The following is a 115,343-nucleotide window of genomic DNA, read 5'->3' on the forward strand; positions in this document are numbered from 1 at the left end:
CCGACCCGCGGGTGCGCGCACTGTCCGAAGTCGTCACGGCTGGGACGGTAACACCGTGCCGCGCGGAAAAACGGCAGCGTCGCTCCGCGATTGCTGTGCCTACCCGGTGGCGGTGATCGCGGCGCATCGTCCACCCGTAGAATGGCTATTGCCCCCAGCCCGCCCGAACAGGGAGCAAACGGTGACCAACGCCGAAATGCCGGTCGAAACTACCCCCGATCAGGTCGAGAACGAACCACGCGAAGAGTGTGGTGTGTTCGGAGTCTGGGCGCCGAGCGAGGACGTGGCCAAGCTCACGTACTACGGCTTGTATGCGCTGCAACACCGCGGCCAGGAAGCCGCGGGCATCGCCGTCTCCGACGGCTCACAAATTCTGGTCTTCAAGGATCTGGGCCTGGTCAGCCAGGTATTCGATGAGCAGACCCTGGCCGCGATGCCGGGTCATATCGCCATCGGCCACTGTCGCTACTCCACCACCGGCTCCACCACCTGGGAGAATGCGCAGCCGATCTTCCGCACCACGTCGGTAGGTTCCGGACTTGCGTTGGGCCACAACGGAAATCTGGTCAACACCGCCGAATTGAGCGCACGCGCACGCGAACTCGGGCTGATCGGTATGCCGCCGGTCTCCGGTGGTCGTCCCACGCCGATCACCGCCACCTCTGACTCGGATGTGATGACCGCGCTGCTCGCGCACGCCGCTGCGGATTCGAGCATCGAGCAGGCCGCGATGAAGCTGCTGCCGACGCTGAAGGGCGCGTTCTGTCTGACCTTCATGGACGAGCACACCCTCTACGCCGCGCGGGATCCGCATGGTGTTCGTCCGCTGTGCCTCGGTCGGCTCGAGCGTGGCTGGGTCGTAGCCAGTGAGACCGCCGCGCTGGATATCGTCGGCGCCGCCTTCGTCCGGGAGATCGAGCCGGGCGAACTGCTGGCGATCGACGCCGACGGTGTGCGGTCCATGCGCTTCGCCAATCCCGAACCCAAGGGCTGCGTCTTCGAATACGTCTACCTGGCCCGGCCCGACAGCACCATCTCCGGTCGCTCGGTGCACGCCACCCGGGTGGAGATCGGCCGTCGCCTGGCCAAGGAACATCCGGTCGAGGCCGATCTGGTGATTCCGGTGCCGGAGTCCGGTACCCCCGCCGCGGTCGGTTACGCGCAGGGCTCGGGTGTGCCATACGGGCAGGGCCTGATGAAGAACGCCTACGTCGGGCGCACCTTCATCCAGCCGAGTCAGACCATCCGCCAGCTCGGCATCCGACTCAAGCTGAATCCGCTGCGCGAGGTGATTCGCGGTAAGCGGCTCATCGTGGTGGACGACTCCATCGTGCGCGGCAATACTCAGCGCGCGTTGATCCGGATGCTGCGCGAGGCGGGGGCGCTGGAGATCCATGTGCGGATCGCCTCGCCGCCCGTGAAGTGGCCGTGCTTCTACGGCATCGATTTCGCCTCGCGCGCGGAGTTGATCGCCAATGGCGCGGGCGCCGATGACAGCTACGACGACATGGTGGAGGCGGTGCGACGTTCGATCGGCGCGGACACCCTCGGCTACATCTCCACCGAGGGCATGATCGCCGCCACCGAGCAGCCGCGCTCGCGGCTGTGCTGCGCCTGCTTCGACGGCGATTACCCGATCCCGCTGCCCACCGAGGCGGCCATCGGCAAGAACGTGCTCGAGGGCATGCTCACCGGCCAATCCGAGGCAATGTTGTTGAGCGAGAACGCGAATGCGAGTGCGCTGAGCCGCCCCTGACGAAAGACGATCGACGAACCCCTCGGCAGCAGCCGAGGGGTTCGATCTTGTTCGGACCGAGTCTCGAGGCCCATCTGTCCGCGGGTGTGCCATGGCCTCCTCGAGACGGCTGCGGGCCGATTTCGGAGTGAACCTGGTCATTCGTCCGGTGATCCGGTGTTGCCCGCGCACTATGCGCAACGTCGGCTAACACCGTCGTGATTTTTTCTTTGAAAACGCAACATCCCAGAAATGGATCGTGGGTACGGTGCCCGACATATCGGAAGTTCACCGTGCCCACCGCGGTCCTGTGATCCAGCACACGCGGTGTGGCGCGCTCGAGAAGTGGGGCCTGATGATGAGGGTTTCGATGAAGCCTGGGCGAGGGAACCGGACGCGACGAATCGCGGCGGTCGGGATGGCGGCGCTGGCCGTCTCCGCGATCGCGGGATGCGGTTCGGGGCGTACCGGAGGTGGTGGTGACGGGGCCGGTTTGGTGGCCGGCACCACGGATAAGATCTTCTCGCTCGATCCCGCGGCCGCGTACGACAACGGATCGCTGCTGGTCGAAAACCAGATCTATTCGTATCTGCTGAATTTTGCGCCAGGCGATGCCACACCGAAGCCCGACGCCGCGGAGAAGTGCGAGTTCAGCTCGCCGACGGTGTACACATGCAAGCTGAAGTCGGGGCTGACATTCGCCAACGGAAACCCGTTGACCTCCAAGAGCGTCAAGTTCTCGTTCGATCGCATGCTCGGCATCAATGACCCGAACGGTCCCGCCTCGCTGCTGGGCAATCTCGAGAAAACCGAGATCGTCGATGACCTGACGGTGAACTTCACGTTGAAGGTCGCCAACGATCAGACCTTCCCCGCGATTCTGCCGACCCAGGCCGGTCCGATCGTGGACGAGAAGGTTTTCCCGGCCGACAAAGTGCTGCCGGACGAGGAAGTGGTGAAAACCAAGGGCTACTCGGGCCCGTACACGATCGCCAGCTACGACAAGAACAAGCTGGTCGAGTACAAGGCGTTCCCGGACTACAAGGGCATCCTGGGCACCCCGAAGACCTCGCAGGTCTCCACCAAGTACTACGCGACCTCGGACAATATGAAGCTCGATCTGCAGAGCGGGGCACTCGACGTCGCGTACCGATCCTTCACGCCGACCGATATCGAATCGCTGCGCAAGGACAGCAAGGTCAAGGTGGAGGACGGTCCGGGCGGCGAATTGCGCTATATCGTCTTCAATTTGAACACCATGCCGGGCGGCACCCCGGAGCAGAAGCTGGCGGTGCGCAAGGCCATCGCGTCGTCGATCGACCGGCCCGCGCTGGCCGAGGGTGTCTACAAGAACACCTATCAGCCCGCGTACGGCTATGTGCCGCAAGGCATGCCGGGTGCGGCCGAGCCGCTGAAGGATCTCTATGGAGCCAAGCCCAATAAGGATGCGGCGGCGAAATTCCTCTCCGGGGGCGGCGTCGCCACACCGGTGGAACTGAATCTGCAGTACAACCCTGATCACTACGGTTCGAGCAGCTCCGAAGAGTACGCGGCAATCAAATCGCAGCTGGAGTCGACCGGACTGTTCAAGGTGAATCTGCAATCCACCGAATGGGTTACCTACCAGAAGGAACGGGCCCGCGACGGTTACCCGCTCTACCACTTCGGCTGGTTCCCGGACTACCCGGACGCGGACGACTACCTGACCCCGTTCTTCGCGCCCAACAACTTCCTGCAGTCGCATTTCGAGGAGCCGAAGATCACCTCGCAGCTCACCGCGGAGACGACCGAGCAGGATAAAACCAAGCGCATCAAGCTGATCGAGGACGTGCAGAAGGATCTCGCGCAGAACTACCTGCCGACCCTGCCGTTGCTGTCGGGTAAGCAGATCGCGGTATCGAATCCGAGCGTCAAGGGTGTTTCGGACACACTCGACGCGTCGTTCAAGTTCCGATACACGGTGCTGAGCAAGTGACATCCGGCGAAGCCGGGCCCGAATCCGTCGCCACCGCTGATAAGCGGGGACCGGTTCGGGCCCGGCGCTTCGGGCTGTCATGGGTCGGGAAGTCGAGTGGGGATTCCCGGCAGCTGGCGTTGTTGCGGTATTTGGTGATTCGACTGTTCTTGATCCTGCCGACGGCGTGGATCCTGGTCACCGTCGTGTTCTTTCTGATGCGGGTGATCGGCGATCCGATCAGCGCCGCGATGGGCGGACGGATGACACAGGAACAGATCGAAGTGCGCAAGGAGGCAGCCGGTTTGAACCGGCCGATCCTGACCCAGTATTGGGAGTACATCTCCGGGCTGATGCACGGGGATTTCGGTCACTCCCAGGACAATCGGCAGATCAGCGAGGTCGTGACAACCTACGGCGCGGCCACCCTGGAACTGGTGTTCTGGGCGCTGCTGGTCGCCTTCGCGGTCGGCGTGCCACTCGGCAGATACGCTGCGACACACCGTGATTCGACCGCCGACGCCGGGCTTCGGTTATTCGCCGTCCTGGCCTACGCGGCGCCGGTGTTCTTCGTCGGTCTGCTGCTGAAGCTGATCTTCGCGGTGAAGCTGGAGTGGCTGCCGGTCGCCGGCCGGGCGAGCACTTCCGTCGAGCTGCAACTGCAGCATGTTTCGCCCAAGACCAACATCATGGTGGTCGACGCAATCCTCTACGGGGACAACAGCTATCTGATCGATGTGCTGAAGCATGCGATATTGCCCGCGGTCGCACTCGGTCTGTTGACAGCGGGGATCTTCCTGCGCCTGGTGCGCGTCAATCTGATCCAGACACTGCACAGCGAATTCGTGGACGCCGCACGCGCCCGCGGACTTTCGGCGCGGGTGGTGACGGGGCGACATGCCGTGCGCAACGCGATGATCCCGATCATCACGGTGATGGGCATGTATATCGCGACGCTGCTCGGCGGTGCGGTGCTCACCGAGACCACCTTCGAATGGAAGGGGCTGGGTTATCAGCTCGCGGAATACCTGCATCAGCGCGATTTCATCGCGGTGCAGGGCATTGTCGCGTTCCTGGCGCTGGCCGTCGCGGTCATCAGCTTCCTGGTGGATGTCATCGTCGCGCTGATCGACCCGAGAGTGAGGTTCTGATGACCGCTCCGGAATTGGCGAACGAGCCACTGGTGATGCCGCCGGTGCCGCCGACGAAGCGCAGGCGGATCCCCGGATTGCGGCTGTTCACCATGACCGCCGGATTGCAGCGGGTGACGCTGATCGTCGGACTCGGCCTCGTCGCGGTATTCATATTCGTGGCGATCTTCGCGCCGCTGATCGCACCGTATGGGCTCGCCCAGAACTCTTCGGACGGTGTCGCTTTCGTCGCACAGCAACCGCCGTCGGGGCAGCATTGGTTCGGCACCTCGGTGCGCAGCGAGGATGTGCTGTCCCGGGTGATCTTCGGCGCCCGTACCGCGCTGTTGGTGATCGCGATCTCGCTGGTGATGTCACTGGTCGTCGGGGTACCGCTGGGGTTGGTGTCCGGGTACATCGGACGTGCCCTCGACCGGGTACTCGTACTGTTCATGGACGCCATCTACGCGTTCCCGACCCTGCTGCTCGCGATCGTCGTGTCCATCGTGGTCGCGGGTGGGCAGTCGAGCAGCTTCGGCGGCGTGCTGTCGGCGTCCGTCGCGATCACGGCGATCTATGTGCCGCAATACTTTCGGGTGGTTCGCAATGCGACCGTCGCGGTGAAGAACGAACCGTATGTGGACGCGGCCAGGGTCACCGGTGCGTCCACCACGCGAATCATGTTCCGGCACATCCTCGCCAACGTCACCCAATCGCTGCCGGTTATCGTCACCCTCAACGCGGGCGATGCCATCCTGACGCTGGCCGCGCTCGGCTTCCTCGGTTTCGGTATCGAACCGACCCAGGCCGCCGAATGGGGTTACGACCTCAATAAGGCGCTTTCCGATGTGTCCAATGGCATTTGGTGGACCGGCATCTTTCCCGGTACGGCCATTGTGCTGGTCGTACTGGGCCTGACCCTGGTCGGTGAGAGCCTCAACGAGGTCCTCAATCCTTTGCTGCGCACCCGCCGGGCCCTCGCTCCGGCTACGGTCGCCACCGACAGCCTCGGCGTCGGGGCGAGCGGTTCGGTCACCGTCCTCGAAAAGGACGTTCCCGCATCCCAACTCACCGTCGCCGAACTTGATCTGGTCGAAAAGGACAGTGCCACAGATAAAGACGGCTCGTCCGGGGAAGGAGCATCGCAATGACGGAAGCGGTAGCCGAGACCAAGCGTCCGGCGCTGTCCATCGACTCACTATCGGTCACATTCGCCACCGACGCCGGTCCCGTATACGCGGTCAACAATGTCTCCTACGAGGTGTTCCCCGGCGAAGTGCTGGCCATCGTCGGGGAATCCGGCTCGGGCAAATCGGTGAGCTCGCGCACCGCGATCGGACTGCTGCCGAATACCGCGCGGGTCGAGGGCCTGGTCACCCTCGGCGCGGACAAGGTCACCTCGATGAGCGAGCGGCAGCTCACCGCGCTGCGCGGCGGCGCGATTTCGATGATCTTCCAGGAGCCGGGCCGCGCACTCGATCCGCTGTTCACAGTGGGCTATCAGATCGCCGAGGCACTGCGGGCGCACAGCGATATGAGCCGCAAGGCCGCCAAGGCCAGAGCGATCGAACTGCTGCGCATGGTCGGCCTGCCCGATCCGGAGCATCGGGTGGACTACTACCCGCATCAGCTCTCCGGTGGCCAGAAGCAGCGTGTGATGATCGCGATCGCGATTTCCTGCGAGCCGAAGGTGATCATCGCCGACGAACCGACCACCGCACTCGATGTCACCGTGCAGGCCGAAATCCTGGAACTGTTGCGCGATCTGCGCGATCGCATCGGCAGCGCCATCGTGCTGATCACGCACAATATGGGCGTGGTCGCCGATATCGCCGACCGGGTGGTGGTCATGCGCGACGGCAAGGTGGTCGAGCAGGCGTCGGTGGACGAGCTGTTCGCGGCGCCCAAGCAGGAGTACACCCGCAAACTCCTCGCGGCCGTACCGCATTTGGGTACCGAGCAGTTGGAGCACGGTGCGGTCGAGGAGGTCGCCGCCGGCGAGCCGGTGCTCGAGGTGACCGATCTGGTGGTGCAGTTTCCCGGACCGTTCGGCCGACCACCGTTCCGTGCCGTGGACAATGTGAGTCTGTCGATTCGGCCGGGTGAAACCCTCGGCCTGGTCGGCGAATCCGGTTCCGGGAAGTCGACCATCGGCCGCTGCGTCGCGGCCTTGCAACGCCCGACCTCCGGGGTCGTGAAGGTGCGCGGACAGAACATCGCGAAGCTGTCGCAGCGGCAGCTGCGGCCGATTCGCCGCCGCTTCGGATTCGTCTTCCAGGATCCGGCCAGCTCGCTGAATCCGCGGCTCACCGTCGGCGACTGCGTGGCGGAACCGCTGATCGTGCACAAGGCGGGCAGTTCGGCGGAGATCCGGGCGCGAGTCCGCAAGCTTCTCGATGACGTGCAGCTGCCCGCCGGCACCGAACGCCGCTATCCGCACGAACTGTCCGGCGGCCAACGGCAGCGCGCCAGCCTGGCCAGGGCGCTGGTCCTCGATCCGGACCTGCTGGTGGCCGACGAGCCGACCAGTGCGCTGGACGTCTCGGTGCAGGCGGCGGTGCTGGAGCTGTTCGGTCAGCTGCAGCAGGAATGCGGCTGGGCCTGCCTGTTCATCAGCCACGATCTGGCGGTCGTCGACCAGCTGGCCGACCGGATCGTGGTACTGCGCAACGGCGCGGTAGTCGAGCAGGGGGATCGTGATCGCATTCTGCGTCGTCCGGAGCAGGAGTACACCCGGCGACTGGTCGCCGCGGTGCCGGTGCCCGACCCGGTGGAGCAAAGGCGGCGGCGCGCTGAGACGGCTGCATTGTTCGCCACCGAGCAGGCTGACTGAATGCACGGGGGAACCGTCGCATTTGTCCTGGTGGTGGCCATCCAGCGCTATGTCCGCTGCAAGCTTGTTATCCGGCTCCGGTAGCGTGAGCTGGCATCTATCCGCCGATTCGGTTTGGAGCTCTCCCCGAAAATGACTGAGCAGACCCCCAGTGGTGCCAGTGCCTCGTACGCCGCAGCCGGCGTGGATATCGAGGCAGGTGACCGCGCAGTCGAGTTGTTCGGGCCATTGGCGAAGAAGGCCAGCCGACCCGAGGTGCAGGGTGGGCTCGGCGGATTCGCCGGGCTGTTCGCACTGAAGGGGGGCTACCGCGAGCCGTTGCTCGCGGCCTCCACCGACGGGGTCGGCACCAAGATCGCGGTCGCCCAGGCGATGGACAAGCACGACACGGTCGGCCTCGACCTGGTCGCCATGGTCGTGGACGATCTGGTGGTCTGCGGCGCCGAGCCGCTGTTCCTGCAGGACTACATCGCCATCGGCAAGGTCGTCCCGGAGAAGGTGGCCGAACTGGTCTCCGGTATCGCGGAGGGCTGCGTGCGGGCGGGCTGCGCACTACTCGGTGGCGAGACCGCCGAACACCCCGGCCTGATGGATCCCGACGACTACGACCTGTCCGCGACCGGTGTCGGCGTGGTCGAAGCCGATTCGGTGCTCGGTCCGGACCGGGTGCGTCCCGGCGATGTGGTGATCGCCATGGGCTCCTCGGGGCTGCACTCCAACGGCTACAGCCTGGCCCGCAAGGTGCTGCTCGATATCGACCGGATGTCGTTGACCGGCCACGTCGAGGAGTTCGGCCGCACCCTCGGTGAGGAGCTGCTCGAGCCGACGGTCATCTACGCCAAGGACTGCCTCGCGCTGATCGCCGAAACCGATGTGCGCACCTTCGCACACGTCACCGGCGGTGGCTTGGCCGCGAATCTGGGCCGGGTGATCCCCGCGGGCATGGTCGCCGAACTGGATCGCGGCACCTGGAATCCGGCGCCGGTATTCAAGATGATCGCGCAGCGCGGCCGGGTCGACCGGGTCGAGATGGAGAAGACCTTCAATATGGGCGTCGGCATGGTTGCCGTGGTGGCGCCCGAGGACGTCGACCGGGCCCTGGCCGTGCTGACGGCACGGCACATCGCCTGCTGGACCCTCGGCACCGTCAAGAAGGCCAAGGACGCCGACGCGGTCCGCACCGTACTGGTCGGCGAGCACCCGCGCTTCTGAATCATTGGCCGCGCCTTCGGCGCGGCGTGTTCGCGGCCCCTGGTGTCTCGCGTCCGAGCCGTCGAGACTCGCGCCTGCGGCGCATGCGCTTCGACGACTCGGACGCGAGACGGGCCGCGAACGGCGCTCGTAAGACTCGCGCGTTGTGGTTCCGTTTGTCGCGCACGGAAATTCACAACAGCGTCCCGCATCGTCGGATGCGGGACGCTGTTGTTGTGCAAGCCTCGAATGGTTAGTCCGGTCACGCGGCGTCAACGGGTGAAGGGGGAGGCCCGTCGGCCTCCCCCTTCGTCGTCTACCGAGTCAGCGGCGCCAGTCTTTGTAGTCGTCGTCCTCATCCCAGCGGGATGAGGATTCGTCCGCGTCGTGCTCATCGGACAGCACACCACCACTCCGCTGGGAGGTGGGGCTACCCGAAAGCTCGCGCTGAAGGCTCGCGAAGTCAGTCGGCGCGGAGCTGTACTTCAGCTCGCGTGCGACTTTGGTCTGCTTTGCCTTAGCCCGGCCACGGCCCATGGCTGACCCCCTCGCGTCACTGCGGGGCGGCCTGGGGTTTGTTGGCGGCCCCGTTCGAATTAATACTCTTCCTGACAGACACTTTAGCGTGTGTCAGGCGGTCGCGCTTCCAGGAGTGGCGGAAGAGCTCCGGAAGTGGCGTCGTTTGCCCGGTTGTCGCCGTCGGGCCGCCCCCTCAGACGACCCCGGGAATCGCTCGGATGACCCCGACCCTGGCACCGCCGCCGAGCACCGGCGGCGCCGCGAGTTCGGCATGCGCGGCGGTCCATTCGACGCCCATGCGATGCAGAATGGCCAGCGTCAGGGGGATTCGCGCACGGTCGTGACCATCGGCGATCTTGTATGCGAAGGCCGTTCCGTCCGGTAGCGCCCCCGCGTGCACACCGTCCGCGCCGATCTTGCAGACCAGGCCGGGAGTGGCCTGCATGGTCAGTAAATCGGGTGCGTTCGTGCCGGAAATCACTCGCGGATTGGCACGAATCGCATCGGCGACGCGCCGCTCCGGCGAGCCGGGCGCGGCGGTCGCCATGGCCGCGAACGCGCGGGCCAGATTCACCAGTGAGACCGGGATGATCGGTAGTCCGCAGCCATCGATGCCGAGGTCGGTTTCGGGTTCGCCGGTGAGGTCGGTGATGGTCGCGATCACCGCTTGTTGCAGCGGGTGCGCCTGGTCCAGATAGCCCTCGGTGGGCCAGCCGTTGACGGCGCAGGTGGCGAGCATGGCCGCGTGCTTACCGGAGCAGTTCATGTACACCCGACGGGGTTCGGGTAGCGCCTCGGCCCGTGCGCGCTCCTCCTGCGGCAGGTCGGGCGGGCATTCAAGGGACTTCTCGTCGAAGCCGAAACGGTCGAGCAGACGCTCGACCAGCGCGACGTGATCCGGTTCGCCGTAGTGCGATGCGGTCGCGATGGCCAGCTCGGCATCGTCGAGCGGTTCGAAGCCGTTGCGCAGCAAGGTGATCGCCTGCATGGGCTTGTTGGTGGAACGCGGGAAGATCGGGACGTGCACCTCGCCGAGCGCGAGGGTCGGTTCGCCGTCGGCGCCGAGGATCACCACCGAACCGCTGTGCACGCATTCGCGGAAGCCGGAGCGGACGACCTCGACCAGCTCGACGGTCATAGCTCGGCTCCTGCCGGTTCGCCCTGCTGCTGGTGGGTGCTTGCCGCATCGACCTGCTGTTGGTGGGTGCTTGCGGGTTCGGCCCGGTGTTGGTGGGTGCTTGCCGGTTCGGTCCGGTGTTGGTGGGTGCTTGCCGGTTCGGCCCGGTGTTGGTGGGTGCTTGCCGCATCGACCCGGTTGTCGTGGGCGCTTGCCGGATCGACCCGCCGCTCGCGGGCACGGCCGGCATTGGCGTGGCGGCGGCCGTGACGCTCGATCTGCATCCGCACATCATCGGAGATGGTCGGTTCGGTCGTGAGCAGAATCGCGAGAAGGTCGGGATCGTGGCCGGTGAACAGGTCGCGGACGGTGATGCCGTGGTCCGGTGTGTGCACGATGCGGACCTCGTCGCCCGCACCGATCGTGCCCTCGGTGAGTACGCGCAGGTAGGTGCCGGTATCGCTCTGCGATGTGAACCGTTTGACCCAGTGGGACTCGCCGGACCAGTGCTGGAAGGTCGAGCACGGCACGCGGGGTGCGCTCACCTCGAGCAGGGTGTCTCCGATGGTCCAGTGCGCACCGATCACCGCATCACTGACCGGGAGTCCGGTTATGCGCAGATTCTCGCCGAACCAACCCGCGGGCAGTTCGCGGCCGAGTTCCTCGCCCCAGCGCCGCGCGTCCTCCTCGGCGTAGGCGTAGACGGCCTGATGCACGCCGCCGTGATGCTTGGTGTCGCACACATAATCGCCGTCGAGACCGTGGGCACGCGCGGCGACGCGATGGGGAACAGGTCGCTTGTCGATGGCCGTCCGGCCGACGCGGGTCGGCACCTCCAGTTCGGCATGGACGACGCACACGGCAAGCACCCGAGCGCTATCGGGCTGCATCAACGGCCACGCAACCGGTCGACGGCGATCCGACCCGCCTGGGGTGCATCCTCGGAGGGGACCGAATCCGGATCGATGGCGGCCGCAGTCGGGCCCGCGACCAGTTCGGTACCGGCCGGGATGGTGCGTTTGATCAAAGCCAGTGCGATGGGACCGAATTCGTAGTGGTCGATGACGGTGCCGAGTCGGCCGACAGCACGCCCGCCGACAGTGACGTCCTCGCCGGTTGTCGGACGTTCGTCGGCCGAGCCGTCGAGATGCAGCAGCACCAGGTGGCGCGGCGGCTTGCCGAGGTTGTGCACCCGGGCCACCGTTTCCTGGCCGCGATAGCAGCCCTTGTCCAGGTGCACCGCACCGTGTTCGGCGACACCGCCGATCCAGCGGGCCTCGTGCGGGATGGTCCGTTCGTCGGTGTCGAGTCCGATCCGGGGGCGCAGTGCCGCGACGCGCAGTGCCTCGAAGGCCCACATGCCCGCCGGTTCGGCGCCGGCGGCGGTGAGGCGAGCCCAGCGGTCGGCGAGTTGGTCGCGTGGGATGACCAGGTCGAAGGAGTCCGCGGTCGGCCACGGCATGCGGCGCAGGAACCCGCCGTCCGGCAGTGGCACCGCGTCGTAGGTCTCCGGGAGGGTGGAAATGCCGAGCGCTTCGGTCAATTCGGTAATGCGTGGACCGAGCAGGCTCAGTACCGCATGATCGGCGGCCTCGACCGGTTTGGCATCGGCCCAGAAGACCATCTTCGCCAGGAACTCCAGCAGCGCCGGTCCGTGCTCGCCTTCGGTGTCGATCCACACCGTGGCGTCCAGCTCGGTGAGTACGAAATGGTGCAGCACGCGGCCGTTGAGATCGAGGTCCAAGTTCTCGGCGGACCGACCGTCACCGAGGTTCGCGATGTGCTGGCTGGTGATGGTATGCAACCAGGTCAGCCGCTCGGCCCCGGTGATTTTCAGGACGAAGCGATGCGACCGGTCGACGATCGCCACCCGCTCCGCGGCGGCGCGCTGTTCTCGGAAGGGATCCCCGTAATGCCAGGCGACGGCGGCATCCGGCGAACCGGCCGCTCCCGCGACGGCGCCCGGGACAGCGAGGATAGGACTGGGTGCTACGACCACGGACACGTAAACCACTCTAAGCGCGAACCCGATTGCTTGCTTTCAGCGGCCTGTCGACTGCTGCGGAACGTCCGCTCCCCAGCAACCCCAACGGAGCGAGTCTTACGAGCGACGTTCGCGGCCCGTCTCGCTTCCGAGTGGCCGAAGCGCACGCGACGAAGTCGCGAGTCTCGGCCACGCCGCTAGCGACTGCTTGCAGGTCGCTCGAAAGGGTCAGCCGCGAGACAAGAAGGGGCCGCGAACACGCAGTGCCGCAGCCGCTGCCAATCCAACACAGTTCTAGGCGCGGTCAACGAACAGCGCCTACTCTCGACCCATGGTGGATCGAGTTCTTGTAACACTCGACGGCGCCGTCCAGGATCCGGACGCGCCGTTGTTGTTTGCCGACGACATCGGCGTACTGCGCGGCGACGGTGTCTTCGAGTCGGTTTTGGTTCGTGCCGGTGACGCGTGCGCGATCGAATTTCATCTAGGCCGACTGCGTCGTTCGGCGCAGGCGCTCGATCTACCCGAGCCCGAACTGGGTAAATGGCGAGACGCGGTCGAGGCGGCGACGAAGGAATGGGGGACCGACCGCGAGGGCCTGATGCGGCTGGTCCTCACCCGTGGGCGCGATACCGAGCTGTCGGCTCCGTCCAGCGTCACCTCCGGCGATCTCGCGGCCGCGGTGCCGGTGCCGACCTCCTATGTGCTGGTGCTGCCGGTGCCCTTGCGGGTGCAGAAGGCGCGCACCGATGGCGTCGCGGTGGTGTCGCTATCACGCGGGATCTCGGTCGATCTGGCGCAGGCCGCGCCGTGGCAGCTGTTGGGTGCGAAGACGCTCTCCTATGCCACCAATATGGCGGCGCTGCGGTTCGCGCAGCGGATGGGCGCCGATGACGTGATCTTCACCAGTACCGAGAACCGGGTGCTGGAGGGGCCGCGCTCGTCGGTGGTGATCGTGCGCGATAAGCAGTTGATCACCCCGCCCGCGAAGAACGGCGTACTGCCGGGGGTTACCCAGCGCGCGCTGTTCGCCGAGGCCGAGAAGGCGGGGTGGAAGTGCAGCTACGAATCGTTGTTCACCGCCGACCTGTTGACCTGCGACAGCGTTTGGCTGATGTCGAGCATCACGCTCGCCGCGCGGGTGAATTCACTGGACGGATTGCGCATGATGGCGCCGGACAATGCGGCCGAAATCATCGAATTGGTGGACCGAGGAGTGGAGCGTGCCGGGGCCATCGGCGATTGGTGAGGCCGCCGGGCCGTGATCTTCGTCCTACTACAACGTGTAGGGGTGCGCGGCGAGCTCGGAAAACGGGTCGTTGAGGGTGGCTTGCGCCGGTGTGTCGTGGCGTAGGACTCCTTGATGGATCCTTTCCCGGGCGTACTCTTACTACGTAATGTCGTAGATCGGCGGGAGGTCGGTTTTGAGCGTCCTGGACTTATCGCGTTGGCAGTTCGGCATCACCACCGTCTATCACTTCATCTTCGTTCCGTTGACGATCGGTCTGGCCCCGCTGGTGGCGGGCATGCAGACCGCTTGGGTGATTACCGGCAAAGAGCACTGGTACCGGCTGACCAAATTCTTCGGGAAGCTGTTCCTGATCAATTTCGCACTCGGTGTCGCGACCGGCATCGTGCAGGAATTCCAGTTCGGCATGAACTGGAGCGAATACTCCCGCTTCGTCGGTGACGTCTTCGGTGCACCGCTCGCGCTGGAGGCGCTCGTCGCATTCTTCCTGGAATCGACCTTCCTCGGCCTGTGGATCTTCGGTTGGACCCGGCTGCCGAAAATGGTGCACCTGGCGACGATTTGGTTCGTCGCGATCGGGGTGAATGCCTCCGCGTACTTCATCGTCGCGGCCAATTCGTTCATGCAGCATCCGGTCGGCGCCAAATACAACCCGGAGCGCGGGCGCGCCGAACTCACCAGCATCTGGACGGTACTCACCAATAACACGACGCTGGCGGCCTTTCCGCACGTGGTGGCCGGAGCATTCCTGACCTCGGGAACTTTTGTGGTCGGCATCTGCGGCTGGTGGATGGTGCGCAATGCGCGCAGCGGTGACGAGACCAAAGTCGCTGAGGCGCAAACGATGTGGCGCTCCGGCGGACGCGGCGGCCTGTGGGTGATCGTCATTGCCGGCGTCGCGCTGTTCTTCACCGGTGATGTGCAGGGCAAGCTGATGTTCGAACAGCAGCCGATGAAAATGGCTTCGGCGGAGTCGCTGTGCAATACCGCAACCGATCCGGACTTCTCGGTGCTGACCATCGGCACGCACAACAACTGCGACAGCGTGACGCACGTGCTCGAGGTGCCCTATGTGCTGCCGTACTTGGCCAAGGGCAAGTTCAGCGATGTCACCCTGGACGGTGTCACCGATCTGCAGCACGCGTACAACGCGAAGTTCGGGCCCGGCGACTACCGGCCCAATCTGTTCGTCACCTACTGGTCCTTCCGCGCCATGATCGGCCTGTCGGCCGGTGCGATCCTGCTCTGGTTGGTGGGCCTCTGGCTGACCCGCGGTGGCCGGATCACCGATAAGCGCTGGTACTCGTGGCTGTGCCTGATCGCCATCCCGACCCCGTTCCTGGCCAATAGCGCGGGCTGGGTCTTCACCGAAATGGGTAGGCAGCCATGGGTTGTCGCGCCGAATCCGACCGGTGACCAGAGCCTGCGGCTGATGGTGCAGCAGGGCGTCTCCGACCACGTCGCGGGCACCGTGATCACCTCGCTCGTGGTGTTCACCCTGCTGTACGGCGCGCTCGCGGTGGTGTGGTTCTACCTGATGCGGCGGTACACGGTCGCGGGACCCGAAGCGCCCGCGGCCACCCGGCCCGATGGCGGACCGGATGACACGCGGGAAGGAGGCCGCGACCGTGCCGAAGACGTTGAGCAGCTTTCGTTCGCCTACTAAGGCGTGCCGAACAATTCGTTCGACACCACCGTACGGCGGGGCACCGACAAGTTTGTTCGAAATCTAGGAGCCGACGATGAATCTGCAACAGTTCTGGTTTCTGCTGATCGGCGTCTTGTTCACCGGCTACTTCGTGCTGGAGGGCTTCGACTTCGGGGTCGGCATGCTGATGCCGATCCTCGGCAAGGGCAGCGATACCCGAAGGCGGGTGGTGCTCAATACGATCGGGCCGGTGTGGGACGGCAACGAGGTCTGGTTGCTGACCGCGGGCGGTGCGATGTTCGCGGCCTTTCCGGAGTGGTACGCGAGCCTGTTCTCCGGGTTCTATCTCGCGCTGCTGCTGGTGCTGGTCGCGCTGATCGTGCGGGTCTGTGCCATCGAATATCGCAGCAAAATCGACGATGCGCGGTGGCGGGCCTGGTGTGATGCCGCGATCGGAATCGGTTCCTGGGTACCGGCATTGGCGTGGGGCTGGGTATTCGCCAATGTGGTGCGCGGGGTGCCGCTGAACGAGAAGAAGCACATGGCCGGCTCGGTGTGGGATCTGCTCGGGCCGTACGCATTGCTCGGCGGGCTCGCGACCGGATTGCTGTTCGCGCTGCACGGTGCGGTCTTCCTGGTGCTGAAGACCGGCGGCGAGGTGCGCGACGATGCGGCGAAGACGGTGCGATTGTTGCTGGCGCCGACCGCGGTCGTGGTAGGTGTGTTCGGGGTGTGGACGCAGTTGGCCTACGGAACCGGATGGACCTGGATTCCGTTGGCGCTGGCCGTAATCGGGCTGCTGCTCGCGGGTGCGGCGAGTTTCGCCGAGCGCGACGGCTGGGCGTTCGTCGGCACGGCGGTCACCACCGCCGCGGCGACGGTGCTGCTGTTCGGGTCGCTGTATCCGAATGTGCTGCCGTCCACCATCAGCGACATGTTCAACCTGACCATCGACAATGCCTCCTCGACGCCGTACACGCTGAAGGTGATGAGCTGGGCGGCCGTGGTCGTCACGCCCGTGGTGCTGGGCTATCAGGGGTGGACGTATTGGGTGTTCCGCAAACGGATTACGGTCGAGCAGATTCCGGCGCCGGTCGGCCTGCCGTTGGAAGCCGTCAAGGACTGATCATGGCCCGCCCGCCCGTCGACCCCCGATTGTGGAAGTACGCGCGCTCGGCCCGCCGCTATCTGGTGCTGAGTGTGGCGCTGTCCGTGGTGATCACGGGTTCGATCGTGGTCACCGCGGTCGCACTGGCGAAGGTGCTGGCCGGGGTTGTCACCGATCCCGGTCGGCGCAGCTTCGGGGCGTGGACATTCGAGTTGGTGGTGCTCATGGTCGCCATCGGCTGTCGGGTGCTGGCCACCTGGGTGCAGTCGCGGATCGCGCATCGGGCGGGGGCCGCGGTGGTCGCCGAACTGGAAACCGCGGTGCTTACCGCCGGGGCTCAGCTGCCACCGCGCGAACTCGAAACTCGGCGCACCGAATTGGCGGTTGTCGTGAGTACCGGGCTGACCGGGCTGCGAGCATATCTCACCGGGTATCTGCCGGCGCTGCTCCTTGCATGCCTGGTGCCGCCGATTGTCTTGGTGGTCATCGGGTTTCATGATCCGGTCTCCGGTCTCATCGCTGTGGTCACGCTGCCGTTGATTCCGGTGTTCATGGTGCTCATCGGTCTGCTCACGCAGGGCCGGGCCGAGGCCACGCTCGTCGCGACCACACGGCTGTCGGACCAACTGCTCGATCTCTTTGCCGGGATGCCGACGTTGCGGGCGTTGGGGCGGGAGGGGAGCGCGGGGCGGACGGGTTCGATGGAACACCGGGTGCGTGAGCTCGGGGATGCGTTGCGGCAGCGCACTATGCGTGCGCTGCGGATCGCGTTCCTGTCGTCGATGGTGCTCGAGATGCTTGCCACGCTGAGCGTCGCGTTGATCGCGGTATCCATCGGTCTGCGGCTCGTATACGGGGAGATGAGTCTCTATGCCGGGCTGGTGGCATTGATTCTCGCGCCGGAGGTGTATCTGCCACTGCGGATGGTGGGGGAGCGTTTTCATGCGGCGCAGGATGGAATGGCGGCTGCGGACAAGGCCTTTGCTGTTCTGGAGCCTGCTGCGGTGCGGGGACAGGCCGAATCGGGTGCCGATTGTCAGGCGGCTGGCGGGGACGTGGGTGCTGACCGCTCGGTCTCCGGCACTAGTGGGGCAGGCGCCGTCCGACCGGCTTCGAGTACGAATGCCGTGGCCGCCGTCGGCTCCCATCATGGGGATATCGACGGCGCGGGTGCTGCGCCGGGCGGGGACGACGGTTGGGAAATCAGCGAACTCGGTTCAGCGGCATCGAGCGGCAAGCCCGCCGAGGCGAGGCCCGAAGTCGGTAGAGATGGCCGGGGCCGCATCGAGATATGTGATCTCTCGGTAAGCGCCCGGGACGGATTTGCGCCCGCCGAGCTGACGGGGGTGTTCCGGCCGGGGGTGGTGACCGTACTGACCGGGCCCAACGGGAGCGGAAAATCGACTGCGCTGCAAGCAATCCTGGGTTTGATCACACCGGAGTGTGGCTCGGTGAAGATCGACGGCACTGACGTACGTGCGCTCGATCAGGAGGCTTGGTGGTCCCGTGTCGCCTGGCTGTCGCAACGTCCGGTCCTGGTCCCGGGAACACTACGCGAGAATCTCGAACTGCTCGGCGCGCGCACACCCGACACCACTGTGAAGGGCGCGGTACGCGTGCTCGACGAACTCGAAGCCGCCTGCATCGCAACCGGATTCGACGCAGTACTCGACGAACTCCCCGACGGCTGGAACACGATGGTCGGCACTGGCGGCGTCGGACTCTCCCTCGGCCAGCGCCAACGCCTGGCCCTCACCAGAGTGCTCGCCGCCGACCGCCCCATCCTCCTTCTCGACGAACCAACCGCCCACCTGGACCCCGCCGCCGAAGCCACCGTCCTCACCGCCCTACAGCAGCGAGCTCGCACCGGCGCAACCGTAATCGTCATAGCTCACCGCCCGACAGTCCTTGCCGCTGCCGACCACGTAATCCCCATCCACTCCACCGCACCTCAGGCAGTCGTCTCATGAACCGCGCGGGAGATACTTCGGTGCCAAGGACAACGGCTCGTCATGGCGGCCGCGGAGTAGTAGCGGACCTGCGGCGCATGTGGGGGCTGCTCGAGTTGTCGCCGTGGCGAGTTGCGGTGGCGATCGGGTGGGGGGTGCTGGCGCTGGGCAGCGGGCTCGGGCTAGCGGCCTTGGCGGCGTGGTTGATCGCACGTGCCTGGGAGATGCCGCCGGTGCTCGATCTGAGCGTTGCTGTTGTCGCGGTACGTGCACTGGGTATCTCCCGTGGGCTGTGCCGATACCTGGAACGCCTTGCTACCCATGATGTTGCGCTGCGTGCGATGACGACCGCTCGGACAACCGTCTACCGGACCCTCGCCCAATCCGATGCCTGGATGCGGCGGGATATGCGAGGTAGCACTTCGGACGGAGCAGCCAACGGCGGTGACGGTTCTGGCGGCTTACGTGCCGAAGAGTTGGACGGGTCGGTTCGTCGGCTCGGCCACGATGGTGCGGCTCGCTCGGCCCGTGGTGTTGCTGGCTCGGCCCGTGGTGTGGCTGGCTCGGCCCGGGGTGCGGCTGGCTCGGCCCGCGGTGTGGATCGGCCGATCGCAGCGACGGATTCGACGAGCGCGGATGGTGCTGCGTCGTTGCGGCGCGGGGACCTGCTGGTTCGAATCGGCAGCGATATCGACGATCTCGGTGCCGTTGTGGTCCGCGTGTTCGTGCCGATCGCGGTCGCGATTGTGCTGTCGCTGGCCGCGATCGGACTCATGGCCACCATTTCGGTTGGGGCCGCGGCCATTCTGGCCGTATCGCTCGGCATTGCCGGAATCGTCGCACCATGGCTCTCGGGGTGGGCCGCCCGCGAGGCCGAGCGTGCGGTGCGCGCCGACCGGGCCGAATTCACCGCCCAGGCGCTCACGGTCCTCGACCACGCGGCCGAACTCCGCGTCGCGGGCAAGCTGGATGCCGCGCTGGCGGCCGCCGACCGCGCCGGACAACGTGCGGTCGCCGCCGAGGATTCCGCGGCCGCACGCAGCGCCTGGGCCGCGGCGGCAACGCCCCTCTCGATCGGCGCCGGCGTCTTCGGCGCCCTCCTGATCGGCATCGCCGTCTACGGCACCAACCCGCCCGCCATGACCCCCATGGCCCTCACCATCCTTGTCCTGCTCCCCCTCTCAGCCTTCGAAGCAGTCGCCCCGCTCCCCGCCGCCGCCCAAGCCCTCACCACCGCCCGCGCCGCCCTCCACCGCCTCCCTCTGCTCGAATCCACCACCCGAAACCCGATGACGCAGCAACGCTCCGACCACGCGATCGCTGGCTCCGCCACGAACCGCCACAGCGACTCGGCACGCGATCATCTGCTGCGCAATGCCCCCGGACGAGCCAGCGGGCACAGCGTGGCTGGCTCGTCGCATGAGGGCGCACCAGTGGCACCTGACCGCAGGGGGACCGATGCGGACATCCGCGACGCACGAAATCGATTGCCGGGCAACCTCCCCGAGCGTCCGGCAGGGAAGCGGATTGCCGTCGTCGGACCGAGCGGCGCGGGCAAGACCACGTTGCTCATGGCGTGGGCGGGGCTGTTCGGTACGCCCGTGCCCGGCGTGACGTTCTTTGCCGAGGATGCGCACATCTTCGGCACCTCCGTGCTCGAGAACCTGCGTGTCGCCCGGGGGGATCTCAATGCGCAGGAGGCCGAGAAGGCCTTGTGCACGGTCGGTCTCGGGGATTGGCTGGAGTCACTGCCGGATGGTGTGCACACGGATCTGGTCGCAGGTGCGGCTGCGGTTTCGGGCGGGCAGCGGCGGCGGATTCTGCTCGCCCGGGCGCTCATTTCGCCCGCGCGGGTGCTGCTCCTCGATGAGCCGACCGAACATCTCGAGGCCGAAGCGGGCGCGCGACTGCTGCGTGAGTTACTCGATATCGACAGCGGACTGGTCGAACCGGACCGAATTGTGGTCGTCGTCACACATCAGCTGCCATCCGATCACCGCGCCGAAGTGGTGCTGCACATCGATGCATCAGGCCAGGTCACGGCCACTGGAGTAGCCGAGGAGCGCACCGGTTCAGCGCCCCGCGAAATTCCGTTGCCGACTCACTGACCACTGACTAGATTCGTTTGTACACAAGGAAGGAGGTGGTTCGAAGAATGTATGTTCATAGGACTCGTGAGGTGGCTGTCCGCTAGCGCCACCGCTGCAACGGATTTCCGTTCGCGCGAGCGCTGAGCGAATTCCAGGCAGCCACCCGGCCCCCGAGCTACCGGTCTAGTCCGACCGGGACCCATGCAGGCTTCATCGCCTGCGGGGTATGGCTCGGGGGCCGTTCCTTTTTCGGCACAATTCTCTCGGACGGTAGAGTCCGGCGACCGGGTTCGACACGAGGGGTAGCCGATGCCATCGGAGGGTCTCGCGGCAGTGGTTGGGCGCCGCATCAGGGCGGTTCGCCGCATGTTCTACGTACAGGGCAGTGATGTCGACCGCACCGAGGGCCCCATCGAATTGACCTTCGACGACGGTTCGGTGCTGCTGCTGGACGCCGGAACCGACGGCGAGGAACTCCTCGTCGCATCGACACCATGGCGCGACCCGTTCGCCGGTCTCACCGAACCCGAATACATCGACTACGTCGCCGAATCCGGCAAATACACCGCCTTCGACGTCGGCTCCGAACCCCCGTACTCACACCTGATCGGCGCCCACATCGCCGCCGTCTCCGAATCCCGCCTGCACGACGACCGCCTCCGCGCCGCCGTCCTCCAGGTCAACGGCTCGAAACTCGCCGTCGAAACCCTCGCCGACGAACTCCTCGTCACCTGGCACCCCACCTGATTCGCCCCGCTATCCTAGGCGTCTCTTTTCCGGTGAAGTTCCACCCCGGCAGGCGCTACGCTGGGGCAATGACCGTTGAGCCGTTTCCCGACTGGTTGATTCCACCTGCTGGTGGGTTCACAGTCGAGGACTTCCTGGAGCTGCGCGGCCTTCCGAAGCATACCGAGTTGATCGATGGGGGTCTGGTCTTCGTGAGTCCGCAGGAAATGTGGCACAGCCGGGCCGTGTCGGTTCTCTGGCGGGACCTCGATCAACAAACTCCGCCGGATCTCTACGCCGACCGTGAAATGGCCGTCAAACTCGGACCGCGTCAGATGCCGGAACCAGATGTCCTGGTGGTCAGTAAAGCGGCGACTCGTCGAGCAGCTCCATCGACCTACTACTTCGCTGAGGACGTTGTTCTTGCGGTCGAGGCAGTGTCTCCGGATTCCGAAGAACGCGACCGAGAGACGAAGCCAGCCAAGTATGCAAAGGCAGGAATCCCGAACTACTGGCGGGTCGAGCGTCGTGACGATGAAGCCGTTGTCTACGTCTACGAACTCGACCCCGCCACAGCAACTTACGGCCTGGTCGGCATCTTCCACGACCGCCTGAAGATCAACGTGCCGTTTCCGATCGACATCGACCTGACATCGATCTGGCCGCGCGACTAACCGATGTAGCGCTGCAACCGTGCCGACAGGCGGGGCTCCAAGGGACCGTCGGCCACTACCCGCTCCTCGACGTAGGCGAGATCACCGCCTTCGACAATGCCGTACAACCGTTTGGCTCCGCCGACGACGATGCCGGATTGGCTGCGGATGACGACATCGGTGGCCAATTCCCAAGAGGATTGGGTCAGCGCGGTGCCGTAGAAGAGTTCGACGATGCCGGTGCTGTGGGTCAGCAGCAGTTCGATGACCTCGTCGTCGCCGTCGATGCCGACCCGCCAGAAGCCGCTCTCGCGCAGATCGGGTCCGCCGTAGGAGCCGTCGGATTCGATGACCCAGGAACGCGAGTCCCAGGCCAGGTAGTCGCCACCGTCGTGGGAGACGATGATCTGCTGGCCGAAGCGGTAGTCGCCGCGAGCGGGATCGTTGCCCTCGCCCTCACCGCGCCACACGCCGACCATCGGAAGCAGCGCCAGCATCGACGAACTCAGATCCGGACCGAGCCGTAGATTCGCGGTGTCCTCCGGCAGCGGCAGATCCGGTAGCACCGGAATATTGCGCGCACCAGTCCATTTCGCCCGTTCGGCAGCCTCGGCCACGGCCTCGTCGCCACTGCGGCGCGGCGCCGGCTCGGCCGGGCCGTTGCCGTTCAGTTGTTCACTCGCTCGCTCGGCCGGGTTGGAACCTTCGCTCGCGAGTTCACTCATGATTCGGTGAACAACCGGTAGAAGACGTACAGGCCGAACCAGCCGATCAGCACGGCCACGGCCACCAGCAGAATCTCGAAGAAGAGGACCACAACTGGATTCTAACGAGTTGCGTCCCGCCCAGCACAACGGCCCCGTTGCTTCCCAGCTACCGGGAAACGACGGGGCCGTCGGTGGCATTACTTACTTGGCGACTGCCACATCCACGGCGTGGATGCCCGCGCCCTCCGGACGAACCTCGGCCGAGCCGTTGCCCGAGGAGGACAACGCCCGCACGGTCCAGGCGCCCGGCGCCGCGAAGAAGCGGAAATCACCGGTGCCCGAGGCCACGACCTCGGCGGTGAAGTCACCGTTGCCGTCGAGCAGGCGCACGAACGCGCCGCCGACCGGCTGACCGTCGGTGCTCAGAACACGGCCGGTGATGACCGTTTCCTTCTCGACATCGACTCCGGCCGGAATGGCCTGTCCCTGGGTAGGTGCTGCGCACATGTGGTTACTCTCCCAACTCGATCGGTGCACCGACGAGCGAGCCGTATTCGGTCCAGCTGCCGTCGTAGTTCTTGACATTCTGGTGGCCCAGCAGCTCCTGCAGCACGAACCAGGTGTGCGAGGAGCGCTCACCGATGCGGCAGTAGGCGATGGTGTCCTTGGATCCGTCCAGCCCGGCCTCGCCGTAGATCTCGGTCAGCTCGGCATCGGACTTGAAGGTGCCGTCCTCGTTCGCGGCCTTGCTCCACGGCACGTTGATGGCGCCCGGGATGTGGCCAGGACGCTGGCTCTGCTCCTGCGGCAGGTGCGCCGGAGCCAGGATCTTGCCGGAGAACTCGTCAGGGGAGCGCACGTCGACCAGGTTCTTGGCGCCGATGGCGGCGATGACCTCGTCGCGGAATGCGCGGATGGTCAGGTCGGGGGCGGCGGCCTTGTACTGGGTGGCCGGACGGTTCACGGCGTCGCGGGACAGCGGACGACCGTCGAGCTCCCACTTCTTGCGGCCGCCGTCGAGCAGCTTGACGTTGTTGTGGCCGTACAGCTTGAAGTACCAGTAGGCGTATGCGGCGAACCAGTTGTTGTTGCCGCCGTAGAGCACGACCTCGTCGTCGTTACCGATGCCGCGCGCCGAGAGCAGATCGGAGAACTGCTCCTGGTTCACGAAGTCGCGACGAACCTGATCCTGCAGGTCCTTCTTCCAGTCGAGCCGAACGGCACCCTCGATGTGGCCGCCGTCGTAGGCGGAGGTGTCCTCATCGACCTCGACGAAGACGACGCCGGGGGCGTTGAGGTTCTCTTCGGCCCAGTCAACGGAGACCAGGACATCGGAGCGAGCCATGTTGTTCCTTTCGGGGTGGTGACTTGCAGTGTCAGTTCGCCGGGGACGGGTTCCGGCGGAGTCGGGCGACCAGCGGATAGATCTGGCAACCCAGGCAGATCCCGAACGCCGCATTCAAGAACGCGGCGAACAGGGCGAAGCCGGCGAACACCGCGCCGACGACGGTGGAGCCGACCAGGAAACCCAGCAGGCTGACGGCACTGAAGACCAGGCCGAGTAATTGGGCGAACCGCAGCGGGGCCACGGGTTCGGTTTCGAGGGTCGGACCCACGCGCGGCGCGATGAACGCGGCGAAGATCCGGCCGTAGGGATGCCGTCGCGGACCGTAGGCCGCGCCGATCGCGAAGACCACCGCCTGCGCGGCGATGAGCACCGCGGCGACCGGCGTCGAAACGGCTGCTGCGAGCAGGACCAGAACGAGGACACCGGTGGTGACCCACGCGGCGAAGCGTGGCCCGCGCACATCGACGACGGCGGGAATTCGGTTCTCAACGGCTGTGTTTCGGAAATTTGTGGACATTGTGCGTACTCCTGCGCTGAATTTCGCTGTTGGCGGGAAAAATGCCAGTTCGCCGGGGGATCAAAAGATCACTCGCACGACGGACGCAGGTCGGCATCAGGAATTCTGACGGAGCCGACCGCTCAGCCACACAGGCAGCAACAACCACCGAGGCGACACAGATCAACTGTGCGGCGTCGGGTGAGCATCAGCTCGTGGTTGGCTTGCACGCAGAGGAGTTTACCTGGTTCTGTCGGAGAATTGGACCCGGGGTTCGTCACAGTTGCTATCAACCCTTGTCACGCCCTGTTTTTCCACCGTCAGGGGCGATCCACCGGAAGAGTTATCCCACGGTCAGCGGTTCGAGTGCGGTACGCAGGTCCGTGGACTTGGGAACCCCGGAGATCCGGAATCGTTCCCGCCCTTCGATATCGAAGACGAAGGTGGTCGGCAGCGAGAGCACGTTCAGTTCCTTGGCCAGCGCGGGCTCGGCATCGATATCGACCTCGATATCCAGCGGCGGGCGCGGCGAACCGGACAATTCCTCGGTCACCCCGGCGACCACCCGGCGCACCGCGGCGCATGGTCCGCACCAGTCGGCGGAGAAGTGCAGCACCGCCGGACCCGAGTTGTCGGCGCCGACCGATGCCAGCAGATCGGTGCGCGCCGATTCGTCCTGTGCCTCGGTGTCGCTCGCGCGCAGCTTGCCGTTGCGGCGCTGCAGCACCACTCCGACCGCAACCGCGGCAAGCACCACCACCAGCAGGATTGTGATTTCAATCATGGTCGCCGCAATCTGTCCAGGTCGATGGTCACGTTCTCGGCCTTGGCCTCGATGACGATCTGGCCGCCCTGTGCGGAGACCTTCGTCGGCCGCAGCCCGAACGGCAGTTCGTTCGTATCGATTGTCCGGGTGAACTGCTCGAGCACCTTGGGGCGCTCGGTATCGGTGACGACCGCGGTCGTCGTGGCATCACCCGTACCACGGTAGATGCTGGTCGCGATGATCTTCACCTGATCGCCGTCGACCACGAGATCTGCCGTCACACTCACATTGTCACCGCCGAGCTGTGCACCCGGCTTGCTCGGCGTCTTGCCCGGCATGGTGCCGGTGAGCAGGAGTTGCCCGCCGGTGGTCATACCGGACCCGCCCGATCCGCCCGTTCCGTCGGATTTATTCCCCGGGGCCGAATGTACTTGCAGGTCAGGGATTTTGAACAGCTTGCCGAGTTCGGTCGGCTCGAGCCGCATCTGCCCCTCGACCCGATCCACCGGAACCGCGCGCACGTTCCCGTCGGTGAGGTCGCCGAGGGAAAGGTGGGCTCCGGTCAGCGTCGCGCCGATCGAGATTTCGCCGGGGATATCGGGCCGCATGACCCGCGCGCGGATATCGACGGTCTGGTATCGGCCGTCGAGCGCCTGGGTGAGAAAGGGGAACCCATAGATGACCACGTCGGGATCCGCGGTGAGGTCGGCGCCGACACGGAGGGCGCGCGACACGCGGTACTCGGAGTAGGCGGCGGCGCCGAAATCGATGACAACCGCCAGTACCGCGAGGCACAGCAGCCCGATGATCAGCTTGCGCATGCGGGCAACACTACTTGGAGGTGTGTTTCGGGTATCGCACGTCTCTGTCGAGGTGCCACACTAACCCCGGATGGCGAGGTCATCGGTGTTCACGCGCTAATCTTGCATCCGAATTACTTGTGATTAGCGACGTGGCCCCGGCGGTGTGGCTGTTGTCCGGTGCAACTAGATGGGAGGAGGGCTTGTGGAGCTGCTCCTGCTGACCTCCGACCCCAACCCGGAGTCGGTACTGCCCGCCCTGTCGCTGCTGGCGCACAATGTGCGCCCGGCGCCGACCGAGGTGGCGTCCCTGCTCGAGGCGGGGACCGCGGACGTCGCACTTGTCGACGCGCGTACTGACCTGGCCGCAGCGCGTGGTCTGTGCCGACTGCTCGGCAGCACCGGTTCGTCGGTGCCGGTGGTCGCCGTGCTGACCGAGGGCGGACTGGTCGCCGTCAATGCCGACTGGGGCCTGGACGACATTCTGCTGCCCGGTACCGGACCGGCCGAGCTGGACGCCCGGCTGCGCCTGCTGGTCGGCCGCAACGGCGGTGTCGCGAGCCCGGAGAACACCGGCAAGATCACCCTCGGTGAACTGGTGATCGATGAGGGCACCTATACCGCCCGGCTGCGCGGTCGCCCGCTGGATCTCACCTATAAGGAATTCGAACTCCTCAAATACCTCGCGCAGCACGCGGGCCGAGTCTTCACCCGGGCCCAGCTGCTGCAGGAGGTCTGGGGTTACGACTTCTTCGGTGGCACCCGCACGGTCGACGTGCACGTGCGACGCCTGCGCGCCAAGCTCGGCAGCGAATACGAATCGTTGATCGGCACCGTCCGCAATGTCGGATACAAGGCCGTCCGCCCCGCGCGCAACAGCACCAAGACCGACCACGTCACCTTCCCCGACGACGAATCCGCCGAAGGCACCGACGGCTCCCCGCCCGTCACCGTCAACGGTTCCGTCCCGTAGCCGAAGGAATGGCGCGCGGTATTCGCGCGTTCGTCGCGATGACGGGATCGACGAGGGAGACGCTCATGGGTGAGACGACGCTGCGGTGGAGCACGGAGCTCGATGCCGAGGTGGCGCGGGCGGTGCGTGAACTGCTGGAGCGGACGAGTGCCGAAGACGGTGTCGCGCCGGTCTCCGAACAGGCCGTCCTCTCGCTCGTCGCGACCGATTCCGAGGCCGAACATCTGGTGGCGCTGCGTGACGGTGTCGTCGCCGGTTACGCGAATCTCGTTCCCGCACATGGCGAACACCCCGCAATGGCGGAGGTCGCAGTCGATCCCGCCGCTCGCGGCCACGGCATCGGTGCGGAATTGGTCTCGGCCGCGCTGGCGAAGGGCGGATCGGGTGCTCGGGTCTGGGCACACGGAAATCGGCCCGCCGCCGAGGCGCTCGCGACCCGGCTCGGACTGCGCGTCGCACGCGAGTTATGGCAGATGCGGCGGTCGCTGGCAACTCCAGAGCTACCGGAGTTGGTGGTGCCGGTGGGTACCGCGCTGCGGACCTACGAAGGGCCCGCCGACGATGCCGAACTGTTGCGTGTCAATAACGTGGCCTTCGCCTGGCATCCGGAACAGGGCGGCTGGACCGAGCGGGATATCGCCGTCCGCCGCGAAGAGTCCTGGTTCGACCCGAAGGGGCTGTTCATCGCGGTGGATCCGGCCGATCCGGACCGCATCCTCGGATTCCACTGGACCAAGGTGCATTACGAGGAGAACCCGCCGGTCGGCGAGGTCTATGTGGTCGGCATCGACCCGGCCGCGCAGGGCCGGGGACTGGGCCGCCTGCTCACCCTCGCGGGCCTGCGCTACCTGCGCGAACGCGGTCTGCCCGAGGTTCTGCTCTATACCGAGGCCGACAACACCGCGGCCGTGCACACCTACGCGCGACTCGGCTTCGTCACGGCGCATATCGATGTCGCGTATTCGGCCGCTGAATAACAAGCGGCCCGCCGGGGTTACTCGAGTAACACTGGGGCAAATGTCACACATAAGGGACGCAATCGCGCCGGGGTGTTCACCCGCCGTTCACTCAGCTCCGTCCAACTGTCAACCGAGCGACCTTACGTTACATACGGGCGGCACCGTTGCCGCCTGGTGCGCAAGTTCCCCGCGAACGGCACCACGAAACCCGCCCGGGCCGGTGAGGGACCGGGCGTGTCGAACGCGATTCCCCGGAGGAATAAGTGAACTTCAAGCGCAGCAGCGCCCTGATCGGTGTGCTGGCCGCCGTCGCCATGCCCCTGGCGGCCTGTGGCAGTGACGACAACACCTCTGCCACCGGCGATTCCGCCGCCAAGGTCGATGTTGCCTGCGGTGGTAAGAAGGCCCTCAAGGCCAGCGGTTCCTCGGCTCAGAAGAACGCCATGGACCGCTTCGTCGCCGCCTACGAGGCCAACTGCAGCGGCTCCACGCTGAACTACACCTCCAGCGGTTCCGGCGCCGGCGTGAACGAATTCCTCGGCAGCCAGACCGATTTCGCCGGTTCCGACTCGCCGCTGAGCGACAAGAAGGGTGAACCCGCCAAGGCACAGGAGCGCTGCGGCGCCCCGGCGTGGAACCTGCCGACCGTCTTCGGCCCGATCGCCGTCACCTACAACCTCGACGGTGTGAGCGATCTGGTGCTCGACGGCCCGACCGCCGCCAAGGTGTTCAACGGCACCGTCGCCACCTGGGACGCCCCGGAGATCAAGGCGCTGAACCCGACCGCCAAGCTGCCCTCGGACAAGATCTCGGTGATCTTCCGCAGCGATGAGTCGGGCACCACCGACAACTTCCAGCTCTACCTGGACGCCGCCTCCGACGGTGCCTGGGGCAAGGGCGCGGGCAAGACCTTCAACGGCGGTATCGGTGAGGGCGCCAAGGGCAACGAGGGCACCTCGGCCGCCATCAAGAGCACCAAGAACTCGATCACCTACAACGAGTGGTCCTTCGCCAAGGCGCAGAACCTGTCCATCGCGCAGGTCGTCACCTCGGCCTCCAAGGATCCCGTCAAGCTGACCCCGGAGTCCGCGGCCAAGGCCGTCGACAGCGTGAAGATCAAGGGCGAGGGCAACGACCTGGTGCTCGACACCTCGTCGTTCTACAAGCCGACCGCGGCCGGCGCGTACCCGATCATCCTGCCGACCTACGAGATCGTCTGCTCGAAGTACGCCGACGCCGATACTTCCAAGGCGGTCAAGGCATTCCTGACCTCGGCCGTCAACAACGGCCAGAAGGGTCTGGACACCGCGGGCTACGTCGCGATCCCGGACAAGTTCAAGACCAAGCTGACCACCGCGATCAACGCCATTTCCTGATAGCTGCCACGCCATGACCGTGCACCCTGAGGTGACCGCCGCGGACCAGTCGGACTCGACTGGTCCGCGGGCGGCTGGAGATACTGCCCCTATGTCGAGTGAACCGAGCACCGAACCGGCCTCACCGAAGGCCCGCCCCGGCCACAGCCAGAGGGCCGAGGTCATCTTCCGGTCGCTTGCCACCGCGGCCGGTGCGACGGTCGTGGCGGCCATCGCACTGATCGCGCTATTCCTATTGATCCGTGCGTGGCCTTCGATCATGGCGAACGAGGCGAACTTCTTCACCAGTAGCGAGTTCAGCACCTCCAATGCCGATCACCTGCGGTTCGGCATCCGGGACCTGCTCATGGTCACGGTGTTGAGCTCGATACTCGCGCTGGTGATCGCGGTGCCCATCGGTGTGGGCATCGCGCTGTTCCTGACCCACTATTCGCCGAAGCCGATGGCGCGTCCGTTCGCGATGCTCGTCGATCTGCTCGCGGCGGTGCCGTCCATCGTGTTCGGTCTCTGGGGCTTCCTGGTGCTCGCGCCGCGGCTCGAACCCGTCGAGACATTCCTGAACGACAAGCTCGGCTGGTTCTTCCTGTTCTCCGACGGCAATGTGTCGATCTCCGGTGGCGGCACCATCTTCACCGCGGGCGTGGTGCTGGCGGTGATGATCCTGCCGATCATCACCTCGGTTTCCCGCGAGGTCTTCAACCTGACACCGCTCTCGCATATCGAGGCCGCGCAGGCACTCGGTGCGACCAAATGGGAGATGGTCCGGATGACGGTGCTGCCCTACGGTCGCAGCGGTGTGATCGCCGGTTCCATGCTCGGCCTCGGTCGCGCGCTCGGTGAGACGATCGCGGTATTGGTGATCCTGCGCACCTCGGCACAGGCCGGACACTGGTCGCTGTTCGACGGCGGCTACACCTTCGCCTCCAAAATCGCCGCCGCCGCATCGGAATTCAGTCAGCCACTGCCGACCGGCGCCTATATCGCGGCCGGCTTCGTGCTGTTCGCGCTGACCTTCATCGTCAACGCGCTGGCGCGGCTCGTGTCCGGTGGAAGGGTGAACGGGTAATGACCACCACGACGACTCTCGACAAGCCGGTCAAGGCGCCCACCTTCCGGCATGTGAGCCCGGCCCGCCGGCTCAAGAACAACATCGCGACCGCAGTGGTCTGGCTCTGCTTCGCCATCGCGCTCGTGCCGCTGATCTGGGTGCTGTTCATGGTGGTGTCGAAGGGCCTCGAGTCCGTCGTCTCGCCGGACTGGTGGCAGAAATCGCAGAAGGGCATCCTGCCGGACCAGTCCGGTGGCGGTGTGTACCACGCGATCTACGGCACCATCGTGCAGACTCTCGTCGCCGCGATCCTGGCGGTGCCGCTCGGCATCATGGCCGCGGTTTACCTGGTCGAATACGGGCGTGGCGTGCTGGCCAAGGTCACCACCTTCATGGTCGACATCCTCGCGGGTGTCCCGTCGATCGTCGCGGCGCTGTTCATCTTCGCGCTGTGGATCGCGACCATGGGCTTCCCACAGAGTTCCCTGGCGGTATCGCTGGCGCTCGTACTGCTCATGCTGCCGGTGGTGATTCGCAGCACCGAGGAAATGCTGAAGCTGGTTCCCGACGAGCTGCGCGAGGCGTCCTACGCGCTCGGAATTCCCAAGTGGAAGACCATCGTTCGGATAGTGGTGCCGACCGCGGCGCCCGGCATGATCAGCGGCATCCTGCTCTCGCTCGCCCGCGTCATGGGTGAGACGGCGCCGGTGCTGGTGCTGGTCGGCTACAGCAAGTCGATCAATACCAACCTGTTCGACGGCAATATGGCGTCGTTGCCGCTGCTGATCTACCAAGAGTTGGCGAACCCGGAACCGGCCGGCCGAGCCCGGGTGTGGGGCGCGGCGTTGACGCTGATCCTGTTGATCGCCCTGTTGTACGCGGCGGCCGCGGTCGTCAACAAGCTGCTCACGCGGAACCGATAGAAGCGAACGGAAAAATGGCCAAGCGGATCGACGTCAAAGACCTGAACATCTACTACGGCAAATTCCATGCGGTTGCCGATGTCAAGCTGTCGGTACTGCCGCGCAGCGTGACCGCCTTCATCGGCCCGTCGGGTTGTGGTAAGTCCACCGTGCTGCGTTCGCTCAACCGGATGCACGAGGTGACCCCGAATGCCCGCGTCGAGGGCGCGGTGCTGCTGGACGGCGAGGACATCTACGGCTCCACCGTCGACCCGGTCGGCGTGCGCCGCACCATCGGCATGGTGTTCCAGCGCCCGAATCCGTTCCCCACCATGTCGATTCGCGACAATGTGGTGGCCGGACTGAAGCTGCAGGGTGTGCGCAACAAGAAGGAGCTCGACGAGGTCGCCGAGCGTTCGTTGCGCGGCGCCAACCTGTGGAACGAGGTCAAGGACCGGTTGGACAAGCCGGGTGGCGGTCTCTCCGGTGGTCAGCAGCAGCGTCTGTGCATCGCGCGCGCCATCGCGGTATCGCCGGATGTGCTGCTGATGGACGAGCCGTGTTCGGCGTTGGACCCGATCTCCACCCTGGCGATCGAGGACCTGATCACCGAGCTGAAGAAGGAATTCACCATCGTCATCGTCACGCACAATATGCAGCAGGCTGCGCGCGTGAGTGACCAGACCGGCTTCTTCAACCTGGAGGCGCAGGGCAAGCCGGGCAAGCTGATCGAGATCGACGATACCGAGAAGATTTTCTCCAACCCGGGGCAGAAGGCGACGGAGGATTACATTTCCGGTCGCTTCGGATAGTAGAACAACAAAAGGCCCGCACCTCGGTGCGGGCCTTTTGCTATGTCCAACATCGCTATTCGCGACCGCCGGGACTCGGAACCGAGCCCCGGCGCGAGAGTGCGTGCCGTGTCTTGTTGTCCGGCAGGGTATCTCGTCTACCCCTCGGCGTCGGGATCCGGCGGCAGCTCACCGGTGACCAGGAAGATCACCCGGCGGCCGATCTCCACGGCGTGGTCGGCGAAGCGCTCGTAGTAGCGGCCGAGCAGCGTCACATCGACGGCCGCGGCGACGCCGTACTTCCAGTCGCGATCCATCAGCAGCGTGAATAGGTGACGGTGCAGGTCGTCCATCGCCTCGTCGTCCTCGTTGAGCTGCGCGGCTCGCTGCGGATCGCGGGACTCGAGCACCTCCCTGGCGCCGGCACCCATATTCACGGCGATGCGACCCATTTCCGCGAAGTAGCCGTTCACCGCTTCAGGAAGCGCGTGGTTGGGGTGGCGGCGCCGGGTCACCTTGGCGACGTGCAGTGCCAGCGCGCCCATCCGGTTGACGTCCTGGACGATCTGGATCGCGCTCACTACCTGCCGCAGATCACCCGCCACCGGCGCCTGCAGCGCAAGCAGGGCAAACGCCTTCTCCTCGGCATTGGTGATCATTTCGGCGATCCGGTCGCCCTCGGTGATCACCGATTCGGCCAGAGTGAGATCGGCCTGGAGCAGCGACTGGGTGGCTCGTTCCATCGCCGAACCCGCCAGACCGGCCATCTCGCCCAGCAGGTGGGCAAGGTCGGCCATTTGCTCGTTGTAGATGACACGCATGAAAAGAGACACTAGCGCCAGGTGCTGACCGAGTCACCAACACAGGGTTAATGGGTGGTGCCGAACGTTAGCGACGGTGTTGCCCCAGCTAGCGGCTGTCCTACTTGCAGGTTTCGTCGGCGGCGTTGACGTGCTCCAGGTCCGAGGGCAGTGTGACCGGTTCCGCACTCGCCATGGTGACCGAAACGTTCGAGATCGGATCGCCGACCGGCGTAGGTGTGCGAATGGTCGGGTTATCGGCACCGATCACGACCTCGACGATGCCACCGAGACTATTCGACTGCTCCATCGTCGCCCCGGGAATGGAACTGGCCACCGTGGCCGCCTCGGCCTCGTGACCGGAGCCGAACCGAACCTTGGTGGCGACCTCGGAATTCCCGCCGGAGTAATTGCCGGTGTTGTAGATCTGGAAGCCCTGATTGCCGAGCTTGGTCGCCGCCTTATTGGCCGCGCCGGGCGTCTCCGAACCATTGGAGACCAACAGCGATACCGAGCTCGGATCGACCGCGGTCAGCTTCGGCGGCGTCGGCTGGGATGACGGGATCGAACCGGGGGCCGGCGTCGACTTCTTCTCACCGGGCAGCGGCTGGTCATCGATGACGGCGCGGAAGATCGCCTTGATATCCGAATCGCGCGGGATCTCGTTGCCATAGGAGGTGGTGCCCGCGGTCGGGATGGTCAGGAAGGTGACCGCACCCGCGTCGACCTTCTGCAGCGAACGGCCCAGCGTCAGCAGGTCGGTCGGTTGCACCTTGTCGACGAAGGTGTGGCTGGTGAATGCGGAGATGAAGCCGTTCAACTTGCCTGGATCGAAGAGCACCCGGCTCGACAGTGCGCCGCGCAGCAGCGAGGCCAGGAAGCGCTGCTGCCGGTTGATCCGGTCGTAGTCGCTGCGCTCCTCGCCGTAGACGTGCCTGGCGCGCACATAGTTGAGTGCGGTCTCGCCGCTGATGTGCTGGTGGCCCGAATTTTCCAGCACGGTGCCGAGAATGCCGTCGATGATCGGCTTGGGCGTGCAGACATCGACGCCGCCGACCTGATCGACCATCGCCTCGAATCCGGCGAAGTCGATACCGATGAAGTGTCCGATGCTCAGACCCGTCATCTTGCGGATCACATTGACCAGACACTTCGGTCCGGCGAGCGCGTACACGGCATTGAGCTTGTCGCCCATGGCCGCGGGGAAGACCTCGTTGGTGTATTCGGCCTTGTCGTTGTCCCATCCGTTGCACTGCGGCCGGGAGACATCGAGGTCACGTGGGAACGAGACCACCACGACGCGCGAGCGGTTCTTGGGGATGTTCACCAGCATGACGGTGTCGGCGCGGGAGCCCTCGGCATCGTCCAGCGTGCCGGCACCCACCTGGCCGTTGACGCCCGCGCGGGTGTCGGTGCCGACGAGCAGGTAGTTCTCGTCGCCGAGCTGTGCACCGGAGTCGACCACGTCTTCCGGATTGTCGTCGAGTGCGGAGACCTGGGTGAAGCCATTGGCGGTCGAACGTAGATAGCTCCAGCCGCCGCCGGTGACCAGCAGCGCGACCACCGCACAAATTGTCAGGGTGGCCCGTCCCGCGACCTGCAGGCGCTTATTGCGGCGCTGTCGGCTCGCGGCGAGCCGCGACAGGCCGACACGGGTGGATGCGGCCGCGGTCTTCGGGGCGTCCGGATCAGTGGTCGGCCAGCCGATGGTGCGCTTCTTCGGTCGCGGGGTCTCCTCGACCGGGGGGATCACGTCGGTGACGACCTCGGGCGGCTCTTTTCCGGAAACCGTCGATGCGCGGCGTTTCCCGGTGCGCGCGGTTGTCGGGGTGCCCGCGATGTCGTCGACGACCGGGGAGGCCGCGGACCGGCGGGCGGCGTCGGCCTTGGCGGCTGGAGTGGCCGTTGTACGGGGTGCGTCGGTCTTGCGTCCGGCTGGGGTGCTCGAGGTGCGGGGTGCGTCGGCATTGCGTCCGGCCGGCATGGCCGATGTGCGAGGCGGTGCGTCAGCTTTGCGTCCGGCCGGGGTGGCCGATGTGCGGGGTGCGTCGGCTTTGCGTCCGGTCGGCATGGCCGATGTGCGGGGCGGCGCGTCCGCTTGACGCGCGGCGGGAGCGCTCGATTTGCGCGGCGGGGTATCGGCTTGGCGTGCGGCGGACTCCGGCGGCTTCGGGGCAGCCCGGTTCGCGTGCGTGGGCGGTGCATCCGGTGTCGTGGACCGACGTCTGCGCCCGCTGCGTTCGTTGTCGACCTTCTGGACCAGATCCTGAACCGTCAGCGGTGTCGAGCCGGAATCGGGATCGGTATGTCGGGCTCGCCGCGACGACCGTGCACCGTCCTGTTCGGTGTAATCCGCCGTGGGATAGCGCTCCCACGGGGCGCGACCTCCGGGCCGTGGCGACTGCCCGTGCCGATCGTCACCCACCAACGAACCTCGCTTTTCGTCTCCGCTGCCGTTTCGGCCGCTTTCGACCCGCATGACCGATTCCGCCAATGATAACGATTCCGCCACGGCGAGCCAGCCCAGTACGAAATCGACGGGCCGAGGTTGTCTTGCGCATCGGGATGTGTGCTGGTCGGAGGGTTTTTGACGATCGGGTGACAGTGCGAATGCACGGGCAAGTTGCTTGCCGGTCGCTCGAGACGATCAGCCGCCGCTGTGCATCAGATCCGCGCCCGCGGGGACGGCCGGATCGTCGGGGTCGTCGAGCCAGCCGTGCGGCAGCGCGACCTTGCCCGGCGAACCCTGACGGCCGCGCGGACCCTCGGCATCGCGGGGGAATGGCGCGGTCGGGTCGAGCTCGCCGATGAGGTCCTGCAATTGGGTGAGACTCGACACAGTGGCGAAGGAGCGGCGCAGGTCCGCGCCGACCGGGAAGCCCATCAGATACCAGGCCATATGCTTGCGCAGATCGCGCATGGCCTTGTCCTCGCCGAGGTGTTCGGCGAGCAGGGCCCCGTGCCGGTACAGCACCTCGCCGACGCGTCCGAGATTCGGCGCCTCGGGCAATGCTTGGCCGCGCAGTGCCGCCTGCAATTCGGCGAACAGCCACGGGCGGCCGAGGCAGCCGCGGCCGACAACGACTCCGTCGCAACCAGTTTCGTCCATCATGCGCACCGCGTCGGCGGCGGCGAAGATATCGCCGTTGCCGAGCACGGGAATCGTCGTGACGGCCTCCTTGAGCCGCGCGATCTTCGTCCAGTCGGCCTGGCCCGAATACCGCTGTGCGGCGGTACGGGCGTGCAGTGCGACGGCCTTGGCGCCCTCGGCCTCGGCAATGCGGCCCGCGTCCAAGTAGGTGAGGTGGTCGTCGTCGATGCCGATGCGGAATTTCACCGTTACCGGAACACCGGCCGGTTCGGCGCCGGAAACCATCGCCTCGACGATCTTGCTGAACAGCGCGCGCTTGTACGGCAGCGCCGCGCCGCCGCCCAGTCGAGTGACCTTGGGCACCGGGCAGCCGAGGTTGAGATCGATGTGATCGGCCCAGCCCTCGCCGACAATGATCCGCACGGCCTCGCCGAGGGTCTTCGGGTCGACGCCGTAAAGCTGCATCGAGCGCGGGCTCTCGTCCGGGCCGAAGGCCATCATGTGCAGCGTTTTCTCGTTGCGTTCGACGATGGCGCGGGCGGTGATCATCTCGCAGACGTAGATCGAGGTGGGGCTGCCGAACTCGCGGCACAACTGCCGGAAGGCGACGTTGGTGATCCCGGCCATCGGGGCAAGCACGACCGGCGGATCGACCGGGTAGGCGCCGATCCGCAGTTGGGGCTTGGCCTCGATTACCGCAGTCATGTTTTCCAGTGTCTCAAATGCTGTTCAGCGACCTCGTCGAGCACAGCTCGAGGAGTGTGTGGAGGGGACGGTGGTTGTTCGGCCCAGGCCGCGATTCCGGTCATGGAAGTATTTCTCGCACGGGAATTCCGCAGTGATACTGCGGGATTCGTGAGGCGCGCGAATTCGGCGGCACGGTAAGAGCTTTCGGGCTACTCGCCGCGCAGCCTGCGGTGGTAGATCTCACGTACGGCCGGGTCAGGTTGTGTGAAAGCCTTTGTCGCACCGGTGAATTCGGCAATTACCAGCTGTGCGCGGTAGGGCAGCAGCTGTGCGGATTTGATGATGGCCGCGAGACGGCGTGGCACGGTCACCAGTGGTTTGTCCTGCTGTACCGATTTCACGATCGCCTGCGCGACATCCTCCGGATTTACCGTGGTCAGCGGCGTAATCCAGTTCGGCATATTGGCGCCGGCGGACAGTTCGGTGCGCACGATGCCCGGCAGCACCGCGCCGACGTGCACGCCGTGCTCCTTCATCTCCAGATGCAGCGCCGAGGTGAAACCGATCACCGCGTGCTTGGTCGCACAGTAGGTGGCCAGACCCGGAAAGCCCTGTGTGCCGGCCAAAGAGGCGATATTGATCAGGTGTCCGCTGCCGCGGTCCTTGAACCGTTTGACGGCGAGCCGCGAACCGTGGATCACCCCGTTGAGGTTGATGCCGATGATTCGATCGGTCATCGCCTCGTCCTCGTCGACAAACAGACCGGTCGGCATGATGCCTGCATTGTTGACCAGCACATCCAGCGGGCCGAGTTCGCTGTCCACACTGTCGAGGAAGGCGACGAAGGAGGCCTTATCCGTGACGTTCAGCGGCAGGCCGACGATTTTGGCATCCGGGTCCGCACCCAACTCCGCCGCCGTCTTGGCCGTCAGTTCCACATCGATATCGCCGATCGCGACCGCGGCGCCCGCCGCGAGAAATGCCTCGGCGCTCGCACGGCCGATGCCGCGCGCCCCTCCCGTGATCGCGACAACCTTGCCGGTGAGCGCCCCGTCGCCCTTCGATGTGCTGGACATATCCTCGGCCTCCTGCGGTCCTATGAGCTATGGCCGGTCGGCGCGGCGCGCCGTCGGCCGGCATTACCACCAGTGTCGAGGTTCGCGGCCGGATCGTCGGCGGATTCGGGATCGGGCCCGGGATGTTCCGTCTCGGGTTGGTGCCCCAGCGCCGAGGGCGCTCCGGCCTTCTCGAACGCTCTCAGTAGCCTGTTACTCGCGGGTAACGCCCGTGACCACCAGACTCACCGGGAGAGGGCGAATGACGGAACGGATCGACGGCACCGCATCGGGCGGGGACGACTCCGGCGCGGAGCTGGGTAGCACTGCCGAGGCGAAGGCGTCCGATACGCAGATCGACAAGTCCGGACGGCAGTCGGGAACCGTGTCGATTCGCATCTCCACCGTGGTCCTCGGCGCGGTAATCGGCGCATTGGTAATCGCGGTCGCCGTGCTGGGCGGGTTTCTCGTCTCGGCCCGCGGTGATCTTGCTGATCGAAACGACCGGGCGGCCGCGGATAAGAAGGCCGAGCAGGTGGCCACCGAATACGCGGTCGGCGCGGCCACCGTCAATTACCAGGACATCCCGTCATGGGTGGCCAAGCTGAAGGCGAATACCGTTCCGCAGCTGGCGAATAAGTTCGATGCGACCGCGCCCAAGCTCGAACAGATTCTGGTTCCGTTGAAGTGGACCTCCACCGCCGCGCCGATTACCGCAAAGGTGATGTCGGAGCAAGGCGGTATCTACAAAGTCGATGTGTTCGTAAATGTGAGTTCGACGAATGCGCAGAGTCCGGAAGGCGCGCAGACAACGGTGACCTACAACGTCACGCTGGATAAGAACTCGGATTGGAAGATCACCGATGTGGGCGGTGTCGACGGCGCACTGCCGGTGAAGTAGCGCCGCAAGGAGTTTCGGCGGTTGAAGCTATAAGTTCGCCACTGAGATCGGCGTTGCCGAAAATAAGCGCGCCGCCGCCGGAGAAATCCGGCGGCGGCGCGCTTACGTTTGTGAGTCGAGATCAGCCGGCGGCGACCCCGGCGAGCTCGCGCTTCTTGGCCTCACGGGCGAGCATGCGGTCGCGCTGCTCTTCGAACTTGACGACGTCCTGACTCAGCTTCTCCAGGAACAGGCCGAGCCGTTCGCGCACGGCCTCGCCGCGTGCGGTGAAATCGGTGCGTTCGAAGATGTCCCACTTCTTCAGCACGGGCTGCACCACATCTTCGAGGTGCTGGCGCAGATCGTAGATGCCGTGCTTGGCCATCAGTACCCCGTTGCGGCGGAAGTTGGGCATACCGGCGCCGGGCATCTGGAAGTTCTCCAGGATCAGTGTGATCGCCTCGAGCGCCTGGTCCGGGGACAGATCCAGGGCCGCGCCGCACATGTTGCGGTAGAAGATCATGTGCAAGTTCTCGTCGGCGGCGACGCGCTGCAGCATCCGATCGGCGATCGGGTCGTCGCAGACCCGGCCGGTATTGCGGTGGCTGACCCGGGTGGCCAGCTCCTGGAAGGTCACGTACGCGACCGAGTGCAAGAAGCCGGCATCGGCCTCGGTCGGCGAAGCGAATCCGTTGGTCATGTGGATCATGCGCGCCTCTTCGAGCGCCACGGGATCGACGCCACGAGTCACCACGAGGTAGTCGCGCATGACGATGCCGTGGCGGTTCTCCTCGGCGGTCCAGCGACCCACCCAGGTGCCCCAGGCGCCGTCCTGTGAGAAGTTCTCGGCGATCTCGCGGTGGTAGGAGGGCAGATTGTCTTCGGTGAGCAGGTTCGTGATCATGGCCGCCTTCGCGACCTCGTTCAGTCGGGACTGCTCCGGGTCCCAGTCCACCCCGCCGAGTGCCGCGAAGTTGCGGCCCTCATCCCACGGGACATAGTCGTGCGGATGCCATTCCTTTGCCAGGGAGAGGTGCCGGTTGACGTTTTCTTCGGCAACCGGCTCCAACTCCGTGAGCAGCTCGAGTTGAGTCAGATCCCTTGCCATATACAAGCCCTTCATGTGTGTGCTCTTGCTGGTCAGTCCCCCGGGTAGACCGTGTGCCGATGCGGCCATACCTTACGGCACCGTAGGTGTGATGCGAAACGCATCTGGCCGACAAATGAGGCCTCGTGATAGAGGTCATACGCCGACGTCGGCGCTCGACAACCACACCGAGTGTAGGGGCTCGGCCCGCAGCATGGGGTTTATCGCTACGGGCCGAGAGTCGTTAGCCCGGCGTGCTGTAACGCACAAAGCCGCTGGTGTCGCCGCCGCGATCGTTGCGCGTTCGCCGACGAAAAGTCCGCGAGTGCACCACCTGCGTTCCCTGCCAACGCTTCTCTGATCGCACCGTCGATGCCGATGTTCTTGCCGCTGCTGCCGAGCAGACCGTCGAGTATGTGTCCGATGCCGGCGCCGGACCGCGTCTGTGGTGCGCGCCACTGCCCAGCCGCTCGGCCGGATAGCCATCGCGATCGGAGGCGGCATCGGTGACCAGATCATTGCCCTTCGTCGCGCCGAGCGGCAATCCAGCGCGCCCACCAATGAAGCCGCGCCCTCGGGCTCCGTCGCCCCGGGCGGTAATCAACCGAGCAATGTCGGCAATGCCGCCTTCGTATCGGTGGCCTGGTCGACTTATCGGCGATCTGTCCGATGGGAACCTGAGAAAGCCGATCGTCGAGCGAAGTCATCGGCTTCACCTGTTGCCGAGGGGTGCCTGGGTGTGCGGCCTACGGTATGGAAAAGCCCGCCGCGGATTGTGGTGTTTCATGGCCGCAGCCGATGCGCGTCCACGACTGCGTGCGGTCCGGAAATATGACTCGGGCGTCCGGTATAGAAACCGGACGCCTGAGTAAGGTGCCCCCAGTAGGGCTCGAACCTACGACCTGCGGATTAAAAGTCCGTAGCTCTACCAACTGAGCTATAGGGGCGCGGATGGACAGTGTAGTGGGCCAGGCGCGGATCGGGTAACCGGGGGCGGGGGCGCGTCGGCTGGGAGCGTGGATCGGTTCGCTCGGGGTTGTCGGGTGCCGGTGCCGAGTCGTGCTGGCGCGCCAGGTAACACGATGCGTGCGGGTAGCGATGCTGCCGGTAAACATTTGGTACCCAGCTTTGTTCATTCCTACCGAGCCGGGCTACCATCCAATCATGTTGCGTACCAATATCTTTGGATTTGCAGGGGGTGTAGGGCCAGTGTGCGGGGGGACGCAGCGAGGCGGCTGGCCGGTGTCGCGCGGTCGGCGCCGCGGCGACCGGGCCGCTGGTCGACTCGGGTGAACAGTGCTGCAACGCTGTCGAATTCGGAAATCCGAGGCATCACTTTGTTCGATTGCGTGAAGTTTGCTGTAACAGATATCCGGATGTTTGGGCCGCTGGAGTCTTCGGTTTGCCGCGTGTCGGATGGTGTTTCCAGGTACGGTGACGACTTGGTGAATTACGGAAGAATCGCCGACTTACCCGGCGATCCGGAATTCGGCTTATCGTTGGTGTGCCCGAACGTGTCGCGGCTGGTTCGGCCGATCGCGACTTCCTACGAGTCGACGCCGGGGGAGGCAGATCCGAGACGAAGTTATGCCCAGGTGCGCACCCCCTGCGGCGCACCTGGGCAAAGAAACTATACCAGCTGGTGTGTTTCAGGATTTTCGCAAGTTTTCGTACCGAAAGTTTGAAACGGGGCGAAATCCCGATTTGAAGTATTGATAAAACTCATAATTTCGCGCCAAGGGTCCGTTCTTTTGGGGGCACCTATTGGCGACGAGTAGGCTTCGGAGGCGTTTCGAGCATGGCACGGCAGCAAGAGCGGGCCCGCCGGACACGCGCGGCGATAATCAGGTCCGCCGCCGTTGAGTTCGGGAAGAGCGGCTATGCCGCTGCATCGCTCAACCGCATATTGGAAGGTTCACGCGCCACCAAGGGCGCCATGTACTTTCATTTCGATTCCAAGGAAGATCTCGCACGCGCGGTACTCGAGACCGCGGTCGACCGATACCGCACATCGGCCGAGCGTTGGCTTGCCAGAACGGATCTCGGTCCACTCGACGTCCTGCACGGGATGGTCGACGAGGTGGCATTGCGACTCGAGCACGACATCATCGTGCAGGCTGAATTCCGGTTGATCATCGAACCGGACTTCTATCGCGATGTGCAGACCGGCGGCGGTCGAATAGTCGGCCGCGCCACCAGAGTGCTCGCGGTTCGCGCCATCGATCAGGGCCAGCTGCGCGCCGACGCCGACCCGGACCGCTTCACCCGCACCATCTCTGCCGCCCTGGCCGGCCAGCGCTATCTGATCGACATCCTCGGCAACGGGGTCGATCTGCGTACCCGGTTCCAGGAGGCGCTCGAAGTCGTGGTCGAGGCGATGGCCACGCCCGAATGGGCCGAGAAGTTCCGCAACGACGGCTGGCGCGCACAGGCTCGACTCGAAGAGCTCGGTTTGGGAGCCTGAACAGCCGATTTGGGAAACACGGCCGGTCTGTCATAAGCTATCCCAGCTCCCAACGGACAGCCGTTGAAGCCGGTCCGGAGAAATCCGGGGCGAGCCCCCTTCGTCTAGCGGCCTAGGACGCCGCCCTTTCAAGGCGGTAGCGCGGGTTCGAATCCCGTAGGGGGTACGGTCTTCGGATCGTTGGAAGCACGCAAGGCCCTGTGGCGCAGTTGGTTAGCGCGCCGCCCTGTCACGGCGGAGGTCGCGGGTTCGAGTCCCGTCAGGGTCGCAAAGTAAGCGCCGGAGCAATCCGGCGTTTCGCGTATGGCATTCACCACGGGTGCCTGCGGCCAGGTAGCTCAGTTGGTACGAGCGTCCGCCTGAAAAGCGGAAGGTCGCCGGTTCGATCCCGGCCCTGGCCACCAAATCCCCTCGACATAAAGCCTGGTCGGGGGGATTTTCGCGTTCATACCTCGCTAGGGCTGGCTATCGTCGACCGGGGTTGACTGTAGAGAACCGGGGCTCGCCCGCTGCCGGACGTCGCGCAGTAGTTCGTGCCCAGGTCGAGGCTAGGATTGAACAGATGAAAGCCTGGCCTGTGTGGACGGGAGGCGGCATCGGCGCATTCGTGGGTGCAATCTTGACGTTCCCGTTTGCCGTGTACGTGTTCAGCGCCGGCAGGGTGGTGCTATCGAGCATCATCGTCGGGGGGAGCGTATCTCTGGCCGGTGTCGCCATCGGTGGGAGCTTCGGGGCTGCGGTCGTGTACGCGGTCTCTGCTGATCGCCGGAACGGCGGCTATCGCTGTCGTGACGGAGAAACGTAGAACCCAGTCGGCTGGCTGGGGATGGAAGTGCAGTTCGGGCTTTGGGCCGTGGGAGGTAAGGCGGGCTCTCGCCCCGAACCCCCAGTCCTTCCGTCGGGCCGTCCAGGTGGAAATTGGGGGTCTGTTGATCATGGTGGTGGGATGCTGGGGGGATGGCGGAGAAGTGGTATTACTGCTTGAAGCATCAGCGGGCCGAGAGTGGGAAGCAGTGTTGGTTCCGGGATCGGATGGGGCCGTATCCGGATCGGGCTACTGCTGAGCGGGCATTGGAGATCGTGCATGCGCGCAATGCTCGTGAGGATGCTCGGGAGCGGGATTGGCGCGATGGGGAGAAGTGAGGGCGCGCCAGGGGTGGTGTGCGGCAACTGATTTCGATGTGAATCCGGGGGTGGTCGGCGGGGTGGGTGACGCGATTTGCGAGCTAGTCGGCATGTCGCGGGTATTCGGGTGGCGTCGGGAGCGTGCGGGCGCTCAGGTGGTCTTCAGTTCGATCAAGTACGGTTCTTGGCAATCAGACGAGTGCTCCGGGTCCTGTCGTGGGTCTGCGGGCTGGAACAGGTGAGCAGGGAGGGCGACCCTTGAGGGTTACCGTTGTTGTGCCGACCTACAACGAGCGGGAGAATCTGCCGGTTGCGGTGGAGCGGCTGACGGCGCTGTCGGTGCCCGATCTGCATGTGCTCGTGGTGGATGACAATTCGCCGGACGGGACCGGTGAGATCGCCGACAAGCTGGCGGCCGAGCTGCCGAATGTCGTCGGCGTGCTGCACCGCACCGAAAAGGACGGATTGGGCCGCGCGTACGTGGCAGGGATCACCCGGGCACTGGAAGAGGGCGCCGATGTGGTGATCCAGATGGACGCCGACCTGTCGCATCCTGCTGAGGTCATTCCGGCCATGCTGGAGAAGCTGGACACCACCGATGCCGGGGTCGTGCTCGGGTCCCGCTACGTGCCCGGCGGGTCCACCGCCGAGGAGTGGAAGTGGTACCGCAAGGCGCTGTCCGCCTGGGCCAACTTCTACGTGAACCTGATCCTGCGACTGGCCGTCAAGGACGCGACCGCCGGATTCAAAGCATGGGAGGCCGATACGCTGCGCGCCATCGACGTGGCGTCGATCCGCAGCAACGGGTACTCGTTCCAGGTCGAGATGAACTACCGCACCGTCAAGAAGGGCATCACGATCGCCGAGGTGCCGATCCGGTTCGAGGAGCGCACCCTCGGCGCCTCCAAGATGAGCCTCAAGGTGCAACTGGAATCCGCGTTGATGCCGTGGAAGCTGCTGTTCGGCCGCTCGGTCTGACACACCCGACGACGACCGGGCACCCCGTCCGCCAAGTAACGGGGCACTCATTCGTCAGCCGGACATCCCGTCCGGCAACCAACCGGGCACCGTCCGTCAGCCGGAAATCCCGTTCACCCCAGCAGGGCACCCTGCCCACCAACTAACCGGGTATCCGTTCGCCGGGCGGGCATCCTGTCTGCCATGTAGCTGGGTATCCGTTCGCCGGGCGGGCATCCTGTCTGCCATGTAGCTGGGTATCCGTTCGCCGGGCGGGCATCCTGTCTGCCATGTAGCTGGGTATCCGTTCGCCGGGCGGGCATCCTGTCTGCCATGTAGCTGGGTATCCGTTCGCCAGCCGGGCATCCGGTAGTACGGAGCACCCTGCGTACTGGGTGCGTGTGAATGTGCCCGGCGGCGTCAGCGGTCCGGCGACGGCCAGTTCAGCAGGGTGTCGGTGTACAGCTGACGAACGGCTTCGACGTTGTCGTCCATATCGTTCGCGTCCCAACTGCCGACGTCGATCGGGTCGAGGATGGCCACGTCGACGGTGCCCTTGCGCGCGACCATCGAGTTGCGCCAGTTGATTTCACCCGCATTGCGGATTACCACCGGGATCACCGGCACCCCGGCCTGGATCGCGATGTGGAAGGCGCCCTTCTTGAATGGGCCGACGCGCGGCGTATACGACCGGGTGCCTTCGGGTGAGACCGCGATCGACAGCCCGCCGCGCAGCGTCTGCACCACCGGCGCCAGCGCCGCCTTGGCCTGCGTGGTGTTGGCACGATCGATGAAGGTGACCCCGACGAACCGCATCAGCGGACCGAAGATCGGATTCTTTGTCAGCTCCTTCTTGCCGATTCCGGTGACCCCGCCTTCGAGCACCTTGGGCACGATGATCACGTCGAACTGGCTCTGATGGTTGAACAGGAACACGGCGGGTCGTGGGGCGCGGGCATTTTCCGCACCGCTGACCCGCAGCCGGATGCCGGTCGCGCCGAGCGTGGCACCGGTTCCGTAGGCCATCAGCGCATCGGCCATCTTCCGGCGCTGACGCGTGTAGGACTTGCTGAGCACGCCGAGCAGCGCCCCGGCCAGTAGCCCGGCGAATCCGGCGACGGTGCGTAGATAGTCGGTCGGGCGCGGCGGTTGGCGCGGATGGAACGTCAGTACCGGCCAATTCTGTTCGGCGGCCGCGGTACCGAGCTTTCGCTCGGGATTCACCGCTACCGGATGCCCGACCACCGAAAGCAGCGGCAGATCGGCGATGCTGTCCGCGTAGACGTAGCTGCGGCTGATATCCAGCCCGTGTGCTGCCGCGAATTCGCGAACCGCATCGGCCTTGCCATTGCGCCACAGGGTTTTTCCGTCGGCGTAACCGGTGAGCACGCCATCGGTGGTCGCCATCCGGGTGTACAGCACATGCTCGATACCGAGTTCGGCCGCAGCGGGTTCGACCTGGAATCGGGTCAGCGCGGTCGCGAGCACCACGGTGTGCCCGGCGGCTTCGTGCGTCCGGATCAGCTGCCACGCTTCGGGATACAGGTGCCCGTAGATTTTCTTTCGGAACAGCAGCGTGCCCAACTCGTCCAGCTCGGCTTCGGGCTGCTCGGCGAGTGTCCGCATGGCCTGCTGGAGGAATCGGCTGTATTCGCCATCGGTGAGGCCGTTGCGGATGCTGCCGAGCAGGGTGTCCGCAGTAATTCGGCTCTTATCGCGCCGGAATGTCCACCGCGACAGCGGCCCGAAACCATCCACAACGGTGGCGAAGTCGAAGACCGCGGCGACTTCCGGCCCCTGCGGCCCGGACCGGATCGCGGCGATGGCCGCCGCGAGATCCGTTGGGACCGCGGCGCTCTGTTCGACCATCAGGCCCCCCGTGCGGGCATATTGGACGGATCCAGCGCGGCGGCCTGCGAGATCCGGGTGGCGATAATGCGTAGCTGGTCGGCGAATTCGATTCTGCGCCGGGTCAATTCGGCCCTCGGCTTGGCCGAGTCATGACTGACGCGGGTCAACAACCCGTGGTTATCCGCGAGTTTGAGTGCGCTGGAGAACAATTCGGTGGAGACAGACTCCGGACTGTGCAGTCGCTGCTGCAGCAGCATCTGCTTGCCGACCGCGACGCACTCGTCGATGAACTCCTTGCGATCGATCTCTTCGGCGCTGTCGTGAGCCGTCAGCCGCTCGGCCACGACCAGCTGCGCGTCGACGAACGCGCGCAGCGTACGGTGCGCCATCATGAATCCGGATGCGGTGAGTTTGTGCAGAATATCCTCGCCCAGGGTGTCCGCCGCTGTGTGCTGGTGCCAATCCGGGTCCACCAGCAGCATTTCCGCGGTCATCTGCGCCGAGAACTCGGCCCGCTCCGGGAAGAAGAATTCGAACTTCAGCAGATCGCGCAGTCGGAAGGCCTCGTCCCAGCCGGCCCGCAGCTGATCCGGCGCCTGCATCTCCAAGGCACACAGGATCGACAATTCGAGAATGGCGCGGTTGATGAACCAATGCACCGCGCTATTGCGATAAAATGCGGCCTCCAGATGCGCACCCGATTCGATCGAGTACACCGGCTCCAGCCCACCGCGATACACCGTTACGACCTTGGCCAGCGACAACTGCTCGAGTACCACCGCGAGACTCTGCTCATCGCGCAACGCCGCCAGTTCGCCGCGCGGCAACCCACGCTTCTCGATGTACCGCAGCACCGGGGCCAGCACGGTGCGCACCTCGCCGAGGGTGAGCGCACGCTCGTGTACACCGAGCAGTGCCAGGGTGGCCAGCGCGTTGACCGTGATCGGGGTGACCGTGTTGATACCGACGGCGACCTCGAAGGCCAATCGCTGCACGGCCTTTCGCTCCAGCTCGGCGACCTCCGCCGACTCGGTGACATTGCTCGGTTCGGTTCCCGCTGGTTCGGTGCGGTGCAGCGGAATGATCGTCGGTGCCGGGGAGAGCGGATCTCCATATGCGGCAAGGCGATCGCGCGCCGACAGCGGTTCGCCGAATCGCACATAGACGTGTCCGGCCGAATGCTGTTGGCTGCGTATATAACGCGCCATCCAGGCCAGCCCCTCCGGTTTCTTCTTCCCGCCCGCTTGCTCGGTGGCGATGGCGCCGAGTTCGTTCAGTCGCTCATAGGTGATCGATACCGGGACGAGCAGCACATCGTCGATCCGATTCGAACGGACTGCGGAGGCAAGGTAATTCAGCAAGCCGTAGCGTGGCGGGCGCAACTTGCCCGTGCGGGTGCGGCCGCCCTCGAAGTACCACTCCATGTTGAATCGCTTGGCCAGCAGATAGGCGAAGTACTCCTCGACCACCGCCTTGTAGACCTCGTCGTCACCGAAGCTGCGCCGGATGAAGACTGTGCCGGTGCGGCGGGCGATCGGACCCATCGGCCAGAAGCTCAGATTCGCGCCGCCGATCACATGATTCGGTGGAAAGTCATTGCGGGCCAGCACATCACCGAGTACGAACGCATCGACATAGGACCGGTGCGAGGGCAGGAAGACCAGCGGATGGTTCCGGTTCAGCGCGCGCAACCCGTCCAGGCCGGAGTCGTCGGAGTCGACCTTCCAGGTCGAGGCGTGGATCGGGCGCATCGCCTGGGTGAACAGATCCGAGACCAGTCTGCTCTGGGCGGCAACGAGTTCGTTCAGCGCCTTCTCGGCCCGCCGGTACACCTCGTGCGGACTCGTGCCGAGCTGATCGGCGATGAGTTCGAGCCTGCGCAGGAAATCGGGGGAGTCGAGGATCTCCTCGGCCACCAGCCGCGGCACCTTGTACCGGTCGCCGATGATGGAACGTTCGGCGCGTTCCAGAGCGACTACCGCGGCGCGCACGATGGCGCGGGCGAACGGCTCGGCGGAGCCCTTCATGAGCAGCGCCGCGGCCTCCGGATTATTAGCGCGCAATTCGCTGAGCAGAGCGGGCTGCCCGGTGAGCACCACATGGCGGTCCGGGGACTTGCCGACCAACCGGCGTTGCGCGAGTCGGTTCGGCTTGCGTGGATTGGTCAGCAGGGCCAGGTCGGCGAAGGTGATGCGGCGGACCCCGTCGCGCTCCGGCGGCAGCCACACCACCCGGATCGGCACCACAAGCGGATCGTCGCGGCGTCCGACCAGTCGATCGCCGATAGCATCCGCATCCAGATCCAACTGGGTGATGGGTGCGTCGATGCCGAGTTCGTGCTTCAGTCCGCCGTCGGCCAGCCAGGCGCCGACGAGTTCGCGTTCCACGCCGGAGCTCGCATCGATCAGTGTCACCACCGAATCGGGGGCTGCCGCTCGAGCTGGAGCGGGCGAATCCCCGCGGTGATCGATCATGACTCCTATTGAAGCCCGCCAGCGGATTCCGCGCAGGAACTCCGGCGGGTGAGTTGGGCTTCGGATATCGAAACGGCGTTTGCGATCGCGGCCGATCGCGATGCCGAACTAGGCTGCGCGCATGGATTGGGCGTTACGCGCGTGCGGCTGGCACGGCCATTACACCTATGCGCCGGACGAGCAGGATCTGGCGGAGCGGCTGCATGTTCAGACGGTGGCCGGTGTCGCGTGGCGGTGTCTGCGCTGCGGCACTTTCGTACCCGGCGAACCGGTGGGGTCCGGGCCCGCCGACCATGCTCCGGAGGTGCCGCGCGGGCGACTGCTGCGGGACCGCTGGCTGATGCGGGCGTTGGCGATCGAGCGGTTGGCACGCGGTTTGCTCTTGGTGGTCGCCGCGCTCGCGGTCTTCAAATTCCGGTCCTCGCGCGAGGATATGCGGGCGGCCTTCGATGAGGAACTGCCGCTGCTGCGGCCGCTGGCCGATCAGATCGGCTGGGATATCGACCGATCCAAGATCGTGCATTTGATCGATGACGCGTTCTCACTGTCGAATCCGACCCTGCTGTGGGTGGCCATCGGCATCCTCGCCTATGCGGCGCTGCAGGGGATCGAGGCGGTCGGGCTCTGGTTGGTGAAGCGCTGGGGTGAGTACTTCGCGGTGGTCGCGACCAGCATCTTCCTGCCGTTGGAGATCTACGAGTTGACCGAGAAGATCACCGTGCTGCGCATCGGCGCGCTGCTGATCAATATCGCAGCGGTGGTCTGGCTGGTCTACAGCAAGCGGTTGTTCGGAGTGCGCGGCGGCGGGGCCGCGTACCACGCGGAGCACAGCACGGAGAGCCTGTTGAGCGTCGAGCGGTCGGCGCTCGCGGTGCCCGCGGAGTAACCGTTTGCTGTGGTCTGCAGCACAGAACTGATCTAGACAGGTAATGCTAACCTTACTTCTCAAAGTTAGGTCAGCATAACCTTGGAGGATCGTTGTCGACCACGGAGCGCTTGCGCGTTGAGTATGTGACCGATCCGGCGGCAGCGATGTCCCGGCTGGCGGCGGCCGAGCGCTTCGGCGAATACGTAATGTACGAACGGCCCGGCGAATGGGTATTCGCGGCGGATCCGCTCGGCGGCGTCGAACTCGACGCGAACGAATTGCGCGTGTCCTGGGACGGCCGCGGCACCACTAGTGCCTGGGAGGGTAGCCCGGCGCGGGTCATCGACAACGCCCTCGCCACGCTGCCGCTCGGCGGGCGTCGAGCCTACGGCTGGATCGGATTCGAATTCTGCGCATGGGCATTGGATGCGACGCAACATCTGGATCCGCGAACCGCACTGGCCCATCTGATGATTCCGCGCATCGAGGTGCGGGTCGGTGAGTTCGGCGTCCGGATTTCCGGTGCGACACCGGCCGAGGCCAATGACATTCACGATCTCATCGCCGCCTCGCAGGAGACCGAGCTGCCGCAGGCGCATCCGGTCGACGTGCGTCTCGATCCGACCGGATATCGCGATCGGGTCGCCGAGGCGGTCGCGGAAATCCGTTCCGGCCGTTATCAGAAGGTCGTTCTGTCCAGGAAGGTCGATCTGCCGTTCGCGGTGGACGTCCCGGCCAGTTACCGGCTCGGCCGCGCCAACAACACTCCGGCGCGGTCGTTCCTGCTTCGCCTCGGTGGACTCGAGGCGGCCGGATTCAGTCCGGAGTTGGTCGCCTCCGTCGACGAGGATCGGGTGGTCACCACCGAGCCGCTCGCCGGGACGCGCGCCTTCGGGCTGGGCGAAGCCATCGATATGGCGGCTCGGGCTGACCTCATCACCGATCCCAAAGAGATCGTGGAGCACGCGATTTCGGTGCAGACCTCCTTTGCCGAAATCACCGCGGTGGCCGATCCCGGCACGCCCGCGGTCTCCGATTTCATGGCGGTTCGGGAACGCGGCAGCGTGCAGCATCTGGCTTCCACGGTGCGCGGGCGGCTGGCCGCGGACCGTTCCAGCTGGGACGCGCTGGAGGTTTTGTTCCCGTCGGTCACCGCTTCCGGTATTCCGAAGCGCGCAGGCGTCGACTCGGTGTTCCGTCTCGACGGTGCGCCGCGCGGCCTGTATTCCGGTGCTGTGGTGACGATTTCGCCGAGCGGTGCGATGGAGGCGACGCTGGTGCTGCGGGCGGTCTACCAGACCACCGAGGGTGCGTGGCTGCGGGCGGGCGCGGGCATTGTCGGGCAGTCGCGCCCGGAGCGGGAATTCGAGGAGACCTGCGAAAAGTTGGGCAGCGTCGCGCCTTACGTAGTCAAGGCTTAGCAATTCGGCGGCACACCCATCAAGTTGGGGCCGTGCTCCGAATCATCTGTTGGGGCAACCCGGTTATCCGGGTACAGGTCGGGGGTGGCGTTTTCGGACTCGCGCCACCCCCGATCGTTTCGACTCATCCGTGGTCGGCGCGCAGAGCCTTCTTGTCGATCTTGCCGACGGCGGTGATCGGAAGTTTGTCGACCTGGCGGAGCAGGTCCGGGAGTTTGTAGGTCGCCAGGCCGCGGTCGGTGAGGAAGGATTTGAGCTGCGCCAGGGTCGGCATTTCGCTGTCGACAACGAGCACGGCGCAGACCTTTTCACCCAATGCGGCATCGGACAGGCCGACGGCGGCGGCATGCCGGACGGACGGGTAGGCGAGCAGATGTTCCTCGAGTTCGTCGCAGGAGATGTTCTCGCCGCCGCGGTTGATGACGTCCTTGATGCGGCCGGAGACGATCAGATGCCCGCTCGGCAGTCGGCGCACGAGATCGCCGGAGCGGTAGTAGCCGTCGGGGGTGAAGGCGCGGGCATTGTGTTCGGGGGCGCGGTAATAGCCGCGGATTGTGTAGGGGCCCTTGGTGAGTAGTTCACCCTCTTGGCCGGGGGCGACATCGTTGCCGTCGGCATCCACGACCCGCACCTCGTCGGCAGGCGAGAGCGGACGGCCCTGGGTGGTGCAGACGATATCGGCGGTGTCGCCGAGGCGGGTGTAGTTGAGCAGGCCCTCGGCCATACCGAAGACCTGTTGCAGTTGGACGCCCAGTGCGGGCGCAACCTCGCGGGCATTCACCTCGGCCAGCCGCGCGCCGCCGACCTGAAGCAGGTGCAGGGAGCCGAGATCGGCGTCCTCCCATTCGGTTGCCGCACACCAGAGTTGGGCCAGTGGCGGCACGACGGCGGTGACGGTGACGCGATGGCGTTCGATGGTGGCGAAGGCGCTCTCCGGGCTCGGATCGGTGATGAAGGTGACGGCCGCGCCGACCGATACGGTGCCGAGGATGCCGGGGCAGGCGAGTGGGAAGTTGTGTGCGGCGGGCAGTGTCGCGAGGTAGACGTCGTCCTCGGTCAGTCCGCAGACCTCGGCGCTTGCGGTGGCGTTGTAGACGTAGTCGTCGTGGGTGCGTGCGATGAGCTTCGGCAAGCCGGTGGTACCGCCGGAGACCAGCATCAGCGCGATATCGCTCGGATCGATGTCGGGCAGTGAACCACCGTCGCGGGGAATCGAATTTAGAGCGGTGAACGTTCCCGGATCGCCGAGTACCAGAACGTGACGCAGGGTGGGTACGGCCGAACGGACGGTTTCGGCCAGTTCGCGGTAGTCGAAGTCACCGAGCCGGTCCGCCACGATGTACGCGACCGCTTCGGAAAGTCCGGCCAGATGCTCGATTTCGGCGCGGCGATGCGCGGGCAGGGTCAGCACCGGAATGATTCCGGCGCGCAGCAATCCGAACAGGACCGTCAAGAACTCCGGCACATTCGGCAGTTGTACGACCACCCGATCGCCCGGCGCGATGCCGAGTGCGAGTAAACCGTGCGCCATTCGGTCTGCCTCGGCATCCACCCATGCGTAGGTGCGCGCGCTGTCGGCATCGAGCAGGGCCGTGCGGTGCGGGTGTCGGGTCGCGGTCGCGCGCAGCAGGTCGCCGAGTGGGCGGCCGGTCCAGTAACCGGCCGCGCGATAGGTCGCGGCGTCGGCGGTTGGGAAGGGGACGTAGCCGTCGCGATGGGTGGGCGAGGTGGATGTCGAAGTCACGGTCTGCCTCACTGGAAGATCTGCTGCATGATTAGGGTCTCATAACATAGGTTAGGCAACCCTATCTCAATGCGATAGGCTACCGCCGAGCAGTCTCGATCCGCCGGATGCGGCGGCGACCAAGGAGTGACAGCGCCAGATGGAGCCAGCACAGCGACCGGGGGACGGGGCGGGAACGACGATCGGCCGGGAGGAAATTCGCGCGGCCATTGCGAAGCAACTCGATGTGCTGGTCGAGACGATCGCCGACGGCGATGATCTGATCCAGCTCGGACTGGACTCCATACGCACCATGAAGTTGGCGGGCGGCTGGCGCAAACGCGGGTTGGAGATCAACTTCGCGCAGTTGGCGGCGGCGCCGTCGGTCGCGGAGTGGGCACGGTTGCTCGGCGTCGACGAATCCGCCGCGGCAGTTCCGGAAGTTGAACCCCGGTCTGTCGAAAACGTTGATCCCGGGGACGAATTCGCGCCGTTCCCATTGGGCTCGATGCAGCACGCCTACTGGATCGGTCGCTCGGAGGAACAGGATCTCGGCGGCGTCGCCGCGCACCTGTATGTCGAATTCGACGGTGCGGAGGTCGATCCCGAACGTTTGGCGCGGGCAGTGACGGATCTCGTTGCCGTGCATCCGATGCTGCGCACCAGGTTTCTCCCCGAGGGCACTCAGCAGACCATTCTCAACCCGGGTCGGCCGGTATTCGCGGTCGTCGATCTGCGCGCGCACACTCCTGCGGCGGCCGAGGCCGAACTGGAGCGGTTGCGCGACAGCAAGACTCATCAGCGGCTGGTCATCGAGGAGGGCCAGGTGCTCGATGTGACGCTGAGCCTGCTCGCCGACGGTCGTACCCGGCTGCACCTCGATGTCGACATGATCGCGGGCGACGCGATGAGCTACCGCGTGCTCGTCGCCGACCTCGCCGAGCTCTACCACGGCGGCACGGTGCCGCCGCAGGGCTACAGCTACCGCCGCTATCGCACCGAGCGCACGGTGGATGCCGGTGCCAGGGAACGCGATAAGCAGTGGTGGCGCGATCGGCTGCCGGAGCTGCCCGGCGCACCGGAGTTGCCGACCATTCCGGTCAGCGAACGCGCCGAACCGCATCGGACCGTCCGCTACAACCACTGGTTGGAGCCGGAAGCCAAGGAGCGGCTGCTCGCCGCCGCGCATGCCCGCGGCATCACGCCGGCAATGGCATTGGCCGCGGTATTCGCCGAGACCATCGGCGGCTGGTCGGCGCAGAGCCGCTTCCTGCTGAATGTGCCGCTGTTCCACCGGGAACCGGTGCATCCGCATATCGACCGGGTGATCGGCGATTTCACCTCCTCGATCATGTTGGAGGTGGATGTCACCGAGAACGTGACGGTCACCGAGCGGGCGAAGGCGCTGCAGCGTGCGATGCACGAAAGCGGCGCGCACACCGCGTATTCCGGGCTGGAGGTGCTGCGCGATCTCGGCAGGCACCGCGGCGAGCCGGTGCTCGCGCCGATCGTCTATACCAGCGCGCTCAACCTGGGCGAGCTGTTCGCCACCTCGGTCACCGAGACCTTCGGCGAGCCGGTCTGGATCATCTCGCAGGGCCCGCAGGTGCTGTTGGACGCGCAGGTCACCGAGGTGCGCGGCGGGTTGCTGCTCAACTGGGACGTGCGCGAATCCGCATTCCCCGCGGGCATGATCGACGCCATGTTCACCAGCTACACCGAGGCCATCGGCAGGCTGGGCGCGGGCGAGGCGGGTTGGATCGCGGAGGCCGCGGTGCACCTACCGGTCGCCCAGGCCGCTGTGCGTGCCGCGGTGAACGCGACCGACGGTCCGGTCTCCGGACGGGCGCTACACCAGGGCTTCTTCGACCATGCCCGCAGCACGCCGGACGCACCGGCGGTGCTGTGGCGCCGCGACGGCGTGGATGGCGGCTGGAGCTATGCCGAGCTTGCCGCACAAGCGCTTTCGGTGGCGGCCGCGCTGCGTGAAATCGGGGTGCGGTCCGGTGAAACCGTCGCGGTGCAGTTGCCGAAGGGACCGGATCAGATCCTCGCCGTACTCGGTGTGCTCGCGGCGGGTGCGGCCTATGTGCCCATCGGTTTCGATCAGCCGGTCGGGCGGCGCGCGGAGATCCTGCGTACCGGTGACGTGGTCGCCGCGCTCACCGTCGACGGCGCCGACATGGGTCGGCCGGATATCACGTGTTTGCCGCTGTCAGCGGCGCGTACCCATCCGAATCCGTTGGCCGAGCCGGTGATTCCGGATCCGGAGTCGATCGCCTATGTGCTGTTCACCTCGGGCTCCACCGGTGTGCCGAAGGGTGTCGACGTGCCGCACCGCGGTGCGATGAACACCATCGACGCGGTGAACGAGTGGTTCGAGGTCGGCCCGGCCGACCGGGTGCTCGGACTGTCCGCGCTGGAGTTCGACGCCTCCGTCTACGACATGTTCGGCATGTTCGCCGTCGGCGGCACGGTGGTCGCGCTGTCGGCCGCGCAGCGCGAGGAGGCGACCAGTTGGGTGGAACTGCTGACCCACCACCGGGTTTCGATCCTCAACTGTGTGCCGAGCATGCTCGACATGATCCTGGAGATCGGCGGCGACCACCTCGGCGATTCGCTGCGCGCGGTCACCCTCGGCGGCGACTGGGTCGGCGCGGATCTGGCGCGGCGGCTGGCCAGGCAGGTGCCGGGCTGCCGGTTCTCCGGGTTGGGCGGCGCCACCGAAACCTCCATCCACAACACCATTTGCGAGGTCGCCGACCCTCCCGAACATTGGGCCACCGTCCCGTTCGGCGTGCCACTGCGCAATGTGCGCTGCCGCGTGGTGAATTCGGCGGGCCGCGACTGCCCGGACTGGGTGCCCGGCGAATTCTGGGTGGGCGGTGCGAATATCGCGGCCGGTTATCGCAATGATCCGGAGCGTACCGCGGAACGGTTCGTCGTCCACGACGATCTCCGCTGGTACCGCACCGGTGATATGGCGCGCTACTGGCCCGATGGCACCGTCGAATTCCTCGGTCGCGCCGACCATCAGGTCCAGATCCGCGGCTATCGAGTGGAATTGGGCGAGGTGGAAAGCGGACTGCGTACCGCGCCGGGGGTTCGGCACGCGGTTGCCGACGTGGTCGGCAAGGGCGCGCCGAAGCTGGTCGCGGCCGTCTCGGGCGAGGTCGGCTCCATCGAGGAGATTATCGGTGCCGTGCGAGATCTATTGCCCGGCTACATGATTCCCACTCGCATAGAGATCCTCGAGCAGATGCCGTTGACCGATAACGGCAAGCTTGATCGTCGCGCGGTGGTGGCACTGCTGGAACCCGACGCGGCCGAAGCGGTGGACGCGCGTCCGCGTACGCCGCTGGAGGCCGCGCTGGCCACCATCGTCGCCGAAGTGCTAGCTACCGATCGCATCGGCGTGCACGACGATTTCTTCGGCGCGGGCGGTGACTCGGTGCTGGCCACCACGGCCGTCGCCAGGATCCGCGAATGGCTGGAGGTCGACCACGCGCTGGTCGCCGATCTGCTCGTCGGCCGGACGGTGGCCGGGTTGGCCGGGCGGCTGGTCGAACGGGAGGCCGGTCGCGGCACGCCCGATCGCCTGGACGCCGTCGCCAAGTTGTACCTGGAGGTGGTCGCGATGACCGACGAGGAGATCCTGGCCCAGGCGTGACCTGCCCGCATTGCCTGAGAAGGGTCGCCGCACGCACTAGACTTCCGGACATGAGCCGTTGGGATACCTCGAACATTCCCGATCAGAGTGGCCGCACGATCATCGTCACCGGCGCGAACAGCGGGCTGGGGGCGGTGACGGCGCGTGCGCTGGCCGGGGCGGGTGCGCAGGTGGTCCTGGCCTGTCGAAATGTGGCCAAGGGCGAGAAAGTGGCCGGGGAGATCGGTGCGCGGGCCGAGGTGCGCGAACTCGATCTCGCGGATCTGGCTTCGGTGCGTGCGTTCGCCGATGCGGTGGACCGGGTCGACGTACTGATCAATAACGCGGGTGTGATGGCGGTGCCGGAGCGGCGGACCGCCGATGGCTTCGAAATGCAGGTCGGCACAAACCATCTCGGTCACTTCGCGCTGACCGGGCTACTGCTGGAAAAGATTTCGGACCGGGTGGTCACGGTCTCCAGTAGTGCGCACCGGGCCGGCAAGATCGATCTGGACGATCTGAACTGGGAGCGCCGCAAGTACCGGCGCTGGTCCGCCTACGGTCAGGCGAAGTTGGCCAACCTGATGTTCGCCTACGAGTTGCAGCGCAGGCTCACCGCGGCGGGTTCGTCGAAGATTTCGGTGGCCGCGCATCCCGGTTATGCCGCAACGGAACTGCAGTCGCATACCGAATCCATCCTGGACACGGTCATGGCGCTGGGCAACCGGCTGCTGGCCCAGAGCGCCGAAATGGGTGCGCTGCCGGAGATCTACGCGGCTACCGAGCAGGTCGAGCCGGGCGCGTTCTATGGCCCCGACGGATGGGGCGACATGCGCGGCTATCCGGGGCTGTCCGGTTCCACCTCGGCATCCAAAAACGAGCAGGTCGCGCGCGGCCTGTGGGAGCTGTCGGAGAAGCTGACCGGCGTAACCTACACATTCGGCAGGTAGCCGAATCCATTGCGGCATAAGCCAACTCGGTTCGACCTGTGCTCGATCGGGGGGTGCCGTCATTCAAGTAGCTCAGGCCGGGATTTTGTGATGTAGGTCACATTCGTGGATGTCACACTGGGCTGGGCCGTGTCGTCCTCTCTGTGAACCCAACCGAATGGAAAGGCACAGATCATGGAACAGCGCTTCAACCTCTACGCCAACCCCGTCGCCGGTAGCTACGTCAAGCGGCTCATCACCGCGGGCAAGGTCGTCGACGGGTCCTCCCTGCCCGCCGCCACCTACGAGCTGGTCAAGATCCGCGCCAGCCAGATCAACGGCTGCGGCATGTGCGTCGATATGCACACCAAGGATGCCGCGCACGCGGGCGAGACCTCCGTGCGACTAAACCTGGTCGCCGCCTGGCACGAGGCCACCGTCTTCACCGAGGCCGAGCGCGCCGCCCTCGCTCTCACCGAAGAGGCCACCCGAATCGGTGACGGCCGTGGCGTCAGCGACGAGACCTGGGAGCAGGTACGCAAGCACTACGACGACGATCAGACCGCCGCTCTCATCGCGGCCATCGCGACGATCAACGCGTGGAACCGGATGAATGTGATCGTCCGTACCCCGGCCGGTGGGTACGTCCCCGGTCAGTTGGGGTGAGCTTCGGCACGAAAGTTGGCCTTGCGGTTACCTCGGGATAGTCCCTGGTACAGTCACCGTCGTGCAGCGCGTCTATTTCTGGTTTAGCAAGCCGGCCCTGGGTGGGTCGGTCTGCGGCAACCATTTGCGCTGACCTCACCTCCACCTCGAGCCGGATGATGGACCGGCTCGACGGGTTTCACGTCCGTGGGTCGGCCTTGAAGTAAAGGAACCCACAAACGATGACTACCGCAGCCGACGTCGATGCGCGGCATGCCCACCCGTCGCCCGAGCACCACCTCTCATCGAATCGCTCCGCGATGCTGTTCGGTTTGGACGACCAACGCACCCTGAGTGTGAGCCCGTTGCGCTCACCTGCAGAGGTTCGCCAGGTGCACCGAATCACCGATGCGCTGGCCGACGTGGTCCGAGGCGGTCGCAAAGCCACCGTCGATGTGCTCAACGGTGCAGACGATCGCCTGATGGTGATCGTCGGCCCGTGTTCGGTCCACGATCCGGCGGCCGCGCTGGACTACGCCCGCCGCCTAGCCGCCAAGGCGGCCGAACTCGACGATCGGCTGCACGTCGTGATGCGGGTGTACTTCGAGAAGCCGCGCACCACCCTGGGGTGGAAGGGGCTGATCAACGATCCGCACCTGGACGGTTCCTTCGACGTGAACACCGGATTGGGCATCGGCCGCAAGCTGTTGGTCGATATCACCGCCCTCGGCCTGCCGGTGGCCTGTGAATTCCTCGACCCGATCACCCCGCAGTACATCGCGGACCTGGTCGCCTATGGCGCCATCGGCGCGCGCACCGCGGCCAGCCAGGTGCACCGCCAGCTCAGCAGCGCACTGTCCATGCCGGTCGGCATCAAGAACGGCACCGACGGCGATGTGCAGGTGGCCGTCGACGGTGTGCGGGCCGCCGCGGCCAGCCACGTCTTCCCCGGCACCGATCTGGACGGCCGCTCGGCGCTGATCCGTACCACCGGCAATCCGGACTGCCATGTGATCCTGCGCGGCGGCAGCACCGGTCCGAACTACGATGCCGCCTCTGTCCGCGCGGCCTGCCTCCGGTTGGAGAAGGCATCGCTACCGCAGCGGATCGTGGTGGACGCCAGCCACGGCAACAGCAATAAGGATCACAACAAGCAGGTCGATGTGGTCACCGATATCGCGGGCCGGTTGGTCGCGGGCGAGCCGGGCGTGGTCGGCGTGATGCTGGAGAGCTTCCTCGTCGCGGGCCGCCAGGATCTGACCCTCGGGCACGCCGACGCACTGACCTACGGGCAGTCCATCACCGATGCCTGCATCGATTGGGAGACCACGGCCGCCCAGCTCGATCGCCTCGCCGACGCGGTGCAGCAGCGCCGCGATCACTGACACCGGAGCCTGTCGCCCCGGTGAAAGCCGGGGCGCGGCTACGGATTTCGCCGCGGTTTCGCGACGACGCCGAGGATATCGCCGGAGCGGACGATGGCACCGTCGAAGCCCGCGGTGGCCAGATAATCGATGAGATGTCCGGGTGCGGGCTTCGGGCCGGCGCCAGCGGGTCCGTCCGGCTGTCCGTATCCGTAGAACAAATACAGCGTGCCGTCGGGCGTGAGGACCTGCCGGATCAGGGCCAGTTCGGCGGTGGGCCGTTTGGTCCAGAACAGATTCACGTTGACGGCGACAACCTTGTCGAAGCCGCGGGCCGGTCCGATTTCGGCGAGCACCCGGGCCCGGTCGAGCTGTTCCAGTCCGGCGTGCAACAGATGTACCTTGCCGCATTTGATCAGTGCGGCATGGCGTTTCTTCGCGCGGGCGATGGCAGTCGGGGAACGGTCCACACCGACGATCCGACCGCCGTCCAGCCGAGCGGCCAGGTACGCGATCGAGTCGCCGGAGCCGGGACCGATTTCCAGGATCCGGTCGTCGGGCCGCAGGTGCATGGTTTCGGCGATCCACTCGAATCGGGTATCGGCCGCCATATTCGCAATCTACGACTATTGCGCCGCGCCGGTCGGCGGTTCGGGCCCATCCGTCGCCCGACCGCCACCCTCATCGAATCGCTACGCGATGCTGAATACACTGGGCGGCCAATCCGAGACCGGGCCGGGCGGGTCCGTCGCCAGCCGTCCGGCCAGCCAGGTATCGCGGCGGCTGCCGCGCTGCATACTGCCGAGTCGCGCCATGCCCTCATAGTGAAAACCATTGCGGCGGACCACCGCGGCCGAGGCGTGATTGCCGACGAAGGCGCGCCAGTTGATCCGGCTCAGCCCCAATCCTGTTGGCTGAAATCCGAATTCGCACACCAGGGCGACCGCACGCGACATCAGCCCGCGTCCGCGTTCCGCGGAGGCCAGCCAGAAGCCGATTTCCGATGCCGATTCATCGCGCGCGTTGAGATCGATCATGCCGACGACCGGACCGTCGGCGCGCGTCCGCAGCGCCCAGATCGGACTGCGGGTGGCCCAGCCCGGCGCGACCATATCGTCGAGGAAGGATTCGGCATTCTTCCGGTGATACGGAACCGGGATCGTCACCCACTCGGCAATGCTGGGCTCCTGGCAGCATGCGACGATATCGTCGATATCGGCCTCGGTCGGCCGCGACAACCAGATGGTTGTGTCGGATAGCGGATGATCCTCCATATGAGCATGGTGTCATGACCGGCTCGTCGGGCCCATCAGCGCGGAACGTAGAATCAGCCCGATGGTTGCTGCTCTTCTCGCCGACTTGTTCGAATCGCATCGGGCGCATCTGCTCTCGGTCGCCTACCGGCTGACGGGCAGTGCGGGCGACGCCGAGGACGCGGTGCAGGAGAGTTGGCTACGGCTGGCCGGTGTGCATCAATCCGAGATCGAGGATCTGCGGGGCTGGCTGACCACCGTGGTCAGTCGAATCTGCCTGGACCGCCTGCGCAGTGCCGCGGTGCGCCGGGAAACCTATGTCGGGCAGTGGCTTCCAGAGCCGGTCGTGACCGGTACCACGCCATCGACCATGCCGGATCCGCTCGAGGCGGTGGTCCGCAAACAAGAATGCAGCCTCGCCGCCATGGTGGTGCTGGAGAGTCTGACGCCGTCGCAGCGCGTGGCATTCGTTCTGCACGACGGGCTTTCGGTGCCGTTCGACGAGATCGCGGAAATCCTCGGCATTTCGGTGGAGGCGGCGCGCCAGCTGGCCGTGCGGGCCAGGAAGTCCGTCGCGCAGGCCCCGCCGCCCGTCCCGGATGTCGAGCACGCGGCTGCGGTACGCGATTTCATCGCCGCGCTGTCCGCAGGTGATATAGCCGCGATAACCGCTGCGCTGCACCCGGATTCGGTAATTATCGGCGATGCGAACGGCACTACATCCACCGCGATCAATGTCATCGCCGGTGCGGACAAGGTCGCCCGTTTCCTCCTCGGGCTGATGCGCAAGTACGGTATGGACGGCTCCTCGGAGCCGACACTGGAATTCGAATTCGCCACGGTCAATGGTCAATTGGGTTTGGTCGTGTATCGGGTCGGCCCGGGTTACGGGCGACTCGACGGTCCGCCCCGTGTGATCGGATTCGCGGTTCGCGACGGATTAGTCTGGGGCACCTACGATCTCGCGAATCCGGAGAAACTGTCCCACGTCCGCCTGGGGTGAGACGGTGCCAGGCCGGGCCCTCATCGCCAGACCTGACACCGCCATCGGATTACGGCGTGGACGAGCCCAGGAACCAGTCCCCGGTGGACGATCCGGTGCCGCTATTGCCCGTCGACGATCCGTTGAACCAATCGCCGGTGGACGAACCGAAGCCGGCGATCAGGTCGTGTGTGACATTTCGCAGGAAACCCAGTACCGTTCCGGCGACCTCCGACGCGGCCGGCTGCAGTACCAGGTCCAGATACGAGGCCATAAGCGCCCCTTTCGAGCTACCGCCGCAGATCGGCGGTTTGTGAGGTAGAACACGGCGAGGCTAGCCGCCGTTGGGATAACACACAACCATGCTGGTAGAGGGGCCAATTCAAAAGTGAAATATAGCCTTTCGCTATCTGTTGGCAACAATGGCGATCGCTGGGCTACTCTCCGGATATGTCCTCGCAACCCGCGACCGTCGCCCGCCTGCGCCCGTTTGCCTCCACGATCTTCGCGGAGATGACCGAATTAGCCGTCCGGCACGAGGCGATCAACCTGGGTCAGGGCTTTCCGGATACCGACGGACCCGCGGGCATGCTCGAGGTCGCGCGCCAGGCCATCGCCGACGGGCTGAACCAGTACCCGCCCGGCCGCGGGATGCCGATCCTGCGGCGCGCCATCGCCGCCGACCGGGCCCGCCGCTACGGCACCCACTACGACCCGGACACGCAGGTGCTGGTCACCGTCGGTGCGACGGAGGCGATCAGCGCCGCCGTGCTCGGTCTGGTCGAGCCCGGTCAAGAGGTCGTGCTCATCGAGCCCTACTACGACTCCTATGCGGCCGCGGTCGCCCTTGCCGGCGCGCGGCGGCGCACGGCGCACCTCGTCGCCGACGGTGACCGCTTCGTCCTCGACCTGGACAGTCTGCGCGCCGCCATCACGCCCGCGACCAGGATGCTGATCGTCAATTCACCGCACAACCCGACCGGCACCGTACTCGACCGCGCCGATCTGACCGCGATCGCCGAAATCGCCTGCGAGCACGGCCTATTGGTGCTTACCGACGAGGTCTACGAACACCTCGTCTACGACGGCAACCAGCACATCAGCCTCGCCACCCTGCCCGGTATGGCCGAGCGAACCATCGTGGTGTCCAGCGCGGCAAAGACTTTCAGCGTCACCGGTTGGAAGACCGGCTGGGCGCTCGGTCCGGCCGAACTCATCGACGGTGTGCTCGCGGCCAAACAGTTCCTGACCTTCGTGGCAGGTGGGCCGTTCCAACCGGCCGTCGCGCACGCGCTGAACAACGAACTCGACTGGGTCGCCGCACTGCGAGACACACTGTCGGACAAGCGGCTCCGCCTTGCCGCCGCGCTGAAGGACACCGGCTTCGGGGTGAAGGAGAGTGCGGGCGGCTATTTCATCTGCGCGGATATCACCCCGCTCGGCGCAACCGACGGCTTGGCCTTTTGCCGGGAACTACCGGCTCGGCTGGGTGTCGCAGCCGTGCCGCTCATCGCCTTCGCCGACCACGTCGAGGCGTGGAATCACCTGGTGCGCTTCACATTCTGCAAACGCGACGAAACCCTCGACGAGGGCGTGCGCCGACTTCGCGCGGGTGTTCGAGTGGGCTAGGCCCGGTCCTGTGGGCGACGTCGCGCCTGTGGTGCGTGCCAGTCATACCGCATCGCGAGCAGGCGAAATACGATTGCGCCGAGCGCGGCGCAGGCACCGGTGATCGGGTTGTAGGCGTTGAAATGCAGTAGCGTCGCAGTCGCCGTGGCACCGACAAGTGCTGGTACCGCATAGATCTGCTCGGGTATCAGCACACTCGGCGTCTGTCCGCCGAGCAGATCGCGGATGACTCCGCCGCCGATCGCGGTGACCAATCCGAGCAGTGTGGCCGAGGGCGCGCCGAGACCGTGGTTGTAGGCGATCACCGTGCCGGTCACGCAGAAGAGCCCCAGCCCGAAGGCATCGGCCACGCCGAGCGGACCGCCGGTCACGCGCGGCGACGGATGCCAGAAGAAGATGACCGCGGCCGCGAGCAGCGCGGTCCACAGGTAACTGAGATCGACGAACGACGCGGGTGGTGTCCGGCCGATCACCAGATCCCGAATGACACCGCCACCGAGCGCCGTGCTGCAGGCGAGCACCACGATCCCGAATACGTCGAATCCGCGCCGTACCGCGAGCAGCGCACCCGAGGTCGCGAAGGCGAAGACGCCGAACAGCTCCCCGACATGCTGCGCGGTATTCACCGCCGAATCGAAATGCGCCATGCGCACACGATCACATATCCAGCGCCGAGCAGGCCGAGCGCACCGACCCGGCCGCGCATCGACGCGGCCACTCGCACGATGTGTAGAGGCGATTACATCCGTCGAGCGCACGGTCGAGGTGACTCGATCCGCCGGGTGTATCGAGGTCTGGGACTGGGCAGTCGGCCCACACGAAGCCGGGCACGTTCAGGCAGGTATCGGCCGAGCGCGGTCCGTGGCAAGCAGAACGGCGATCCCGCCGAGCATCGTGCCCATGACGTAGCGTTGGACCCGCAGCCACAGCGGCCGCCCGGTCAGGAAGGCGGCGATCCCGCCCGCGCCGAGCACGATCAGGCCGTTCACTGTCAACGCCACCGCGATCTGCACCGATCCGAGGCACAGACTCTGCAACCACACCCGGCCGTGCTCGGGTGCCACGAACTGCGGAATCAACGCCATGTACATGATCGCGATCTTCGGATTCAGCAGATTGGTGACCAACCCCATGGTGAACAATCGTCGCGTCGGATCCGCGGGCAGCACGGCAGGCGCGAACACCGAGGTCCCACCGGGCCGCACCGCCTGCCAGGCCAGCCACAACAGGTATCCGGCGCCCGCCAACTTCATCGTCAGGTACAGGCCGGGCACGACTGCGAACACCGCGGTGATCCCCGCCGTGGCCGCCGCCAAATACACCCCGAACCCCGCCGCGACACCACCGAGCGACACCAATCCGGCCCGCCGCCCCTGCGAAACGCTGCGCGACACCAGGTACATCATGTTCGGTCCCGGCGTGAGCACCATTCCCAACGCGGCCGCCGCCACTCCCAGAATCGCCGCAGTTTCGATCATGCTCCCGATACTCACGCACACGCGCCGCGCTCGTCTCGGGCCAGTGGGGTGGTAGTGGACTGGTGTCATCGCCCATTCGTGGCTCGATCCCGCGGTATCCGGATGAGAATGGGCGGTCAGTGCATCGTCCCGGAACAAAATAGGCCGCTCGCACGCTGTATGTGCGAAGCCGACGCGAGCTACGCCCGTCGGGGGGCAGGATCGATGCCGCATCCGATGGGTTGTCGGTGGCGTCGGGGAGAATGGGCCGGAGTCGCACGAGCGATCCGATAATGCCGGACGCCGTATACGAGGAGAGATCGTGACCGAGCGCAGCGAGGGAACCATAGGCACAGCACCTGCGGTCGCAGCGGAGCCGAGCGCTAGCGAGGCGCAGCTGTGACCGAGCGCAGCGAGGGAACCATAGGCGCAGCACCTGCGGTCGCAGCGGAGCTGAGCGCTAGCGAGGCGGAGCTGTGACCGACGGTCCGCTGATCGTTCAGAGTGACAAGACGCTGCTCTTGGAGGTCGACCACGAGTTGGCCGGGGTGGCGCGGCAGGCTATTGCGCCGTTCGCGGAATTGGAGCGGGCGCCGGAGCATGTGCACACCTATCGGGTGACGCCCCTGGCGCTGTGGAATGCGCGGGCCGCGGGGCATGACGCCGAGCAGGTGGTGGATGCCTTGGTCAGCTACTCGCGGTATGCGGTGCCGCAGCCGCTGCTGGTCGACATCGTGGACACCATGGCCAGGTACGGCCGGTTGCAGCTGGTGAAGCATCCGGCGCACGGGTTGATGCTGGTCAGTCTGGATCGCGCGGTGCTCGAGGAAGTGCTGCGGCACAAGAAGATCGCCCCGATGCTCGGCGCCCGCATCGATGAGGACACCGTGGTCGTGCATCCGTCCGAGCGTGGCCGGATCAAGCAGATGCTGCTGAAGATCGGCTGGCCGGCCGAGGATCTGGCGGGCTATGTCGACGGGGAGGCGCATCCGATCGAGCTGGATTTCACCGGCGGCCAGTGGCATCTGCGCGACTACCAGGAGATGGCGACCGATTCGTTCTGGGCCGGTGGTTCGGGTGTCGTGGTGCTGCCGTGTGGTGCGGGCAAGACGATGGTCGGCGCGGCCGCGATGGCCAAGGCGCAGGCCACGACGCTGATCCTGGTCACCAATACGGTGGCCGGACGGCAGTGGCGGCGTGAGCTGCTGGCCCGAACCTCGTTGACCGAGGACGAAATCGGCGAATACTCCGGCGAGCGCAAGGAGATCCGTCCGGTCACCATCGCCACCTATCAGGTCATCACCCGCCGCACCAAGGGCGAATACAAGCACCTCGAACTCTTCGACAGCCGCGATTGGGGCCTGGTCATCTATGACGAGGTGCACCTACTGCCCGCACCGGTCTTTCGGATGACCGCCGATCTGCAATCGCGGCGCAGGCTCGGTCTCACCGCGACCCTGGTGCGCGAGGACGGCCGCGAGGGCGATGTGTTCTCGCTGATCGGACCCAAGCGTTACGACGCGCCGTGGAAGGATATCGAGGCCCAGGGTTGGATCGCGCCCGCCGACTGCATCGAGGTTCGGGTGACCCTCACCGATGCCGAGCGGATGGCCTACGCCACCGCCGAGCCCGAAGAGCGCTACAAGCTCTGTTCGACCGCGCGCACGAAAATTCCTGTGGTGGAATCGATTCTGGCTCAGCACAAGGATGCGCCGACCTTGGTGATCGGCGCGTATCTGGATCAACTCGACGAACTCGGCGTCGATCTCAATGCGCCGGTAATTCAAGGTTCGACGAAAACCAAAGAGCGCGAAGAACTTTTCGATGCCTTCCGGCGCGGTGAGATTCCGGTGCTGGTGGTGAGCAAGGTCGCGAACTTTTCCATCGATTTGCCCGAAGCCTCTGTCGCGGTGCAGGTTTCGGGAACATTCGGTTCGCGTCAGGAAGAGGCACAACGGCTCGGTCGACTGTTGCGACCGAAACACGATGGTGGCCAAGCCCACTTCTATTCGGTCGTCGCACGTGACACCCTGGACGCCGAATATGCCGCGCACCGGCAGCGTTTCCTCGCCGAACAGGGTTACGCGTATCGCATTACGGATGCCGATGACTTGCTGGGGCCGGCCATCGGATAAGCGGAGGATTTATCTCCGATACATGTGCTAGGAATTGAGACGTGCGACGCTTCGAATTCGCGGTGGACCGGCAGCACGCCCATGCGGTCAACGAAGTCTTCGCCGACTTGCGACGACTGCGCGTCATGGCGGTCGCGGCCGCCGTCATCGCCGCGACCGGCACCGCGTATCTGATCTGGCTCAACCATCCGTGGGCCTATCTGCTGGCGATCGCATTCGCACTCGGCGCGGTCGTCGCGCTGTGGGTGGCGTTTTGGACACCGCACCGTTCCAGCATCGACAAGCTCTATGCCGACGGTGAACTGGTTGCCGCGGTCGTCTCCGAAACGCATCCGAGCGGGGTCGTGCTGCTCGCGCTGGTCGATGTCTCGAGACCGGAGACTCCCGATCCACGCTATGCGCTGGTCATCAGGAAGGTCAGGGATCTGCCGGGGCATGAGAAGCGCGCGGGTGAGCGGGTGCCGTCGGTCGCGGTGCGCACCGATCGGGCGCCGCATCAGGTCGGCGAGCGCTGGCAGTCGGTCAGCGCCATGCCGATCGCCTGGGGCACCCGCGACGGCACTGTCATCGATCGGGCGCGCGCGGCCATCAGCGAGGTCGAATGGCGGTTGCTCGCCGATAATCTGGAACTCGCCGACAAGGTGCGGCGCACCTCTGCCAAACGGTTGCTGCTCGACCCGCACCAGCTCCCCGGCGACCTGGGGTCCTGATCAGCCGAATTCCCTTGCGCCGCCGAATAGACTCGGTAAATGGTTCCGGCGTCCAACCTGCTGGCTTTCATCGCCGCATCGATTGTCATCATCGTCATCCCCGGACCGGGCGTGCTATTCACCATCGGCCGGGCCCTCGCGCTCGGCCGCCGCGCCGCCTTGGTCTCGGTATTCGGTCATTCCGCGGGCGTTTTCATCGCGCTACTGCTGGTCTCGGTGGGCCTGGGCACCCTGCTCGCGGCCTCGGCGCTCGCACTCACCCTGGTCAAGTTCGCCGGTGCGCTCTATCTGATGTACCTCGGAATCCAGGCGATCCGCGAGCGCAAGGCGTTGCGGGCGGCGCTGAACGCGCAGCTCGACCCCGCCGATGCCAAGGTTTTTCGGCAGAGCGTCCTCGTCGGGCTGACCAATCCCAAGGCGATCGTCTTCTTCTCGGCGGTACTGCCGCATTTCGCCGAACCGTCGGCGGGTTCGCTGCAGTTGCAATTCCTGATCCTCGGCTCCATCTTCCTGGCGATCGCATTGGTCTCCGATAGCGCTTGGGGCCTGCTCGCCGCATCGGCTCGAACCTGGTTCGCGCGTTCGCCGCAACGACTGGAGGCGGTCGGCGGTGCGGGCGGTGCGATGATCTTCGGGCTCGGCGCGTCGGTGGCGCTCAGCGGTAGCGCCGACTGAAGCGGCTACCATCCACCGAGGTCAGGTGGGGCCGTGAAAGGGGTGGTGGTGGTATGAGGTGGTCCGGCTGGTTGTGTGCGGCCGTGGTCGGCGCACTTCTCGCCGCCCCGGTTCCGGTGAACGCCGATCCGCTCGTCGGCGCGCCGGGTCTGGACGATCCGTACTACCCGCTGGACGGCAATGGCGGCTACGACGTCGGCCACTACGAGGTCACCATCGACTACGACCCGCCGAGCCATCAGCTCACCGGCACCACCACGATCGATGCCACCGCCACCCAGCCCTTGCGGATGTTCAATCTGGACTTCAACGGCCCGAACGTTCGCATGGTCTCGGTGAACAACCTGCCCGCCGCCTTCGACCGCAACGGCGAGCATGAACTGACCGTGACCCCGCTGCTGCCGCTGCTGCCCGGCCTGCCCTTCACCGTGACCGTCGACTACGCCGGGGAAGCCAGGAACACCGAGGGCGAGGGCTGGACCTATTCACCCAGCGGCGGCGCCTTCGTCTCGGGCGAACCGCATTCGGCCACCACCTGGTATCCGCTCAACGACACCCCGCTGGACAAGGCCACCTTCACCCTGCACGCGTCGGTTCCCGCGGAATGGGAGGTGGTTTCCAACGGTGTGCGCACCGAGAACGCGGTCGCCGGTGCGAAGCGCGACGTCACCTGGGAGTCGCATCAACCGGTACTCGGCTACCTGACCACGGTCGCAATCGATCACTACAGCTTCCTCGAACAGACCCGCCCCAACGGAACCCCGCTGATCAGCGCCTTCGCCCCGAATGCGGAGCGCAATAGGGAAACCGAGCAGCGCCTGCCCGAAATCATCGACTTCGAAGAGGCGCTCTACGGTCCCTATCCGTTCGACGCCGCGGGTGGCATCTACGTCGACGCGGATCTGGAGTTCTCGCTGGAGACCCAGACGCGTCCGATCTACGCACCGTGGACCGACCTGCCGACCGCGGTGCACGAAATAGCGCACCAATGGTGGGGTGATTCGGTTTCGGTGCGGCAATGGTCCGATATCTGCCTGAACGAATGCTTCGCCAGCTACACCGCCGACTATCTGTGGCCGGAGCGGATGGAGGGCAAGGACGTCGACGCGGCCTACCGCGAGACCATTCGGAAACATCGTACCGACCCGAAATTCTGGGATATTCCGCTGGAAAACCCGGGCGTCGGAAATGAATTCACCTCCGTCTACTATCGCGGCCCGTTGTTCCTGCACGCCTTGCGCAAACAACTCGGCGACGATGTGTTCTTCACGGCCGTCCGGGAATTCAATGCCGCCCATGCCCATGGCAACGCCTCGATGCCGGAGTTCCGCATTTTCATGCAGTCGAAATCCCTGACCGATCTGACCGGCTTCTTCGACGCCTGGTTGAACCGCACCACAATGCCCCCGGACGAGTATCTCTTCCCCGGCGCACTGCGCGGCTGACGTTCAGTCGACGCGTTCGCGGGCCTTTTCCACCCAGCGCTCTGCCCGATCGAGTTGTTTCCGGGCCGCGCGTAGTTGGTCCTGTGCACCGCGATCGGCGGTGCGGGCGAATTGCTTCTGCTGTTCGGCGTGCGCAAGCTCTTCGCGCAGTGCCTCGATGCGGGATTCGCTCTCGGTCAATCGGTTTGCCGTCTCTTCGGCCTCCGCCTGGGCTGAATCCATTGCCGCACGGGCAGATTCGAGGGCTTCGACTGCGTCATCGAGTTCTTGGCCCGCATTGTCTTCCGCGGCGGGTTCGGTGGATTTCTTTGTGCCCGTGCCGCTTACCGAGGTGAGTGCGGCACCGGTCGGTCCGAAACCCGCATAACTCGCCGATGTCACCAGTGTCCCGCTGCGCACCTGCTCGGCGACCGCGTCATCGGCCAGCGCCGCCGTAAGCGTCTGTCCGACCTCACGCAGTACCCCCTCGGTGACCGGATGCCCGCGATCTGCGGCCAGTGCGCCCGCCCGCTTGGCAAGGGCATTGACGACTTGCTGCCGCTGCGTGGTCAGCGCGCGCAACTGATCGCCGGACAATTCTCGTTGCGCCGTACGCAGCGCGGTCCCGAGTTGCAGCAGCGCATCGACATCATCGGGCGCCACACGGGCCAGCAGGTTCACCGTCCAGGCGACCACCGTCGGCTTACGTAGCTTGCCCACGGCGGTCGCGAGTTCCTTATCGCCCGCGTCCTTGGCCTCGGCGACGCGTGCCGCCCTGGCGGCGATGAACTCACCAGGGTCGAGTCCGTACAAGTCGACGGCGACCTCTTCGAGCCTCATACTTTCCAAGCGTAACGACCGGGACTCCGGAAGCGACAGAGTGCACATACTGGACAAACGTCCATGGGTTCGTGATGCGAAAGGCATTGATAGTGAACAGTTTAGGTCTCATGGTCCTCGTCAACCTGATCCCGAAATTCGTCAACCTCGCATTGGTAGGCCTGACCGGACTGATGGGCCAGTACTGACCCGCGCCGCGGATTTGGTCGGTCGTCCGAACTGCTGATGCGGTTCGGGTGACCGTGACGGTATCCTCACCGCGTTCACATCTGTCGTGAACGCGTTCGGTGAGAGAGGGTTTCACGTTGAAGTTCCCAGGAATGAGGCTGCTGGCACGCATTGTGCTCGCCCTCCTGGCGGTGGGCGCATTGGTGGCCGTGGTGACCGGTTGTTCGGCGCTCGACAATGCAAGCAAGTCCGACACCGCCAAGGCGAAGGTCGGTGATTGCATCAATGTCACCGACAGTTCGTCATCGGCCACCAAGTCCGAGCCGGTCGACTGCTCGTCGCCGCAGGCGGTTTACAAGGTATTCCAGACCGCGGACAAGAAGATCGAATGCGCGGCCGAATACACCACCTACACCGAGGACCTGGTCAGTGGCGGCCAGGCCTACATGTGCCTCGCGCCGAACTTCAAGCAGGGCAGCTGCTACGCCGACGTCGGCACCAACCCGTACAAGTACGTGGACTGCTCCTCTTCCGAAGCCACCTTCAAGGTGGTGCAGCGCATCGACGGTCAGGCCGACGAATTGCAGTGTGGTGCCGACGCGACCAGCTTCGTGACCGTCCCGGACCCGAAGGTCACCTTCTGCCTCGGCGCAGCCAAGGGCTGATTACTCGAGTAGTGCGACCGACGCGATCCGGTGCAAGGTGAAATGCCGGATCGCGCCGGTTACCGGGTCCAGTGCGTCGAGCTGGCCGTTGCCGACCTTCAGCGGTTCGACCACGCGCTGTGACGCGACGCCCTGGGCGTCGACATAACCGATATTGACCGACCGCCGCACCCGCGCCGCCAATTGCAGCAGCGCCAGGGTTGCGGCGGTACTGGTTCTGGTGCCGTCGGGGCGCACCGCCTGGCCGTTGCGGGCGCTGGCGGCTCGCTCACCCGCGCGCAGCTCCGCTACGAGCAGTGTCAGCTGTTCGGTGCTCGGCGGCGTCGGGCGATACGGCTGCCTGGCATGCGGGCGCACCGCGATCCGGGCGCCGCGTGGGCGCAGATCGACAATGGTGCCAGCGGAATCCTCACCGGCCGGGGCGAATCCGGCCGCGCGCAACCGTTCGAGCAATTCGCCGAGCGGGGCCTGGGCAATGGCGACGGTGGGTGCGATGGCCCGCAGCGCGAGTTCGCTCGCCACCGGCGAGCTCAGCACCTGCGCGAGCAGTGCCGGATCGTCACTGCGGACGAACGACTGAGCCATACCGGCCCGTAGTTGGCCGTGTCTGCGCGCGACGTCATCGATCAGATAGGACAGCGACTGCGGGATCGGTGTGCGGGAATGCGTGGTGAACAGCGTATGCAGTTCGGCCGCGGTCATCCCGGCATCCAGCGCACGTCGCACCGATGTGTCGCTGATCCGGTAAACCGTTGCCGCACCGGCGGATTCGATATCGGCCACGAGTGCCACCCGGCTCTGTAACTCCGGCGTCAGCGGACCGGGCGCGATGACGGTCAGATCCGCCTGGACCAGTACATGATCGATGGGCTCGGGCAGCGCCGATTCCATCTCGGCCTCGGCATCGGACACGCTGGTCGGCGAGCCGTGCAGCAACGCCCGCGCCGGTGAGGCGAGCGCACCGCGTCCGACGAAACCGAGCGCCGCGGCCTCTTCCAGCGTGTGCTCGACCGCCTCGGCGCGAAAGTGCCTGCGCCAACGCGGTTGCCGCCAGGCCAGCAGTCGGCCGATATCGGTGGGGGCCAGTGCGGTGCCGGTCGGATATTCGGCGAGCAGATTCAGCATCGTACGACGGTCGCGGGGCGCGTGCGGGGTGCGCAGTTCGATCGACAATGCCGCCAGCGGTTTGTCATTGGCATCGCGCATGCCGATCATCCACGGCATGCGGTCCAGGTCCAGCCAGGCCTGTGCCAGCGCCACCCAGCGGCGCGCGGGCGGTGCGTCGCGCCAGCCGTCGGCGGCCGGTGTGGGCGCCCAGAAGTCGTCGGTGGAGTCGAATTCCGGTGGCGGGTCCGGCATACCCTTCTCGACGAGTTTGGCCGCGGCGAGCAGTTCGGCGAGCAGTCCGGCGCGCGGTTCGTCGATACCGGTCTGTTTGGCGATGCGGCGCAACTCCCGCACTCCGAGCCCACCCGCGCGCAATGCGGGCGCGGGCGCCTGGCCGAGCGCCTCCAGAATGTCGGCGCAGTGCCGCAGTAGCTCGCCCACTTCGCCCGCCGCGACTGCATTCACTTCGGTGGGACTGTGCTTGGTCGGTGTCGGCTCCGGCGGTTTCAGCGCGTGCGGATGGGTCACCGGCTCCCTGCGCAGCACCTGACCGACGGTGACCGGGAGTTCGACCGTCTCCTCGTCGATCCAGTGCAGTAATCGGCGGCCGAGCAGTTGCTGGATCGGGCGGTCGGCCGGTGTGCCCGGAGCCGCGTCCCTGGTGCGTCCGCGCGGACCCGTGGTGGCCAGCTTGTCCAGCAGCGCGCGTTCGGCGGGGGAGATGGCCGCGAGGGCCGCGATCACCTCGGGCTCGGTCAGGGCATCCGGAATTTCGGTGGTGCTGCCGATCGGCCACGGCAGCGCCTCGGCGGTGGCCGGGATCAGATGTAGGTCGTCACCGTCGTTCCAGACCAGCGCGCGATCGGATAGGCGGGCCAGCGCGGCATCGATCGCCGCGACCTTCACCCGATCTTTCAACTGCACGCGCAATGCCTTGCGACTCATCGGCCTTCCGCCCGAACCCGTCGCCCGATGCACCGCAAGGGTTTCCACGATCGCGAACTCGAGTGTGTCCAGGTCATCGGTGGCACGCAGGACCGACGCGCGCTGCTCGGCGCGGGCCGCGAGCACCGCCATGGAGGAGGGCAGTGGCACGGCCAGATCGGGCCGGAGTTCGAGCAGGGCCACCAGCTGCGCATCGCTGCGGGCCGCGAGCCACCCGGCCAATGAATCGGTCGCAGTCATCCGATCCAGCCTACGGTGCACGATATTTATCTGCTGGTCTGACTCGGCACATCGAATTCGCGACGTGACGACTGATTTCGTCGGCACATGGGAAACTCGTCGGGAAAGCCCAAGATCGGAGCAGACAACTGACCGCCGGCCCGCGACGTGGATTTCTTTGCACCTACGACCGACAAAAGGCCCGGGGAGGCGGGGGAGCGAGTATGCAGCGCGTTAGCATGTGGACGTGGTGAACAAATCGAAGAAACCCTATGTCGACCATGGCTGGCCCTCGGTGGAGGACGGTGGCCATGCGGTCACCGAACTGTCGTCGACTCGTTCCGGTGGGCTCTCGCCGTTCGGTGAGGACACCGAGTTTCCGGTTCCGGCCGATCAGCTGCCTTACATGCACCCGAATACGGTGATCAACCGCTGAGCGGCGCACCGCTCGGTACCCGGACGGAAAACCCGCGGATACGAAGAAGGTCCCCGCATCCTTGATGCGGGGACCTTCTTCGTACGGTCTGCGTTGTGACGACTCAGGAGGGCAGCATGCTCTTGTTCGCCTCGTAGAAGCTCACGACTGCCGGGTCGAGCTGAGTGCCCTTGGCGGCATTGAAGAAATCGAGGGCTTCCTGCGGGATCTGCACACCCTGGCCCTGTACAACGGCGACGGCGCGGTCGATCGCGCTGAAGACCTCCTGGCTGGGGTCCGCGGCGGCCTGCTCCGGAGCAGCCGGGCCCGGGTTCCAGCGCGGGGTCTCGGTGGAGGAGGGGGCGGTGCGCGGTGTGGATCCGCTGCTCAGGCCGAGTGAGGACGAGCAGGAGGGCCAAGCGCCCCAGCCCTGGCTGGCGAGGACCTTCTCGGCGACCGCGATCTGCTGTTCGCGGCTGGCCTGGTTGGCCGTCGCGGCGTATTCGCCGCCGCCGTGGGCATTCCAGGTGCTGGGCGAGAACTGCAGTCCGCCCTGGAAACCGTTGCCGGTGTTGATGCCCCAGTTACCGCCGGCCTCGCACTGGGCGAGCCGATCCCAGTCCTGATCGGGTGCCGCGCTGGCGTTTCCAGCCAGAGCCACACCTGCGGTGCCGATGATCGCGCCGGTGACGGCGACCTTGGCTACGGTGCGCCCGGTGGAGGTTGGCTTGCGATGGCGTCCACTCATTGCGGGTTCGTCTGCCTCTCGTACGCATCTGCAAGTGGTCCGGACTGAGAGGTCGTCCGTCCCGCCCTCACCCCTGCTTCCGTTGGGGTCCGGTACCCGCGGGGCGAGGTTTGATGCGGCGGGCCGGTGGTTGCCGGTTGTCCCGGCTGGGTAAGACGGTACGACGATCGCCGCGAAAAATCACTATTTGGTAACCGGCGGGTCTGAATGGGTCTCGGACTGGTATTGGTTGCGGCCGAGAGGCTTCCGCGCAGCTGAGAGATGGTGCGGACGGGCCGGTCGGGAGCGGCTGCCGCCCCGTTACCGCGCTGTTATGTGACGAGGATCACACTGGCGGTTCGGTAACGATTAGCAGGGGTAACCGGTTTATCGCGATCGTCGGCCGGACCACAGTGCGAAGACGATCGCGCAGAGGAAGCCGAGCGGCGCCAACATCGCCAGCAGATACAGCCACAGGCCCGGGTCGGAATCGCTGAGGATCGGTGTCAGAAATATGGCGACGATCGCAAGCAAGCCGATCGCGAACAGACCGAGTGCCACGTACAGCAACCGGTCGCCCGCGCGGCGTGGCGAGCGGTTCGGAGGCGGTGGCGCGGATGGGTTCGTCACTGCTCGACCGTAAAACTGATGTGCTTGCGTTATTCGCACCGGGGTAGACTCGGTGCAATCGCGTCCTGCACAGCTGTGGGGCGCGTTCTTTTCGCAAACTGACAGGAGCTGTCCGAGGCGGTATGCCGGACGAGCACCTGGGCAGACGGATGTGCTCGGGCCAGTGCGGCCCGAGTTTCGATGATGAACGGGTGAGTGCAGTGCCGACCGGCAGGGTGAAGTGGTACGACGTCGAAAAGGGCTTCGGCTTCCTTTCCCAGGACGAGGGTGAGGATGTCTATGTCCGTTCGTCCGCGCTGCCTGCCGGCGTCGATGGGCTCAAGCCCGGTCAGCGTGTCGAATTCGGCATGGCCGCCGGTCGCCGTGGGCCGCAGGCGCTGAGTCTGAAGGTGCTCGAATCGCCGCCCTCGGTCCGTCAGGGCCAGGAGCGCGATCGCGGTGCGCACAAGGAACCGGCCGCGCGCAAGCACACGCCGGACGAGCTGCACGGGATGGTCGAGGACATGATCACCCTGCTCGAGGCCAAGGTGCAGCCGGATCTGCGCAAGGGCAGGTATCCGGATCGCAAGACCGCGCAGCGCATTTCGGAAGTGGTGCGGGCGGTCGCGCGCGAACTCGATCACTGACGTTCGCGGATAACGAATTACGCGCGCTGCCCGGCTTACCGGGCAGCGCGCGAATCGTTTTCGGGCCGACCGTCGCTGCCGATCTTTTCGAGCGGCCTGCAAGCAGTCGCTGCTGACCTTTTCGAGCGGCCTGCAAGCAGTCGCTGCTGACCTTTTCGAGCGGCCTGCAAGCAGTCGCTACTGACCCTTTCGAGCGACCTGCAAGCAGTCGCTACGGCGAGGTACTGATCGACCAAGCCGCGTGCGGCACGTAGAACTCGCGGCCGGTTTCGTCGCGCGCGAGGATCGGCAGCTGCAATTCGATACCGACGAGCCGCAATTCGGGCTCCGGCTTCGAATCGATGGTGACGGCGAGTGCGCCCTCGGGGTAGTCGTTGCGGCTCACTACCCGGTCCACCTTCTCGCCGGTAGGCATGGCGTAGACCAGCTGCGCCAGCCAGGGCGCGTCGGCGATCTTCTTCGGGAGCGACAGCTGCAGCGGGTATCCGGCGGGGACGTCCAGGGTGACGGTCTCGCCGTACTTGCAGTCCTCCATTTTCACTGTGCAGTACAGGAATGGGGACACCGTGACGGTCTTGCCGTGGGCGTATGCGGTGACGGTCGGGTCGGGGTGGTCCGCGTTGCGGACGAACACCGTCAACACGCCGACGAAGGCGACGGTGAACACCAGTAGGGCCGCCACACATAGCGCGACGACGGTGCGGGTACTCGGCTTGCTCACGACTGCGCCTCGCTGGCGCTCGGCTCCGTCGCTAGCAAAGCTGCTGTGTCTTTGGTTTGTTCGCTGCGCTCACTCACAGATCGCGTCTCCTGTGCCTCGTTGCATGTGCTTAGTGTCGCTACCGCGCTCCTTGCCGCGTTGCGCGGCTCGGTCGGCGTCGGTGTGTCGGGTTGTCGCGACCTCCTGCTCGGCATGTTCGGGGCGATGGCCGCCGAGGCCGGGCAGCAGGGAGTGGCCGCGGTCGCTGATGAAGGTCTGCAGCAGCCCGAACAGCAGGATCGCGGAGATGAACGCGAAACCCTGCCAGTAGGTGGTCGGCATCAGCACGCCCGCCGCGCCGCCGAGAACCCAGCTGAGCTGCAGTACGGTCTCGGACCGGCCGAAGCCGGACGCGATCGATTCCGGCGGCAGATCGTCCTGGATGGAGGCGTCCAGCGATACCTTCGCCAGCGCGCTCGCACCCGCCGCGACCAGGGTGGCCAATGCGGCGCCGAGCAGATTGTCGAGGAAGACCGCGAGCAGGGCGACCGCGCAGCAGGCCGCGGTGCAGCCCAGCACGATCAGTGACGGCTTGCCGAGTTCGATCCGGGCGCCGGTCGCATTGCCGACGAAATTGCCGATCGCCGCGGCCACGCCGACCACGCCGAGCATGGCGGCCTGCTGCCAGCCGCCGTGTTCGGTTGCCTTGGCGACGAAGGCCACATAGAACGTCAGGAAGCCGGTCAAGACGCGAATGGCGCTATTGCCCCACAGTCCGGTCACGACCGCGCGGCCCAGCGGCTGCCTGCGCTTGCGCGGCGGAACCGTGGCTTCGGTTGCCGGACTGAACACTTCGGTTTTCGCGTGATAGCTGAGGGTCGCCGGGACCTCGCCCTCGGTGACCTCGACCCAACGTGGGATGCGCAGGCTCAGGAAAGTTCCCGCGATCGCGATCGCGGCCGCCAGCACCAGTGCGCCATTGGAGCCGGCGATCGCGGCGGCGAGTGCGGCGACCGCGCCCGCGCCGATGGTGCCGCCGACCAGACCGAATACGGTGAGCCGAGAGTTGGTGCGCACCAAGTCGATTTCGGGTGGCAGTACGCGTGGCGTCACCGCGCTCTTGAGCACCGAGAACGATTTACTGCCGATCATCATGCACAGGGCGAGCGGATACAGCGCCCAGCTGTCGAAGGCGATGATCAGCACCACCGCGACCACCACGCGCAGAGCGAAGGAGGTAGCGAGTGCGAGGCGGCGGCCGCGCTGTAGTCGGTCCAGCATCGGTCCGATGAGCGGGGCGATCACCGCGAACGGGGCGATGGTAATCAATAGGTACAGCGCGACTTTGGTCTTGCTCTCCGCGGTCGCGCTGGCGAAGAACAGTGTGTTGGCCAGGGCCACCGCGATCGCGGCGTCCAAGGCGAAATTCGCCATGGTGGCGTAGGTCAGCGCGGTGAGGCCGGATTTGTCGGCGCCGTCGGCCTTGGCGGCGCGCTGGAAGGTTGCCACGCCGCGGGAGGTGAGTTCACGGCCGCGCATGGCGGCGACCCGGGTGACGGTCAGCTTGCGCGGAACGCGCTGGGGCTCGGCCGGGATTTCGGTCTCCGGCGGCGGGTCTGCCGGTTTCGCGGATCCGCCGGGCAGCGGCTTGGTCGGCGGTGCTTCGCGGCGTTGCGGTGGTTCGGGTCGCAGGGGCGGTAGCGAGGACCGGTGGGGCGGGTTGTGGGGTGGCGGGTAGCGGTCGTAACCGGGGTGACGCTGGATCGGTGGGGACTCCTCGCCATCCCACGGACCGCGGTCGGAACCGGAGGGATCGCGGGGAGTAGTCACAACCTCAATTCTGTCGTACATCGGCGACTTGGGTTCAATTGCCGCTCCAAGCCGTCCGGAAAGGTGACCCGGCTCGCCTATGCCTCCACCTCGCCGGCGCTCGGTTCCGGCACGAGCGAGTGCTCGGCTGTGTTCCTGGTTCGCTCGCTCACTCCGGTACGAATCGGACCTCGAAGATGGTCGGCCAGTATTTGCCGGTGATCAGGAAGCGGTCCGTGCCGGGCAGTTGGGCGATGCCGTTGAGCACATCGGTGCCCGCGCGCACGGTCGCGGGCAGCAGTCCGCTCGCGTCGATGACCGCGAGGACACGGCCGGTTTCGGGATCGATGTGCAGGATCTCGTCGGTGGGATAGGAATTGGCGTAGACGGAACCGTCGGCGGCACAATCGAGTTCGTTGAGGTGGGTGCGGTTTCGGGTGCTGAGGGTGACCGTGCCGGTCGCGGCGAAAGTGACCGGATCGCGGAAGGTGAGGGTGTCGGTGCCGTTGCTCATCACCAATTTGCCCGCGCGGGTGCACAGACTCCAGCCCTCACCGTCGTAGGACGCCCTGGCGCGTTCGGTCAGTGTGCCCGGATCGCGGGCGATCGCCACCCGGTCCTTCCAGGTGAGCTGCCAGAGGGTGGCACCGGCTTTGGTGACGCCCTCGCCGAAGTAGGGCGCGGGCAGTTCGACTCTGGTCAGTTCCTCGCCGGTAGTCAGATCGGTGGCGCGCACGCCCGACGCGCCCGGCATGCCGGTGGCTTCGTAGAGCACGGTGCCGTCGACCTCCAGCCCCTCGGTAAACGCCCGTGGATCGTGCGGACGGGTGCCGACCACCTCGATATGCAGTCGCGGCGGATCGTCGTCGGAGCCGCCACACCCGGTGATTCCGAGCAGGCTGACCAGGACAACGACGGCCAACGAACGCCGATTGCGCTCCATACGGCAAAATGTAGGCCGTGAGCGCAGTATCTGTTTCGCAGTCCGGCGTGCGGCCGATCCTTGCCGATGCCGTCGACGTCGCCCGCCGTGCGCTCCTGGAGCTGGAGCCGACCGGCGTCGGCGCACATATCGGTGTCACCGCCGAGGACGAATCCGCGGCGACCCACCGGTTCGAGGCCGCACTGCCCGGTTACCGCGGCTGGCAGTGGGCGGTCGTGGTGGCGGCCCCGCCCGGCGCGCAATACGCGACGGTGAGCGAATCGGCGCTGCTGCCCGGCCCGGACGCGCTGGTCGCACCCGATTTCGTTCCGTGGGAGCAGCGCGTACGCCCCGGCGATCTGGCGCCCGGCGACCTGCTCGCCCCGCGCACTGATGATCCCCGGCTGGTGCCCGGCTACGTCGCGAGCGGCGATCCGGCCGTCGACGAGGTTGCGCTGGAAATCGGCCTGGGCCGCACCAAGGTGCTCAGCCGCGAGGGCCGCGAAGAAGCCGCCGAACGCTGGTACTCCGAATTCGGCCCCGAAACCGATATGGCCAAGGCCGCCCCCTCCACCTGCGGCCGCTGCGGCTTCTACCTCCCCCTCGCCGGCGCCCTCCGCTCCGCCTTCGGCGTCTGCGGCAACGCCATGGGCGCCGACGGCCACGTAGTCCATGCCGAATACGGCTGCGGCGCGCATTCGGACGTAGAAGTCCCGACCGGTGGGGGATCGCCGCTGTACGAGGCGTATGACGACGCGGCTTTCGATGTGATCCCGGTTGAGGCGTTGCGCAAGCCCGCCGCACCGGACGCGGTGGCCGGTGCCGAGAGTGCCCCGGGGACAAGCGATGCTGCGACTGCCGCCGAACCGACCACGGTCGAGCCGAGCGACCGTGCCGCATCCGATACTGCCGCCGAGCCGAGCGACGCGGCTCCGGGCGATGCGACGGCTGAGTCGCCCAGCGCGGTGGAGTCGACCGCTCTCCCGTCGGATGACGTTGTGGTTGAGCCAGGCGCCGAAGCTGCTGTGTCGCAGTCGGAATCGGATCTTGGTGTCGCTACTGGGGTGGCCGCTGCGAGTGATGCTGCCGGTGCGGCGATTCACGGGGCGTCGGCAATCGGTGCAGAGGGTGGCGTCGCTGGCGGCGAGTCGAGCGTCGACGAGGCTGTGTCCGAATCTTCGGGTGCTGCTCCGGCATCGGACGTCGACCGCGTGGCTGAGTCGGTCGTCGATGCGGCGGTCGAAACTGACGCCGTGGTGACTGAACCGGGGATCGAAGCTACTGAGGCGCAGCCGGAATCGAATGCAGGCGCGGCCGGTGCGGCGGCAGCCTTCGTAGGCGAAGCTGAAGTTCCAGGTGATGAAGCTTCCTCCGTTCGAGGCGAGGCGGCCGACGCGCACGCCGTGAGTGCGGACGCTGATGGCGGCGCTGTCGATGCCGGTACAGCTGGCGCTGATGGCGAGGTGGCCGGCGCAGGCAGTGCGAGTGTGGACGTCGCTGGTGGCGTTGCGCGCGCTGACAGCGAGACCGCGGGTGCTGATGGCACGGCCGTCGACTCTGTCGGTGGGGATGCCGAGCTCGATGGCGGCGTTGCTCACGCTCGCAGTGAGACCACGGGCGTTGATGACGAGGGCGCCGATGTTGGCGGTGCGAGTGCGGATGTCGACGGTGGTGTTGCGCGTGCTGACAGCGACACCGCCGGTGCTGATCGCGGGGCAGCCGACAGTGCGACTGCGGACACTGATGGTGGGGAGATCGGAACTGATGGCGGGGCCTCGGCTGTTCGTGGCGAGGTAGCCGGTGCTGACGGTGCTGTGGCGGACGATGACGGTGGGCACGCAGACGCTGACGGCGGGGTCGCGGGTACTGATGGTGAGGCTGCTGACAGTGCGGGTGGGAGTGGGCCCGGGGCTGCGGCTCGGCCGGAGTTCGGGTCATCGCTGCAGGGGTGAGCGCGGTATCGGCAGCGGATCCGTTCGGGACCTCGGGGCTGCGGGCGGCGGTTCTTGCGGCTTGGCGTGATTCGCCTACTCGGCTGCGGGAGGATGCGGCGACCGAGGCTGATCTGGTGCGGGCGGGGTATCGGGATCGGCTGCTGACCGAATTGGCGCAGAACGCCGCGGATGCGGCGACCAAGGCCGGCGTCCCGGGCCGAGTGGTGGTGCGTCTCGTCGACGGTGCCGTGTACATCTCGAATACCGGTGCACCGCTGGATCTTTCGGGTGTACACGCGTTGACCGCACTGCGTGCTTCCGGCAAGGCTGATCCGGCCGCGAGCGTCGGCCGCTTCGGCGTCGGCTTCACCGCCGTACGCACGGTAAGCGACGAGATCGAGGTCCGATCGACCACCGGCTCCATACGGTTCTCCCACGATCTCACCTGGAAAGCCCTGCGCGACAACGCGATCACCGTCCCGGACCCGGCCGAAACCTTCACCCCACCCGTCCTCCGCCTGGCCTGGCCGACCGACGCCACCCCGCCACCAGACGCAGACACCGAGATCGTCCTGCGCCTGCGCCCGGACATCGACCCCCAATCCCTACTCGCCGCAATGCGCGCTGAAGCCGTCGACCTCCTCCTGGAACTGCCCGCCCTGCAGAGCATCCAAATCGGCGAGGACGAGATCACCAGCACGGTCACCGATCTGCCCAACGAACGTCCGCACCGGCACGAGCAACCCCACCTCGCGCAGGTCAGTGCGGATTTCGGCGCCGGCGATTCGTATCCGCATGGTCGACAAGGCCCGTCAGACGGCAGTGGTAGTGCTGGGCAAGCGGACCGGATCGGGCCGCAGGACACCCGCGACGTCGAATTCGGCGGCACCGATGCAGATCTGAGCACCGGCCGATCCGCAGGGCTAGGGCTCAGGGAACTGCGCATCGACGGCCCCGGATCGGAGCGACGGGTTTGGTGGGAGTACCGAACGGCGCGGGCGCGCTGGTTGCTGCCGGTGCGGGATGGCAGGCCGGTACCCGCCGCACATGATGTGCTGCGCGCACCCACGCGATCCGACGAGGAACTGTCGCTACCGGCTCTACTGATCGCCGACATTCCCATGCAGCCGGACCGCCGACGCGTCCTACCCGGTGCCCGCCTTGCCGAATTCGCCGAGGGCTATGCCGATTTCGCGCGTGCACTTCCGCCGCGTGACCGGCTCGTCGTGGTTCCCGCACCGGGTTTCGCCCGCAGCGAGATCGACGGCATCCTGCGTGAGGCGCTGATCCGCGAACTGCAGACCCATCCTTGGCTACCGGTCGTAACCGCTCGTCCGAAAACCTCTGGTGAAACGACCGCACTTTCGGGACCAGCCGGTATCAACCCGGCCGACTCAGCTGCGGACCAGGTCTTTTCGGGACCCATAGTAGTCGGGAGCGATGCCGATCGTCATGGTTCGCTTGCGAATGCCGGTGCGTCGGAAACCGAGGATTGGTCTGCGGGCCTGCCCGGTGACGCGCGTTCATCCGTGCTCCAAGCAATCCGTGACGCAGTGCCTACCCGAGCGAGCGTATTCACCGGTCTGAGTCGGGAATTGGCCGACCTGCTCGATGACATCGTCGGACCGCTGGTGGTGCCCGAGTTATCCGGGCGCGCACAGAGCGAGGCCCTGGGTGTGCTGGATGTGCACAGATTGGGACTTGCTCGGCTGGCGGAACTTTCGGGCGGGCTGGAGCGGTCGCCGAAGTGGTGGCACTCGCTGTATGCGGCGTTGGAGTCATACGTTGTCGATCCCCTGGCGGCCGAGGAACTCGGCGCGCTCGCGGTACCGCTGGCGGACGGTCGGCTGGTAACCGGCCCGCGCACAGTAGTTTTGGATGACCAGCTCGACGTCGCCATACCGGTGCACTGGGCGCGTTTGGTGCATCCCGAGGCAGTTCATCCGCTCCTCGCGCGACTCGGCGCACGTTCGGCCACTGCCGAGGATCTATTGAGCGATCCCGGATTACGCGCGGAACTGGAGGACCAGCCGGGCGATCCCGATACCACCGACGCTGTGCTGCGGCTCGCCGCACATGCCGATCCGTCGGCACTACCCTCCTGGCTGGGCCTGCTCGAATTACCCGACACGACCGGAGAATCGCTCCCCGCCGACGAATTGCTGCTCCCCGACGCACCGCTGAGCTCATTACTCGTGCCGGATTCGCCATTCGGCACCGTCGCATCGGATCTGGTGGACCGCTACGGTGCCGAAGCGCTGCGCGCGTTAGGCGTCGGCTGGGATTTCAGCATTGTTGTCGAAACCGATCCCACCGGCCCCGACCACCACCTGGACGACGAGGAGCGCTGGTGGTCGGGCCTGCCCGAGGATCCACCGGAACTGGCCGCCGTGCGCGACCTCGACCTCGTCGACGAGTCAGCCTGGTCGGCGGCCTTGCGGCAGTTGGCATCCAGTCCGCGTACCCGCGAACTGCTCACCGATCCCGACGGCTATACGGCCTGGTGGTTGCGCAGACACGCGCGCGTCGACGGCACACCCCTGGGCCTGTTCCGCCACCCTGCCGATACCGAATTCGCCGGCCTACTTCCCGAATTCGAGCACCCGGACCTGGATTCCGAAGCCTTACGCGCAGTTCTGGCGAATCCGAATGCCATCACCCAGGAACTGGCCGCCGCACTACTGGACGCCCTCGCCGATCCATCGAAAACCCCTACACCCGAGGTGGTTTCCCGAACTCACGCCCGCCTTGCCGCCGCCGTGGCTCACCTCGACCTGACCGAACTCGAACTCCCAGACCGCGTGCGCACCTTGTCTTCGGCAGTCGTCGACCCCGACGACGCCTGGGTGCTCGACCAGCCGTGGTTCGGCCTCGCCGTTCCCGCTGATCACCTGGTAGCGGGCGATACCGCCACGGCATCCGCCCTCGCGACCTTGCTCGATCTCCCCATGGTCTCCGATGTGATCACCGCTGAGGTGACGAGCCAGGGCCGCCACACCACGTGGTCCGCCGAACCACTGGGAATCGTTCTCCGCCAACTCTTCACCCTGCTCGATCAGCAGGGCGACCTGGTTCTCCACGACGACCTCCAGATCCGCCTACGCGGCGCCCTCGAAGCCACCATCTCCGTCCCCTGGTGGCGCGACAACACAACCACCCACATCCAAACCCCCCACCCCTCCCCCTAACCACCCCCCAGCCCCACGGAATCCAACCACCACCCACGCCACCCGGCTGGACAAATGATCACGTGGAAACCATTGCGGCAAAACGCGAGAACCCCCCGCCATCAGTGCCACCTGATCTTGATCGCCGGCTACGCCGCGTAGTTGGCGACCATATCGCTGAGGAGGTCCAGTTGGGTGCGCACGCTTTCGCTGTCGTTGTCGACCAACCAGCGCAGCACGACTCCGTCGATCACATTCAAGGTGAAGCGGCTGAGCGTCGGCACCGGCACGGACCACCGGCAACCGGTGGCATCGCGCGCATGGTCGAGGATGTCGGCGACCGTGGTGTCGTTGAATGCGTACTGTTCGCGCGCGATCGCGAGTTTTGCGGGAGTCGATTCCCCTTCGCGTAGCGCATATGTCGTGGTTTCGTATGTGAGCAGTTGTCGTTCCGGTGTGGCTTCAATGTTGAGCCACATCAGTTCGAGTCCTGCGCGCACCAATTTTTGAAGCGCTTCTTTTCCACTTCCGACGTCTTGCCAAACTGTTTCGTTGGCATCGACAGAATCGCGTAATTCCATCGACAACGCCTTGACCAGCTCGGTCATCAGCGCGTCCTTGTTTTCGAAACAGTAATGCACCACACCGAGCGAAACACCAGCTGCCTGAGCGACATCGCGCGTGGTCACGCCCGCGACGCCCTTTTTCTCGGCAAGGCCGATGGCTGCCTCGATAAGGTGGGCCCGTCGTTCTTCGACGCTCAATCGGGAGGACACCCAAGCGAGTTAAGTCCGCAACTCCGTCACAGTCAATTCGCAGGGCCGAAAATCTCGACTGGACGATTGTCCAGTTGTGTGGTTCGCTTCAGCACGGGATCGAAGGGAGACGCGTATGCCGGTGTCACGCAGAAGGGTGCTGGCCCGAACCGCAGCGGGTTCCGCCGCGCTCGCGACAGCGGCCGCGGTGCCAGGTCTGACTTCGGCGCTCGGCGCACCGGCCGCCGCGGCTCCCGAATCAGGTGACTACCTCATCGGACTCGGTCTTTCCGATATCACCGGTCCGGCCGCCGAATGCGGAATGATGGGCTATTCACAGTTCGAGCAGCAGACGGCGGGTATCCATCTGCGCCCGCGTGCTCGTGCATTCATCATCGACAGTGGTGCGCGCCGAATCGTGTTCGCGGTCGCGGAGAACGGCATGATTTTCCAGTCCGTGCATCGCGGCGTCATGCTCGAACTCGCCCGCCGCTTCGGTGATCTGTACACCGAACAGAACGTCGCGCTCACCTCGACGCATTCGCATGCGACCTGTGGTGGCTCCAGCAACGATTACGCGTACAACCTGTCGATTCTGGGTTTTCAACAGCAGGTATACGACGCCGAGGTGAACGGCATTGTGGAGGCGATCGCCGCCGCGCACGCCGATCTCGGACCGGGCACGCTTTCGCTGGGTCGCGCCGAACTGCACGACGCGAGCGTCAACCGATCGCGAGTTGCCTTCGAACGCAATCCGGATGCGGATAAACAGCACTTCCCGAATGCCATCGACCCGGCGGTCACCGCACTGTCATTCGTCAAGGGCGGCAAACAAGTCGGCGCAATCACCTGGTTCGCCACGCACAACACGTCGATGACCAACCAGAACCGACTGATCAGCGCGGATAACAAGGGTTACGCCTCGTTCTCCTATGAACACACCGAGCATGGCGTTCGCTATCTCGAGGGCCCGGCCGATTTTGTCGCCGCGTTCGCGCAGACCAACGCGGGGGATATGTCCCCGAATCTCAATCTGCAACCCGGTTCGGGACCGACCGAGAACGAGTTCGAGAACACCCGCATCATCGGCGAGCGTCAGTACCGCGCGTCGAAAACCGCATTGTCCGGCGCACGGTCCATCAGCGGTCCGGTCGATTCGATGCTCTGTTATATCGACCTGGCCGATACCGCCGTCGACGGCAGATTCACACCTGATGGCCAACCGCGCCACACCGCGCCCGCCGCCGCGGGCGTCTCGCTCATCGCGGGCAGCGTCGAGGATGGTCCCGGCCTGCCCGGAATCCCGATACCCGAGGGTGTGCGCAATCCGTTCATCGATGCGCTCGGCGATCCGCGCCGGCCTGCACCGTCCTGGCTTGCGGATGCGCAGGCCCCCAAAGCGATCATCGTGCCGCTCGGGCTGTTGCCGCCGGTGCCGTGGGTGCCGAATGTGGTGCCGATCCAGATCGTTCGGATCGGTGAGCTCTACTTGGCCTGCGGCGGTGGAGAATTCACCATCGTCGCCGGACTGCGCATCCGGCAAGCTGTTGCCGCCGCGCTCGGCATTCCGCTGGCGCAGGTGCTGATGCAGGGCTACGCGAACGCGTACCACGAATACGTCACCACTCCGGAGGAATACGACTCCCAGCAATACGAGGGCGGCTCAACCCTCTTCGGCCGCTACACATTGCCCGCCTACCAGCAGGAGTTCACCCGTCTGGCAACGGCTTTCGCCGCCCGTCAGCAGGTCCCGCGCGGACCGGCGCCGCGCGACATATCCAACCTGCAGCCGAACTTCCAACCCGCACCCGGCCCGGACACCACACCGTCGGGTCGTGGATTCGGCGATGTCCTGACCCAGCCCGCCGCTTCGTACGCGCCCGGTACCCAGGCCGTCGCCGAATTCGTCTCCGCCCACCCGAAACACAACCCCCGTCGCAACGGCACCTTCCTGGAAGTGCAGCGCCGCAACGCATCCGGCGACTGGGTCCGCGTCGCCAACGAGGGCGAATGGGCCGTCCGCTTCTACTGGAGCAAGCGTGGACCGGCCGAATCCGTGGCCCGCTTCACCTGGGACATCCCGACGGACGCCATCCCAGGCACCTACCGCATGCAACACTTCGCCGACAGTCTGAGTTCCGACGGCACCCTGCATCCCTTCACCGGTATCACCAACGAGTTCGAAGTGAGCTGAGGCGGGCGGTCAAAGTCCGGTTTGCGCGCCTTTGTCGCCGCGGCGGGCGCCCCGGCGCTGGATCGCGAAGATCGTATAGCCGAGCAGGCCGACGGCCATACCCATCAGACACACCGGGCGGGCGGATTCCCAGCCGTCGATGGTCCACACGACGACGGTGGCGATCAGCCAGAGGGCGCTGCCGACCGCGAGGACCGGCCGTGGATCGGTGAAGCGCGGCGGGATCTGCGGGACATGCTGGGTCACAGCTGCGCCTCACTGGCGCTCGGCTCCGCTGCGACCCAGGGTGCTGTGTCTTTGGTTCTCTCGCTACGCTCGATCACGATCACAGCGTAGCTGCGGGAAGAGGCGGTCACCGGCCAGCATGTCCCGTATCGTTCTGCTCTGTGACAACGCCATCGGATGTTCGAGCTCTCGCCGGTGAGCTGTCGCTCGCGGTGGTGCGCTTGACGCGACATCTGCGGGGGCGGCGCACCGACGCGCAGATTTCGCTGACGCAGCTCTCCGCACTCGCCACCCTGCATCGAGAAGGGGCGATGACGCCGGGCGCGTTGGCCGCCAAGGAGCGCGTGCAGCCGCCTTCGATGACGCGCGTGATCGCCTCGCTCTCCGATCTGGAATTGGTGGAGCGCAAGCCGCATCCGACCGATGGCCGCCAGATCATCGTGTCGCTCTCGGATGCGGGTCGCGCACTGATCGCCGACGAAACCAGCGCCCGCGAGGCCTGGATGACCGAACAGCTCTCAACCCTCACCGACGAACAACTGGTCGTGCTGACGCGCGCCGTCGGCATCATGAAGCAACTCGTCGACGACTCGGAGTAACCGGACCCCTCCCGGGTCGCTGCTGGTGCCCCGTCCAGATAGGTTGCTTCGCTATCAGGTCCAGCTGCGCGCCGCGCGTAGTCGAAAAGTGGCTCGCGACGCCGTCCGACACCGCAATTCGACTGCGCTCGACGGGATGGTGCCAAACCAGAGACTCGGTAACGCGCAGCAGCTAATCGGACGAGGCGCTAGCGAGGTACGTAACCACCGCGGGCGTATTGGGCGCCGAATGGTTGGTCGCTGTCTACAATTTCGCGGCCGAGGGGGAACAGGGAGATCGGGATGAGTTTGAGGTTCGCCCAGCCGAAGGGGATGCCGATGATCGAGATGAACAGGGGGATGCTGGTGAGCAGGTGGCCGAGCGCCAGCCACCAACCGGCGACGATGAACCAGATGATGTTGCCGATCATCGATCCGACACCCGCGGAAGGCTTTTCGACTGTCGTGCGTCCGAACGGCCAGAGCACATAGGTCGCGATCCGGAACGAAGCGATACCCCACGGGATCGTGATGATCAGAACGCAGCAGATGATGCCGGCGACAATGTAGCCGAGCGCCATCCAGAACCCCACGAATACGAGCCACAGGATATTGAGCACCAGCTGAATCGGCTTCATGAATCCAGCATGCCAGCCCACCTCGCCTCCGTACATCACTCCGGAGTACGAGGTCGGCTCAGGGATATCCCCGATCAGCTGACCCAGCGCCCTGACCAGCCGCCTCGGCGCAGAACGGCGGTCATCACGGATTCGGCCGCTCAGAACTGCTCGGTTCGGCAAACCCAGGCAGTCTCAGGCCTAGAGGCAGCCCGGCGCAGAAAGGCCCCGAAACTGCGGCTGGTCGACCCGAGCCCGGCTCACACATTCAGCTCGACCAAGAACCAGTCGTACGGCGGAGACAACCCAGCTCCGCGGGAGCAGACCGGCTGGCGGGACCAGCCCCGATTCGGCGGGACCGGGCTGGCCCAACACAGACAGCCCAGCTCAGAAAAACCAGCCGAGTACTGCTTCTCGTTCCGCGCCGAATGCCTCGTCGAGGGCGCGTAGCTGTGCGGCGTCCTTGGCCTGCAGGCGGTTGGCGGCTGCGAAGACTCGGGCCGGGTAGGCACCGAGGTACACGGAGGCCAGGACGTCGATGCCGAGTTCGAAGTCGGGTGGGCGAGTGGTGGGTGTGCATTCGGCGATGCCGTCGCGCACCGTGAGTGCGAAGGTGCCGCCCGCGTTGCGGAATGGATCCTGCACTGCGAGAACGACATCGAGGTCACGCAGGTATGAGCGAGCGGTCAGCGCCGCAGGGACATCCATGAGCCGCAACCACAAATCGTCGAAGCGCGCCTTCGTGCGTACCAGTCGGAGATCGGTGAGCAGATACGGGAGCGGATCGTTGTCGGTGATCGCCGCCTCGACGTGACTGCACAGCTCCAACCCGAATAGCGCCCGCCACAACGCGATTTGCGCTTCCGGGGTCACCGCGCGCATCTCCTCGACCACCGCAGACTTGCCTTGTTCGCGACGGTGGTAGCGGTACAGCACATAACCGTCCGGGTGCAGGAATACGAAGAGCTCGGTGCCGCCGTCGCGGAACGCGGGCGAATCGGAGAGGTCCATCTGCCAGCGGGCCTCGGGACGTGCCTGCGCACCAGGCACCAGGCGCCGCCACCGGTCGTAGATCGCGCGCAGTTGTTCGCCCGCATCGGCCACGGTGCTGAGCACCACGCCGCCCGGATCGGGTGCGGACGGCAGGAATTCGACGAACCGCCGGTCGATCGAGACCGCATTCTGCCGAATCGTCGGCCCGTACCCGAACCGGCCGTAGATGGCGCCCTGACTCGCGGTGAAGATGGTCAGCGGAAGCCCCGCCGCCTCGGTGCGCTGATGTTGTTCGGTGTAGATGGCCCGCAGAATCCCGCGCCGCCGGTGCGTCGGAGCGACTCCGACCCCGGCGATTCCGCAGGCCTCGACCGTGCGCTCCCCGGGCACCGTCAGCGTCATCCGAGTGGACCTGGCATGTCCGACGACACGCCCGTCATCGATCGCGACGATCGCCTCCTCGGTCGGAAAGACCTGCGCCCGCGATTCCGCATACTCCGGTTCGCTGCGCATCCCGAACGAGGTGTCGCCGAGCAACTGAATGGCGGCCACGTCATCGTCTGTGGCCGACCGAATGGTGATGCCGGGTATCAGCGTCATCCCTCGACGATCGCACGCCACCTGACCCGCCCGCACCCGAATTACCGCCACTTCGCACGGATCGATGTTCGCACGGACCGGACCGCAGATGTCCGGTCCGTACAGCCCATCGACGACGTTGACCTGCGTTCTTGCCGAGTTGGACGCCGGCAGGCGTTGCCGATCGAGAGCCGGGTGCGGGCTGTTTTTCGGCTGCGCCGTCGGGGGGCGATTCGACGAGCCGCGCTCGCCGAGGATGGCCCGACGCATCCCGCGCTGGTGGTTGCGGTGGTGTCGGCGAAGTTCGTTTCGCTCGGACGGGCGATCGATGAGTCGCGGCGCGGTCATCACTGTCCGGACCGGACTCGCAAATCAGCCGATCTAGCTGCGCGAAGGACGAGTCAGGTGCGTGGTGCTCGGATCGACGCACCGTTCGATCGGTGACTTCGGCCAGGTCCACGAGAGTCCCGGCTACCAACTGCTGGAGGCTTTGTCCGCACTGTCGTGGCACAGTCAGCCGACCCGGTACTCGCTTCCAGTTCATGCTGCTGACGACGCGCCCGCAGCCCTGAAGGTCATTCTGGTCTCGGAAATCTCGGCGAAGTGTGTCCGCCGATGATGGATCCGATTGTGGTTGGGCGGGGTTGGCGCGGCAGGATGATGTCGTGGCTGATGTGATCGATATCGACGATCCCGCCGATCCGCGTGTCGATGACTTTCGCGATCTGAAGTCGGCGGATCGTCGGCCGGATCTGCCGGGGCGCAAGGGGTTGGTGATCGCGGAGGGGGTGGTGGTCGTCCAGCGGATGTTGGATTCGCGGTTTCGGCCCAGTGCGCTGCTCGGGGTGGAGAAGCGGCGGGTGGAACTCGCGGAGGATCTGGCGCGGATCGATGTGCCGTATTACCGGGCGAGTGCCGAGGTGATGGCGGAGGTGGTCGGATTCCATCTCAATCGCGGGGTGCTCGCGGTGGCGCGCAGGCCCGCGGAGTTGACCGTGGACGACGTCATCGAGCGGGCCCGCACGGTCGCGGTGTTGGAGGGCGTGAACGATCACGAAAATCTCGGCTCGATGTTCCGGAATGCGGCCGGACTAGGCGTCGAGGCGATTCTGTTCGGCGGTCGGTGTGCCGATCCGCTGTATCGGCGGTCGGTGCGGGTGTCGATGGGGCATGTGCTGCGGGTGCCGTTCGCGCAACTACCGAAGTGGCCGGAGGGGCTGGATGTATTGCGGAGCAAGGGATTCCAGATCATCGCGCTCACCCCGAACCCGGCCGCGGTGAATTTGGCGACGGCGATGACGGGGGAGCGGGTGGCGCTGCTGCTCGGCGCGGAGGGACCCGGATTGACCGAGGAAGCCATGCGGGCCACCGACATTCGAGCCCGCATCCCGATGTCACCCGGCACCGATTCGCTCAATGTGGCGACGGCGGCCGCCATGGCGTTCTATGAACGGGTGAGGACGTCGTGAGCTATTTCCCGAACGGGGCGTACCGGCCCTACCAGCCGTACCAGGACCCGACTCCGTGGGCTGCCGGACTCACCGTCGCGACCATGGTCGCACTGCTGACGGCCGTCGCGGTGTACGCATTCGGCTCGGCCCTGGCGGAGGTCCATCCGCTGCTCGCGATCCTGGTCAACCTCGTCGCGGTCGGTGGCGCCGCACCCACGGCCTGGCGTTGGCGCCTGGCACCGGTGACCCGCTGGGTCATCGGTGGCGGCGCCGCCGGTGTATTGCTCGGCTGGCTGGTCCTGATCATCGGTGGCCTGTCGAGTTAGCAGACCTCGCCGGACCCGATCACGACTCCGCCGCGCCGGCGTTGGGCTCCTGACGCTCGCTCACGAGACGCGATCCTTGCCGCGCAGCCAGTTGAGCAGACCTCGTCTCGTTTTCGCGTCGCCGTTGTGCTCCTCCCGCGGGATCAGGTCGTCGGGGTCGGGGGCCTGGCCCTTCGGGTAGAGGGTGAATCCGCAGACCGCGATATCGCCTGGTACCAGGGCGCCTTCGGGGGCGGGGGAGCGGTAGTGGAAGCCGAGCCATTCGTTATTGGCGGCGTCGGCGAAATCGGGTGGGTCGAAGGGGAGGGTTTGCGGGTCGGGTAGTTCCCCGGCCTGCCACCGCACCGGATGATCACCGGCCCAATAAGAACGCTCCCACACCAGCGGAAGGCCCTCGTCCTCCAGGATGTTCACCCGCGTCGAGCTGAACGAGCGCCGGAATTCGCCACGCTCCCAATGGGCGAACGCGCCCCAGCCGTGATGCGCGTCGAACGAGATCAGATAGGTGTGCTCCGAGGCGAGCGGGCGAACCAGCAACTCCGGCAGCGCCGTCGGATGCGCCCGCGCGGCCTGTGCCGAGCACACCACCGTGACCCCGGGATAGCAGCCGATGTACACCTCGTCGGCATCCGGTCCGGCGCAACCGCCCAGCGTGCCGACCATGATCGGCATGACATCACGGTCCGTGTGCAGTTGTTTCGCCAGCGCAAGCGCGGCTTCTGGGTCCGGATCGTGGTTCGCGCGGAGTACCGCCAACGGATCCTGTGCGTCGACGTACCAGAGAGACGAAGCCTTGGACAGCATTTCCGGCACCTCCCGATGGTTGCACCAAACAGCTCCGCAAACTTCGAGCAACCCACGGCGTCCTCTAGCAACTCCCGCTACCGTGAACCGCCCACGTCGACTCATCAAGTCGACGACACACCGAAAATCTACCCGCACTGCCGCGTCAACGTCGGCCCTTCCGCATTCGAACACGCCAGCAGCCCTCAGAAATTCGAAGCAAATCAAGATCAGGTGGAACCCATGGCGGCATCGCCCGAGAAGCCCCCGCCACCATTACCACCTGATCTTGATCGGGGGTGGATGCGCGCCGGGTGCATCCAGGTTTGGCAGACCGATTGTTGATGAAGATGCTTGATACCCCGGCTGCGCTCCAACTGGCGGCCTGAAGTTGGGGTATGTCCGAATGACTTGGCGACCTGGAGGCGCAGGTCTCCGGACCTGACTGTTCCCGAATAGGTCGACTAGTGCCTGAGAACCCACCACTCCGGATGTGCCGACCACGCCCTCGGAACCCCTGCTCCAGGAAGGCCGACCATGCCCTCGGAACCACTCCCGATGTGCCGACCATGCCCCCGGAAGCCCCGCTCCCGAAAGTCGAGATTGCCCTGAATCTCCACCGCCTCCGGAGCCTTCGCCCCGAAACTCCTACGCAGGAACGAAACTCAGTGTCCCGAGCTACGCACCCCGAGCAATACATCCTCCCAGGACGGCATCGGTGCCTTCCCCCGCTTGTTCCGAGCCGCCTTCGCAGGCGCCTTCTTCGCCGCTTCCTCGGAAGCAGCGGGCTTGGCGGCAGGCTTGGCCGGGGCAGCGGGGGGCGCGGCCGGGGGGGTGCCCGCACCAGCCGGAGCGCCACCGGCGGCCGGAGCCGTATTCGTTCCGGCGGTGACCGAAGCGGAACCGCTCGCGGCCGGAATGGCATTCGTGCTCGCGGCGGCCGGAATCGCGGCCGCCGCACCACCCGCGCTGACCGGCGTACTACTACCGCCGGCCGCGACGGAACGCTGCTCGTAGTACTCGTCCAGCGTCGGCTGGGTTCGCGCCGCCGGACGCGCCGGTGCCGCTGCGGGCTCGCGCGCCGGACGCGTCTCTACCGGAAGAGTTTCCACCGGCAGGGTCTCTACCGGCGGTTCGGGCGCCGCGGGCGCCTCGATCTCCGCCTGCGGCGGCAGGATGGTGGCGAGCCCACGTAGGGCACGGCCGAAGTCGGGATCGATCAGATCCGAGGCCGGATCGTCGAGCGGGGAAACCGAGCCGCCGTGCGCGTCGGGCTGGTAGCGCCAATGCGCGGCGATCTCGGAACGGCCGTTCTGCCACTGCAATTGCGCGACCCAGAAGCCCTTTTCGTCCTTCCAGGCATCCCACTCGGCATTCTCGAGTGTGTGCCCGCGCTCGGTGAACGCGGCGGTGACGATATCGATGAGGATTTCCACGGCCGGACCGTCGGCGCGCACCGGATGCGCCTTCTGCGCGAGTTCGGCGGCGCGGGCCCGCTCCAGCAGCACCGGATAGGCGAATCGCTCCACGCGACTCAGCGGCATACCGGATTCTTCGGTGACCTGTTCAACGGATGCCCCGGCACGGATACGAGCTTGAATATCGCGGGGACGCATAGTTGCTTCCATCTCGATCTCAATCTGGCCGAATCGGGCAAGGTCTCCGCGTGCTGCGGCTCGAAGCTTGTCGTCGGCGGGCAGCCGGTACTTGTTGCCGGTCTCGGTGTCGATACACACGATGTGCGTGGAGTCGGGCGTCACCCCGATCACTCGAAGTTCACGCACCGTTACCTCCTTATCGCGTCGGCTCGCGACACTGCCCACTTTCCGAAACAGTAGTGCACTACTGATGATCTCGAGGCAAGACACGCGGGGCGGAAATCTGCGAAAGACCCTCCGCGCCCCGCTAATCTGCTCTATTCAACTCGCAGCGCCACAAGATCCGGCGTGTCGAAAGTGGGCGTGTCGCAAGGACCGAGCTCGATTTACCCCAGCTTTTCGACAACCCAGTCGATGCTACGCGTCAGCTGCGAAACATCCTCGGGGTCGATGGCGGGGAACATGCCGACGCGGAGCTGGTTGCGGCCGAGCTTGCGGTAGGGCTCGGTGTCCACGATTCCGTTGGCGCGCAGCACCTTGGCGACGGCGGCCGCATCGACCGAGTCGGCGAAGTCGATGGTGCCGACGACCTGTGAGCGGTGCGCCGGATCCGTGACGTACGGAGTGGCGAAGGAACTCGACTCGGCCCAGGAGTACAGCCGCGACGACGAATCCAGCGTCCGCTTGACCGCCCAGTCCAGCCCGCCGTTGCCGTTGATCCACTCGATCTGGTCGGCGAACAGCAGCAGGGTGCCGAGTGCGGGGGTGTTGTAGGTCTGATCCTTGGTGCTGTTGTCGATCGCGATCGGCAGCGAAAGGAATTCCGGGGTCCAGCGACCCGAGGCCTTGATCTCCTCGACTCGGGCCAGCGCGGCCGGGCTCATCAGCGCGACCCACAGGCCGCCGTCGGAGGCGAAGCACTTCTGCGGTGCGAAGTAGTAGACATCGGCATCGGTGATGTTGACCGGCAGACCGCCGGCGCCGGAGGTGGCGTCGATGGCGATCAGCGCGTTCTCCGAACCCGCCGGACGCTGCACCGGGATCGAAACACCGGTGGAGGTTTCGTTGTGCGCCCAGCCGATGAGGTCGGCCGACGGGTCCGAAACCGGCTCGGGCGCACTGCCCGGCTCCGCCGAGACCACGATCGGATCGCCGATGAACGGGTTGCCCTTGGCCACCGCGGCGAACTTCGAGCTGAACTCACCGTTGGTCAGGTGCAGCGAGCGCTCGCGGATCAGACCGAAGGCGGCGGCATCCCAGAACGCCGTGGTGCCACCGTTGCCCAGCACCACCTCGTAGCCGTCGGGCAGCGCGAAGAGCTCGCGCAGGCCGCTGCGCACGCGTGCGACCACATACTTGACCGGCTTCTGCCGGTGACTGGTTCCGAACACCGAGGCGCCGACGGATACCAGAGACTGCAACTGCTCCGGGCGCACTTTGGAGGGGCCACAGCCGAACCGTCCGTCGGCGGGCTTGAGATCGTCGGGAATAGTCGGGAACTCAGCGGTCATGGCCAACAGGGTAGACGGTGGTAATGCTGTGACTCTGACCACACTCCAGCTAACGTTATCGCCCATGAACCTTGCGTCGGCTAGCTCGGGATGGCGAGAGCGCAGCAGGGGGCCGCGGAATTTCGGATTGCGCACGGGCGCGTTATCGGATGCGCAACGGCGCGAGTTGCTCATTCACGGCGCGATCGGCTCGGCGACCATCCTCGGTGTGCGGCAGAGTTCGAAGGCGACGTTCGCGAGGCCCTCCGTGGTTACGTGGGCTACCGCCTCCGGGACCGACCCGAACGTCGCGGAGCGCAGTGAACCCGGACCCGTTTTCTGGGTTCGAGTGCAGGTGGAAGGCGCGCTGCCATACGAAACCCGGGTGCGGCAGCGGATGTGCGAGGACGACCTGGAGTGGATGCAGCCCGGTGATGTGGTCGGCTGCCGGGTCGATCCGGGCGATCGCGACCGCCTGGTGCTCTATGTGCCCGATATCGCCGAGACCGGCCGGGCGAGCATTTCGAAGATCCTCTCCGACGGCCGCCGCGCCGATGCCACCGTGCTCGCCGCCGCACCGGTCGCCGCCGACTACGCCGGTCACGACGATCCGGTGCTGCGCCTGGACCTCGAACTGCGTGCCTGGGACGAGGCGAAACCGTGGCGCGTGCGCCTGATCCAACCGGTACCGCTGGCTGCGATCGGCCTTGTCGATCTGGGCCAACACCTGGAGGTCGCCTTCTTCACCGTCGACCGCGGCGAATCCGTCGCGGTCGACTGGCTTGCCTCCCTCGATGAGGATTAGTGCTAGTGCGGCGGCTCGGTATTCGAGCCGCCGTTTCGCTAACTCTTGGCTTTCACCCGCGCCAGCGCATGTCCGGTCAGTGCGATGAGCGCGGTCTTGGCGGATTCCCGGTCCCTGGCGTCGATCATCATCACCGGAACATCGGCGGATAGCGAGAGGGCATCCCGGATGGCCTCCTCGGGAAACTTGGGGGCGCCTTCGAATTCGTTGACCGCGACCAGGAACGGTAGGCCGAGTTCTTCGAAATAGTCGACCGCGGCGAAACTTTCGTCCACCCGACGGGTATCGACCAGCAGGATCGCGCCGATCGCGCCGAGGCTGAGGTCGTCCCACATGAACCAGAACCGGTGCTGCCCGGGCGTACCGAACAGGTACAGCACCAGATCGTCGGACAGGGTGATCCGGCCGAAATCCATGGCGACTGTGGTGGTCGTCTTATCCGGGACCGCCGAGGTGTCGTCGATTTCGGAACTCAGATCGGTCATCAGCGCTTCGGTTTTCAGCGGAACGATATCCGAAACCGCGCCGACCAGCGTAGTTTTGCCGACCCCCATCTCGCCGGCTATCACGATTTTCGCCGAGACCGCGCGGGACGAGGTCTCGGGTGGTGCTTGTTCAGGTGCGGTCATCGAACATCCTCGGCTGCAAGGGGTTTCAACTTACCAGTGGCTCTTCCGTCACGTACCCCCCGCTGATACCGGTTCAATCCTGTGCGGATCGTTTCCGGGTCGCGGCGCGTGCTCGCCGCAGATTCCGTTGCCGCCGACCCCGACTCGGCCCCACCCGGCACCAACTGATTCCCTGGATCTCGTTTCGGTAGCCCGGACGTTGTCCTTTCCGTGATTGTCGGATCCGCTGCCCGCTCTGCCGCAGACCAGCCTTCATCCGCCGCCGAATGCCAATTCGTCAAAACCGGTAGCTCCCCCGTAGTCGGATCAGCCAACCACGCCGACATCATGCCGGCGAAAATCGGCGTTGCCGCTTCCCTCTCGGCGGGCTGCGTCGATCCGTTCGAAGCAGACCCGTTCGAAGCGGATTCGACGGTCTCCGCCGAATCCCCCTCTTCGGATTGGAAGAACGAGGTCGTCTTCACCACCCGCTCCTGCGGCCCGGTCGGGGGACCCGAATCGGCCACGCTAGCGGACTGCGGTGGCGCGCCGGCCGCCGCGGTGGTGCTCGGCGGCTTCGCAGCAGCCCCGCCCGCTTTGCGACGACCCTTTCGGTTGACTCCCGGAACCCGTTTCGGCAGACCATAACTGGTGATCACCGGCGGTGCCGCGGGCGTATCCACCGCAGGTTCCGCGGGCTTGGGCGCGGCCGACGGCGGCGCACCGATCCGACGTGCCGCGGGTTCTGCCTTGGCAACAGGAGTGACCGCCTTGGCCGTGGGTTCGGCAACACCCGCGCCCGCCTCGGCCGTCGACTTGGTGCCGAGCGTGTCCCGATGCACCGGAATGACCGGCTTCAGCGTCGCCGGATCCTCCGCATCCTGCGACGGCACCTCGATCAAGGCGGGCGGAATGTGCAGGCTCGCGGTGATTCCCGGACTGAGCGCGCGATCGTGCGTCCGGCGCAGTCGAACCGTGATGCCGTGCCGCTCGGCGAGTTTGCCGACCACGAACATGCCCATCTGCCGCGTCGTCGCGACGGTGACCACGGTCGGCGTCGCCAACCGCTCGTTGATCTCGTTCAGTTCGTTCGCTGTGATGCCGATGCCCTCGTCGATGACCTCGATGAGCAGGCCGCCCTCGGAGGTCCGGCTGTAGGCGAAGGTGACATCGCTGTCGGGCGGTGAGGCCCGCAGCGCGTTCTCCAGCATCTCCGCGATCAGATGCACCACATCGGTGGCCGCGATGCCCGCGACCCAACCGTCCGGTGTGGCACCGGATTTGACCCGCTGATAGTCCTCGACCTCGGAGACCGCGGCGCGCAGAATATCGCGCACCTGGACCGGTCCGGACCGATCGTGGCGCGACCGTGTTCCGGCCAGCACCAGCAGATTCGCGCTGTTGCGCCGCATGCGCGCGGCCAGGTGGTCGAGTCGGAAGAGGTGGCCGAGCCGCTCGGGATCCTTCTCCTCGAATTCGAGCGCCTCGATCATGCTGAGCTGGCGATCCACCAGCGTCTGGCTGCGCCGCGCCATGGTCTCGAACATGTCGTTGACCTGATCGCGCAGCAGTTGCTGCTGTGCGGCGAGTTTGAGTGCCTGGGTGTGCAAACCGTCGACGGTGCGGGCGATTTCGCCGATCTCCTCACCGGTGTGCACCGGCACCGGTTTCACCTCGATGTCCTCGAGTTGGGCGCCGCGCATGATCCGTTCGACCTCGCTCGGGAGGTCCTTCTCGGCGAGTTCGCTGGCACCCGCCCGCAGCCTGCGTAGCGGCTGCAGCAGCGAGTGCGCGACCCACAGCGCGAGCGCGAGCGCCGCGATCACGGTCCCGAGCACCACCAGGGAGGCCTGCACGGCCGCGGATCGGGCCTCGGCGACCTTGTCATCGACATCGTGGATGACGCCCTGCACGATCTCGCGCGACAATCCGGTGAAGACATCGCGGGATTCGATGGCCAGCCGCCGCAACTCCACCAGGTCGACGATGTGCGTGCGCATCGCGACCTCGATCATGTCCTTGAGTACGGCGTTATTTGGTTGCACCACCCGATCGAGGTCGGGCTTGGCCGCGGGCATTACCCGTTCGATCGCATCGCCCATGGCCAGGATGCGTCCCTGCGCGGTATGGAAATTCTCAGCCTGAGACGGCTGTTGGATCGCCGTCATGGCCGCCATCAGCCAGTTGAAGCCCTCGACCTTAGCGGCCAGCACATCGGAGAGCTGTGCCTTCGCGGCCACGACCGAGGCGATGCCGATCGGGGTGAGCAACTTGTCCACGGTGCCGATGGCATCGGTGACGATCGCGTTGTTGAGCTCGACAGCCTTCACCGGATCGCCGCCGCCCTTACCGCCGGAGCGGATGACCTCGCTGGTCGCTGTCATCTGCTTCAGCGCCCTGGCGACCGTCGCATCGATGCCTTTGCGTTTCGCGCGCACCGTGGCTTCGGTAATAGCCGTTGACAATTCCACCAGGTCTTGGTCGGTGGTGGTGCCGTAGACCTGCCCGCCTGCGACGGTCGAGGCCGCCGATTCGAGTGCGGTGATCGCCGGAATATCGGAGATGCGATCGGCCGCATTGTCGTATTCGGAGTAGTCACGGAAGAAGACCGTCAGGCGCAGACCGCCGAGCAGAATGGCCGCAGCCAGCGGAAGTGCAACGGCCGCGCCGACTTTCCAGCGGACTCGCCATTGCTCGAGATTCCGCCATCGAGTGTGCGCCAAGATTCCCTGCGCCACCCTACATACCGCCTTCCGCTCGGATCGGGCCGATCCGGTCACCTCGCGCTGGCGAAATGCCCGGTGCACGGCCGCAATCCGTCTCACCTTTGTTTTTTCGAGCGACCGGCAGGCGGTCGGCTGACATCGGGACACCGGTCAGCATCGGTACCATACTGGCTTGCCGCCGAGGGTTGCGCGTTATTGGCGCGATCCCGGGGGCGTGCACGCCATACCGTAATAATTGCACCCCGCGGCTCACCGGCACGATGGCGTGCCGAACCCGACTACGGGCGGCAACGGTGCTCAGAGATGGACAAAGGTGAACCCCGCTGATCGCAGCGCGGGCAGCGCCGCCGTCATGCCTGCGGCCGTTCCGGAATTCGGCCGGTGCATATGCGCCAGCGAGATCGCACCGGGTGCGGCGGCTTTCATCGCATTCTGGACCTGCGCCGCGCTCGCGGTGGCGCCGTAGTCGGCATTGATGCTGAAACCGACCGGCCGCTCACCCAATTCGTTGACGATCGCGACCGCGACATCGTCATAGTGCGCGGTACCCGCGCGGAAGAACCGCGGCGGTTTACCGAGCAGGGTGGTGAGCCGTTCGTGATTGGCCCAGACCTCGTCGGCGGCCTCCTGCGGCGAGCCGGTGCCCGGGATTTCGTAGGCGGCCCGGCCGGTCACCGAGAGCGGCTTGTGTGCCACACCGTGATTGGCCAGCTCGAACAGCGGGTTGGCGGCCAATTGCGCGGCACGACCGGGATTCGCATCGATCCAGCGTTTGTTGAGGAAGAGTGTGGCCGGAATCTGCTGGGAGATGAGCAGATTCAGCAATGTCTCATCGATATCGTTATTTCCGGGCCCGCCGCACGCGTCGAAGGTGACCGCCATTTGTTTGCCGGTCGCCGCGAAAGTGCTTGTGATGCCGTCCATCTTCATGCCCCACAGCGTCGGCTGCGCACCCGCGTGCCGGGCGGCCGCCGCCGCTGGGGAGTTGGCCGCGGGCGCCTGCTGCAACGGGGATCTCGGAATGGCCTGCACGTCAACGGCGTTCGCGGCGGTCGTCGTTCTCGATTGCGCGGCAGTCGTTTTGCCCTTGTCGGTACTGCAACCAGCGACGAAAGCCGCAGTCGCGGCACCGAATCCGATCAGCCGCCGCCGCGACACATTCCTATCCATCCAGCATTCCCCGTTAACTCTTTCTCCACAAGCGTCCCCCGGATGCTACGCGGTGTTATTGGCCGCGCGGGCGCGGCGTGTTCGCGGCCCCTGGTGTCTCGCGTCCGAGCCGTCGAGACTCGCGACTTCGTCGCATGCGCTTCGACGGCTCGGACGCGAGACGGGCCGCGAACGGTCGCTCGTAAGACTCGCTCCGTTGTGGTCACTGATGGCAGGTCGTTCAGCACCCAATGCACACGCGCCCGATGGTCGAGCCCCGCGCGTGCGGCGCATGCGCTTCGACGGCCCGGACGTGAGACGGGCCGCGAACGGGTCGCTTGTAAGACTCGCTCCGTGGTGGTCGCTGATGGCGGATCGTTCAGCACCCAATGCACACGCGTCGGATGGTCGAGTCACGCGCCTGCGGCGTATGCGCTTCGACAACTCGGACGCGAGACGGGCCGCGAACGGGTCGCTTGTAAGACTCGCTCCGTGGTGGTCGCTGATGGCGGATCGTTCAGCACCCAATGCACACGCGTCGGATGGTCGAGTCACGCGCCTGCGGCGTATGCGCTTCGACAACTCGGACGCGAGACGGGCCGCGAACGGGTCGCTCGTAAGACTCGCTCCGCAGTGGTCGATTGTCGGGCGATGTCGCTGCAATAGCCGGTCACTGTGGCGGGCAACGGATCCCACCACGGTGACCGGCGACTGGCCGAGCAACTCGTGGGCTTACACGTGCGCGATGGCGGACCAGCCTGCGACGTCCTGCGGCCGGCGCGGGCCGGGGCCGATGTAGATGGCGGCCGGGCGGACCAGCTTGCCCAACTGCTTCTGCTCCAGGATGTGGGCACACCAACCGGCGGTGCGGCCACAGGTGAACATCGCGGGCATCATGTGCGCAGGTACCTCGGCGAAGTCCAGGATGACCGCCGCCCAGAATTCCACATTGGTCTCGATGGCGCGGTCCGGACGACGCTCGCGCAGTTCGGCGAGCGCGGCCTGCTCCAGCGCGGCGGCGACCTCGAAACGCGGGGCGTTCAGGCGCTGCGCGGTGGCGCGCAGTACGCGGGCACGCGGATCCTCGGCCCGGTACACCCGGTGGCCGAAGCCCATCAGCTTTTCCTTGCGGTCCAGGATGCCCTTGACCAAAGCGCGTGCGTCACCGGACTTTTCGACGGCCTCGATCATCGGCAGCACGCGCGCGGGTGCGCCGCCGTGCAGCGGACCCGACATCGCGCCGATCGCACCGGACAGCGCCGCGGCGACATCGGCGCCGGTCGAGGCGATGACTCGCGCGGTGAAGGTGGAGGCGTTCATGCCGTGCTCGGCCGCGGAAACCCAGTAGGCGTCGATGGCCTCGGTGTGCCGCGGATCCGGGTCGCCCTTCCAACGGGTCATGAACCGTTCGGTCACCGTGGTGCACTCGTCGATCTTCTTCTGCGGCACCGCGGGCTGGTAGATGCCGCGCGCGGACTGCGCGACATAGGAGAGCGCCATCACCGAGGCGCGCGCCAGATTCTCCCGCGCGGTCTCGTCGTCGATATCCAGCAGCGGCTGGTAGCCCCAGATCGGGGCGAGCATGGCCAGTCCGGCCTGCACGTCGACGCGCACGTCACCGGTGTGCACCGGCAGCGGGAACGGCTCCGCGGGCGGAAGGCCGCGACCGAATTCGCCGTCCACCAGTAGTGCCCATACGTCGCCGAAGGTCACCTGCGAGCCGACCAGGTCCTGGATATCGACGCCGCGGTAGCGCAGAGCGCCGCCGTCCTTATCGGGTTCGGCGATATCGGTGGTGAATGCCACCACGCCTTCCAAGCCACTGACGAAATCAGGGGGTACGGCGGTCTGCCCACTGGGCACCGCATGGCTGGTAGTCATTCTGTGACTCTCCTTGCACTTCGGTTCGTTCCTTGGCGACTGCTTGCAGGTCGCTGGAAAAGGCCTGTTCTCGTCGATGAGGGGTGTGGCTCGCCGAGCACATGCCGATCAACAAAACCTTAGCTCCCTGCTACCGCGGAGTAACGTCTGGCCCATGCGTGACCTGGACAATTCATCTCTCGGTCAGGAAATGGCCGCAAATGATCGGGTTCTTTTCCCGGCGACCGATTTGGCCGCCATGCGAGTCGACTACGGCGGCATGCCGTTCGGCAGCGGTGAGGACACCGATCTGGACGAAACCTGGCTGGCAGGCGGCTGGGAGCCGCTGCTCCGGCACTGGGTAGAACAGGCCACCGCGGTCGGCATTCCCGAGCCCAATGCCATGGTGGTCGCCACCGTCGCACTCACCGATGTCGGGCCGCGTCCAGTCGCACGGACGGTGCTGTGTAAAGGCCTCTCTCCGGAAGGTGTGACCTTTTACACGAATTACGACTCGGCCAAGGGCAACCAATTGGCCGGCGTTCCATTCGCAGCCGCTACCTTCGTCTGGCCCGCGCTGGGTCGACAGGTTCACGTGCGTGGGCCGGTCGAGCTGGTCTCCGCCGAGACGACCGCGGTCTACTGGCGCTCCCGGCCACGCGATTCGCAGCTGGGTGCCTGGGCCTCGCGCCAGTCCCGGCCGATCGCCTCGCGCGCGGAACTCGATCGCACCCTGGCCGAGACCACCGCACGCTTCGCCGACATCGACGAGATCCCGGTGCCGCCGCACTGGGGCGGCTATCTGATCCGCCCCGACGAGGTGGAGTTCTGGCAGGGCCGCCGGGGTCGGTTGCACAACCGGATCCGGGTGCGTATCAGCGGCGACACCATGACGGTCGACCGACTACAACCCTAGAAAGCCCACCCGTCACCCGACCACCACCCTCATCGAATCGCTCGGCGGTGTTGATCGTCGATCCCCCAACATTGTTGGGCTATTGACCGACTCATTACGCTGCGGTCGGTGAAACTGCTCGCCGACACCACCCCGCTGCGCTATCCCGATTTCCGACGGTTGTGGACCAGCAACATCGTCACTGTCGTCGGTTCGCAGTTGGCCGTGGTGGCCGTCCCGCAGCAGATATTCGAGATCACCGGCAGCTCCGGCTATGTCGGCCTGGCCGGTCTGTTCGGCCTGGTCCCACTGATCGTGTTCGGTCTGTGGGGCGGTGCGCTGGCCGATGTGATGGACCGGCGCAAGCTCATGCTCATCACCAACTGCGGTACCGGCGTGACCGCCGTCGCCTTCTGGGTGCAGGCCGCGGTCGGACTCGACAACGTCTGGATCGTGCTCGGACTTTTCGCCGTGCAGCAGGCGCTCTTCGCGGTGAATCAGCCGACCCGCAGTGCCGCCATCCCGCGGTTGCTGCCCACTGAACATCTCGCGGCGGCCAGTGCGCTCAGCATGACCGTGCAGCAGACCGGTGCCATTGCCGGGCCGGTGCTCGCAGGTGTACTGATTCCCGTCGTCGGCCTGTCCACCCTGTATCTGATCGACGCGATCGCGCTGCTCGCCACCATCTGGGCGGTGTGGCGGCTGCCCGCCATCCCACCGACCGGGACCGCGCGCAAGGCCGGATTCCGCACCGTCCTGGACGGTTTCGCCTATCTGGCGACGCAGCGCATCCTGCTCGCCTCCTTCGTAGTCGACGTGATCGCCATGGTGTTCGGCATGCCGCGCGCGCTATACCCGCAGATCGCGCACGAGACCTTCGGTGATCCGGCCGGCGGCGGCGTCGCGCTCGGCTTGCTGTTCGCTTCCATCTCGGTCGGCGCGGTGCTCGGCGGAGTCTTCTCCGGCTGGATCTCGCACGTGCGACGCCAGGGTCTCGCGGTGGTGGTCTGCATCGCGCTCTGGGGAGTGGCCATGGTCGGCTTCGGCATCGCCGTCGGCTGGACCGGTCACGGCCTCGGCCTCGGGCCGGGGCTGTGGATCGCTTTGGCCTGCTCGGCCTTCGGCGGCGCGGTCGATATGGTTTCCGCCGCGCTGCGCATCGCCATGCTGCAGGCGGTCACCACCGACGAGATGCGCGGCCGCTTGCAAGGAGTGTTCATCGTGATCGTCGCGGGTGGCCCGCGCATCGGTGATGTTGCCCACGGTTTTGCTGCGGCGAGCCTGGGTACCGCGGTTGCCGCGGCGGGCGGCGGCGTGCTGGTCGTTATCGGGGTGTCGCTGGCTGCGCTCGTGTTCCCGGCCTTCATGCGCTATCGCGTCGCCAGGACGCACTCGGTGCCGGTGTCGGACAGCGCGACAAACCTCACCTGACGGGAAGTTGTTTGTGAGGTCGACCGGTGGGCACCCTCGTTCTCGGGCCGTGCGAGCAACGACTAGCGTCTAGGTGAGTGCACCGCCGTGCCGACCGCACCCCGATGCCGACGGTCCTAGCCTGAGAGGGATCCTTCCGTGCCCGAAAAAGACCACATCAACGACGCCAAGCCGATTCTGAGCTACCCCGGCGGCGAATATGCCATGACGATCGCCGAAGCCAAAGAAGGCAATGACGGCGTCGACCTCGGCAAAATGCTGGCCAGCACCGGGTATGTGACCTACGACCCCGGATTCATGAACACCGCGCCGACCAAGTCGGCGATCACCTACATCGACGGCGAAGCGGGCATCCTGCGCTACCGCGGCTACCCGATCGACCAGCTCGCGGAATCCTCGACCTTCATCGAGGTCAGCTACCTGCTGATCTACGGCGAGCTGCCGACCCAGGCGCAGCTGGACGAGTTCACCGACCGGATCCGCCGCCACACCCTGCTGCACGAGGACCTCAAGCGGTTCTTCGACGGCTTCCCGCGCAACGCGCACCCGATGCCGGTGCTGTCCTCCGCGGTGAACGCGCTTTCGGCGTACTACCAGGACTCGCTGGATCCGAAGGATCCCGAGCAGGTCGAGCTGTCGACCATCCGACTACTGGCGAAGCTGCCCACCATCGCGGCCTACTCGTACAAGAAGTCGGTCGGCCAGCCCTTCCTCTACCCGGACAACTCGCTGAGCCTGGTGGAGAACTTCCTGCGGATGACCTTCGGCTTCCCGGCCGAACCCTACGAGGTCGATCCGGAGATCGCCGCCGCACTGGACATGCTGCTGATCCTGCACGCCGACCACGAGCAGAACTGCTCCACTTCGACTGTGCGCCTGGTCGGCTCGTCCGACGCCAACCTGTTCACCTCCGTCTCCGGTGGCATCAACGCGCTGTGGGGCCCGCTGCACGGCGGCGCCAACCAGGCCGTGCTGGAGATGCTGGACGGCATCAAGGCCGAGGGCGGCAACGTCAAGGACTTCATCCGCAAGGTCAAGAATAAGGAAGACGGCGTGAAGCTCATGGGCTTCGGGCACCGCGTCTACCGCAACTACGACCCGCGCGCCTCGATCGCCAAGAAGCATGCCGACGCGATCCTGTCCAAGCTCGGCGGCGACGACGAATTGTTCGATATCGCGAAGTCTCTCGAAGAGGCCGCGCTCACCGACGAGTACTTCGTCTCGCGCCAGCTGTACCCGAACGTCGACTTCTACACCGGTGTCATCTACAAGGCGATGGGCTTCCCGACCCGCATGTTCACCGTGCTGTTCGCGATGGGCCGGCTGCCGGGTTGGATCGCGCACTGGCGGGAAATGCACAGCGAGCCTTTGAAGATCGGTCGTCCGCGCCAGATCTACACCGGTTACGGTCACCGCGACTACCACGAGATCGCCGGCCGTTAATTTCTGTCCGCAACATCATCACCTATCAGAGGGGATAGCCGAATGACCAAGCCGGAGATCGAATTCCAGGCGGGCCCAGCGCCCACCGAGCTGGTTATCAAGGACATCGTCGAGGGCGAGGGCGCCGAGGCCGTGCCCGGCGGCACCGTCGAGGTGCACTATGTCGGCGTGGAATTCGAATCCGGCGAGGAGTTCGACTCGTCCTGGAACCGTGGCGAAGCCATCAGCTTCCCGCTGCGCGGCCTGATCCAGGGCTGGCAGGACGGCATCCCCGGCATGAAGGTCGGCGGCCGCCGCCAACTGACCATCCCGCCGCATCTCGCCTATGGCCCCGCCGGCTCCGGCCACAAGCTTTCCGGCAAGACCCTGGTCTTCGTGATCGATCTGCTCAACGCCAACTGAGCTGAAAACCCAACTGCGGCCCGTGCTTCCACTCCGGTGGGTGGCACGGGCCGCAGTCGTTCCCTTCTCTCACGAGGGCTCGGACGCCGGGTCCGCGGCGGGGGTCTCCTCGCGCCCTTCGCGCAGACCACTCGTCTCGAACACGAAAACCGGTCCGGGAGTGCGGATGACGGCTGCTGCCACCGTCACGCATTCCCGGACCGGTTCGCGGTATCTGTGTCCTACTTCGGCGGTGCGGTGACCTTGACCGGCTTACCCCATGCCGACAGGGTCACCTTGATGGTGCCCGGATCCCGTTTCACGACAGCCTGAACCAGGTTCGGGCCGTTGCCGGGGGAGGCGGCGGTGGACGGCAGGGCCGATGCCGAACCCGACGGCGGCGCGACATCCGCGATCCACAGGGTGATCGGGAACGTGCCGGCCGGGTCACCCGACTTGGGCACGATGGGGTCGATGACCGTGGAGTCGATGGTTCCGGTCAGCTTCACGGTGTCGGTGCCGTCGATCTTCTCCCGGCCCTCCACCTTCGGGTTCTTCACCTGGGCGATGAGGTTGGCCAGACCCTTGTCCTTGTCGAGGATGACGCCCGGGTCGTAGATCTGTTCCGCCGGACCGATTTTGGCGTAGGCGGAGGAGCTGCCGGTCTGCGCGTACATTTCCTTGTCGACGACCAGGAACTTGGCCTGGATGAAGTCGGCCTCGGGCTTGGTACGGACCTTTGCCTCGCCGATCGCCTGACCGGCGCCCTGCGGCTGGTTGGTCACATCGGCCGAGACGCTCTCGACCGGAAGGGTGGTGAGGTTGTCCACCTTCAGATTCAGGTGTACGGCCTGCAGGGTCTGGGTGGTCCTGGCGGACTCCTGCACGATCTGCGCGGCATCGGGCAACTGCCCCGAGGGCGGCGCGGACGAGGTGGTCTTGGAGTCGGAGCTGGAGTCGCAGCCTGTCACCAGTGCAGCGAACATCGACGCCGCGACCACGGCGGGCACGAGACCCGGTCGGCGAAGACGGATTCGGTGCGAGGTGCGTGCTCGCGCTGTCAGATCACTCAATGTTCTGCCCCCAGAAGAGTGCGAGGTCGGGTACGACCCGGGTGGTTTGACGAGGACAGCTGGTGCTGCCGCCCGGTGTAGTGCAGCATTTCGCTCGCCAGATTAGCCTGTCCCACACGCCAACTCGACCCGGCTGTGGGAAGGCGACCCTTGACCGAATCGCGCATGCTGCGGGGGCTGACGTTACCCTTGGTTCGGTCTTCTCGCAGAGATCGGGGGGAATCCGACGCGAAAGTTACCGGGTTAAGGGATTGTTTAGTGAGATGTAAGGCGCTGCAAGCACGATGCTGTCACGAAGGCTCAGGCAGTGTGTGTGACTTTGGGGGGACATCCGGTTCGCCGGATGAAGCGCCCCCGCGCCTGTCCGCGATACACGCCATAACCCCGGGGCCGACAACGGCCACCGAACCGCGGATCAGACACGGAGGAATGCGATGACGAACAGCCGACCGGAAGCGGAGGAGCGGGACTTCCGTAGACCGCCCGGCCCGCCTCCTGGTGGTGGCCCGCAACTCTCGAATGTGTGGGTTTACAACGGAAAAGCCTACGATCTGAGCGACTGGATCTCCAAACATCCCGGCGGCGAGTTCTTCATCGGGCGAACGAAAAATCGCGATATCACCTCCATTATCGGGTCCTACCATCGCGATCCCGAGCGAATCGGACGAATGCTGGAGAGATATGCGGTGGGGCGCAACGCATTACCCGAGGACATCCATCCGAAGGCCAACGCACCCGACTTCCTCTTCAAAGAGGGTTTCGACAGTTGGCAGGACACTCCGAAGTACCGATTCGACAATAAAGACGATCTGCTGCACAAGGTCAAGGCGCGGCTGAAAGAGCCCGAGCTGGCCGCACGATTGCGGCGCATGGACACGATCTTCAACATCGTGGTCGCGGTGCTGGCCGTCGCGTACTTCGCGGTGCAGGGTCTGCGCCTGTTCGAGCGCAGCTGGATGCCGCTGCCCGTCTTCGTCATCCTGATGGTGCTGCTGCGCAGCTCGCTTGCCGGATTCGGCCACTACGCGATCCATCGCGCGCAAAAAGGCCTCAACAAGATCTATACGAATACCTTCGATTTCAATTACGTCGCACTGGCTTTCGTCACCGCAGACGGACACGCGCTGCTGCACCACCCGCATACCCAGAGTGAAGTCGATATCAAGAAAAACGTCTTCACCATGATGATGCGGGTGCCGCGGCTGTATCGAGTGCCGATTCACACCCTCCACAAATTCGGGCACACGGTGACCGGCATGACCATTCGACTCCTCGATGTCTGCCGCCTCACCCGCAAAGTCGGCATCAAAGATATGTACGGAACCTGGGGCGGTGCGCTGCCGCACTTCATCGGTTCGTTCGGGGTGCGCGCGCTATTGCTCGGCGAGTTGGTGGTATTCACGCTGGCGGGCGACTTCTGGGCCTGGGCACTGCAATTCGTGGTGACGCTGTGGATCAGTACCTTCCTGGTCGTCGCGAGCCATGATTTCGAGGTGGAGGCCGAGGAACTCCCGGACTCCGATACCGAGGACTGGGCCGTCAATCAGGTGGAGCAGGCCTACGACCTGAAGGTGATCGGAAACCGTTATATCGACTGCTTTCTCGCGGCCGGTTTGAGTTCGCACCGCGTCCATCACGTACTGCCGTTCCAGCGCAGTGGTTTCGCCAATATCGCCACCGAGGACGTATTGCGTGAGGAGTCAGCGAAATTCGGCGTCGAGTGGCTGCCGGCGAAGAGTTTCTTCACCGATCGTTTCCCGAAGCTCTGCCGCACCTACCTCTTGTCGCCCTCGCGCGAAGCCGAGGAACGGAATTGGGGCTTCATCCGCGAGCACTGCTCGCCCGGGGCGCTGAAAACCTGTGCGGTCTACACAGTGCAGGGATTCACCGGAATCGGCACGGTCTGAGCCGATTCCGGAGATCGACCGATCGAACCGCTGGTCAACTGCGGCGCCGATCACCATTTTTCACAAGAACGGGGAGAATTTCGTGTCAATCACTATCGATGAGGGAACGTCGGCGGCTCGTCAGGGGGACGAGCACGGCCACGGCCTCGTGCAGCACGGGCTGCCGCCCGCGCCGCCGACCACGGTCGGGGTGATCGAGAGCATCGCGACCGGTGCGCCGAGTCAGCTCGTCGACCAGGCCGGCGCCGCCGATCGGGTGGCCGAGCTGTTCACCGATCCGCAACAGCGGGCCCGGATTTCGCGGATCTACCAGAAGACGAAGATTGACAGCCGTCGTCTGGTCGTCGATCCGCTGGATCCTGAATTCCTGCAGTTCGGCCGGGAGCGCGGCACGATCCGGGACCGGATGAATCTCTTCTACCGCCACGCAGTGCCGCTGGCCGTCGATGTCGCTGGTCGTGCCCTCGCCGGTATCGAGGACGCGGCGGCGGAGATCGGCTTGCTGGTCTTCGTGACCAGCACCGGTTTCATCGCGCCGGGCGTGGATGTCGCGGTAGTGAAGCAGCTCGGGCTTTCGCCGTCGGTCGGGCGGGTCGTGGTGAACTTCATGGGCTGCGCGGCCGCGATGAACGGCATTCGGACTGCCGTGGATTATGTTCGGGCGCATCCGGATAAGAAGGCGATGGTCGTCTGCATCGAGCTGAGCTCGGTGAACGCCGTCTTCGACGACAACATCAACGATGTGATCATCCACAGCCTGTTCGGCGACGGCTGCGGTGCGGTGGTCATCGGCGCCGGTCAGGTCCAGCAGCCGCTGGCACCGGGCAGCGTGGTGATCCGGGACAGCTTCAGCCAGCTCCTCGACGGTGCCGAGGACGGCATCGTGCTCGGTGTCAATCAGAACGGCATCACCTGCGAGCTGTCGGAGAATCTGCCCCAGTACATCTATACCGGGGTCGATCCCGTGGTCACCGAGGTCCTGGGCCGCAATGGATTGCAGAAATCCGATGTCGATCTGTGGGCGATCCACCCGGGTGGGCCGAAGATCATCGAGGAGTCCGTGCATTCGCTCGGTATCGCGCCGGAGCGGGCGGCGCTGAGCTGGGATGTGCTGGCAAGGTTCGGCAATATGCTGAGCGTGTCGCTGATTTTCGTGCTGGAACAGATGATTCAGCAGGAAGCGGCGGAGCCGATCTCGACCGGAGTGGCGTTCTCCTTCGCGCCGGGGGTCACCCTCGAAGGCATGATCTTCGACATCATTCGCCGGTAATAGCACCGGTCTCAGCCAAATCCGCCCGTTGAGGGAGCGCAGCAACCATGCAACTCATCCGATTCCTCATCTCGATCTCCTGGATGCGGATCGCGGCCGTCATTGCCGCGGGCCTCATCTGCGGTGTGGCCAATACCTATCTGGTGACCCTCATCAGGGGTGTGGTGTCGCCGGAACCGCATCCGCACGTCAACATCCAGAGCTTCGCCCTGACGGGCCTGGTCATCCTGGTCAGTGGTGTGGTGTCGCAGGTGCTACTGATTCGCCTTGCCCAAGAGGCGATCTACCGACTGCGCGCGGATCTGAGTTCCGGGATCGTCTCGGCGCCGCTCGAGCATCTGGAACGGCTCGGCATGCACCGTCTGATGGCCACGCTGACCGAAGATGTGCGCTCGCTGTCACAGGCAGTGACCGCCATTCCGAGCATCTGCATCGATGTGGCCACCATCGTCGGCTGCTTCGTCTTCCTGCTCGCGGTGTCGGGTCCGCTGTTCGCGGTGACCGTGGCGGGCACACTGCTCGGGATCGCCTGTGTCGAGCTGATTCTCGAGCGGGTGCGCAATATCTATCGCGAGGCGCGGGAGAACGAGGACGCGCTGTTGCGGTCGTACCAGGCCGTGACCCTCGGCATCAAAGAGTTGAAGCTGCATCGGGGGCGCCGCCGCGATTTCATGCAGCGGCATCTGCTCGGTTCGGCCGCGACGCTGCGTGCACAGAATGTCGATGCCGGATCCAAATTCTCGGTGGCACAGGGATTCGGGCAGGCGCTGCAGCTCGGCACCATGGCACTGATCCTGTTCGTGCTGGTCGCGCCGCTGGATCTGTCGCGCGATGTGATGGTCGGGTATGTCCTGGTGACGACGTTCCTGGCGATGCCGATGCAGAACTTCATGCACCGCATCCCGGATCTGCTGCGCGGTGATGTGGCGCTGGCGAAGATCCGCGCGATGAATCTGTCCATGGAGACCATGCACGACGAGGAGCGGTTGCCGTTCACGGACCGTCCCGCCGTCGACGTGGCGCGGCTGGAGCTGACGAATGTCACCTACAGCTACCGGATGGAGCCGCCACCGCCGTTCCCGCCGGGTCCCGGCGGGCCGCCGCCTGGTCCAAGAGGCGGCGCGCATCCGCCCGGTCGGGGTCCACGTCCCGGCGGGCCGCGACCGGATGTCAACGGTCATCGGATCATCGACCACAGCGGACACGACAACCGGCCGATGCCGCTCGGCCCGCCACCCGAGAAGAACAACGACGAGTCCGGATTCCGGCTCGGCCCGCTCGATCTGGTCTTCGAGCCCGGGCAGATCACCTTCATCGTCGGCGGCAACGGCAGCGGCAAATCCACGCTGGCCAAGCTGATCACGGGACTGTATGTGCCGCAGACCGGCGCGCTGTCGCTCAATGGCGAGCCGATCGACCACGAGAATATCGAGTGGTTCCGGCAGAACTCCTCGGCGATCTTCACCGACTTCCACTTGTTCGATGAGTACCTGGGCTTCGATCGGCCCGGACTCGACGGTGAGGTGCGCCGGTATCTCGAGGAGTTGCAGATCGCGCACAAGGTGACGGTGCAGGACGGACGGCTGTCGACCGTCGATCTGTCGCAGGGACAACGCAAACGGCTCGCGCTGTTGACCGCGCTGCTCGAGGACCGGCAGATCTATGTCTTCGACGAGTGGGCCGCCGACCAGGAACCCAAGTTCCGCGACGTTTTCTATCAGGAAATCCTGGCCGAGCTCAAACAGCGCGGGAAGACCGTCATCGTGATCACCCACGACGATCGCTACTTCCACCACGCGGACCAGCTGGTCAAACTCGATTTCGGCCGGGTGGTCGAGGCGACGCGGACCGAGGAGCCCACCGGCGCCGACCTCTCCTAATCATCTGCGGCCCTTACGGAATTCTCAGAGTTCAGCCAATTCGGAGTTCTAGGGTCGGCAGACGTGGCTGGAAATCGCGCCCGCTGGGCCCTGCTCGCCGTTGCCGTTGTCATCGCCGGGGCGCTCGGTGGCGCCGTCACCGCTTGCTCGAGATCATCCAGTTCACCCGGCGGTATCGCATTGGTGAACGCCGATACCGGGCCGACGGGTGCGCGCATCGCACAGGGGCTGCAGCAGGACGGCGGTGGATACGAATGGACCGTCGGCAAGCCGGGTGAACTCGACGCGGATGACTACGCGGCCGTGATCACCCTGCCCGCCGATCTCACCGAATCCATGGGCACACTGGCGAGCGCGCAGCCGAAACGGGCCAAGGTCACCGTGGATACGCATAAGGGCGCGGATGCGGATGTGGTGAACGGCGCGGTGAATACGGTGACGCACCGGATCGGCGCATCCGGTGTCGATGCCGCCCTGGCCGCGGTCGCGCAGGCGCGCACCCAGATGACCTCGGTGCAGTTCACCACCCAGCTGCTCAATGCCGGAGTGAATGCCGCGGCCGCAGGTGCCGATCAATTCAGCTCAGGCGCGGATCAGCTGCTCGGCTTCCTGACCTACGCCAAAGCGGGTTCGGCACAACTGACTTCGGCCATCGCGCTGCTGAACTCGACCGTCTCCGGTGCTGCCACACAAGCGAATCAACTTGCCTCGGCATTGGATTCGACCGGCATCACGATCGGACAGGTGCAGCAGACCGCGAATACGGTGAGCGGCGGTCTGGATCAGATCCTGCCGCTGATGCGTGCGCTGTCCTTCGCGGGCGATCCACAAGTCGCCGATATCATTGCGAAACTCGAAGGGCTACGAAATGTTTCAGGCCAGGCCGGATCCCAGCTGACCGATCTCGGCGATCTGGTCGGCAGCGCCGTCGATCCGAGCACTGACCTCGGCACGCTCCTGCGCACAGTTGTGGACCGATTGACCGGCGCCAGTGCGCAATTGGCCGAGGGCGCGAAACTCGCCGAAGGTCTGCCGCAACTGGCGGACCAGGGCGGTGCTCAATTGGTCAGCGCCATAAGCCAACTCACTGGCGGCGTCACCCAACTCCAGCAAATCGTGACCAACCTCAGCACCCAAACCGACAAGGCCGTCGCAGCGCTACCCCAGCGCAGCACTGCCCAGCAGTCCGCACTGGCGCTTGCGTTGACGGACCCGGTCGAGGTGGTCCGCAACTGATTCAAAGCTTCGGACTGCCGCACGCAACAGTTTGCCGCTATACACGACGAATCCGAAAGATTTCACCGGCCTAGAGGAGCTCGTAACGATCGTTGCGGTTACCCGACCCGACGGTGCGACCGGCTGACCGACGGCCCACGCTGGAGAAGCAACTGCAATCCGTTGCGTAAAATGATAAGAACCGTAGGCCGCAGCGGCTTTTCGGGTCAGGAAGTCCGGCGCTCCGGAAGATCCAGTACCAGGCGCACACCACCGAGCGGACTGTCGTCGAAATAGGCTCGGCCACCGTGTAATTGAGCCTGTTGGGCGACCAAGGCGAGGCCTAGTCCGGAGCCGCCCTTGCTGGCTTGGCTGCCGCGAAAGAAGCGTTCGAAGACGGCGGTGCGTTCTTCGGCGGGGATGCCGCGGCCGTTGTCGTCGACGGTTATCAGTATGTGTCCGTTGGGGATTCGGTGGGCGGAGACCACCGCCTCGGTGGCGCGGCCGTGTTTGACGGAGTTGGTCAAAGCGTTGTCGATCGCGAGCCGCAGTCCGGCGGGAAGGCCGCGGGTGATCAGTTCGGCGTCGGTATCGATGCGGACGGTTACGCCGGGGAAGTGTCGCATGGCGTCGTGGGCGGCTTGGTCGCACAGGTCGCCGACGTCGGTGTCGACGTGATCGCGTTCGTGGGTGAGGTCGCCCGAGGCGAGGCGTTCCAGTGCGGCCAAGGTGGTTTCGACGCGGCCCTGGCTGCGTTGCAGGTCGGCAAGGATTTCGGCGCGTTGGGCCTCGTCCAGGTCGAGGGTGCGCAGCACCTCGAGGTCGGTGCGCATGGCGGTGAGTGGGGTGC

The 115,343-nt window shown here is 65.7% G+C and carries 95 protein-coding genes, 4 tRNA genes and 1 pseudogene (1 of these 100 cut by a window edge); 56 read left to right on the plus strand and 44 right to left on the minus strand.

What is annotated here, in order from left to right; translation table 11 throughout:
* Positions 1-196 precede the first annotated feature (196 nt).
* The 6 genes from purF (at position 197) to purM (ending at position 8,864) form a co-directional block, all read left to right on the plus strand.
* Positions 197-1,756 carry an amidophosphoribosyltransferase gene (gene purF / locus OIE68_RS35010; RefSeq protein WP_327101937.1) on the plus strand — a complete coding sequence of 520 codons (1,560 nt, stop codon included), beginning with the start codon at positions 197-199 and terminating at the stop codon, positions 1,754-1,756.
* A 397-nt stretch (positions 1,757-2,153) separates the two neighbouring features.
* Positions 2,154-3,710 carry an ABC transporter substrate-binding protein gene (locus tag OIE68_RS35015; protein ID WP_419150832.1) on the plus strand — a complete coding sequence of 519 codons (1,557 nt, stop codon included), beginning with the start codon at positions 2,154-2,156 and terminating at the stop codon, positions 3,708-3,710.
* A 119-nt stretch (positions 3,711-3,829) separates the two neighbouring features.
* Complete coding sequence (locus OIE68_RS35020; RefSeq protein ID WP_419150833.1) at positions 3,830-4,840, plus strand: ABC transporter permease; 1,011 nt, start codon at positions 3,830-3,832, stop codon at positions 4,838-4,840.
* A 35-nt stretch (positions 4,841-4,875) separates the two neighbouring features.
* Positions 4,876-5,970: an ABC transporter permease gene (locus OIE68_RS35025; protein ID WP_419150834.1), complete on the plus strand. Its 1,095-nt coding sequence runs from the start codon at positions 4,876-4,878 to the stop codon at positions 5,968-5,970.
* Complete coding sequence (locus OIE68_RS35030; protein WP_327095228.1) at positions 5,967-7,652, plus strand: ABC transporter ATP-binding protein; 1,686 nt, start codon at positions 5,967-5,969, stop codon at positions 7,650-7,652. The genes OIE68_RS35025 and OIE68_RS35030 overlap by 4 nt, the downstream gene beginning before the upstream one ends.
* Positions 7,653-7,784: 132 nt before the next feature.
* Positions 7,785-8,864 (plus strand): phosphoribosylformylglycinamidine cyclo-ligase, encoded by a 1,080-nt coding sequence (purM, locus tag OIE68_RS35035; RefSeq protein WP_327095229.1) that lies wholly within the window; start codon positions 7,785-7,787, stop codon positions 8,862-8,864.
* A 303-nt stretch (positions 8,865-9,167) separates the two neighbouring features.
* Here the strand turns inward: purM and OIE68_RS35040 are convergent, their stop codons facing one another.
* The 4 genes and pseudogenes from OIE68_RS35040 to OIE68_RS35055 all read right to left on the minus strand — a co-directional run bounded on the left by OIE68_RS35040 (position 9,168) and on the right by OIE68_RS35055 (position 12,484).
* Positions 9,168-9,380: a DUF3073 domain-containing protein gene (locus OIE68_RS35040; protein ID WP_040686370.1), complete on the minus strand. Its 213-nt coding sequence runs from the start codon at positions 9,378-9,380 to the stop codon at positions 9,168-9,170.
* 175 nt (positions 9,381-9,555) lie between these two features.
* Positions 9,556-10,500, minus strand: a complete 945-nt coding sequence (locus OIE68_RS35045) for an asparaginase (protein ID WP_040686371.1) — start codon at positions 10,498-10,500, stop codon at positions 9,556-9,558.
* 233 nt (positions 10,501-10,733) lie between these two features.
* Positions 10,734-11,369 (minus strand): annotated as a pseudogene (locus OIE68_RS35050) (MOSC domain-containing protein); the annotation flags it as partial.
* Positions 11,369-12,484 carry a folate-binding protein gene (locus tag OIE68_RS35055; protein WP_327095230.1) on the minus strand — a complete coding sequence of 372 codons (1,116 nt, stop codon included), beginning with the start codon at positions 12,482-12,484 and terminating at the stop codon, positions 11,369-11,371. The gene OIE68_RS35055 and the pseudogene OIE68_RS35050, both read right to left, overlap by 1 nt.
* Positions 12,485-12,794: 310 nt before the next feature.
* Between OIE68_RS35055 and OIE68_RS35060 the strand changes: the two genes are divergently transcribed.
* The 7 genes from OIE68_RS35060 (at position 12,795) to OIE68_RS35090 (ending at position 21,907) form a co-directional block, all read left to right on the plus strand.
* Entirely contained in the window at positions 12,795-13,712 is a 918-nt protein-coding gene (locus OIE68_RS35060) for an aminodeoxychorismate lyase (RefSeq protein WP_327095231.1), read from the plus strand.
* 175 nt (positions 13,713-13,887) lie between these two features.
* The gene (locus OIE68_RS35065) at positions 13,888-15,378 is read left to right on the plus strand and encodes a cytochrome ubiquinol oxidase subunit I (RefSeq protein ID WP_327095232.1); all 1,491 of its coding nucleotides are present in this window, start codon (positions 13,888-13,890) and stop codon (positions 15,376-15,378) included.
* 76 nt (positions 15,379-15,454) lie between these two features.
* The gene (gene cydB / locus OIE68_RS35070) at positions 15,455-16,486 is read left to right on the plus strand and encodes a cytochrome d ubiquinol oxidase subunit II (RefSeq protein ID WP_327095233.1); all 1,032 of its coding nucleotides are present in this window, start codon (positions 15,455-15,457) and stop codon (positions 16,484-16,486) included.
* A gap of 2 nt (positions 16,487-16,488) precedes the next feature.
* Positions 16,489-18,438: an ABC transporter ATP-binding protein/permease gene (locus OIE68_RS35075; RefSeq protein ID WP_327095234.1), complete on the plus strand. Its 1,950-nt coding sequence runs from the start codon at positions 16,489-16,491 to the stop codon at positions 18,436-18,438.
* Positions 18,439-18,515: 77 nt separating this feature from the next.
* The gene (gene cydC, locus OIE68_RS35080; RefSeq protein WP_327101940.1) at positions 18,516-20,525 is read left to right on the plus strand and encodes a thiol reductant ABC exporter subunit CydC; all 2,010 of its coding nucleotides are present in this window, start codon (positions 18,516-18,518) and stop codon (positions 20,523-20,525) included.
* 291 nt (positions 20,526-20,816) lie between these two features.
* Entirely contained in the window at positions 20,817-21,254 is a 438-nt protein-coding gene (locus OIE68_RS35085; RefSeq protein WP_327095235.1) for a hypothetical protein, read from the plus strand.
* Positions 21,255-21,322: 68 nt separating this feature from the next.
* Positions 21,323-21,907: a Uma2 family endonuclease gene (locus tag OIE68_RS35090; protein WP_327095236.1), complete on the plus strand. Its 585-nt coding sequence runs from the start codon at positions 21,323-21,325 to the stop codon at positions 21,905-21,907.
* Here OIE68_RS35090 and OIE68_RS35095 read toward each other — a convergent pair.
* The 6 genes from OIE68_RS35095 to OIE68_RS35120 form a co-directional block, all read right to left on the minus strand.
* Positions 21,904-22,611, minus strand: a complete 708-nt coding sequence (locus tag OIE68_RS35095; RefSeq protein ID WP_327095237.1) for an FABP family protein — start codon at positions 22,609-22,611, stop codon at positions 21,904-21,906. The two genes, OIE68_RS35090 and OIE68_RS35095, sit on opposite strands and share 4 nt — an antisense overlap.
* A gap of 183 nt (positions 22,612-22,794) precedes the next feature.
* A complete protein-coding gene (locus OIE68_RS35100) occupies positions 22,795-23,100 on the minus strand; it encodes a DUF1416 domain-containing protein (protein WP_062988334.1) in 306 nt (101 codons plus the stop codon).
* Between the two features lie 4 nt (positions 23,101-23,104).
* The gene (locus OIE68_RS35105) at positions 23,105-23,938 is read right to left on the minus strand and encodes a sulfurtransferase (protein ID WP_040686391.1); all 834 of its coding nucleotides are present in this window, start codon (positions 23,936-23,938) and stop codon (positions 23,105-23,107) included.
* 31 nt (positions 23,939-23,969) lie between these two features.
* A complete protein-coding gene (locus OIE68_RS35110) occupies positions 23,970-24,458 on the minus strand; it encodes a DUF4395 domain-containing protein (RefSeq protein WP_327095238.1) in 489 nt (162 codons plus the stop codon).
* Positions 24,459-24,780: 322 nt separating this feature from the next.
* The gene (locus OIE68_RS35115; protein ID WP_327095239.1) at positions 24,781-25,221 is read right to left on the minus strand and encodes a thioredoxin family protein; all 441 of its coding nucleotides are present in this window, start codon (positions 25,219-25,221) and stop codon (positions 24,781-24,783) included.
* Positions 25,218-26,024, minus strand: coding sequence for an LmeA family phospholipid-binding protein (locus tag OIE68_RS35120; RefSeq protein WP_327095240.1), 807 nt, complete (start codon positions 26,022-26,024; stop codon positions 25,218-25,220). Before OIE68_RS35120 ends, OIE68_RS35115 begins: the two co-directional genes overlap by 4 nt.
* Positions 26,025-26,208: 184 nt before the next feature.
* On the opposite strand from OIE68_RS35120, the gene OIE68_RS35125 reads away from it, so the two are divergent.
* The 6 genes from OIE68_RS35125 to pstB all read left to right on the plus strand — a co-directional run bounded on the left by OIE68_RS35125 (position 26,209) and on the right by pstB (position 32,073).
* Positions 26,209-26,976, plus strand: a complete 768-nt coding sequence (locus tag OIE68_RS35125) for a response regulator transcription factor (RefSeq protein WP_327095241.1) — start codon at positions 26,209-26,211, stop codon at positions 26,974-26,976.
* Between the two features lie 65 nt (positions 26,977-27,041).
* Positions 27,042-27,953 (plus strand): mycothiol synthase, encoded by a 912-nt coding sequence (mshD, locus tag OIE68_RS35130; protein WP_327095242.1) that lies wholly within the window; start codon positions 27,042-27,044, stop codon positions 27,951-27,953.
* Positions 27,954-28,198: 245 nt separating this feature from the next.
* Positions 28,199-29,311: a phosphate ABC transporter substrate-binding protein PstS gene (pstS, locus tag OIE68_RS35135; RefSeq protein WP_327095243.1), complete on the plus strand. Its 1,113-nt coding sequence runs from the start codon at positions 28,199-28,201 to the stop codon at positions 29,309-29,311.
* 91 nt (positions 29,312-29,402) lie between these two features.
* Complete coding sequence (gene pstC, locus OIE68_RS35140; RefSeq protein ID WP_327095244.1) at positions 29,403-30,377, plus strand: phosphate ABC transporter permease subunit PstC; 975 nt, start codon at positions 29,403-29,405, stop codon at positions 30,375-30,377.
* Positions 30,377-31,282, plus strand: a complete 906-nt coding sequence (pstA, locus tag OIE68_RS35145) for a phosphate ABC transporter permease PstA (protein ID WP_327095245.1) — start codon at positions 30,377-30,379, stop codon at positions 31,280-31,282. The genes pstC and pstA overlap by 1 nt, the downstream gene beginning before the upstream one ends.
* 14 nt (positions 31,283-31,296) lie before the next feature.
* Positions 31,297-32,073, plus strand: coding sequence for a phosphate ABC transporter ATP-binding protein PstB (gene pstB, locus OIE68_RS35150; RefSeq protein ID WP_040686399.1), 777 nt, complete (start codon positions 31,297-31,299; stop codon positions 32,071-32,073).
* Positions 32,074-32,210: 137 nt separating this feature from the next.
* On the opposite strand, the gene phoU is transcribed toward pstB, so the two are convergent.
* The 4 genes from phoU to OIE68_RS35170 form a co-directional block, all read right to left on the minus strand.
* The gene (phoU, locus tag OIE68_RS35155) at positions 32,211-32,873 is read right to left on the minus strand and encodes a phosphate signaling complex protein PhoU (protein WP_327095246.1); all 663 of its coding nucleotides are present in this window, start codon (positions 32,871-32,873) and stop codon (positions 32,211-32,213) included.
* Positions 32,874-32,973: 100 nt separating this feature from the next.
* Positions 32,974-35,277 carry an LCP family protein gene (locus OIE68_RS35160; protein WP_327095247.1) on the minus strand — a complete coding sequence of 768 codons (2,304 nt, stop codon included), beginning with the start codon at positions 35,275-35,277 and terminating at the stop codon, positions 32,974-32,976.
* Between the two features lie 222 nt (positions 35,278-35,499).
* Positions 35,500-36,648: a tRNA dihydrouridine synthase DusB gene (gene dusB / locus OIE68_RS35165; protein ID WP_327095248.1), complete on the minus strand. Its 1,149-nt coding sequence runs from the start codon at positions 36,646-36,648 to the stop codon at positions 35,500-35,502.
* Positions 36,649-36,839: 191 nt separating this feature from the next.
* Positions 36,840-37,706, minus strand: coding sequence for an SDR family oxidoreductase (locus OIE68_RS35170; protein ID WP_327095249.1), 867 nt, complete (start codon positions 37,704-37,706; stop codon positions 36,840-36,842).
* A gap of 241 nt (positions 37,707-37,947) precedes the next feature.
* Here OIE68_RS35170 and OIE68_RS35175 point away from each other — a divergent pair, with 241 nt between their 5' ends.
* Positions 37,948-38,586 (plus strand): hypothetical protein, encoded by a 639-nt coding sequence (locus tag OIE68_RS35175; RefSeq protein ID WP_327095250.1) that lies wholly within the window; start codon positions 37,948-37,950, stop codon positions 38,584-38,586.
* Between the two features lie 121 nt (positions 38,587-38,707).
* Here OIE68_RS35175 and OIE68_RS35180 read toward each other — a convergent pair whose 3' ends face one another.
* Together OIE68_RS35180 and OIE68_RS35185 are read right to left on the minus strand one after the other, a co-directional pair.
* Positions 38,708-39,673, minus strand: a complete 966-nt coding sequence (locus OIE68_RS35180) for an acyl-ACP desaturase (protein ID WP_040686419.1) — start codon at positions 39,671-39,673, stop codon at positions 38,708-38,710.
* A gap of 853 nt (positions 39,674-40,526) precedes the next feature.
* Positions 40,527-40,599, minus strand: a tRNA-Lys gene (locus tag OIE68_RS35185).
* A gap of 851 nt (positions 40,600-41,450) precedes the next feature.
* Here OIE68_RS35185 and OIE68_RS35190 point away from each other — a divergent pair.
* The 6 genes from OIE68_RS35190 (at position 41,451) to OIE68_RS35215 (ending at position 44,219) form a co-directional block, all read left to right on the plus strand.
* On the plus strand, positions 41,451-42,116 hold the full coding sequence (locus OIE68_RS35190; RefSeq protein WP_327095251.1) for a TetR/AcrR family transcriptional regulator: 666 nt from the start codon (positions 41,451-41,453) through the stop codon (positions 42,114-42,116).
* Between the two features lie 93 nt (positions 42,117-42,209).
* Positions 42,210-42,282, plus strand: a tRNA-Glu gene (locus tag OIE68_RS35195).
* 28 nt (positions 42,283-42,310) lie between these two features.
* A tRNA-Asp gene (locus OIE68_RS35200) sits at positions 42,311-42,384 on the plus strand.
* 59 nt (positions 42,385-42,443) lie between these two features.
* A tRNA-Phe gene (locus tag OIE68_RS35205) sits at positions 42,444-42,520 on the plus strand.
* A 553-nt stretch (positions 42,521-43,073) separates the two neighbouring features.
* Entirely contained in the window at positions 43,074-43,259 is a 186-nt protein-coding gene (locus OIE68_RS35210; RefSeq protein ID WP_327095252.1) for a hypothetical protein, read from the plus strand.
* Between the two features lie 240 nt (positions 43,260-43,499).
* Complete coding sequence (locus OIE68_RS35215; RefSeq protein WP_327095253.1) at positions 43,500-44,219, plus strand: polyprenol monophosphomannose synthase; 720 nt, start codon at positions 43,500-43,502, stop codon at positions 44,217-44,219.
* A gap of 399 nt (positions 44,220-44,618) precedes the next feature.
* On the opposite strand, the gene OIE68_RS35220 is transcribed toward OIE68_RS35215, so the two are convergent.
* Both OIE68_RS35220 and OIE68_RS35225 read right to left on the minus strand, forming a co-directional pair.
* Positions 44,619-46,067: an HAD-IB family hydrolase gene (locus OIE68_RS35220; protein WP_327095254.1), complete on the minus strand. Its 1,449-nt coding sequence runs from the start codon at positions 46,065-46,067 to the stop codon at positions 44,619-44,621.
* Positions 46,067-48,523: a glycerol-3-phosphate 1-O-acyltransferase gene (locus tag OIE68_RS35225; RefSeq protein WP_327095255.1), complete on the minus strand. Its 2,457-nt coding sequence runs from the start codon at positions 48,521-48,523 to the stop codon at positions 46,067-46,069. Before OIE68_RS35225 ends, OIE68_RS35220 begins: the two co-directional genes overlap by 1 nt.
* Positions 48,524-48,644: 121 nt before the next feature.
* On the opposite strand from OIE68_RS35225, the gene OIE68_RS35230 reads away from it, so the two are divergent.
* A complete protein-coding gene (locus OIE68_RS35230) occupies positions 48,645-49,409 on the plus strand; it encodes a DUF2127 domain-containing protein (protein ID WP_327095256.1) in 765 nt (254 codons plus the stop codon).
* A 92-nt stretch (positions 49,410-49,501) separates the two neighbouring features.
* The gene (gene nbtS / locus OIE68_RS35235) at positions 49,502-50,812 is read left to right on the plus strand and encodes a nocobactin biosynthesis salicylate synthase NbtS (protein ID WP_327095257.1); all 1,311 of its coding nucleotides are present in this window, start codon (positions 49,502-49,504) and stop codon (positions 50,810-50,812) included.
* Positions 50,813-50,936: 124 nt separating this feature from the next.
* On the opposite strand, the gene OIE68_RS35240 is transcribed toward nbtS, so the two are convergent.
* A complete protein-coding gene (locus tag OIE68_RS35240) occupies positions 50,937-52,556 on the minus strand; it encodes a (2,3-dihydroxybenzoyl)adenylate synthase (RefSeq protein WP_327095258.1) in 1,620 nt (539 codons plus the stop codon).
* Positions 52,557-52,695: 139 nt separating this feature from the next.
* Between OIE68_RS35240 and OIE68_RS35245 the strand changes: the two genes are divergently transcribed.
* From OIE68_RS35245 to OIE68_RS35260, 4 genes are all read left to right on the plus strand, one after another.
* The gene (locus OIE68_RS35245) at positions 52,696-56,205 is read left to right on the plus strand and encodes an amino acid adenylation domain-containing protein (RefSeq protein ID WP_327095259.1); all 3,510 of its coding nucleotides are present in this window, start codon (positions 52,696-52,698) and stop codon (positions 56,203-56,205) included.
* A gap of 50 nt (positions 56,206-56,255) precedes the next feature.
* Positions 56,256-57,134, plus strand: a complete 879-nt coding sequence (locus OIE68_RS35250; RefSeq protein WP_327095260.1) for an oxidoreductase — start codon at positions 56,256-56,258, stop codon at positions 57,132-57,134.
* A 174-nt stretch (positions 57,135-57,308) separates the two neighbouring features.
* Positions 57,309-57,779 carry a carboxymuconolactone decarboxylase family protein gene (locus tag OIE68_RS35255; protein WP_327095261.1) on the plus strand — a complete coding sequence of 157 codons (471 nt, stop codon included), beginning with the start codon at positions 57,309-57,311 and terminating at the stop codon, positions 57,777-57,779.
* 221 nt (positions 57,780-58,000) lie between these two features.
* Complete coding sequence (locus tag OIE68_RS35260; protein ID WP_419150609.1) at positions 58,001-59,143, plus strand: 3-deoxy-7-phosphoheptulonate synthase; 1,143 nt, start codon at positions 58,001-58,003, stop codon at positions 59,141-59,143.
* 38 nt (positions 59,144-59,181) lie between these two features.
* Here the strand turns inward: OIE68_RS35260 and OIE68_RS35265 are convergent, their stop codons facing one another.
* Both OIE68_RS35265 and OIE68_RS35270 read right to left on the minus strand, forming a co-directional pair.
* Positions 59,182-59,733, minus strand: coding sequence for a class I SAM-dependent methyltransferase (locus tag OIE68_RS35265; RefSeq protein ID WP_327095262.1), 552 nt, complete (start codon positions 59,731-59,733; stop codon positions 59,182-59,184).
* 81 nt (positions 59,734-59,814) lie between these two features.
* Complete coding sequence (locus OIE68_RS35270; RefSeq protein WP_327095263.1) at positions 59,815-60,396, minus strand: GNAT family N-acetyltransferase; 582 nt, start codon at positions 60,394-60,396, stop codon at positions 59,815-59,817.
* Positions 60,397-60,457: 61 nt separating this feature from the next.
* On the opposite strand from OIE68_RS35270, the gene OIE68_RS35275 reads away from it, so the two are divergent.
* Positions 60,458-61,378: a sigma-70 family RNA polymerase sigma factor gene (locus OIE68_RS35275; protein WP_327095264.1), complete on the plus strand. Its 921-nt coding sequence runs from the start codon at positions 60,458-60,460 to the stop codon at positions 61,376-61,378.
* A gap of 49 nt (positions 61,379-61,427) precedes the next feature.
* On the opposite strand, the gene OIE68_RS35280 is transcribed toward OIE68_RS35275, so the two are convergent.
* Positions 61,428-61,631: a hypothetical protein gene (locus OIE68_RS35280; protein WP_327095265.1), complete on the minus strand. Its 204-nt coding sequence runs from the start codon at positions 61,629-61,631 to the stop codon at positions 61,428-61,430.
* A gap of 176 nt (positions 61,632-61,807) precedes the next feature.
* On the opposite strand from OIE68_RS35280, the gene OIE68_RS35285 reads away from it, so the two are divergent.
* On the plus strand, positions 61,808-62,986 hold the full coding sequence (locus OIE68_RS35285) for a pyridoxal phosphate-dependent aminotransferase (protein WP_327095266.1): 1,179 nt from the start codon (positions 61,808-61,810) through the stop codon (positions 62,984-62,986).
* On the opposite strand, the gene OIE68_RS35290 is transcribed toward OIE68_RS35285, so the two are convergent.
* Positions 62,983-63,633, minus strand: coding sequence for a trimeric intracellular cation channel family protein (locus OIE68_RS35290; RefSeq protein ID WP_327095267.1), 651 nt, complete (start codon positions 63,631-63,633; stop codon positions 62,983-62,985). The two genes, OIE68_RS35285 and OIE68_RS35290, sit on opposite strands and share 4 nt — an antisense overlap.
* Positions 63,634-63,819: 186 nt before the next feature.
* Positions 63,820-64,464, minus strand: coding sequence for a LysE family translocator (locus OIE68_RS35295; protein WP_327095268.1), 645 nt, complete (start codon positions 64,462-64,464; stop codon positions 63,820-63,822).
* A gap of 455 nt (positions 64,465-64,919) precedes the next feature.
* Here OIE68_RS35295 and OIE68_RS35300 point away from each other — a divergent pair, with 455 nt between their 5' ends.
* From OIE68_RS35300 to OIE68_RS35315, 4 genes are read left to right on the plus strand one after another with little or no spacing between them, the layout of a single operon-like run.
* On the plus strand, positions 64,920-66,578 hold the full coding sequence (locus OIE68_RS35300) for a DNA repair helicase XPB (RefSeq protein ID WP_327095269.1): 1,659 nt from the start codon (positions 64,920-64,922) through the stop codon (positions 66,576-66,578).
* Between the two features lie 41 nt (positions 66,579-66,619).
* Positions 66,620-67,288, plus strand: coding sequence for a DUF3239 domain-containing protein (locus tag OIE68_RS35305; protein WP_327095270.1), 669 nt, complete (start codon positions 66,620-66,622; stop codon positions 67,286-67,288).
* 39 nt (positions 67,289-67,327) lie between these two features.
* Entirely contained in the window at positions 67,328-67,963 is a 636-nt protein-coding gene (locus OIE68_RS35310) for a LysE family translocator (RefSeq protein ID WP_327095271.1), read from the plus strand.
* A gap of 53 nt (positions 67,964-68,016) precedes the next feature.
* Positions 68,017-69,408: a M1 family metallopeptidase gene (locus OIE68_RS35315; protein ID WP_327095272.1), complete on the plus strand. Its 1,392-nt coding sequence runs from the start codon at positions 68,017-68,019 to the stop codon at positions 69,406-69,408.
* 3 nt (positions 69,409-69,411) lie between these two features.
* On the opposite strand, the gene OIE68_RS35320 is transcribed toward OIE68_RS35315, so the two are convergent.
* Positions 69,412-70,227, minus strand: a complete 816-nt coding sequence (locus OIE68_RS35320; RefSeq protein WP_327095273.1) for a hypothetical protein — start codon at positions 70,225-70,227, stop codon at positions 69,412-69,414.
* Positions 70,228-70,547: 320 nt separating this feature from the next.
* Here OIE68_RS35320 and OIE68_RS35325 point away from each other — a divergent pair, with 320 nt between their 5' ends.
* A complete protein-coding gene (locus tag OIE68_RS35325) occupies positions 70,548-71,060 on the plus strand; it encodes an LppU/SCO3897 family protein (protein ID WP_327095274.1) in 513 nt (170 codons plus the stop codon).
* Here OIE68_RS35325 and OIE68_RS35330 read toward each other — a convergent pair whose 3' ends face one another.
* Positions 71,061-73,352 (minus strand): helicase-associated domain-containing protein, encoded by a 2,292-nt coding sequence (locus tag OIE68_RS35330; RefSeq protein WP_327095275.1) that lies wholly within the window; start codon positions 73,350-73,352, stop codon positions 71,061-71,063.
* A 226-nt stretch (positions 73,353-73,578) separates the two neighbouring features.
* Here OIE68_RS35330 and OIE68_RS35335 point away from each other — a divergent pair, with 226 nt between their 5' ends.
* Positions 73,579-73,767 carry a hypothetical protein gene (locus OIE68_RS35335; RefSeq protein ID WP_040686441.1) on the plus strand — a complete coding sequence of 63 codons (189 nt, stop codon included), beginning with the start codon at positions 73,579-73,581 and terminating at the stop codon, positions 73,765-73,767.
* 103 nt (positions 73,768-73,870) lie between these two features.
* Here OIE68_RS35335 and OIE68_RS35340 read toward each other — a convergent pair whose 3' ends face one another.
* Positions 73,871-74,494, minus strand: a complete 624-nt coding sequence (locus OIE68_RS35340; RefSeq protein WP_327095276.1) for a transglycosylase family protein — start codon at positions 74,492-74,494, stop codon at positions 73,871-73,873.
* A gap of 366 nt (positions 74,495-74,860) precedes the next feature.
* The gene (locus OIE68_RS35345) at positions 74,861-75,103 is read right to left on the minus strand and encodes a hypothetical protein (RefSeq protein WP_327095277.1); all 243 of its coding nucleotides are present in this window, start codon (positions 75,101-75,103) and stop codon (positions 74,861-74,863) included.
* A 200-nt stretch (positions 75,104-75,303) separates the two neighbouring features.
* On the opposite strand from OIE68_RS35345, the gene OIE68_RS35350 reads away from it, so the two are divergent.
* On the plus strand, positions 75,304-75,729 hold the full coding sequence (locus tag OIE68_RS35350) for a cold-shock protein (protein ID WP_327101942.1): 426 nt from the start codon (positions 75,304-75,306) through the stop codon (positions 75,727-75,729).
* A gap of 211 nt (positions 75,730-75,940) precedes the next feature.
* Here OIE68_RS35350 and OIE68_RS35355 read toward each other — a convergent pair whose 3' ends face one another.
* The 3 genes from OIE68_RS35355 to OIE68_RS35365 all read right to left on the minus strand — a co-directional run bounded on the left by OIE68_RS35355 (position 75,941) and on the right by OIE68_RS35365 (position 79,181).
* Entirely contained in the window at positions 75,941-76,450 is a 510-nt protein-coding gene (locus tag OIE68_RS35355) for a DUF2771 domain-containing protein (RefSeq protein ID WP_327095278.1), read from the minus strand.
* Positions 76,451-76,519: 69 nt separating this feature from the next.
* Positions 76,520-78,259: an MFS transporter gene (locus tag OIE68_RS35360; RefSeq protein WP_327095279.1), complete on the minus strand. Its 1,740-nt coding sequence runs from the start codon at positions 78,257-78,259 to the stop codon at positions 76,520-76,522.
* A 148-nt stretch (positions 78,260-78,407) separates the two neighbouring features.
* Positions 78,408-79,181 carry a glutaminyl-peptide cyclotransferase gene (locus OIE68_RS35365; RefSeq protein ID WP_327095280.1) on the minus strand — a complete coding sequence of 258 codons (774 nt, stop codon included), beginning with the start codon at positions 79,179-79,181 and terminating at the stop codon, positions 78,408-78,410.
* Positions 79,182-79,198: 17 nt separating this feature from the next.
* On the opposite strand from OIE68_RS35365, the gene OIE68_RS35370 reads away from it, so the two are divergent.
* Together OIE68_RS35370 and OIE68_RS35375 are read left to right on the plus strand one after the other, a co-directional pair.
* Positions 79,199-81,112, plus strand: coding sequence for a DUF3027 domain-containing protein (locus tag OIE68_RS35370; RefSeq protein WP_327095281.1), 1,914 nt, complete (start codon positions 79,199-79,201; stop codon positions 81,110-81,112).
* Positions 81,109-84,282 (plus strand): sacsin N-terminal ATP-binding-like domain-containing protein, encoded by a 3,174-nt coding sequence (locus tag OIE68_RS35375; protein ID WP_327095282.1) that lies wholly within the window; start codon positions 81,109-81,111, stop codon positions 84,280-84,282. The genes OIE68_RS35370 and OIE68_RS35375 overlap by 4 nt, the downstream gene beginning before the upstream one ends.
* 128 nt (positions 84,283-84,410) lie before the next feature.
* On the opposite strand, the gene OIE68_RS35380 is transcribed toward OIE68_RS35375, so the two are convergent.
* A complete protein-coding gene (locus OIE68_RS35380) occupies positions 84,411-85,025 on the minus strand; it encodes a TetR/AcrR family transcriptional regulator (protein ID WP_327095283.1) in 615 nt (204 codons plus the stop codon).
* A gap of 127 nt (positions 85,026-85,152) precedes the next feature.
* Between OIE68_RS35380 and OIE68_RS35385 the strand changes: the two genes are divergently transcribed.
* Complete coding sequence (locus tag OIE68_RS35385) at positions 85,153-87,210, plus strand: neutral/alkaline ceramidase (protein ID WP_327095284.1); 2,058 nt, start codon at positions 85,153-85,155, stop codon at positions 87,208-87,210.
* A 9-nt stretch (positions 87,211-87,219) separates the two neighbouring features.
* Here OIE68_RS35385 and OIE68_RS35390 read toward each other — a convergent pair whose 3' ends face one another.
* The gene (locus OIE68_RS35390) at positions 87,220-87,456 is read right to left on the minus strand and encodes a DUF2530 domain-containing protein (protein ID WP_327095285.1); all 237 of its coding nucleotides are present in this window, start codon (positions 87,454-87,456) and stop codon (positions 87,220-87,222) included.
* 140 nt (positions 87,457-87,596) lie between these two features.
* Between OIE68_RS35390 and OIE68_RS35395 the strand changes: the two genes are divergently transcribed.
* Entirely contained in the window at positions 87,597-88,034 is a 438-nt protein-coding gene (locus OIE68_RS35395; protein ID WP_327095286.1) for a MarR family transcriptional regulator, read from the plus strand.
* Between the two features lie 188 nt (positions 88,035-88,222).
* Here the strand turns inward: OIE68_RS35395 and OIE68_RS35400 are convergent, their stop codons facing one another.
* Positions 88,223-88,651 (minus strand): YccF domain-containing protein, encoded by a 429-nt coding sequence (locus OIE68_RS35400; RefSeq protein ID WP_040686456.1) that lies wholly within the window; start codon positions 88,649-88,651, stop codon positions 88,223-88,225.
* A gap of 366 nt (positions 88,652-89,017) precedes the next feature.
* A complete protein-coding gene (locus OIE68_RS35405; RefSeq protein WP_327095287.1) occupies positions 89,018-90,223 on the minus strand; it encodes a GNAT family N-acetyltransferase in 1,206 nt (401 codons plus the stop codon).
* A gap of 644 nt (positions 90,224-90,867) precedes the next feature.
* On the opposite strand from OIE68_RS35405, the gene OIE68_RS35410 reads away from it, so the two are divergent.
* Both OIE68_RS35410 and OIE68_RS35415 read left to right on the plus strand, forming a co-directional pair.
* Positions 90,868-91,671: an RNA methyltransferase gene (locus tag OIE68_RS35410; RefSeq protein WP_327095288.1), complete on the plus strand. Its 804-nt coding sequence runs from the start codon at positions 90,868-90,870 to the stop codon at positions 91,669-91,671.
* Entirely contained in the window at positions 91,668-91,979 is a 312-nt protein-coding gene (locus OIE68_RS35415) for a DUF2537 domain-containing protein (RefSeq protein WP_327095289.1), read from the plus strand. The genes OIE68_RS35410 and OIE68_RS35415 overlap by 4 nt, the downstream gene beginning before the upstream one ends.
* Positions 91,980-92,039: 60 nt before the next feature.
* Here the strand turns inward: OIE68_RS35415 and OIE68_RS35420 are convergent, their stop codons facing one another.
* The 3 genes from OIE68_RS35420 to serC all read right to left on the minus strand — a co-directional run bounded on the left by OIE68_RS35420 (position 92,040) and on the right by serC (position 95,871).
* A complete protein-coding gene (locus OIE68_RS35420; protein WP_327095290.1) occupies positions 92,040-92,783 on the minus strand; it encodes a DUF6928 family protein in 744 nt (247 codons plus the stop codon).
* 644 nt (positions 92,784-93,427) lie between these two features.
* A complete protein-coding gene (sepH, locus tag OIE68_RS35425) occupies positions 93,428-94,546 on the minus strand; it encodes a septation protein SepH (RefSeq protein WP_327095291.1) in 1,119 nt (372 codons plus the stop codon).
* A 200-nt stretch (positions 94,547-94,746) separates the two neighbouring features.
* A complete protein-coding gene (gene serC, locus OIE68_RS35430; protein ID WP_327095292.1) occupies positions 94,747-95,871 on the minus strand; it encodes a phosphoserine transaminase in 1,125 nt (374 codons plus the stop codon).
* A gap of 64 nt (positions 95,872-95,935) precedes the next feature.
* On the opposite strand from serC, the gene OIE68_RS35435 reads away from it, so the two are divergent.
* Positions 95,936-96,655, plus strand: coding sequence for a hypothetical protein (locus tag OIE68_RS35435; protein ID WP_327095293.1), 720 nt, complete (start codon positions 95,936-95,938; stop codon positions 96,653-96,655).
* A 38-nt stretch (positions 96,656-96,693) separates the two neighbouring features.
* On the opposite strand, the gene OIE68_RS35440 is transcribed toward OIE68_RS35435, so the two are convergent.
* From OIE68_RS35440 to OIE68_RS35455, 4 genes are all read right to left on the minus strand, one after another.
* Positions 96,694-97,284: a GTP-binding protein gene (locus OIE68_RS35440; protein ID WP_327095294.1), complete on the minus strand. Its 591-nt coding sequence runs from the start codon at positions 97,282-97,284 to the stop codon at positions 96,694-96,696.
* On the minus strand, positions 97,281-100,001 hold the full coding sequence (locus OIE68_RS35445; RefSeq protein WP_327095295.1) for a HAMP domain-containing sensor histidine kinase: 2,721 nt from the start codon (positions 99,999-100,001) through the stop codon (positions 97,281-97,283). The genes OIE68_RS35440 and OIE68_RS35445 overlap by 4 nt, the downstream gene beginning before the upstream one ends.
* A gap of 285 nt (positions 100,002-100,286) precedes the next feature.
* Positions 100,287-101,159 (minus strand): polysaccharide deacetylase family protein, encoded by an 873-nt coding sequence (locus OIE68_RS35450; RefSeq protein ID WP_327095296.1) that lies wholly within the window; start codon positions 101,157-101,159, stop codon positions 100,287-100,289.
* Positions 101,160-101,870: 711 nt separating this feature from the next.
* On the minus strand, positions 101,871-103,019 hold the full coding sequence (locus tag OIE68_RS35455; RefSeq protein WP_327095297.1) for a citrate synthase 2: 1,149 nt from the start codon (positions 103,017-103,019) through the stop codon (positions 101,871-101,873).
* A 154-nt stretch (positions 103,020-103,173) separates the two neighbouring features.
* Between OIE68_RS35455 and pdxH the strand changes: the two genes are divergently transcribed.
* The 4 genes from pdxH (at position 103,174) to OIE68_RS35475 (ending at position 107,169) form a co-directional block, all read left to right on the plus strand.
* Entirely contained in the window at positions 103,174-103,914 is a 741-nt protein-coding gene (gene pdxH, locus OIE68_RS35460) for a pyridoxamine 5'-phosphate oxidase (protein WP_327095298.1), read from the plus strand.
* Positions 103,915-104,022: 108 nt separating this feature from the next.
* Entirely contained in the window at positions 104,023-105,324 is a 1,302-nt protein-coding gene (locus OIE68_RS35465) for an MFS transporter (protein ID WP_327095299.1), read from the plus strand.
* Between the two features lie 138 nt (positions 105,325-105,462).
* Positions 105,463-106,767 (plus strand): citrate synthase, encoded by a 1,305-nt coding sequence (locus OIE68_RS35470; protein WP_327095300.1) that lies wholly within the window; start codon positions 105,463-105,465, stop codon positions 106,765-106,767.
* 42 nt (positions 106,768-106,809) lie between these two features.
* Complete coding sequence (locus tag OIE68_RS35475; protein WP_040686462.1) at positions 106,810-107,169, plus strand: FKBP-type peptidyl-prolyl cis-trans isomerase; 360 nt, start codon at positions 106,810-106,812, stop codon at positions 107,167-107,169.
* A gap of 221 nt (positions 107,170-107,390) precedes the next feature.
* Here OIE68_RS35475 and OIE68_RS35480 read toward each other — a convergent pair whose 3' ends face one another.
* Positions 107,391-108,221, minus strand: a complete 831-nt coding sequence (locus OIE68_RS35480; protein ID WP_327095301.1) for an LppX_LprAFG lipoprotein — start codon at positions 108,219-108,221, stop codon at positions 107,391-107,393.
* 434 nt (positions 108,222-108,655) lie between these two features.
* On the opposite strand from OIE68_RS35480, the gene OIE68_RS35485 reads away from it, so the two are divergent.
* The 4 genes from OIE68_RS35485 (at position 108,656) to OIE68_RS35500 (ending at position 114,514) form a co-directional block, all read left to right on the plus strand.
* Entirely contained in the window at positions 108,656-110,128 is a 1,473-nt protein-coding gene (locus tag OIE68_RS35485) for a cytochrome b5 domain-containing protein (protein ID WP_327095302.1), read from the plus strand.
* A gap of 88 nt (positions 110,129-110,216) precedes the next feature.
* Positions 110,217-111,398 carry a type III polyketide synthase gene (locus OIE68_RS35490; RefSeq protein WP_419150835.1) on the plus strand — a complete coding sequence of 394 codons (1,182 nt, stop codon included), beginning with the start codon at positions 110,217-110,219 and terminating at the stop codon, positions 111,396-111,398.
* Between the two features lie 47 nt (positions 111,399-111,445).
* Positions 111,446-113,278, plus strand: a complete 1,833-nt coding sequence (locus tag OIE68_RS35495; protein ID WP_327095304.1) for an ATP-binding cassette domain-containing protein — start codon at positions 111,446-111,448, stop codon at positions 113,276-113,278.
* 63 nt (positions 113,279-113,341) lie between these two features.
* On the plus strand, positions 113,342-114,514 hold the full coding sequence (locus OIE68_RS35500) for a hypothetical protein (protein ID WP_327095305.1): 1,173 nt from the start codon (positions 113,342-113,344) through the stop codon (positions 114,512-114,514).
* A 206-nt stretch (positions 114,515-114,720) separates the two neighbouring features.
* On the opposite strand, the gene OIE68_RS35505 is transcribed toward OIE68_RS35500, so the two are convergent.
* Positions 114,721-115,343 carry the 3' end of a HAMP domain-containing sensor histidine kinase gene (locus OIE68_RS35505; protein ID WP_327095306.1) on the minus strand. The gene runs 751 nt beyond the window's last position, so the window shows 623 of its 1,374 coding nt (coding positions 752-1,374); its start codon lies off the right edge, out of view; its stop codon occupies positions 114,721-114,723.

Source organism: Nocardia vinacea (genome assembly GCF_035920345.1).
Taxonomy (GTDB): Bacteria; Actinomycetota; Actinomycetes; order Mycobacteriales; family Mycobacteriaceae; genus Nocardia; species Nocardia vinacea_A.

Bases quoted from the DNA above. Each gene is read 5' to 3' on its own strand.
- purF (WP_327101937.1), top strand. From the start codon at position 197: ATGCCGGTCGAAACTACCCCCGATCAGGTCGAGAACGAACCACGCGAA.
- OIE68_RS35015 (WP_419150832.1), top strand. From the start codon at position 2,154: ATGGCGGCGCTGGCCGTCTCCGCGATCGCGGGATGCGGTTCGGGGCGT.
- OIE68_RS35025 (WP_419150834.1), top strand. From the start codon at position 4,876: ATGCCGCCGGTGCCGCCGACGAAGCGCAGGCGGATCCCCGGATTGCGG.
- OIE68_RS35030 (WP_327095228.1), top strand. From the start codon at position 5,967: ATGACGGAAGCGGTAGCCGAGACCAAGCGTCCGGCGCTGTCCATCGAC.
- purM (WP_327095229.1), top strand. From the start codon at position 7,785: ATGACTGAGCAGACCCCCAGTGGTGCCAGTGCCTCGTACGCCGCAGCC.
- OIE68_RS35040 (WP_040686370.1), bottom strand. From the start codon at position 9,380: ATGGGCCGTGGCCGGGCTAAGGCAAAGCAGACCAAAGTCGCACGCGAG.
- OIE68_RS35045 (WP_040686371.1), bottom strand. From the start codon at position 10,500: ATGACCGTCGAGCTGGTCGAGGTCGTCCGCTCCGGCTTCCGCGAATGC.
- OIE68_RS35060 (WP_327095231.1), top strand. From the start codon at position 12,795: ATGGTGGATCGAGTTCTTGTAACACTCGACGGCGCCGTCCAGGATCCG.
- cydB (WP_327095233.1), top strand. From the start codon at position 15,455: ATGAATCTGCAACAGTTCTGGTTTCTGCTGATCGGCGTCTTGTTCACC.
- OIE68_RS35075 (WP_327095234.1), top strand. From the start codon at position 16,489: ATGGCCCGCCCGCCCGTCGACCCCCGATTGTGGAAGTACGCGCGCTCG.
- cydC (WP_327101940.1), top strand. From the start codon at position 18,516: ATGTGGGGGCTGCTCGAGTTGTCGCCGTGGCGAGTTGCGGTGGCGATC.
- OIE68_RS35085 (WP_327095235.1), top strand. From the start codon at position 20,817: ATGCCATCGGAGGGTCTCGCGGCAGTGGTTGGGCGCCGCATCAGGGCG.
- OIE68_RS35090 (WP_327095236.1), top strand. From the start codon at position 21,323: ATGACCGTTGAGCCGTTTCCCGACTGGTTGATTCCACCTGCTGGTGGG.
- OIE68_RS35095 (WP_327095237.1), bottom strand. From the start codon at position 22,611: ATGAGTGAACTCGCGAGCGAAGGTTCCAACCCGGCCGAGCGAGCGAGT.
- OIE68_RS35100 (WP_062988334.1), bottom strand. From the start codon at position 23,100: ATGTGCGCAGCACCTACCCAGGGACAGGCCATTCCGGCCGGAGTCGAT.
- OIE68_RS35105 (WP_040686391.1), bottom strand. From the start codon at position 23,938: ATGGCTCGCTCCGATGTCCTGGTCTCCGTTGACTGGGCCGAAGAGAAC.
- OIE68_RS35110 (WP_327095238.1), bottom strand. From the start codon at position 24,458: ATGTCCACAAATTTCCGAAACACAGCCGTTGAGAACCGAATTCCCGCC.
- OIE68_RS35115 (WP_327095239.1), bottom strand. From the start codon at position 25,221: ATGATTGAAATCACAATCCTGCTGGTGGTGGTGCTTGCCGCGGTTGCG.
- OIE68_RS35120 (WP_327095240.1), bottom strand. From the start codon at position 26,024: ATGCGCAAGCTGATCATCGGGCTGCTGTGCCTCGCGGTACTGGCGGTT.
- mshD (WP_327095242.1), top strand. From the start codon at position 27,042: ATGGGTGAGACGACGCTGCGGTGGAGCACGGAGCTCGATGCCGAGGTG.
- pstC (WP_327095244.1), top strand. From the start codon at position 29,403: ATGTCGAGTGAACCGAGCACCGAACCGGCCTCACCGAAGGCCCGCCCC.
- pstA (WP_327095245.1), top strand. From the start codon at position 30,377: ATGACCACCACGACGACTCTCGACAAGCCGGTCAAGGCGCCCACCTTC.
- pstB (WP_040686399.1), top strand. From the start codon at position 31,297: ATGGCCAAGCGGATCGACGTCAAAGACCTGAACATCTACTACGGCAAA.
- phoU (WP_327095246.1), bottom strand. From the start codon at position 32,873: ATGCGTGTCATCTACAACGAGCAAATGGCCGACCTTGCCCACCTGCTG.
- dusB (WP_327095248.1), bottom strand. From the start codon at position 36,648: ATGACTGCGGTAATCGAGGCCAAGCCCCAACTGCGGATCGGCGCCTAC.
- OIE68_RS35170 (WP_327095249.1), bottom strand. From the start codon at position 37,706: ATGTCCAGCACATCGAAGGGCGACGGGGCGCTCACCGGCAAGGTTGTC.
- OIE68_RS35175 (WP_327095250.1), top strand. From the start codon at position 37,948: ATGACGGAACGGATCGACGGCACCGCATCGGGCGGGGACGACTCCGGC.
- OIE68_RS35180 (WP_040686419.1), bottom strand. From the start codon at position 39,673: ATGGCAAGGGATCTGACTCAACTCGAGCTGCTCACGGAGTTGGAGCCG.
- OIE68_RS35190 (WP_327095251.1), top strand. From the start codon at position 41,451: ATGGCACGGCAGCAAGAGCGGGCCCGCCGGACACGCGCGGCGATAATC.
- OIE68_RS35210 (WP_327095252.1), top strand. From the start codon at position 43,074: ATGGCGGAGAAGTGGTATTACTGCTTGAAGCATCAGCGGGCCGAGAGT.
- OIE68_RS35220 (WP_327095254.1), bottom strand. From the start codon at position 46,067: ATGGTCGAACAGAGCGCCGCGGTCCCAACGGATCTCGCGGCGGCCATC.
- OIE68_RS35225 (WP_327095255.1), bottom strand. From the start codon at position 48,523: ATGATCGATCACCGCGGGGATTCGCCCGCTCCAGCTCGAGCGGCAGCC.
- OIE68_RS35230 (WP_327095256.1), top strand. From the start codon at position 48,645: ATGGATTGGGCGTTACGCGCGTGCGGCTGGCACGGCCATTACACCTAT.
- OIE68_RS35245 (WP_327095259.1), top strand. From the start codon at position 52,696: ATGGAGCCAGCACAGCGACCGGGGGACGGGGCGGGAACGACGATCGGC.
- OIE68_RS35250 (WP_327095260.1), top strand. From the start codon at position 56,256: ATGAGCCGTTGGGATACCTCGAACATTCCCGATCAGAGTGGCCGCACG.
- OIE68_RS35255 (WP_327095261.1), top strand. From the start codon at position 57,309: ATGGAACAGCGCTTCAACCTCTACGCCAACCCCGTCGCCGGTAGCTAC.
- OIE68_RS35260 (WP_419150609.1), top strand. From the start codon at position 58,001: ATGACTACCGCAGCCGACGTCGATGCGCGGCATGCCCACCCGTCGCCC.
- OIE68_RS35265 (WP_327095262.1), bottom strand. From the start codon at position 59,733: ATGGCGGCCGATACCCGATTCGAGTGGATCGCCGAAACCATGCACCTG.
- OIE68_RS35270 (WP_327095263.1), bottom strand. From the start codon at position 60,396: ATGGAGGATCATCCGCTATCCGACACAACCATCTGGTTGTCGCGGCCG.
- OIE68_RS35275 (WP_327095264.1), top strand. From the start codon at position 60,458: ATGGTTGCTGCTCTTCTCGCCGACTTGTTCGAATCGCATCGGGCGCAT.
- OIE68_RS35280 (WP_327095265.1), bottom strand. From the start codon at position 61,631: ATGGCCTCGTATCTGGACCTGGTACTGCAGCCGGCCGCGTCGGAGGTC.
- OIE68_RS35285 (WP_327095266.1), top strand. From the start codon at position 61,808: ATGTCCTCGCAACCCGCGACCGTCGCCCGCCTGCGCCCGTTTGCCTCC.
- OIE68_RS35290 (WP_327095267.1), bottom strand. From the start codon at position 63,633: ATGGCGCATTTCGATTCGGCGGTGAATACCGCGCAGCATGTCGGGGAG.
- OIE68_RS35295 (WP_327095268.1), bottom strand. From the start codon at position 64,464: ATGATCGAAACTGCGGCGATTCTGGGAGTGGCGGCGGCCGCGTTGGGA.
- OIE68_RS35310 (WP_327095271.1), top strand. From the start codon at position 67,328: ATGGTTCCGGCGTCCAACCTGCTGGCTTTCATCGCCGCATCGATTGTC.
- OIE68_RS35315 (WP_327095272.1), top strand. From the start codon at position 68,017: ATGAGGTGGTCCGGCTGGTTGTGTGCGGCCGTGGTCGGCGCACTTCTC.
- OIE68_RS35320 (WP_327095273.1), bottom strand. From the start codon at position 70,227: ATGAGGCTCGAAGAGGTCGCCGTCGACTTGTACGGACTCGACCCTGGT.
- OIE68_RS35325 (WP_327095274.1), top strand. From the start codon at position 70,548: ATGAGGCTGCTGGCACGCATTGTGCTCGCCCTCCTGGCGGTGGGCGCA.
- OIE68_RS35330 (WP_327095275.1), bottom strand. From the start codon at position 73,352: ATGACTGCGACCGATTCATTGGCCGGGTGGCTCGCGGCCCGCAGCGAT.
- OIE68_RS35340 (WP_327095276.1), bottom strand. From the start codon at position 74,494: ATGAGTGGACGCCATCGCAAGCCAACCTCCACCGGGCGCACCGTAGCC.
- OIE68_RS35365 (WP_327095280.1), bottom strand. From the start codon at position 79,181: ATGGAGCGCAATCGGCGTTCGTTGGCCGTCGTTGTCCTGGTCAGCCTG.
- OIE68_RS35385 (WP_327095284.1), top strand. From the start codon at position 85,153: ATGCCGGTGTCACGCAGAAGGGTGCTGGCCCGAACCGCAGCGGGTTCC.
- OIE68_RS35400 (WP_040686456.1), bottom strand. From the start codon at position 88,651: ATGAAGCCGATTCAGCTGGTGCTCAATATCCTGTGGCTCGTATTCGTG.
- OIE68_RS35405 (WP_327095287.1), bottom strand. From the start codon at position 90,223: ATGACGCTGATACCCGGCATCACCATTCGGTCGGCCACAGACGATGAC.
- OIE68_RS35420 (WP_327095290.1), bottom strand. From the start codon at position 92,783: ATGCTGTCCAAGGCTTCGTCTCTCTGGTACGTCGACGCACAGGATCCG.
- serC (WP_327095292.1), bottom strand. From the start codon at position 95,871: ATGACCGCTGAGTTCCCGACTATTCCCGACGATCTCAAGCCCGCCGAC.
- OIE68_RS35435 (WP_327095293.1), top strand. From the start codon at position 95,936: ATGAACCTTGCGTCGGCTAGCTCGGGATGGCGAGAGCGCAGCAGGGGG.
- OIE68_RS35440 (WP_327095294.1), bottom strand. From the start codon at position 97,284: ATGACCGCACCTGAACAAGCACCACCCGAGACCTCGTCCCGCGCGGTC.
- OIE68_RS35450 (WP_327095296.1), bottom strand. From the start codon at position 101,159: ATGGATAGGAATGTGTCGCGGCGGCGGCTGATCGGATTCGGTGCCGCG.
- OIE68_RS35455 (WP_327095297.1), bottom strand. From the start codon at position 103,019: ATGACTACCAGCCATGCGGTGCCCAGTGGGCAGACCGCCGTACCCCCT.
- pdxH (WP_327095298.1), top strand. From the start codon at position 103,174: ATGCGTGACCTGGACAATTCATCTCTCGGTCAGGAAATGGCCGCAAAT.
- OIE68_RS35475 (WP_040686462.1), top strand. From the start codon at position 106,810: ATGACCAAGCCGGAGATCGAATTCCAGGCGGGCCCAGCGCCCACCGAG.
- OIE68_RS35485 (WP_327095302.1), top strand. From the start codon at position 108,656: ATGACGAACAGCCGACCGGAAGCGGAGGAGCGGGACTTCCGTAGACCG.
- OIE68_RS35495 (WP_327095304.1), top strand. From the start codon at position 111,446: ATGCAACTCATCCGATTCCTCATCTCGATCTCCTGGATGCGGATCGCG.